This is a genomic window from Streptomyces sp. NPDC002580 (assembly GCF_042889485.1).
Taxonomy (GTDB): domain Bacteria; phylum Actinomycetota; class Actinomycetes; order Streptomycetales; family Streptomycetaceae; genus Streptomyces.
This window is the reverse complement of the sequence record NZ_JBIAQZ010000003.1, coordinates 31,901-145,826: the sequence shown is the minus strand read 5'-3', so window position 1 is coordinate 145,826 and position 113,926 is coordinate 31,901. Positions and strand designations below refer to the sequence as shown.

Genomic DNA, 113,926 nt, shown 5'->3' with positions numbered 1-113,926 from the left:
GTGATGTGTCCTTCGGCGTCGACCGAGAAGCAGTAGTTGCCGATTCCGCGGCCGGTCGGCCGGGACTCGATCCGCATGAGGTTGACGCCGCGCACGGCGAATTCCTGAAGCAGTTCGAGCAGCGCGCCGGGGTGGTCGTCGCCGAGCCAGATGACCACCGAGGTCTTGTCGGCACCGGTCGGCGCGGCGGGCCGGGCCGGGCGGCCGACCAGCACGAAGCGGGTCTCCGCGTTCGCCGCGTCGTGGATCTCGGTCACCAGCGGTTCGAGGCCGTACGTCACCGCGGCGAACGCACCCGCGAAGGCCGCGTCGTACCGGCCCTCCTGGACCAGTCGGGCACCGTCCGCGTTCGACGCCGCCGACTCCCACAGGGCGTCCGGCAGGTGCGCGGCCAGCCAGTTGCGCACCTGGGGCTGGGCGACCGGGTGTCCGGTGACCGTCTTGACGTCCTTCAGCGCCGTGCCGGGCCTGACCAGCAGGGCGAAGGCGATCGGCAGGACCACCTCGCGGTAGATCATCAACTGGTCGCCCTTGGCGAGTTCGTCGAGCGTGGCGGTGACGCCGCCCTCGACGGAGTTCTCGATCGGGACGAGCGCGCCCGCGGCCTGGCCGCCACGCACCGCGTCGAGCGCGGCCGGGACGGACACCATGGGCACCAGTTCCCGCGTCGCGGCTTCGGGGAGGGTGCGGAGGGCGGCCTCGGTGAACGTTCCCTCGGGGCCGAGATAGGTGTAGCGCGTCGCCGACATACCGTCACCCTAATGGGCCCCGCCGCACGCGGCTCCCGCCCGCGGAAGGCGATGACACCTCGGCACTCGGCTGCTCGGACGCCGGTGCTCCAGGGGTTCGGACGGTTGTCCGGCACCGCGCCGGGCCCGGGAGGTTCCCTCAGCCCTCCAGCAACCGCTGCCCCACGTACTCCCCGTCCGCCGCGCCGCCCGGAACCGCGAACAGCCCGCTCGACTCGTGGCGGACGAACGCCGAGAGCGCGTCGCCGCGGTCGAGTTTGCGCTGGACGGGGACGAAGCCGCGCACCGGATCGGCCTGCCAGCACACGAACAGCAGACCGGCGTCCGGCACCCCGTCGGCGTCGATGCCGTCGTGGAAGGAGAACGGGCGGCGCAGCATCGCGGCCCCGCCGTTCTGGTCGGGCCGGGTGATGCGGGCGTGCGCGTTGACGGGTACGACCAGGTTGCCGTCGGCGTCGGTCTTCTCCAGGTCCATCGCGGTCGTCTCGGTGCCGCCGCTCAACGGCGCCCCGGTGGACTTCCTCCGCCCGATGACGTCCTCCTGGGCCTTGTCCGAGAGCTTCTCCCAGTCGTCGAGAAGCATGCGGATGCGGCGGACGACGGCGTACGAACCGTCGGCCATCCATTCCGGGTCACCGGAGGCCGGTACGAAGACGCGCGGGCCGAAGTCGGGCTCGGACGGTTTCGGATTGCGGGTGCCGTCGATCTGGCCCATCAGGTTGCGCGCGGTCATCGGTTCGGCGGTGGCGCCCGGGGAGCGGTTGAAACCGTTCATCTGCCAGCGCACGCGCGCCGCGCCGCCCGCGTCCTTCTGGACGGCCCGCAGGGCGTGGAAGGCGACGAGGGCGTCGTTCGCGCCGATCTGCACCCACAGGTCGCCGTCGCTGCGGGCCCTGTCCAGGTGGTCGGAGGAGAAGGCGGGCAGCGGGTCCAGCGCGGCCGGACGCTGCTTCTCCAGGCCCGTACGCGCGAAGAAGCTGTGTCCGAAGCCGAAGGTGACGGTCAGGGACGACGGACCGGCGTCGCGCGCGACGCCCGTGTCCCCGTGCTCGGCGGCCTCGCCCGCCATGAGCCGCCGGGCCGTCACCGACCAGCGGCGCAGCAGCGCGCCGGCCTCCTTGCGTCCCGCGCCCGCCGCCAGGTCGAAGGCGACGAGGTGGCCGTGCGACTGGAGCGCCGTGGTGATGCCGGGCTGATGTTTCCCGTGAAACATTGCCATGTTCGCGCCGACCGAGGTCAACGCGGTGGTCTTCTCGGGGGACGGCGCCGCCGCGTAGCCCACGGCCGCCCCGGCCGCGCCGAGGGCGAGCCCGGTGGCACCGGCGGTGCCCAGCAGGCGGCGCCGCGACATGACCCCCGCGGGAGCGGCGTCCCTCGGGACGCCGTCGGGGGCGGACGCGTCCGGAGGGACGACGCCGGAGGTCAGGCCGGAGGAGGCGGACTGGTCAGGCATGGTCAGGTTCAGCCGATCTGCGCGTTCTTGGTCACGGTGGCCTGGTCGATGTCCGAGGTGCGCACGGTCACCGCGATCTTCCAGTCGCCCGCCATGGGGAGCTGTACGCCGATCGCCGTCCAGTGGCCGGTGGCGATCCGGTCGGGGGTGACGGGCAGCGGGCCGACATCCTTCGAGGCGAGCGTGAAGGCGACCTTCACCTCGGGGACGTCGAAGGCCTTGCCGTTCGGCCGGACCACGAAGACGTGCATCTCGTTGCCGCCGACCCGGGCCGGATCGAGGGTGACCTCCACCGTGCCCTTGCCGTCCTCGCCGCCGGTGTCGAACGGGAGCTTCAGGGACATCGGCCCGGACCGCTGCGAGGCGGACGCGGTGGCCGACCGGGCCGCTTCCTCCGTACGCCCCGGCTCGGTGGCCGTCAGAGCGGTCGTGACCGCGAGCAGGACGATCGCGACCCCGGCTTCGGCGAGCACGGAGCGGCGCAGACCCGACCGGTGCGGGTCGGCGTCGCGCACCCGCTTCTCGCGCGCCAGGTCCACGGCGGCCCGCTGCCGGGCGAGCTGAGCGGCCCGCCGTGAGTCGGAGGGGACGGAGTCGGCGGGGACGGTGGCCGGCGTCCTGCGCGCGGAGCGCTGTTCCACCAGGGCGGCGGCGACGGCCTCGGGAGCCGGTGCCTGAGCCAGTCGGCCCGTCCAGCGCCGCGAGATCCACGCGATGCCCACGAGAAGGGCGACCAGGCCGACCTTGACGAGCAGCAACCGCCCGTACGTCGTGTCGGTGAGCGCCGACCAGGAGCCGAGCTGCCGCCAGGACTGGTAGATCCCGGTGGCGACCAGGAGGAGGACACCGCCGAACGCGAGGCGGGAGAAGCGGCGTACGGCCGCCGCCTCGATCTGCGCTTCCGGCGGCGCCTTGAACAGGGCCACCAGCAGCGTCGAGAGGCCGCCGAGCCAGACGGCGACGGACAGCAGGTGCAGGATGTCCACGGGCATCGCGATGCCCGTCTGGACTCCGGTCGAGGCGTGCTCGGACATCGCCCAGGTCGCGGCGAGCCCGAGCGCGACGACCGCGCCGCCGACGGCGAGTCCGAAGGTGAGGTCCTTCTTCTCCGCGGCCGGGTCGGCGTCCGGGGCGGCGTCCGGATCCGTGACCCGGGCATCGGTGTCCCCGGCCTCGGCCGCGGCCCGTTCGTCCTCGTCCCGCTTGGCGTAGGCGCCGAACAGCACCGCGATGAACATCGCGGCCGCGGCGAGCAGCAGCAGCCGTGACACCAGCGCCGCGCCCGACTTGGTCTGCAGCACCTGCCCGAGCAGGGTGAGGTCGAAGATGTCGCCGACGTCTCCCGAGGTGACGTACGAGCCGCGCAGGAGCAGCAGGGCGAGGGTGGAGGCGGTCAGCGTCAGCCATCCCGAGACCACGAGCCGCTGCACCGGGCGCACGCCGGAGCCCCGCTGCCAGCACGCCAGCACGAAGGCGGCACCCCCGACGAGCAGGATGAATCCGGCGTACGAGAAGTAGCGCGCGGCTCCGTAGAGGAAGCCCACCACGCCGCCGCCCGCCGCTTGGTCGGACAGGGCGACGGAGGTCTGCGAGGGGGCGCCGATGGAGAAGGTGAAGGCGCCGGCGACGGGGTGGCTGTCCGCCGAGACCACCTGGTAGGTGACGGTGAACGTGCCGTCGGGCAGCCCCGCGTGCAGCTTCACGCCGTACTGGTTGCCGCCCAGGCCGCCGGCCGCGCCGGTGTCGACCCGCTTGCCCCGCGGGTCGAGCACGCGCAGCGAGTCGGCGTTCAGCGAGACCTGTTCGGAGAAGGTGAGCGAGATCCGGGCGGGTGCCTCGGCGACCACCGATCCCTGCTTCGGGTCGCTCCCGGTGAGCGCGGCGTGCGCGGACGCGGGCCCCGCGCCGGCCAGGAGCACGCCGAGGACGGCGAGGAGCAGCAGCGGAAGGGTCCGGAAGCGGGAGGCGATGGTCGGTTTCACGGTGATGCCTCCTCAGTGCCCGGTCTTCGGGCTGTACGTCGCGGACTTCACGGGCATGGAGATCCTCACCGTGCCGGACTTGGCGAAGTGCAGTTCCACGGACACCTTCTCGCCCTGCTCGGGCTTGTGGGTGAGTTTTGCGAACATGAGGTGGTCGCCGCCGCTCGCGAACTCCAGGGTGCCCCCGGAGGGCACGGTGAACGACGTCTGCTCCCGCATCGCGCCGCCCTCGGTCGAGTGCAGCGTCACGTCGTCGGAGAGGTCGCTGGTGACCGAGGTCAGGGTGTCGGTGCCGCCCGAGTTGGTGACGGTGAGGAACCCCGCCGCCATCGTGTCCATGCTCGGGGCGGGCATGTAGGCGCCGCTGACCTCGATCTCGGGCGCGGCCGAGGACGACGGGGAGCCGTCGTCGCCCGAACCGCAGCCCGTGAGCACCCCCCCGGCCAGGAGCAGCACGCCGGCTGAGAGGAGCCCCGCGGATCGGCCAGGGCGACGCCTCACGGGGTCGCCCCTTCGGCGATCTTGGGAAGGTCCTCGGTGTAGTCGTCGACGGTGGCGCTCTCGCCGTAGAGCACGTAACCGCCGTCGGTCTTCGGCGAGAAGGCGATCACCTGGGTGCCGTGCACGGAGACGGCCTTGCCGTTCTTGTCCTTCGTGGTCGGCTCGATGGTGATGCCCAGGGTGCGGGCGCCGGCCTGGATCGTGGCGAAGTCGCCCGTCAGGCCGACGAAGTCGGAGTCGATGCCCTTGAGCCACCTGCCGAGTTCGGCGGGGGTGTCGCGGTCCGGGTCGGTGGTCACGAACACGACGCGCAGCTTGTCCCGCTCGGCCTTCGGCAGCTGCTTCTTCGCGACCGCGAGGTTGTTCATCGTGAGCGGGCAGACGTCGGGGCAGTGGGTGTAGCCGAAGTAGACCAGCGTCGGCAGGCCCTTGGTCCGCGCGCGCAGGTCGTACTTCTTGCCGGTCGTGTCGGTGAGCACGAGGTCCGGCTTCGTGAACGGCTGGTCGAGGACCGTCGCGGCCTTGTCGGAACCGGCCTCGGCGGACACGTCGGCGACCGGCTTGCCGCTGTCGTCGCCACCGCCGCAGGCGGAGAGGGTCAGGGCGGCGGCGGCGAACAGGGCGGCCATCGCGTACGTCTTCTTGCGCATAGAAAAATGTCCCAGATGTGAGTGCTCCGGTGCGCACCGGGGGCCGTACGAGGGCGAAGGGCCAGGTCGGACGTGACCGGAGCCGGTCCGGACGGGACCGGGCGGTGCGTCCGCCGGTTCCGTCCGGACCGGTCCCTCCGGTCCGGAGAGCCGCGTTCCGCGGCCCTCCGGTGCGCGCCGGGAGCGGGTGTGTCTCAGTACTTCAGGTGGCTTCCGGCAGCTCAGGCGTTCGTACGCCGACGGCCGGCCAGTACGCCGTACGCCACGCCCGCCAGGCCGACGACGATGCCCACGACGCCGAGCACGCGGGCGGTGGTGTCGCTGCCGTCCGTGGCGGAGGCCGCCTCGGTGGTCTGCGCGGCGGCCTTCTCGGTCTTCTCGTCGTGGTCGGCGTCCTCCGTGGCGCCGGCCCCGTGGTGGCCCCCTTCGGCGGCGGCCGAGAGCGCGAGCACCGGAGCCGGGTTCTCGGGCTCCTCGGCGCCCTCCTTCTGCGGCTCGATCCAGCGCACGACCTCGTCGTTCGAGTACGTCTGGACGGCCTTGAAGACGAGCTCGTCGGTGTCCTCGGGCAGCGCGCCGATGGAGAGCGGGAACTTCTGGAAGAAGCCCGTCGCGATGCCCTTGCCGTCGGCGGTCCAGGTGACCTTGGTGACGGCCTCGTCGATCTTCTGGCCGTGCAGGGTGAGCGGCTTGTCCAGCTTGGACTTGGTGACCTTCACGTTCCAGCCGTCGAGCTTCTGCGGCATGACGGAGGCGAGCGGGTGGTCGGCCGGGAAGGTCACCTCGACCTTGGTGGTCGAGGCGTCGTCGCGCTCGTTGGGCACCTTGAAGTTCACGACGGCGTAGCCGCCCTTGGCCGCCGCGCCCTCCGGCTGCACGCTGACGTGCGCGAACGCGGGGACGGAGGCGGCGAGAACGGCCGAGGCGCCGACGGTGCAGGCGGCGGCGATGCGAGAAACCTTCATGTAGGGAAACACTCCACTTTCGGTCCAGTGACGAAGGGGGAGCGCGTGTGCCGCGGTGACCCCGGCAAGGGGTGGATCCGCGTCCGGGAGAGGTCCGGCGGGCACGCGCGCGTGCGGCCCGACCCGCGTCCCCTTCGAGAGGTCCGGGAAGCATGGGAAGCCCGAGGGTCCGTGAGGCGTGGACTCGGTACTTCCGCTGCTTCCGTGGATTCCGTGAAGCGGCGCGTCGTGTCAGGCGGCGAGGACGAGTGCGGTGGAGGCGGGCGGCCCGCGGCGGACGACGCTGTGCTGGAGGGCGGTCGTCCGCGGGGTGGGAGGCGCGAGCAGCTCGGTGAGAGGCGTGCGCGCGACCTCGGGCGTCCTGGGAAGTCCCGTGCGCAGGGCGCGTACGAGCGTCAGAGCAGCGCGCAGGGACCGTACGAGCGCCCCTTCGGCGACTCCCTGCGCCGACAGCCGCATGAGCCGCAGGAGCGCCAGGTCGCCGCGGCGCAGCACCCAACCGGCGGCGACGGCCGCGAGGACGTGACCGAGCAGCATCGGCAGGGAGGGCAGCACGGACATCGGGGTGCCGGTGACGGCCGGGACGACGTCGGCGGCGTGGTGCATGGCGGTCATGTCCGCCGTGCCGGTGTCGATCCGCGCGTCGGCGAGGATCTTCTGGGCCTGTACGGGGCTGATCGCCGCCGCGGTCGTCCCGCACACCAGGCGGGTGGCCCGTGCCACCAGCGAGGCGTCGGACATCGCCATGTCCGAGGCCATCGAGCCCATGGACCCGTTGGCCGTCGTACCGGCGTGCGTGCCGAGCCCGAACAGCGTGTGGAGCACGGTCTGGCCGAACGCGAGGGCCACCACGATGCCCGGCAGCGCGCGTTCCCGTCCCGCGAGTGCGGCGGCGACGGCGAAGACCGCGAGGAAACCCGCCCCCAGGGTCCACAGCGGGACCATGGCGCAGGAGGCGATCCCATGACCGGCCGCGGCCAGCACGACGCAGACCGCGGCGAACACCGCGGCCCTCAGGGTCCGGAGTCCGGCTCCGGAGCGCGCCGAACGCTGGTGGGGGGCAGTCATGGCGGGCTCATCATCGCACTGGGCGCATCCGCCCCCGACGGCAGGTCCGATTGACGGCATACAAGCGATTCATCCGCAACACGGCGTACGGCCGAAAGGTCCCCGTGCGGGGCCGCTCCGCCCTCGCATACACCGGCCCCTCAGGTGAGCGCGTCCGCCGTATGGGCGGCATCACGTCCCGTAGGCGATTGCACACGGGTGGTTGCGGCAATACGTAACGGTATGTCGAGCCGCGTCCAGGAGGCTGGAGCATGAGCATCTGGTGGTCACTCCATCTGCGGCGCGACGCTGCGAGTGTCCCGCTCGCCAGACGCCTGCTGCTGGGCACGATGGAGAGCGCGGGCGTCGACCCGGACATCTCGTACGACCTCTCCGTCGCCCTCACCGAGGCCTGCGCCAACGCCGTCGAGCACGGCGGGCACACCGGGCGGGGCACCCCCTGTGAGGCGTACCGCGTGACGGCCTACCTCGACGGGGACCAGTGCCGCATCGAAGTCGTCGACTCCGGGCCCGGTTTTCCGGCCGGGAACGCCCGCACCCTGCTCTCCCCGGCCGGTGAGGAGGCCGAGCACGGCCGGGGGCTGTGTCTGATCCAGGAGCTCGCCGACCACGTCCACATCGGCAACGAGCCGGGGCGGGGCGGTGCGGTGGTGAGGTTCGACAAGGTCCTCAAGTGGAAGAGCGTCCCGGCGCTGCTGCCGGTCTGACGCGCCGGGCCGGGTGCCGCCCGCCCCGCTCTCCCGCGGCCAGGAGCACCCGGAGTGTCCGGTGCCCGACGGGATTCCCGCCCGGCCGCGGCTCCCGCTTCCCCGGATCCCACAGGCCCGTCACAGCGTCCCCCCAGGTTCTTGACGGCCGGCGTCCGTAGATTCCCTTCGTACGAAGCCGGGTTCGTCCAGGGGCGCCTCAACGGTCGGTGTCCTCAGGAGAAGGGGGACGTCCGTGAGCCGCGAGGACGACGAGGCGCTCGCGCGGGCCGCCGTGGCCGCGCTGACCCGGCAGCTGGAGCTGGCCCCCAAACCGGGGCTGCCCGACCCGCGCGACCTCCGCGCCCGGACCACCCGGCGGGACCTCTGCTCGCTGCGCTGGTCCGCCAGGGCACTGACACCCGGCCTCGCGGCCATGGCGGCCGCCGCCCGCCGGACCGGCCGGGCCACTCCCGGACTCCGCGCGGAACTCGGCGCGATCGGCCGGTGCGCCGAGCACACGGTGGCCCTCACCGGCGGTGGTCACCGCGGAGCCCTGTGGGCGCTCGGACTCCTGGTCGCCGCGGCGGCCCTGGATCCCCGGGCCACCGGGGCCGACGTCACCGCGAACGCCAAGCGGATCGCCGCCCACGCCGACCGGCGGGCACCGCGGCGGCCCTCCCGCGGCTCGTCCGTCTCCGCGAAGTACGGCGCGGCCGGCGCGCGCGGTGAGGCGCGTGCCGGATTCCCCCATGTGCGGCGGGCCCTGGACGCGCTCGACACGGCCCGCTCGGCCGGCGCGCCCGAACCGTGCGCCCGCCTCGACGCCCTCCTCACCGTCATGTCCACCCTGCAGGACACCGAGTTGCTGTACACGGCGGGACCTCACGGCCTGCGCCATGTCCAGGCGGGCGCCCGAGGCGTGCTGGAGGCGGGGGGCGCGTCCACCGAGGCAGGGCGTGCGGGACTGTCCGCCCTCGACGACGATCTCCACGCGCGCGGGTGGAGTCCCCGGGGCAGTGGCGCCCTTCTGGCGGGGGCGTTGTTCGTGGACTCCCTGCCGGTGCGGACCGGCTCCCCGGCCCGTATCGCCTGAGGGGCCGCCCGGCGTCGGCCGCACGCGGGGGCGGGCACACCGTGCGGGATCCGAGTGGGCTCCGGGCCGCCCCGACTCCGACTCCGGCCCTGAGTCCGGCCCGGGTACGGCAGTTGGGCGGCGTGCCGTCCGAGCCCGCCTCCGACCGACCGTACTCAGGAGGGACCGAGGGTCCGCGGGGCGCCGGTACCGGACGCACCGACGGCCGGGCGCCCTGGAGGGCGTCCGGCCGTCGGTCTCGTGTCGGCCCTCGCGGGCACCGGGTCAGCTCTTGAGGGACGCCATCCAGGCCTCGACCTCGTCGGAGCGGCGCGGCAGACCGGCCGACAGGTTCCGGTTGCCGTCCTCGGTGACGAGGATGTCGTCCTCGATGCGGACGCCGATGCCGCGGTACTGCTCGGGCACGGTCAGGTCGTCCGCCTGGAAGTACAGGCCCGGCTCGACGGTCAGGCACATGCCCGGCTCCAGCGTGCCCTCGACGTACGTCTCGGTGCGCGCGGCGGCGCAGTCGTGGACGTCCATGCCGAGCATGTGGCCGGTGCCGTGCAGGGTCCAGCGGCGCTGGAGGCCGAGCTCCAGGACACGCTCGACCGGCCCCTCGACAAGGCCCCACTCGACGAGCTTCTCGGTCAGCACGCGCTGCGCGGCGTCGTGGAAGTCGCGGTACTTGGCGCCCGGCCGGACGGCCGCGATCCCGGCCTCCTGGGCCTCGTACACGGCGTCGTAGATCTTCTTCTGGATCTCCGTGTACGTGCCGTCGATCGGGAGCGTGCGCGTGACGTCGGCGGTGTAGAGGGTGTGGGTCTCCACGCCGGCGTCGAGCAGCAGCAGGTCGCCGGAGCGGACCGGGCCGTCGTTGCGCACCCAGTGCAGCGTGCAGGCGTGCGGGCCGGCGGCGCAGATGGAGCCGTAGCCGATGTCGTTGCCCTCGACCCGCGCGCGCAGGAAGAAGGTGCCCTCGATGTAGCGCTCGCTGGTCGCCTCGGCCTTGTCGAGGATCTTCACGACGTCCTCGAAGCCGCGCACGGTGGAGTCGACGGCCTTCTGCAGCTCGCCGGCCTCGAACGCGTCCTTCACGAGCCGCGCCTCGGAGAGGAAGACGCGCAGTTCGGCGTCGTGCTCCAGGGTGACCTTGTCGGTCAGGGCGGCCTCGATCGCGGCGTCGTAGCCACGCACGACGCGGACGGGACCGGTGGCCGCCGCGAGCGCCGCGGGGAGTTCGCGGACGTCCGACGCCGGGATGCCGTACAGCTGCTCGGCCTCGGCGAGGGAGTGACGGCGGCCGACCCACAGCTCGCCCTGGCCGGACAGCCAGAACTCGCCGTTCTCGCGGTCGGAGCGCGGCAGCAGGTAGATCGTCGCCCTGTGGCCCTCGGCGGCGGGCTCCAGCACGAGGACGCCGTCCTCGGTGAGGTTGCCGGTGAGGTACGCGTACTCGACCGAGGCGCGGAAGGGGTATTCCGTGTCGTTCGAGCGGGTCTTCAGGTTGCCCGCCGGGATCACCAGGCGCTCGCCCGGGAAGCGGGCGGAGAGCGCGGCGCGGCGGGCCGCGGTGTACTCGGCCTGCGCGATGGGCGTGAGGCCGCGCAGTTCGGTGTCGGCCCAGCCGGACTTCATGCTGGCGGCCAGCTCGTCGGACACGCCCGGGTACAGGCCGTTCTTGCGCTGCTTGATGGGCTCTTCCTCGCCCGCTTGGTCAGCGGCTTCGTCGAGCACGGTTTCCGGGGTCTCCGGGGTGAGCGCCTCCGACACGGTCTGCCTCCTAGTTACGACTCTGGACCTCTCCCATCGTACGGTCGTACTGAAGGGGGCCCAGGGCCGGAAGGCCTGTTACACGAAGTGGCAGATCCCTCACAGGTCCCTCACTCGAAACGGGCGGCCAGCAGGACGACGTCCTCGGCGCTGTCCGCCTCGTCGAGACCGTCCGGCAGCACACACCGCAGGACGTGGTCGGCGATCGCGCCGGGGTCGTCGCGGACGGCCCTTGGGACACTCGCCGCCGCCGCGTGCAGCCGGGTGAAGGCGCGGTCCATCGCGTCCCCGGTGCGGTGCAGCAGGCCGTCGGTGTAGATCAGCACGGTCTCGCCGGGTCCGGCGGTCAGCTCGACGCTCGGGGCCTCCCAGCAGGCGAGCATGCCCAGCGGCGCCGACAGGGAGGTCTCCACGAACTCCGTGCGCCGCGGGCCGATCACCAGGGGCGGGCTGTGTCCCGCGCCGGCGAGGGTGAGCTTGCGCAGGGCGGGCTCGCAGTAGGCGAACAGCGCGGTCGCGGAGCGCGCGGGCTCGGTCAGCCGCAGCAGCAGTTCGAGGTCGGAGAGCACGGCGACGGGGTCCTCGCCCTCCATCACGGCGTACGCCCGCAGGGAGGCGCGCAGCCGGCCCATGGCCGCGACCGCGCTGGGACCGGACCCGGTGACCGAGCCGACCGCGAGGCCGAGCGCCGCGTCGGGCAGCGGCAGCGCGTCGTACCAGTCGCCGCCGCCGCGCGGGCCGGTGCGGTGCCGGGCGGCGAGCTGGACGCCGGGCACCCGGGGGAGCCGGGCCGGAAGCAGCTCGGCGGTGATGGTCGAGATGGACGCGCGGGCGCGTTCCAGTTCCAGCAGCCGCGCCAGGTGTTCCGTGGCGTACTGGGTGTAGAGGCCGATGAGGTGGCGCTGGCGCTCCACCGGTTCGGCGGGTTCGTCGTAGAGCCACACGGCGGCACCGAGGCGGCCCGCGGCCTCGGTGGACAGCGGCAGCGCGTAGCTCGCGGCGTAGCCGAGACGGGCGGCCACCTCGCGGTGGCGCGGGTCGAGCCCGTCCTCCGAGAGGAGGTCCGGTTCGGTGATCTCGCCCTCGCCGCCCGGCAGCCCGTCCAGGATCTTCCCGTACGACAGGGAGCTGCGCGGCACCGTCTCGATGTGGCCGAGATCGGAGCGGGCGAGGCCGAGGCCGATCGTGGTGTCGGGGCCCAGTCCGTCGCCGGGTTCCATGACGACGAGACCCCGCCGGGCGCCGACGAGGGCGGCTCCGGCACGCAGCAGTTCCTGCAGCGCCTCGTCGAGGGTCGCCGTGCGCGCCAGGCGCTCGGTGAGTTCGTGGAGCGTGGTGAGGTCCGAGACCCAGCCCGCGAGGCGGTCCTGGAGAACGGCCCCGGGACCGGTCGGGGCCGCGGCCGAAGCCGAAGAGGCACCCGCGGGTGCGGGCGTCGGCGCGACAGTGTGTGCGGGCGCTGGAACCGTCGAATCGATTCCAGCCACTTTCGGAAGGTGAGGGGCGTTCATGACGTCCGGCTTTCCGACCGGTGCGTATTGCTCAATAGCATCGCAAACCCCCATGTCGTTCTGCGCCGCTAGCGCTGTCTCCACATGTACACGTACTCGTGATGAGATGTCCAGCATTGTCCTGCCGGGATTACTGGTGTCCGTGAGACCGTCGGTAACCCTTGCGTGAAAACCAAGTTGGCCTAAAACTGACTCGGGCAACGGCTTATTGAGGTCGACTGGCCTCGTTCGACGGAGCGTCACAGCGGTCGTGGTGGGTACGTACTCGGTGAAGGCCAGGGGTGGTTTCGAGATCCGCCCGGAACCTGGCGACGGACCCGGGCGTCTTAACCACTGACGACCGTGCCCCATCCTCCCCGTGGCGGAGGCGGCAAGAAATACGCGGGACGTAAAACGCCAGGCGCCGCCACCCCACGCCATGCCCATGCTGTCGGTACACGCGGTGTGGGCGCGAACGCAGCCACATGCTCGGCCCGGAGGGGTTCCCCTTGTCTCCAGCAAGGGTGTGATGCGCCCGCAGGTACGCACAGTGAAGTGATCGACACATGGTGTGATTGTGATCCTCGGTGTTGCCAGGCGTGCAACGGAAAGGAACGAGCGCTCATGCGCGAGATCCTCGGAAGGCGACGCAGGCTCCTGTCCCGGCGGAACAACGGGAGGCCTGAGATGCTCAGCGCGGCCCTGACCTTCGCGACCGAATGGCGGTGGCCCGTACTCCCGGGTGTGGCGGCGGACCCGCAGGGGCGTGCCCGCTGCGGATGCCCCGACCCGGAGTGCACGGTGCCCGGCGCCCATCCCTTCGACCCCGGCCTCCTCGCGGCCACCACCGACGAGCGCATGGTGCGCTGGTGGTGGACCAACCGGCCGACAGCCCCCATCGTGCTGGCCACCGGGGGCCCGGCGCCCTGCGCGGTGAGCCTGCCGGCCCCCGCGGCGGCCCGCGCGCTCGACGTCCTCGACCGCAAGGGCACGCACCTCGGCCCGGTCGTCGCCACCCCGTCCCGCTGGGCGATCCTCGTCGCCCCGTACTCGATGGAACAGCTCGGCGAACTCCTCTACGCGAAGGACTTCGTCCCCGGCTCGCTGCGCTTCCACGGCGAGGGCGGCTACATCGCGCTCCCGCCGTCCGAGACGGGCCAGGGCCAGATCCGCTGGGAGCGTGCTCCACTGCCCGGTTCGGCCGTCCCCTGGGTGCCGCACGTGGAGGCGGTGGTGGACGCCGTGGTCGAGGCGCTCACTCGTACGGGTGTGAGCGCGCCCGAGTTGTAGGGGCGTCCGGCGCGCGGTGGGCCGCGCGCCCGTCCGGGCTCGTTATCGTCCGCGTATGCAGCGTCATTCTGGGGGGCGCGGAGCCTCGTCGCCCCCGTCCGGCGGGCCGGACCCCCGAAGAGTCCGTCTCGTGGCGCTGGCGGCCGTCGTGCTGTGCGTCCTCGTCCTGCCCCTGGCCGTGGCGTCGGCCGGCCCGGTCGGCGAAGGCGACTCCGCGGCCGCGGCGCGCGGGCCGGCCGGCGCCGACGACCGGCCGCCGGCGCCCGAACCCGGGAGCTCCCCCCTGCTGCTCGGCCTCGGTCTCGCCACCGCGGCCCGGTGCGGCCCCGAGCTGTCCTCGCCCGAGGGCGTCGAGGCGCAGACCTGTGTCCTGACCCAGGGCGACGAGACCTGGGCGCGGACGTACTACCGCAATACGACCGGTGACGCGCTGAGCTCCGACCTGAGTCTGATGGGTCCCGGCGGCCGGACGGTGCAGATGAAATGCGCCGTGGACGCGGAGGACGATCCGGGGTCGTGCGAGACGCCCAGAGAACGCACGGCGGGGGACGCGGGGGCCTACACGGCGGTCGCGGAATTCGCGAAGGGCGCCGGATCCGACGGTCCGCTGCTGCTGCGCTCGGGGAGCAACTCGGGCCAGTAGCAAGGCCGTTGACGTCGTACGAGATTCCGGACATGAAAAGACCCGGTTGCTGGCGACGGGGGATGCACCAGCAACCGGGCTACTCGAACGGTAACAAGAGATCGGCGGTTCGCAAATTCGATCTCGGCTATTCGGACACGGATTTACCTGTCACAACGGGGAGTTGTGACAGGAGTCACCCGGTTCCGAAGTCCCGGCCGGCTGACTGGTCGGTCAGTTTCCGGGCCTGTGGGTCCGCTGTGCGTCAGCTGAGCGTCACCTGGCGGTTGGTGAGCCCCCCGCGTGCGCGGCGCTCGTCCGCCGTGAGCGGCGCGTCCGTGGCCAGAGCGGTGGCGAGACGCTCGGCGAACTCCGCCGCCGGCTTCTCGATGTCGTCCGCCGAGACTCCGGTCGGGAGGTCCCAGACCGGCACGGTGAGCCCGTGCGCACGGAAGGAGCCGACCAGCCTGGTGCCCTCCCCGAGGCTCGATCCGCCCGCCGCGTGCAGTCGCGCGAGGGCGTCCAGAAGCTGCTCCTCCGGGTACGGCATGACCCAGCGCAGGTGGTTCTTGTCGGGCGTCTCGCACCAGTAGGCGGCGTCGACCCCGGAGAGCTTCACGGTCGGGATGGCGGCGGCGTTGGCCCGCTCCAGCGAGGCGGTCACCTCGGCCGCCGCGTTGTCCGCGTCGGGGACCCAGAACTCGAAGCCGCTGTGCACAACTGGCTCGAACGAGCCTTCGGGGTCCAGCAGGTCCTGGAGCCGGGGCCCGTCGGCCGGGGCGCGCCGGCCCTCGACCGGGGTGCCGGGCGGCGCGACGAGCGCGCGCCGGAGGGTGTCGGCCAGGTCGCGGCTGATGTCGCCGGACGCCGTGTCGTTCTGCAGGCCGAGCAGCACCGAGCCGTCCTCGCGGCGCAGCGCGGGCCACGCCATCGGCAGGACGGTGGCGAGGGTGACCGAGGGAACGTCCTCGGGCAGCGCCTCCTTGAGCTTCAGTTCCACGGTCGCGGCGGGCACCAGCTCGCGCAGCGCGACCCAGTCCCCCTCGCCCCGCAGGCCCTCGAACGGGCGGTGCACCAGCTCGGTCACGGCGTGCGCGGCCGCCCGGCCGTGGCAGGCCTTGTAGCGGCGGCCGCTGCCACAGGGGCAGGGCTCGCGAGCGCCGACAACCGGGATCTCGCCGCCGTCCTTCGGCTGCGGCTGCTTGGCCTTCGTCTGGGGTCGCTTCTTGGCCATCGTGGGTGTCTCCCGATCACGGCTCGTCTCGTACTGGCGCGAGCCTAGCCGTTCGTACGGGGGCCGACGGGACCCTGTGGACAACGCATCGCGGCGTCGCTGAACCCGCGGTTCGGTTCGCGCGCGCCTCAGTCCAGGTCGTCGAAGGCGTCCGTGAAGTCCAGACCGGACATCCCGGACACCCTCGGTGATGCGACGCGCGTAGCGAAGTCGTCGTGCCGGTGCGCCGTTTCCACGTCCTCCTGGACGACCACCCACACCGTGACCTCGCCGTGGATGTCGTCCCGCACACCCCAGTCCTTGGCCAGCGCCGTGATGATGTTCAGTCCGCGACCGCCGCGCGCGGTGACCGAAGGGGTGGCGGGAACGGGGCGTGTCGGGCCGCCGCCGTCCGTCACCTCGACCGTCAGCCGCCCCGCCGGGTCGACGCGCCAGGCCGCGCGCACGTCGCCGTCGCCCGCCAATGCGTCCCCCAGGGGCCTGCCGTGCCGGCAGGCGTTGCTGAGCAGTTCGGAAAGGATCAGCACGGCGTCGTCGATGACCGTTTCCGCCACGCCACCGGAGCGGAGTTGATCACGCATCCGGTGTCTTGCTCGTCCCACGCCCGCAGGGCCATGGGGTACGGCCATGCTCGACGACGTGGGCACCTCTTGTGCCACCACCAACGCCACCCCCGAGACCTCCTTTGCCCCACGCCACGGTGTGAATGCCCCTTTGAACTGGACCGGAAACCGGCCAATCACCGTCTGCTGACGCACTCGTAACGGTCGAATGCGGAACGAACGCGCCGGAGCACACCCTGTGATCGGACGGCTGGTTCTCGATGGTTTCCGAGGGGCGATCGTGGTGTTCTCCGTCCGCTTCCCCTGCGCTTTCCGCCACGGGACACGGCCGGTCAGCGGCCCAGTTGGCGGAGCACCGCGCGCGGGCGGTTGGTGATGATGGCGTCGACGCCCAGCTCAACGCAGAGATCGACGTCCTCGGGCTCGTTCACGGTCCAGACGTGCACCTGGTGTCCGGCTCGTTTCAGTCGCTCGATGTATCCGGGCTGACCACGCACGATCCGCATCGAGGGGCCCGCGATCCGGACACCCGCGGGCAGTCGTCCGTCCCGCAGCCGGGGTGAGACGAACTGGAGCAGATAGACCGTCGGCAGGGTCGGGGACGCGGCCCGTACGCGGTGCAGCGAGCGCGCCGAGAAGCTCATGACGCGTACCGCGGAATCGGCGGAGGGGTCGGGAGAGTCCAGTCCGAAGCGCTTCAGGAGGTGCAGCAGGCGTTCCTCGACCTGGCCCGCCCAGCGCGTCGGGTGCTTCGTCTCGATCGCGAGCTCGACGCGGCGGCCGGCGTCGGCGACGAGTTCGAGCAGTCGCTCCAGGGTGAGGACGGAGGTGTCCTCCAGGTCCCCGGGAGCGTGTTCCCAGTCGGGTGACTCCTCGCGGTTCTTCCAGGATCCGAAGTCCAGGGCGGCGAGTTCGGCAAGCTCCAGTGCGGAGACGGCCCCGCGGCCGTTGGAGGTGCGGTTCACGCGGCGGTCGTGGACACACACGAGATGGCCGTCGGCGGTCAGCCGTACATCGCACTCGAGGGCGTCCGCACCGTCCTCGATAGCCTTCTTGTACGCGGCCAGCGTGTGCTCCGGAGCCTCTTCCGAGGCTCCGCGGTGGGCGACGACCTGAATTCGGTGCTGTGGTGCGAGGGTCACCGCGTCATGGTGCCACCGTCTCGCGGCAGGCGTGAGGTGAGATACGTCGCATTGCGACCCTTTTGATGTCAAAGGTCCGTTATAAAGGATGGTCTTGGACGCACAGCCACCGCTTATGGTGCCCTGACGCCTCGTGGGAAAAGCTGACGGCGTACAAAAGCACATGCACAGCTGCATCGCGCCGGGCCATCGAACCGTGTGAGTGGGCGTGACCGAGTGCGACCGAGAACAACAGCCGTGGATCGAGGAGAAGAGCTGTGAGCACCGAGAACGAGGGCAACGCAGTACCCCCGGCCCCGTCCGCACCTCCCGTGCCGGTGGAAACTCCCGCTGCTTCCGCGCAGGGCGTCTCGCACACGGGGAACGAGCCGACCGCTCCGATTCCCCCGGTGCCCAGCGCACCGGAGCACGCGTCGGCGCCCGCCGGGATGCCGGCGTACGCGTCGGCCGGAGCCGGACACGGGGCCGACCCCTACGGACCGAACGCCGGGGTCCAGGGCTCCGCGCCCGAGGCGGGCTGGCCGCCTCCGCCGCCCGCCACTCCCTCGTACGCCGACGGCGGCGCGGGGCACGGCGGCTGGGGCTCCTCCTACCAGCAGCAGCCCACGCCCAAGCCGAAGAACGGGCGCGGCGGTCTGGTCGCCGCGATCCTGGTGGCCGCGCTGGTCGCCGGCGGCGTGGGCGGCGGGCTCGGCTACTCGCTGGCCAAGAACAACGACGACACCACCGACTCGACGACGGTCTCCGCCCCGAGCAGCAGCGGTGACGTGAAGCGCGCCTCCGGCACGGTCGCGAACGTGGCCGCCACGGCGCTGCCGAGCACCGTCACCATCGAGGCCCAGAGCACCAGCGGCGAGGGTGGTACCGGCACGGGCTTCGTCTTCGACAAGCAGGGCCACATCCTCACCAACAACCACGTCGTGGCGGACGCGGTCGACGGCGGCAAGCTCTCCGCGACGTTCCCGAGCGGCAAGAAGTACGAGGCCGAGGTGGTCGGCCACGCGCAGGGGTACGACGTCGCGGTCATCAAACTGAAGAACGCGCCCTCGGACCTGAAGCCGCTCCAACTCGGCGACTCGGACAAGGTGGCCGTCGGCGACTCCACGATCGCGATCGGCGCGCCCTTCGGCCTGTCGAACACGGTGACCACGGGCATCATCAGCGCGAAGAACCGTCCGGTCGCCTCCAGCGACGGCAGCAGCGGCAGCAAGTCCTCGTACATGAGCGCCCTGCAGACGGACGCCTCGATCAACCCGGGCAACTCCGGCGGTCCGCTGCTGGACGCCTCCGGCGCGGTCATCGGCATCAACTCCGCGATCCAGTCGTCGAGCAGCGGCGGCCTCGGCGGCTCCGGCCAGTCCGGTTCCATCGGCCTGGGCTTCGCGATCCCGGTCAACCAGGCCAAGTACGTCGCCCAGCAGCTGATCAAGACGGGCAAGCCGGTCTACGCGAAGATCGGCGCGGCGGTCTCCCTGAACGAGGGCACGGGCGGCGCGGAGATCACCGAGCAGGGTGCGAGCGGCTCCGCCGCGGTCGAGTCCGGCGGCCCCGCCGCCAAGGCGGGTCTCAAGTCCGGCGACGTCATCACCAAGCTCGACGACATGGTGATCGACAGCGGCCCGACCCTCATCGGCGCGATCTGGACCCACAAGCCGGGCGACACCGTCCAGCTCACCTTCACGCGCGACGGCAAGACCCACACGGCCGACGTCACCCTGGGCTCCCGGGAGGGCGACAGCTGATCCACCGGTCCCGGCCCGGACCGGGTCGCACCGCGGGCCGCTGAACAGACGAAAAGGGGTGTCTCCCTCGGGAGACACCCCTTTTTCGCGTGCGGTCCGGAGGAGTCCGGGACGAATCAGGCACGTGGTGACTTCGGGGTCGCCGGACGGCTCTTCGCGGTGCCGCGCTCCGGAGCCGTCGCCGCCGGACCGGGACGCTGCCGGTGGCGGGACGCGCTCTGACGCGGCGGCCGGGTCAGGGTGATCTGCCGGACCAGTTGCTGGAAGCAGGTCAGGGACGCGAGGGCCGGGACGACGGCCGCGGCGACACCGGTGATGGTCTTGTGGGCGTCGGCCACGCAGAACATCACGGCGATGGAGGAGAACAGCAGGACGACGTACCAGGAGTGCACGGAACGGCGTTGGTGGAGGGCGGCCCGCAGGATGGAGAGCGAGGCCACCATCCAGGGGCCGTAGACCAGGAGCGGCCACCAGGAGCTGGTGCCGCTCCGCGTGGTGGACGCGATGTGCCGCAGTGGCGCGTAGGCGGCCATGCCGCTGCAGACGCTCACCATCGACATGATGACGGCGGCGAGCGCGGCGATCACGAAACTGACGGTCTGGAACCAGCTGAAGCGGGGCGTGCGGACCCGTACCTTGCGGTGCCCGGCCGAGGAGCGTCGAAGGGGAGGCAACTCGGCCGTGAGCTGCACCAGGTTCTCCATCGGGTCACCGCTGAACTGCTCGCCGTACGACGGTTCGCCGCGCGGTGGCGGCACGTAGGCCTCCTGCTCGACCGCCACGGCGTCCTGCAGGAGGTGGGTGAGTTCCTCCACCGGGTCCCAGTCCTGTTCCGGCAGGGCGTCGACCGGATCGCCGTAGCGGCCGCCGACCGTCCCGAGGGGGTATCCGGGATGCTGTTCATATTGAGCGAAGGTGAGATCCGGATATTCGTCATTCACAGAATTCCCGCCCCATCAGGTGAAAGTCGTACGGCGGCCCGAGCGTTCCTGGTCGCTCCACCGCCGGTTGAGTTCCTCCTGGAACACGTCCAGCACCGTCAGGAGGGCGTCGAGCGGCGACTCGCCGCCCAGCGGCTCGGCCCGCGGGCCGTCTGCCCACGGGGCGCCGGGGGCGGTGGGGGCGGTGGGTGACGCGTGTGCGGCGGCAGGCGGCCAGATGTACCGGCCGGACGCCACGGCACGGGACGAGGCCGCGCTCTCCGCCGTCGCTCCGGGGACCGGTGGGCCAGGGTGACTTGCTTTCGCCATGTTTCCCTAACGCCTTTCCGCCTCCTTCAGATGTGTGGCAATCGAGTGAGCACGGGTTGGCGGAGGTATTCACGAAAGCGTCCTTTCGCGAACCCGGGTCGGCGGTTTCTCTCGCGTCGGCGGGCGGGTCCGGACTTCACGCGGTCGACCGGGGCGCGATGTCCGGCGAGTCCTCCGCCCGCTGTCGGCACCGGCTCCGCCCCGGACCCGCGCCCGCCCGCACCGGTCCCGCACCGGTCCCGCGCCGGGCCGACCGGCCGCCGGTACCCGGCCGTTGGAGCCGCTGGGCGGAGGTGCGCCGGTGGACCCCGTGCGGGCCGCGCCTCCGCGGGACGCCCGCGGCCGGGTACGCTGTACCCGCTCCACTCCAGGTGGACGGGAGCGGGGTGGGTTGCCCGAGCGGCCTAAGGGAACGGTCTTGAAAACCGTCGTGGCGCGAGTCACCGTGGGTTCAAATCCCACACCCACCGCAGGTGAACGGCCCTCGACCGGGTGAACCGGTCGGGGGCCGTCCGCGTGCCCGGCGAGCGGGTGGCGCGTGGCCTCAGGGGCGGCGGGACGGCGGAGCCGTCATCCGGGCCGCGGAGGCGATCGTCGAGCGGGCCTCGCGTTCGGTGAGGCCCGTCCGGACGGCGGCCCGGACGAGCGGGGTGATCAGCTGCGGGCCGATGCCGTTCTCGTAGGCGCGGCAGGCGGCCCAGAAGAGGCGGGTGTTGCGCTGGCCCTCGTGCGCGGCGAGGACGAACTGGACCAGCCCCTGGCCCTGCCCACCGGTCGTGATGGTCGCGGCGGGCGCCGGGCGCTGGGTCGTGCGGGGTGGGGGCAGCAACAGGTGCAGGAGCTCGGGCGGGCAGGGCGCGGGCGCGAGCCGGGCGGTGCCGGGGGCCGCTTCGTACACGCCGTGCGCCGTGCGGGAGCCGGGGCCGACGAGGTAGCCGCCGGCACCGCGGATGTCGATGCCGGGGGCGAGCCGGCTCGCCGAGTTGGGGACGACGACGTCCGGCGGTCCGGTCAGCCACAGGTGACGGCCGCCGCTGGGGGTCAGGACGACGACCGTGGCCGGGATCGTGAAGAGGTGGCGCAGCGCCAGTTCGCGCAGGGCCGCCGAGGAGTCCGTGGCGGATTTGGTGTCGAGGTCGATGCCGATGAGGTGGTGCGGGTGCAGCCCGCAGGCGATGCCGTAGCCGGTGGACCAGGGGGCGGCGGCGAAGAGTTCGCGGATGCGGCGGGGCTCGGTCGACGCGTCGTACACGCCGTGCCCGAAGCGGCCGCACTCGCCGTGGCAGGGGGCGGGATCGGGTTCGTCGCGGTGCGGGGAGCGCAGGGCCGGAAGCTTCGTCCGGGACAGCGGGATCACCGCGAGTCCGCGCTCGGCTGCGGACAGGGCATGGGCCAGGGCCAGGGTGGTGGCCCGCCGGTCGATGGTGGCCATGCCTCCATGTTCGTACGGGTGTTCGAAAAAGGGAAGGGCTCCTCAGGGGGGTCGGGCCTCGCGACGGGTGTTGGGCGGGATCGGCTGAAAACGTGCCGTAACGCTTCACCTGTTGCGGCGCCTGGAATTGAGCGGCCGTCAGGTCCTGGCCAGGGACTTTGTGCGCGTGAGGCTGGTTTATCGACATGTCCTCACGCTTCAGGGCGAATCACGGCTTTAGGGGTGGTTCAGAGTGATTCGGTGGGCAACTCTGGACTCGCGACGTCGTGGACCACGACGGGGCGGTCGGCCGACCGCCCCCGGAAACAAGCCGTATTCAGCGTGCGCCCCGGTCCACCACCGGTGTGCGCAACCGGTTCTGGAGGAACTCACATGGCAAGCATCCGTACCGCTCGCGTCCTCGCCGCCGTCGCGTCCCTGTCCTGGCCGTCACCCTCTGCCCCGGCGTCGCCGCGGCGGACAACGGCGTCCTCGCGGACAGCGGTTCGGACGCGGGGGTGGCGACCGCCGGCGGCGGGGTGGGGTGCGACAGCAGCGGCAACTCCGCCACCACCCGACAACAGGCGGTCGGTTCCGGAGCCTCGAACCGGAGCGGCACGGCCCAGATGAGGGGTTCCGCGTTCGCGGCCGTCGATCAGGGCGACTCCAGCGTTCTCGCCGACTTCGGCAACCTCTGGTGAGACGTGGGCCGATGCGTCGGCGTCGGCCCGGGGGCAGGGGGCAGGGGGCAGGGGGGCCTGGGGGTCGGGGGGCATCGGCCCGGGGCTGGGGGCGCCGTGTGGGGCGGCGGTCTGTCGGGGGCGCGCCTGTCCGCGCGACGGCGCTTCGGCGCTGTCGCGCGGACAGGCGGGGGTTCGGGGGTGGAGGGCGCGGAGGTGTCGGGGTCCGGAGGCGGGGTGCGCGGACGGGGCGGGGGTCCGGGCGCGTCGGGGGTTCGGGGTGGAGGTGTGCGGGCGCGCCGGGGGGCCCGAGCGGGGGTGCGCGGGCGGCCGGGGTGGTCGTGTCCGGATGGTGTCGAGGGGGTCCGGACTACCTTGACAGGGCTTGGTATCTGACGGACAGTCAGAAAACCTTGTTCGTACGAGGTCCGGGAGGGCCGCCGCCGTGCACCTCGCCCCCACCGCGCGCCAGCAGCGGCTGCGCGCCGAACTCCGCGCGTACTTCCGGGATCTGCTGCCGGACGGGCCGCCCTCCGCCGACGATCCGGCGCGACAGCGGGCGCTGCTGCGCCGCATCGGCGCGGACGGGCTGCTCGGACTCGGCTGGCCGATCGCCCACGGAGGGCAGGGGCGTGGCGCCGACGAGCAGTTCGTCTTCTTCGACGAGGCCTACCGGGCCGGTGCGCCCGTCTCGATGGTCACGCTGAACACCGTCGGGCCGACCCTGATGAAGTACGGCAGCGAGGAGCAGAAGACCCGCTTCCTGCCCCGGATCCTGAGCGGCGACCTCGTTTTCGCGATCGGGTACTCGGAGCCGTCGGCCGGTACCGACCTCGCCTCCCTGCGGACCCGTGCCGTGCGGGAGCCCGGGCCCGGGGACGGTGCGGGTCCGGCCGACGCCGAGGGCGGGCACTGGCGGATCGACGGGCAGAAGGTCTTCACGTCCAACGCCCAGAACGCCGACTGGATCTGGCTCGCCTGCCGCACCGACCCCGAGGCTCCGAAGCACCGGGGCATCTCGATCCTGCTCGTCCCCACGGACGCCCCTGGCTTCTCGTGGACCCCGATCGAGACGGTGGGCGGCCAGATCACCACGGCTACCTACTACGACGGGATCCGGGTCCCGGCCGGGAACCTGGTCGGCGAGGAGAACGGCGGCTGGGGGCTCATCACCAGCCAGCTCAACCACGAGCGGGTGGCCCTGGCCGCGATCGGCATGCAGGCCGAGGACTTCTACGCCGCCGCGCTGGAGGCGGCCCGCACACCGGATCCGGTGACCGGGCGGCGTGGGGTCGACGAGCCGTGGGTGCGTTCCCGGCTGGCCGAGGTGCACGCCCGGCTGGCGGCGTCCCGCCTGCTCAACTGGCGTCTGGTGGGGGACGTGGGAGCCGGGGGGCCGGCGCCCGGGGACGCGAGCGGAGTGAAGGTCATGGGCACCGAGTCGGCGGTCGCGGTGTACCGGATGTGCCAGCACGTCGTGGGAGGCGGGGCGCTGATCCGCTCCGGATCCCCGGGGGCGTTCGGGGCCGGCGAACTGGAACGGATGAACAGGGCGGCGCAGATCAACACGTTCGGGGGCGGGGTGAGCGAGGTGCAGCGCGAGATCGTCGCGACGATGCGGCTCGGCATGAGGAGGGAGCGGCGATGAGCGCCCGGGGAGCGGCCGGAGATGAGGCCGCAGGGGGCGGTGGCGCCGCGCGCGACGGGGACGGGGTCCATGACGAGAGCGACCTCCCGGCGCGTCTGAAGGAGTACGAGGGACGCGCGGCCACCGTCGGGGGCGTCGGCCGGGACCTGGTCAACGCGCCGATGATCCGGCACTGGTGCGAGGCGATGGGCGACACCCACCCGGCCTATCGCGGCCCGGACGCCGTGGCCCCGCCCACCATGCTCCAGGCGTGGACGATGAGCGGCCTCTCCGGGCACGCCGACCGCCCCGGCCGCTCCGGGGCGTACGACGAACTGTTCGGCCTGCTCGACGGCGCCGGGTGCACCTCCGTGGTCGCCACCGACTGCGAGCAGGAGTATCTGCGTCCGCTGCGCCCCGGGGACGAGATCACCTTCGACTCGGTGATCGAGTCCGTCTCGGAGCGCAAGACCACCAAGCTGGGCACCGGGTACTTCATCACGACGCGCATGGACATCCGGGCGGGCGGCGAACTCGCCGGAACGCACAGGTTCCGCATCCTCAAGTACGCCCCGGCGCAGCGGAATCCGAAGGGTCCGGAAGCGGAAGCGGGGACGAGGTCGGGGGACGGGACGAGTGCCCCGGGGGCGGCGACCGCGAAGAGTCCGGTCCCCGCGGAGGCGAAGGGCAGGCGTCCGCGCCCGGTGGTCAACCGGGACAACGCCGGCTTCTGGGAGGGCGTCGCGCACCACCGGCTGCTGATCCAGCGCTGCGCGGCGTGCGGAACGCTGAGATTCCCCTGGTTGCCGGGGTGCGGCGCGTGCGGCGGCCCGGACTGGGACACCGTCGAGGCGGGCGGCGAGGGGACCGTCTACTCGTACGTCGTCATGCACCATCCGCCGTTCCCGGCCTTCGACCCGCCCTACGCCGTCGCGCTGATCGAACTGGCCGAGGGCGTGCGGATCGTGAGCAACGTGGTGGGCGTGCCGTACGACGCGGTGCGGATCGGGATGCCCGTGCGGCTCGCGTTCCAGCGGTACGACGACGAACTGGAACTGCCGGTGTTCCGGGCGGCGGAGGGCGGCTGACATGGACTTCACCCCCACCGAGGAGCAGACGGCCGCCCGGGACCTGGCCGCGCGGATCTTCGGCGATCTCTCCACCCACGAGCGGCTCACCGCGGCGGGGACGGGTGGTGACGCCGGGCTGTGGAAGGAGCTGTGCGCGGCCGGTCTGGTGGCGGCCGTCGAGGACATCGGGCTGCTCGGTCTCGTCCTGCTCCTGGAGGAACAGGGACGGACCACGGCGCAGGTGCCGTTCGCGGCGAGCTGTGTGTACGGGCTGCTCGCGGTGACGGCCCACGGGTCGCCCGAACAGCGCGAGCGGCTGCTGCCGGGGATCACCGACGGCACGGTGGTCGTGGCCGGCGCGCTGTCCGGACCGGCGCCGGGGCGAGGGGCGGTGCGGGCGGAACCCGGGTCGGGTGCGCGGGACTCCGATGGCGAAGCCGGTGCCGTGTCCGGTGCCGGTGCGGTGCGGGAGCGGGGGCCGGGGAGGCTGACCGGTGCGGTCCCGGCGGTGCCCTGGCTGCGCGAGGCGACCCATGTGCTCGTCGCCGACGACCGGCGCCGGCTCTGGCTGGTCCGCACCGCGGAGGCGGCGCGCGAGCCGGTCGAGCTGACGGCGCCCTGGTCGGCCGGGCGCCTGACGCTGGACGGGACGCCGGGCGAGGCACTGGGCACGGTGGGGGCGTACGACGACCTGCTGGCCACGGCCCGTATCGCCTTCGCCGGACTCCAGGCCGGGGTGTGCGCGGGGTCGCTGGCCCGGGCCGTGGAGCACACGAACACCCGGGAGCAGTTCGGGCGCCCGCTCGCCGCCCGGCAGGGGGTCCAACTGCGGGCCGCCGACGCGCACATGGACATCGAGGCGATACGGGTGACGGCGTACGAGGCGGCATGGCGGCGCGACGCGGGACTGCCGTTCGCGACGCACGCCCTGACGGCCGCCTGGTGGGCCTCCGAGGCCGGGCAGCGGGTGGTCCACACGGGGCAGCATCTGCACGGCGGCGCGGGCGCCGACCTGGAACACCCCGTGCACCGGCACTTCCTGTGGGGCCGTCAGCTGGACGCGTATCTCGGGTGCGGCGGTGAGGCGCTCCAGGAACTCGGGGAGTTGATCGCGAACGGAGAGGCGGGACATGGGGACGGGTGAGGGCATGAGAGTGGGCGACGCGCTGCCGCCGCTGGAGATCGCGATCACCCGCACGCTGATCGTGGCGGGGGCGATCGCCTCGCGGGACTACCAGGACGTGCACCACGACGCCGACCTGGCCAGGGCGAAGGGCTCGCCGGACATCTTCATGAACATCCTGACGACCAACGGTCTGGTCGGACGGTACGTGACCGACCACTTCGGCCCGGCCGCCGTGCTGCGCGGGGTGGCGATACGGCTGGGAGCCCCCAACCACCCCGGAGACACGATGGTGTTGACCGGCACGATCGAGAAGGTCGCCGGCGACACGGTCACGGTGCGGATCCTCGGCGTCAACGGCATCGGCCGGCACGTCATGGGCACCGTGACCCTCACCGTGGCCGGACCGGCCGCGACGACGGCCACGGTGACGGCCGCGACGACGGTGAGTGCGGCGGCCCCCGAGGCGGTGGGGGTGCCCGAGGCGGTGCCGGGTCCGGGCGCCGCCGTGCCGGCCGAAGGCGGTGTCGCGTGAGCGTGCGCGCGAGGGACGCCCTCGGCGGGCGGGCGGCGATCGCCGGGATCGGGGCCACCGAGTTCTCCAAGGACTCGGGGCGCAGTGAACTGCGGCTGGCGGTCGAGGCGGTGCGGTCCGCGCTCGACGACGCCGGTCTGACGCCGGGGGACGTGGACGGGCTGGTGACGTTCACGATGGACACCAGCCCGGAGATCACCGTCGCGCAGGCGGCCGGGATGGGGGAGCTGTCCTTCTTCTCCCGCGTCCACTACGGCGGCGGGGCGGCGTGCGCGACCGTCCAGCAGGCTGCGCTCGCGGTCGCCACCGGGGTGGCCGAGGTCGTGGTCTGCTACCGGGCGTTCAACGAGCGGTCGGGCCGCAGGTTCGGTTCGGGCGTGCAGCGGCGCGAGCCGTCGGCGGAGGGCGCGGCGCTCGGCTGGGCGCTGCCGTTCGGACTGCTCACCCCGGCCTCCTGGGTGGCGATGGCCGCCCGGCGGTACCTGCACACCTACGGGCTGACCCCCGAGGCGTTCGGCCATGTCGCGGTGGTGGACCGCGAGCACGCGGCGACCAACCCGGCCGCGTACTTCCACGGCAGACCGATCACGCTCGCCGAGCACGCGGCCTCGCGGTGGATCGTGGAGCCGCTGAGGCTGCTGGACTGCTGCCAGGAGACCGACGGCGGCCAGGCGCTGGTGGTGACCTCCGTGGAGCGGGCCCGCGATCTGCCGCACCCCCCGGCGGTGATCGCGGCCGCCGCCCAGGGCGCGGGCCGGGGGCAGGAGCAGATGACCAGCTTCTACCGGGACGACCTGACGGGACTTCCGGAGATGGGCGTGGTGGCCCGGCAGCTGTGGCGGACTGCGGGGATCGGCCCGGCGGAGATCGACGTGGGGATCCTGTACGACCATTTCACCCCGTTCGTGCTGATGCAGCTGGAGGAGTTCGGGTTCTGCGGGCCGGGGGAGGCCGCGGACTTCGTCGCCGAGCGGCGGCTGCCGCTGAACACGCACGGGGGGCAGCTCGGCGAGGCGTACCTGCACGGGATGAACGGCATCGCGGAGGGCGTGCGGCAGTTGCGGGGCACGTCCGTGAACCAGCTGGCGGGTGCCGGGCGCGTCCTGGTGACGGCGGGCACCGGGGTTCCCACCTCGGGCCTGGTCCTCGGGGCCGACGGCTGAGCCCGCCCCGGGGCCGTGCCGCGCGTGGCTCCGGATCCCGGATCCCGGATCCCGGGTCCCGGTTTCCCCGCGCTCCCGCGAGCTGCTCCGCGCAGGCGGCTCGCACCTCCGCGTCCCCCGGCGCGCCTCTCCTGCGTCCCGGCGCCCCGCCGACGACTCCCGCGGGCCGCTCCGCGTACTCCCCCGGGAGTCGTCTCTCAGGGGTGAACCCTCAGGGGGCGGGCCTCGCTCCTCCACCTTCAGGAGGTGGCGGGGACCCCATTTCTACAACCTGAGGCGGACACGGCTTCGGGACCTGCGGCCGATCCGCCGGAGGAGGGGGCGAACCTAGCGTGGAGCCATGACCACACTCGTCTGCACCAGCGCCTCGGACGCCGCCACAAGGGCGACGCAGACCCGTTCGTACCCGTCGTTCTCCTCGTACGTGAAGGCCCGCCAGCCGGTGCTGCTGCGTACCGCCCGGTCGCTGACCGCGAACCCGAGCGACGCTGAGGACCTGTTGCAGACGGCGCTGACGAAGACGTACGTCGCCTGGGACCGGATCGAGGACCACCGGGCGCTGGACGGCTACGTGCGGCGGGCGCTGCTGAACACGCGGACGTCGCAGTGGCGCAAGCGCAAGGTCGACGAGTTCGCCTGCGGCGAGCTTCCGGAGCCGGAGGGCACGCCGGCCCCGGACCCCGCCGACCAGCAGGCGCTGCACGACGCGATGTGGCGGGCGATCACGAAACTGCCGGACCGGCAGCGGGCCATGGTGGTGCTGCGCTACTACGAGGACCTGAGCGAGGCCCAGACCGCGGAGGTGCTCGGGGTCTCCATCGGCACGGTCAAGTCGGCGGTGTCCCGTGCGCTGGGCAAGCTGCGCGAGGATCCCGAGCTGGTTCCCGCCCGCCAGGGGGCGTCCCGGCAGGCGGCGGAGCAGGCACTTCGGTGATCGATCATTCCTGCCCCTAGTGACATACCGCGCGGTATGTGCGCAGAATCAGCGCAACCCATTACTACCGCGTAGGCAATGTCGCCCCCGGGAGGACGCCGTGCTGAGCACGATGCAGGACGTACCGCTGACTGTGACCCGCATTCTCGTGCACGGGGCGCTGGTGCACGGAGGGTCGCAGATCACGACCTGGACGGGAGAGAGCGAGCCGCACCGCCGCAGCTTCCGCGAGGCCGGGGCCCGCGCGAACCAGCTCGCCCACGCCCTGCGCGACGACCTCGGCGTGACGGGCGACGAGCGGGTCGCGACCCTGATGTGGAACAACGCGGAGCACGTCGAGGCGTACTACGCGATCCCCTCCATGGGCGCCGTCCTGCACACCCTGAACCTCCGCCTCCCGGCCGAGCAGCTCGTCTTCATCGTCAACCACGCAGCCGACCGCGTGGTCATCGTCAACGGTTCGCTCCTTCCGCTGCTCGCGCCGCTGCTCCCCCACCTGCCGACGCTGGAGCACGTGGTGGTCTCCGGTCCCGGTGACCGTTCGCTGCTCGACGGGGCGGCCGTGCGGGTGCACGAGTACGAGGAACTCCTCGCCGGGAAGCCGACGGTCTACGACTGGCCGGAGATCGACGAGCGGCAGGCCGCGGCCATGTGCTACACCTCCGGGACCACCGGGGACCCCAAGGGCGTCGTGTACTCCCACCGTTCGATCTACCTGCACTCCATGCAGGTGAACATGGCCCAGTCGATGGGGCTCACCGACCACGACACGACCCTCGTCGTGGTCCCGCAGTTCCACGTCAACGCCTGGGGGCTGCCGCACGCGACCTTCATGTCCGGCATCAACATGCTGATGCCGGACCGCTTCCTCCAGCCGGCGCCGCTCGCCGAGATGATCGAGAGCGAGCGGCCGACGCACGCCGCCGCCGTCCCGACCATCTGGCAGGGCCTGCTCGCCGAGCTGACCGCCAAGCCCCGGGACGTCTCCTCCCTCACCCAGGTGACGATCGGCGGCTCGGCCTGCCCGCCCTCGCTCATGACCGCCTTCGACGACCTCGGCATGCGCGTCTGCCACGCCTGGGGCATGACCGAGACCTCCCCGCTCGGCACCATCGCCCGCCCGCCGGCCCACGCCGAGGGGACGGACGAGGAGTTCGCCTACCGCCTCACCCAGGGCCGTTTCCCGGCGGGCGTCGAGGCCCGCCTCTGCGGCCCCGCCGGCGAGCGGCTCCCGTGGGACGGCGAGTCCGCGGGCGAGCTGGAGGTCCGCGGCCCCTGGATCGCCGGCGCCTACTACGGCGGCGACGGCGCGGAACCGCTGCGTCCCGCCGACAAGTTCAGCGAGGACGGCTGGCTCAAGACCGGTGACGTCGGCACGATCAGCGCCGACGGCTTCCTGACCCTCACCGACCGCGCCAAGGACGTCATCAAGTCGGGCGGCGAGTGGATCTCCTCGGTCGACCTGGAGAACGCCCTCATGTCCCACCCGGACGTCACCGAGGCCGCGGTCGTGGCCGTACCCGACGAGAAGTGGGGCGAGCGCCCGCTGGCCACCGTCGTGCTGAAGGAGGGTTCCACCGCCGACTTCGCGGCGCTGCGCGCCTTCCTCGCCGACGAGGGCAAGATCGCCAAGTGGCAGCTCCCCGAGCGCTGGTCGATCGTCGAGGCGGTCCCGAAGACGAGCGTCGGCAAGTTCGACAAGAAGGTGATCCGCAGGAAGTACGCGGACGGCGACCTGGACGTCACCAAGCTCTGAGGCGTCACCCGGGGACGGCCACGGCCGCCCCGGCGAGACGTCACACGCAGGCCGGGCGGGGCGCCCCAGGGCTCCCCGCCCGGCCGCGCGCCGTTCACGGCCGTACGGCGGGACGGCGCCCGTCCGTCCCCCGACGGGGCGGGCCACGGCCGTACGGCGCCGCCCGGTCCGGGCGGGTGCCCGACGGCGGCCCGCCGGACAGTGACCCGCCGGACAGGGCCCTAGTTCGTGCCGATGCGGGTCAGGAGTTCCACGATCCGGTCCTGGACCTCGGGGGCCGTCGAGCGCTCGGCGAGGAACAGCACGGACTCCCCCGCGGCCAGCCGCGGCAGCTCGGCCGGACCGACGGCCGCGGTGTAGACGACGAGCGGCGTGCGGTTCAACTGCCCGTTCGACCGCAGCCAGTCGACGATCCCGGCCTGCCGGCGGCGTACCTGCGACAGGTCCATCACCACGAGGTTGGGCCGCATCTGCGAGGCCAGCGTGACGGCGTCCTCGTCCGTCGAGGCCCGCGCGACCTGCATCCCGCGCCGCTCCAGCGTCGCCGTCAGGGCCAGCGCGATCTCCGCGTGCTCCTCGATGAGCAGGACGCGCGGCGGGTGCTGCTCGGAGTCCCGGGGCGCGAGCGCCTTCAGCAGTACGGCCGGATCGGCGCCGTACGCCTCCTCGCGCGTCGCCTGTCCGAGTCCTGCCGTCACCAGGACGGGCACCTCGGCGGCCACGGCGGCCTCGCGCAGCGACTGCAGGGCCGTGCGGGTGATCGGGCCGGTCAGCGGGTCGACGAACAGCGCGGCCGGGAACGCGGCGATCTGCGCGTCGACCTCCTCGCGCGAGTTCACGATGACGGGCCGGTAGCCGCGGTCGCTCAGCGCCTGGTGGGTGGCGGCGTCGGGCGCGGGCCAGACGAGCAGCCGTCGCGGGTTGTCCAGCGGCTCCGGGGGCAACTCGTCGTCCACGGGCCGCGGCTGCGGCTGGTCGGCGACCTCCACGGCACCGCCGGGACCGTCGAGCGGCTCGGGGCCCTCGGCGGCGTTCTCGTCCGGTGCTCCTATGGCGTACGACCGTCCGGCGCCCTCGGTGGTGCCGGGGCGCCGGGGTCCGGTGCCCGGCTGACCGCCCGTCGGGAGCGGGCGCGCGGCCGTCTCCGGGCGCTCGGCGACGGGCTCCGGCGGGTTGCCGAGCTTGCGGCGACGGCCACCGTTCGTCGCGTACGGGGGAGGCGTCGCGGCCTGGACGCCGGCGCCCGGGTGGGCCGCCGCGACCTGACGGGCGAACGGGACGCCCTGGCCGAGCGTGCGCACGCTTATGGCACGGCCCTGCGTCGTGTTGGAGTCCGCCGCGGCGGACACGGGCGCCTCGGCGGGCAGCGGCTGGGCGACCCGCGGAGCCGGGCGCTCGGGAGGGAGCGGGGCGGGGACCGGCTGGGCCGGGGACGCCGCGTTCGCCGCCGGAAGCGCGGGCTGCGCCGCTCCGGGCGGCACCGGGGCACCGGGAGCAGGAGCGACCCCGGCCGGCGCGGCCACGCCGGGGGCGTTGTTCGCGTCGGGCCACGGCTGGGGTGCCGGAGCGGGCACGGCACCGGGTACCGCGGGCACGGCACCGGGCGCGCCCGGAACGCCCTGGGCGGGAAGCGCCTGAGCGGGAAGTCCCTGCGCCGGAACGGCCTGCCCCAGCGCCGGTACCGGCTGTGCGGGTACCGGCTGTCCCGGAACGACCTGTGCCGGGAGCGCCTGCGCGGCCGTCCCGGCCGCCTGGTCGGGATCCGCGATCTGGCGGGCACGCCGGCGGCCCGTCGGGGCCGACACGGGGTGCGGCTGCGGCGGTGTGTGATCGTCCTCGGGGCTGTGCGCCATCACGTCGTGGCGGCCGTCGTGGTCCTGGCCGTGACCGACCGAGCCCCGGCCGGCGGACTGCTGGGCGAGGGCGACCTGTGCCTGCGCCGCCTGCGCGACCTGTGCCTGAGCGGCCTGCGCCTGGGCCGCCTGCTCCTGAACCGCCTGTGCCTGGGCGGCCTGTACCTGGGCCTCGGCCTGGACGTACTCGGGCGAGCGGTCCGCCTCGGCCGGCGGCAGGGCGAACACCGCGCGGGCGCCCGAATCCTGCGCGGCCGCGGCCCGCTCGGCCGCCGCGGCCAGCGCCCGGCGGCGCCGTCCGGACGGCTGCCCCGCGTCCTCGCCGGTGCCGTGGTCCTCGGCGCCCCCGTCGTCCGGGACGCCCGTCCCCGCGGCCGGAGCGGCCTGCGCACCGGGCGCCGCGGGCAGTGCGTTCTGTTCGCCGTCGCGGCGCGCGCGTCGTCCGGAGGGCACCGGCACCCCCTGCGGAGGCACCGTTCCGCCCAGCCCGGTTCCCACGGCCGCGGTCCCCGCACCGTGCTCGCCCGCCTTGACGACAGCGCCCTCGGAGACGCCCTCCGCCGAGGCGTCGCCCGTGCCCTCGACCGGGCTCGGACGGCCACGGCGTCGCCCGGTACCGCCGGAACCGTCACCAGCACCCTCGGACGCCTGCGCCTGCGCGGGAACCTTCGGCTCCTCGGCCGTCTGCTGTTCGGCGGCACGCCGTCGACGGCGCCCGGTGGGGGCGGTCGCGTCGGATCCGGCCGGCTCGAGAGCCCTCGGGCCGCTCTCCGCCGCCGCGCCGCTCTCCAGGAAGGCGTCCACGGAGGACCGCCGGGCCCGCCGCCTGCCACCGGTCTGCTGCGACGCCTGCTCGGGAAGCGCGACCTCGGTGGAGACCACCGGTCCGGTGGGGAGCGGAACCGAGCCCGCCCCGCCCCCGATGGGCACCTCCAGCACGTAAGCGCTGCCGCTCATGCCCGGCACCTCGTGCGTCTGGAGCACACCGCCGTGCGCGCGCACGATCCCGCGCACGATCGGCTCGTGCACCGGGTCTCCCCCGGCGTACGGTCCGCGCACCTCGATACGGACCACCTCGCCGCGCTGCGCCGCCGCCACGACGACCGTGTTGTCCATGTAACCGCCCGCCGACACCGGCGCGTTGCCGGTCGCGTCGACACCCGCGACGTCCGCGATGAGGTGGGCGAGAGCGCCCGCGAGACGCCCCGGGTCGACCTCGGCCTCGATGGGCGGCGCGTGCACGGCGAACTGCACGCGTCCCGGGCCGATCAGGTCGACGGCCCCGTCGACCCCGGCCGCGACCACCGCGTCGAGCATCACGTTCGTGCGGTAGATCGTCTCGACGCCGGCGTCCAGCCGCTGGTAGGCGAGGACGTTGTCGACCAGCGCCGTGATGCGCGAGTAGCCGGCCGCGAGGTGGTGGAGGACCTGGTTGGCCTCGGGCCACAGCTGCCCGGCGTCGTCGGCGGCGAGCTTGGAGAGTTCGCCGCGCAGCTGGTCGAGCGGCCCGCGCAGGGACTGGCCGAGGACGGCGAACAGCTGCTCGTGCCGGGCGGTCAGTGCCTCGTACCGGTCCTTCTCCCGCTCGCCGAGCGCGGCGTACCGCTCGTCGCCGGCGGCGAGTTCCTCCTCGTGCCCGTCGCTCAGCTCGGTGAGTTCGGCGGCGTGCCGTTCGCGCAGTTCCTTCAGCTCGGCGGCGTGCTCCTCGCCGAGCCGCTCCAGCTCCTCGGCGTGCCGGGCGGCGGCCGTGTCCTTCTCCTCGACCAGGGTGTCGTACGGACGCCGGTCGGTGAACGTCATGACGGCGCCGACGAGCTGGTCCCCGTCCCGCACCGGAGAGGTCGTCAGGTCGACGGGCACCTTGTCCCCGGACTTCGACCACAGCACCTGCCCGCGCACCCGGTGCTTGCGCCCCGAGCGCAGGGTGTCGGCGAGCGGCGACTCCTCATAGGGGAAGTCCTCGCCGTCCGCGCGCGAGTGCAGGATCAGCGCGTGCAGGTCCTTGCCGCCGAGGTCGCTGGCCCGGTACCCGAGGATCTGGGCGGCGGCGGGGTTGACGAGGACGACCCGTCCCTCCGTGTCCGTCCCGACGACGCCCTCGGCCGCCGCGCGCAGGATCATCTCGGTCTGGCGTTGCGAACGCGCGAGTTCGGCCTCGGTGTCGACGGTGCCCGAAAGGTCGCGTACGACGAGCATGAGCAGCTCGTCAGGGGTGGGGCCCTGGTTGTCGTAGGCCTGCTGGCCGTTCTCCAGATTCGCACTGGTGACCTCGACCGGGAACTCCGTGCCGTCGGTCCGCCGCGCGATCATCCGGGTCGGCTTGGTCCGCCCGCGCTCGTCGGTGGTGTCGGGCCGCCGCATGGAGCCGGGGATCAGCCGGGAGTCGAATTCGGGCAGCAGATCGAGCAGCCCGCGGCCCACCAGGGCGGTGCCCGGGGTCTCGAAGGCCTCCAGGGCGATGGTGTTGGCGTTGACGACGGTCCCGTTGGCGTTGACCAGGACCAACGCATCGGGCAGCGCGTCCAGTATGGCTGCGAGGCGAGCAGCGCCTCGGGATGGCCTGCTGCTCACGAGACGCTTCCTCCCTGTTACCGCACCTTGCCGACCGCGGATGCCATCTTGCCAACCGTCCCGCGGCGTGTCACGCGACGGAGTCTACGGGCAGTGGTTGCGCTCGCGACGCCGGATGAGAGGGAGGTCGCACACAGAAGAGACGCGGAACAGGCGGAGAACCTGTGACCACGCCCTTCCGTCTGCGCAACCGTGAGATCACCGTGACTCCGCCGTGTCCTGCCCGGGCCCCGACGGGGTCCGGACGGGTCCTGCCCGAGTCCCGTCGGTGTCCGCGCCGGGGTCCGTGCCGGGTCGACGGGGACCGGTCCCGTCGTCGCGTTCCCGCCCGCCGCGGGCGACGACGGGCGGATGCCGGCAGGACCTGGGGGCCTGTGCCGGACAGGCCCTGGGGACCTGTAGTCGGGCGGGTGCCCGACAGGACCTGGGGCGGGGTGCCGAAAGGACGGAGGGAGGACCTGGGGAGGACCTAGGAGCGGGTGCCGGGCAGCAGCGGCACCAGGGCGTTCCAGCGGGAGATCTCGCACCCGTCGGAACGGTCGTAGCGCGCGTCCACGGGGCGACCCGCCCAGGTCCCCGTGACCCGCGCGGTGGCCGGACCTCCGTACTGCATGGTGCAGAGGCTGCGCGGAGGCGTGGGGGCGAAGGTGTCCTTGCCCCAGGTGGTCATCCGGTCCAGCCGGTCGCAGGCCTCCGCCGCGGCCGGGTGGTTCCCGCCCGCGGGGTGGCACTCCAGCTCGAAGGTGCCGTCCGCGTCGCCGCTCACGCCGTGGACGGTCACCGTCAGCCGGTCCGCGGAGTCGTCCGGGCGGGCGGGCGGGGGCATGAGCGCCCGCAGGGCGGCGGCGTACGCGGCGGTGGCCGCCGCGGCGGAGGATCCGGCGGGCGCGGGAGAGACCAGGGGGGCGGGGAGTCCCGCGGGGGCGGCGGCCGGGGTGCCGGCGACGGCGCTCGGTACGGCGGCGAGCGCGGCGGTGGCGGACACGGCGGCGGTGAGGAGCAGTCGGCGCAACATGACCTGCCTAACGCGGCCCGACCCGGCCGGTTGCGTGCCGGTGCGGGGCTTTGCCCTGCGGGCCGCCTGCCTAGTACCGTGGGGGGCGATTGGTGACACCGCGCTCGTCTGTGTCATCATCTGCACGCACCACTCGCGCTCGCGAGAGTGGTTGTGCGGGAGGCGTCGCCTAGTCCGGTCTATGGCGCCGCACTGCTAATGCGGTTTGGGCCTTCAAGCCCATCGAGGGTTCAAATCCCTCCGCCTCCGCGCGAAGATCCGAAACCCCGGTCCAGTGGACCGGGGTTTCGGCGTTCCCGGCGTCCGGGAGATCCGCGGAGCGGGTCGGTGTCGAGGGTGTCGCCGAGCGGCCGGAAGGGCGTTTGCCCAGCTCACAAGGGGTGAGGCAAACGGATTTCACATGGCGGCGGCAGTCATGTAATGTTCTTCCTGTCGCCGCGAGCGGGGGAAAAGCCCGGGAAGCGAAGACGAAAGCACAACAGAACAAGCACTCGTAGCTTAACGGATAGAGCATCTGACTACGGATCAGAAGGTTGCAGGTTCGAATCCTGCCGAGTGCACACAGGTGAGAGGCCCCGGAGAGATCCGGGGCCTCTTGCGTTTCCGTGCCGTACAGCAGCGAAGTACAGCAACCGGGTCAGCCGGAGGGGGAGTCGTGGCCGAGAGCGCCGAGCCGCTTGAGTTGATCCACTTGGCCGACGGGACGCAGAGCGTGGTCGTGCGTGTGTTGTCGACGCAGCCCGGCTACTACGACGCCGAGATCGTCATCCACAGCGACTTCGTGAACGCCACGGTGCGAACCGACTTCGACGCCGACGACATCGGCGAGTGGGGCGACCTCCTGGATGCGGTCGAGGATGACGACGCAGACATCGAGCAGGACGAGGACGATGTGTTCGCCGGGAACTGGCCGAGAGAGGGACGCGCCGCGTACCTCACGTTCGTGGCCGATGACCCGTACGTGGTCGAGGTTCACGACGCGCCCGGCACACAGATCTGTGTCCGCGTGCCTCTTGACCTCAAGCCCGACTGGATCGCCGATTCCAGGGCCCGGCTCGCGGCAGTCCGACGAGCGCTCGGGATCTAGCCGCGGGGTCATACGCGCCCCATAGCGTCTGACAGCTCGCCGATCGCCGCCCGTACTTCTTCCTCGCTCGCCTCGGCGTAGACCTCCATCGTCATGGCGATCTGCGAGTGCCGCAGGATGCGCTGCGCCACCTTCGGGTGGACCTTCAGCGCGACCAGCAGCGAGCTGCACGTGTGCCGGGTGTTTCGCAGAGGGATCATCCGGAGGCTGGCGCGGCGAGCCCGCAGCGCGAACATGCGGGTCAGGTTGCCGGGCTCGATCGGAGTTCCGTACTTCGTGGTGAAGATCAGGCCGTGGCTGTCCTGCCAGAGCTCCCCGGCAGCTTTCCGGCCTCCGGCCGAGTTACCTGGTCAGGGACCGTTCACCTGCGGTGGGTGTGGGATTTGAAGCCACGGTGACATCGCTCGTGGTACCAGCTGGGGTACACGGGCCGGACGGCCACGTCGTAGCCGTTGAGGACGTCTCCACGGCGCTGGTCGGGCTCCAGTGGTTTGCCGTCCCGTATCGCTGCCCCGGCGGCGTTCGCCACGTGCATCGCGGTTTGCGAGGGAAGGCCGAACACGCTTACCTCGGGGCTGCGCAGGGTGTGCCAGAGGTCGATGGAGTAGCCCCGATCGCCGAGGGCGTCACCGCCGGCCACGCCCATGACGTGCCGGCCGAAGTCCTCGACGCTCTTGGTTGTGCGGCTGTCCCGTTCCTCCCATACAGGGCCGCCCCACTCCGTCGGGGCGCAGAGGAGGCAGAAGCAAGAGCGTCGTCCATCCGAGGAGAGCAAGCCTGCTCGCACGCGGAGCCGTCTCTCGGGGCAGGCGTACAGCAGCGGAGTGCCGCAACCCCGGTGGCCACCCCGGACCGGTCGCGTCTCTCTGGGGCCGTGAAGCGATCGGAACGGCCGTCGTTGACCGATCCGGACCGATCCGGCTGGAGCCACGGATCAGAAGGTCGCGGGTTCGAATCCTGCCGGGTGCGCAGCAGACCAGAGGTCCCGTGGAGGGATCCACGGGGCCTCTGGCTCTGGCGTTGACGGCGGTGATCGACGGCAACCGGGTTCGAGAGCGGGACGGGGATATCCGGTGGATCTTGGGGCAGCGGCCCGGATCGGTCTGAGGCGACGCCACTAGGATCCTTGCATGGACATAACAAGGGGTGGGGGCTCCTCGCAGGAGGACACGGACCGCGGTGCGGCCGTCGAGCTCAACTATCGACTGACGGCTGAGGACTTCGAGGAGGCTCTCCGGGCGCGAGCCTGGCGGTCACGGGCGGGCCGGACACAGATGCTTGTGGTGCCGCTGGCAGTGGTAGTCGCGATGGTCGTTTTCTGGACCTTCGAGGACACGACACTGCCGGTGGGAATCTTTACGCTGGTGCTCAGCGTCGCAGTCACTTCCTGGAGTGCTGTACGGGGGCTACGCACCGCGGGCCGCCGGATGTTCAGTGTCACGGAGTCGTCGTACGGGCAGTGTCACGTGGTGGCCGACGAGCGGGGCTTGGTCACCACAGGCGAGCGGGCGTCGAACACCGTCGAGTGGACGGTGCACCGGGAGTATCTGGAGACACCCGGGCTCTTCGTGTTGCTGAGCGGTGACCTCGTGATCGGAGTCGCGGTACTGCCCAAGAGGGGGGCGCGGGACGATGCGGACGTGGACCGGTTTCGGGCGATCCTGGACCAGAACCTGAAGCGGCTCTAGGCGGTCGCAGGGCGCGGACTCGAGGACTTGACATCGGCCCCAACCCGTCGTGCCACGGCCGTAGTTCGAGCCGGTGGGGTGAGCGTGGGCAGGGAGCCTGACGCGTTACCGAAACGCCGGTTCAGAGTGCGTTCCTGTGTGAGACTCTGCCCCTGCATTTGTGATCTATGAGGTGGGGCAGAGGGATGCGCGGAGCGGGGGCGGCTGCGGTCGTGGCCGTGGCGGCCGTGGTGCTGACAGCGTGCGGCGGCGAAGAACGCGATTCAGGCGCGGAAGCGAAGGGTAAGGGCCGGGCGGCCGTGGCAGCGGACCGGGCCGCGGCGGCCCGCGAGGCGGTGCGGGCCGACATCCGGGCGGCGGTCGACGCCGGGGACTTCGAGCCGTTGCGCTTCATCGGCGCTGACAATCTGCTCGACGGCTCTGGCTGCGAGGTGGGTGCCCTCGTGCGGGTCGGCACCGAGCCGGATCCTGAGGCCGTCGCCGACGTGGTCGCCGAGCTGAAGGATCGAGGCTGGCGCCAGAGGAGGCGGAACTCGGGCGGCGTCAACGACGCTTGGAGTCTGGAGAGGAGGGGGTGGATGCTGAACTTCGTCGCCGGAACGGTCTCGGAGAAGGCCGTCTCCTTCGGACCGGCCACCGATGACCGACCATTCCAGGGGTTGGTGTTCCGAGGGCTGGGGGAGGGCACTTGCAGCGCGCCCTCCGCTACCGCGTCACCCTGAGTCACCTGTGGTCTGACACCAGTGCTTGACATCAGCGTGGGCGTGCAGCGGAGTACCCCAGGCGCGGCCGGCGGTGCTGTGGGTGCGCAGGCAAGGCATTGGTGCTGCGAGGCCGCCGCGGGCCAGGGTCACGTACACCCGCCTACGGATCAGAAGGTTGCAGGTTCGAATCCTGCCGAGTGCACACAGGTGAGAGGCCCCGGAGAAATCCGGGGCCTCTTGCGTTTCCGGGCCGGACGGCGGTGGAGTACGGCGATCGTGTCGGCCCGCGGGGGGTGGGGCCGGTCCGGCAGGTTTCGGCGCCGGGCTCTGGCAATGCCGTGCAGAGGTCATCTCTGGGTCCGTGCATGCGTCCTGGAGACGAACTCATGTCCCGGACGGGAGGGGGCACCGGAGGATTCCGGTGCCCCCTCCCGTCGTGCCGGTGCCCGGTCCGAGGCGGGATCCGGCTCAGTCCGTGAGGGTCCAGCCGCGGTTCGCGTACCAGTAGTGCGGCAGACCCTCGGTCCCGCTCGTGCGGAAGGGGACGCCGTCGTCGTCGATGCGCTCGGTGCCGGTACGGCCCTGCGAGGACCAGTCGAGCTCCAGGTACCAGCGGCAGTCGCAGCCGCCGGTCCGGGCGTCGACCATCAGGACCTCGGGATCCTTCGCGGACACCCGGTAGGGCATCTGCAGCGCCGGGGTGGTCGTGCCGCCGGAGCTGCCCGGGACCGAGCGGGCGATCGGCCGGTCCATGTCCAGATCCACGATGAACGAGTGGGGAGCCAGGTCGCTGCCGCACCCCTGGCCGGTGGCGTAGACGTTGCCCTTCACCGGGGCGGCCCGTCCGACGACACGGACCCGCAGTGCCTCCAGGACGACGGCCGTGTCCGTACGCCCCTGCACGGAGATGTCCACGAGCATCTCGCCGCCGTGCACCGCGTCCTGGGTACGCGCCCACGGGGAGGCGTCCTGCGGGGCCGGGGGCGGCGGCACCTCCTCGGGTGCCTTGTCGATGACGTAGTCGTGGAAGCAACCGGTCGCCCAGCGATGGGAGTTCGCGGTCCAGGTGAGGGGCGGGACGGTGGAAGCGCCCTTGGAGGAGGGCTTCGCGGACGGGCTCGACGAGTGGTCGCCCGCGGCGGACGCCTTCGGCGAGGGCGAGCCGGACGACCCGCCGCGCGTGGCCGAGGCGGAGGTGGACGGCGTCGGGGAGCCGCTCCGGCCGCCCGCGGTCCTCGCGGTCGGCGTGCCGGACGCCTTGTCGTCGCCGGTGGCCGCGGAGTGCCCGGTCTCCAGGAGGGACAGGCCGCCCAGGATCGCGAGCGTCGCGGTCACCGCGGCCGCGGTGACCGCGACGCGGCGCCGGTACCAGGGCTTCCGCGGCGCGGGGCGCCGCGCTCCGATCCGCTCGGGCGACGAGCCGACGAGGCCTATCGCGGCGATCTCGGAAGGATCGGGCGAGGCGTCGGGCGCCGCCGCGGACGAGGAGCCGGCGGCCACCGCCGAGGGGGAGTCCGCGGTCTCGGCCTCGCCGGATCGGGCGGGCGGGGCGACGGGGGAGCCGTCGGGGGTGGACGTGCCGGAGGCGGTGGCCGTCGGAGGCGCAGACGCGGCCGCTTCCTCGGTCACCGGCGCCGGACCGGTTGCCGCCGACGAGGGCGCGGGCGCCGGAGCCGGAGCGGTCTCCACGGGGGTCCGGGACCTCTGCCGTGCGGCCACGGCCAGGACCCACCACCGGTGCAGTTCGACCCGTTCGGCCGGACTCGCCCCGCACATCGCCGCGAACCGCTCGACGGGTGCGAAGTCCAGGGGCACGGTGTCCCCGGAGCAGTACCGGTGCAGCGTCGAGGTGTTCATGTTCAGCCGGCGTGCGAGTGCGCCGTAGCTGCGGTCCGTGCGCGCCTTCAGGCGCCGCAGCAGCGCGGCGAACTCTTCCACGTCGTCCTGGGACGGCACCTGGCTCCTCCTGTCTCGCGTCCCAGGACGGAATGAATCCCAGGAACTCCCTAGTAGCAGGGAGTCCGGAGGGCTCCTCGCGGTTCCACCCTCGCGGATCGGGCGCCGCCCGGCCGCTGTTCCGCCTGGTCGGACGGTTGTCGGTGGGAGGCCCTACTGTCGTCGGGATGCGGCGGGTGTGGACGTGTTCGGGGTTGCGGTGGTCCGGGGACGGACCCGTGCTGGTGTGGGGCGGTGGGCGGGTGAGCCCGCTGGCCCCGGGGCAGCGGGTGGCGTTCGGTGTGGTGGACGGGGGTGCGCGGACGTGCGTCGGGGCACGGGGGAACGCGTGTCCCGTACGGGCCGCCGTGTCGCCGCGGGGTACGGGCGCGCGGTGCGAGGAGTGCGCGAGGCTGGACCGGGCGCACTCCGTGGCCGCCGACACGCTGGCCGACGATCCGCGGCCGTACCACGTGTATCTGGCGTGGTTCGGGCCCGGCATGGTGAAGGTGGGGATCACCCGGGTCGAGCGCGGTTCCACCCGCCTCCTGGAGCAGGGCGCCCTCACCTTCAGCTGGATCGGGCGAGGGCCGTTGATGGCGGCCCGGCGCGCCGAGGAGCTGCTGCGGGCCGCGCTGAAGGTGCCGGACCGGATTCCGTACGCCGACAAGCGGGCCGTGCGGGCGGAGCTGCCGGGGGCCGGGGAGCGCGTCGCCGAGATCCGGGAGCTGCACGCGCGCGTCGGGCGGCTCGACGGCTGGCCCGAGTCGCTCCGGCGCGAGTCCTTCGAACCCGTCGACCACACGGACGTGTTCGGCCTCGCCGGACTCCCGCCCGCGCGGGGGGTCGTGAGCGAGCTGGCCGCGGGCGGGGTGATCGACGGGGAGCTGTGCGGTGCCGCCGGCCCCGACCTCCATCTGGGTACCGGGCGGGGAGTGGTCGTCCTGGACACGCGGCTGATGACGGGCTGGGACCTGACCGGGGTCGGGGACCGGCGAGATCCGGGAGACGGGCACGTACCCGGGCGGGTGGACGGGGATGCCGGGGTCACCTTTCCCGTGAGGGAGTTGAAGGCGACGGACCCGGTCATCCAGGACGGACTCTTCTGAGCGGGCGCGGGAGGGGATCGAGGCAGGGAGGTCGGGGACGGGAGGCCGGGAGTGGGCGGGCGGAGCGACGGGCGCGCGGTGGCCGGTGAAGGGTCAAGACTTGGATCCCTTTCGGATCCCGTTCGGCAAGGTGCTGGACGACGGGGACGGCCCGGAAGGACAGTGGCGGTCATGAGCGATCACTCTCAAGCCCCTGTCGCAGCCCATGAACCCCCCTACTACGTCGCCGTGTTCACCTCCGTACGGACGGAGGACGAGACCGGGTACGGGGAGACCGCCGAGCGCATGGAGGAACTGGTGGCGCGGATCCCGGGCTACCTGGGAATGGACCACGCGCGGACGCCGGGCGGACTGTCCATCACCGTCGGGTACTTCCGTGACGAGGACGCCATCAAGGAGTGGAGCGCGACGACCGAGCACCGGGCGGCGCAGCGGCGCGGCCGGGCCGAGTGGTACGAGCGGTACACCCTGCACATCGCCAAGGTCGAGCGCAGCCATGGGTACGAACGTGCCCGCGGTTGAGCCGGAGGACGCGGCCGCCGCCGGGGAGACGCCCGATGAGGCTCCCCCGGCGGCGCGGGCCGGGGCGGGCGGCGGACACGCCGAGGCCCGGGAGGTGCGGGAGTTCTGGGAGGGTCTCGGACTGCCCGGACTCGTCGACGTCCACACGCACTTCATGCCCGAACGGGTGCTGCGCAAGGTCTGGGAGTACTTCGACCGGGTCGGTGAGCTCACCGGTGGCCTCGAGTGGCCGATCACCTATCGCGCGGACGAGGACGAACGACTGGCGCTGATCCGGGAGTTCGGGGTGCGCGCCTTCACGGCGATGCTCTACCCGCACAAGGCCGGCATGGCCGAGTGGCTCAACTCCTGGGCGGTCGACTTCGCCCGCCGCACCCCGGACTGCCTGCACACCTCCACCCTCTTCCCCGAGCCGGGTGTCGAGCGGTACGTGCGCGAGGCGGTGGAGGCGGGTGCCCGGGTCTTCAAGTCGCACGTCCAGGTGGGGGCGTACGACCCGGGGGACGAACTGCTCGACCCCGTCTGGGGGTTGCTGGCCGAGGCGGGAGTCCCGGTCGTGATCCACTGCGGATCGGGGCCCGCGCCCGGCAAGTACACCGGGCCGGGACCGGTCGGTGCCGTCCTCGGGCGCCATCCCCGGCTGCGGCTCGTCCTCGCGCACATGGGGATGCCCGAGTACGAGGACTTCCTCGCCCTCGCCGACCGGTACGAGGAGGTGCGGCTCGACACGACCATGGCGTTCACCGACTTCAGCGAACGGCTCGCGCCCTTTCCGCCCGGGCTGCTGCCCCGGCTCGCCGACCTCGGGGACCGGGTCCTGCTCGGCACCGACTTCCCGAACATCCCTTACCCGTACGTCCATCAACTGCGCGCGCTGGAACGGCTCGGGCTGGGCGACGACTGGCTGCGGGCGGTCTGCTACGAGAACGGCGCACGCCTCTTCGGCCGCGGCTGAGCCGACGGGAACGGCGGCGGGCACGGGCGGGCCGCCGGGCGCGGGAGAGGGAAGGGAGCGGGTGCCAGAAGCGGGTGCCGGGGCGGTGAGGAAGCGGGAGCCTTGGCGGGGAGGGGAGCTGAGACCGGGGCCGGGCGCCGGCTCGGCTCCTCGCGCGGGAACCGCGTGGGCCTCCCAGGAGTTTCCTGAGAGGTACCTGTGTGTTTCTCAGGAAAATCACAGGTTGCCGAAAGGATGCTCTCAGCGGCGCCCACCAAGGTGTCCGCTATGACCACGACCTCGCCCCAGGGGCGCACCGAACTGCTGAGGCCGGACGGGAGCCCCGTCAGGGTGCTTGTGGTGGACGACGAGCTGTCGATCACCGAGCTGCTGTCCATGGCCCTTCGCTACGAGGGCTGGCAGATCCGCAGCGCGGGTGACGGGACGGGCGCGGTGCAGACCGCGCGCGAGTTCCGGCCCGACGCCGTCGTCCTCGACATGATGCTGCCGGACATGGACGGGCTGACGGTGCTCGGCCGGCTCCGCCGCGAGCTGCCCGACGTCCCGGTCCTGTTCCTGACGGCGAAGGACGCCGTCGAGGACCGGATCGCGGGGCTCACCGCCGGCGGCGACGACTACGTCACCAAGCCGTTCAGCCTGGAGGAGGTCGTCGCCCGGCTGCGCGGTCTCATCAGGCGTTCGGGCGCCGCCGACCGGCGGTCCGAGTCCGTGCTCCTCGTCGGCGACCTCACCCTGGACGAGGACAGCCACGAGGTGTCGCGGGGCGGCGACAACATCCACCTGACCGCGACCGAGTTCGAGCTGCTGCGCTTCCTCATGCGCAATCCGCGCCGGGTGCTGAGCAAGGCCCAGATACTCGACCGCGTGTGGTCGTACGACTTCGGCGGGCAGGCCAATGTGGTCGAGCTCTACATCTCGTACCTGCGTCGCAAGATCGACGCCGGGCGCGAGCCGATGATCCACACCCGGCGTGGGGCCGGATATCTGATCAAGCCCGCCGTGTCATGAGCGGACGGCGACGGACGCGTACGCAGAAGAGACGGGCGGGACAGCCGCGGACCCTGCGGACGCGGCTCGTCGTCGCGTCCGTCGCGCTGATCGCCGTGGTGTGCGCGGTGATCGGCACGGTGACCACGATCGCGTTGAGCAACCACCTGTACGACCAGCTGGGCGACAACGTCAAAGAGGCGGCGATGCGCGCCGGGGGCGGCCCGATGGGCGGCCCGAAGGGCGCCGGGAACCTGCCGCCCCCGAACACGGGCGGCAACGGCAAGGACTCCCTGGACAAGGATCCCCTGGAGTTCGTCACCCGGGGGCAGCCCATGGGCGCCATCGGCGCGATCGTGAAGAACGGCGAGGTCACCGAGGGCATCGTCAGTGTCGGGAAGAAGGACTCCAACGGGGTCCCGCAACCCGTCACCGTCAAGCTCAAGGACAGCCAGCTGGCCGCCCTGGCCTCCGTCGCCAAGGACGACAGCCCGCACACCGTGGACATCCCCGGCAGGGGCGAGTACCTCGTGCGGTACACGGAGGGCGGGAACGGCAAGTTCTACGTGGCGCTGCCGACCGCCGAGGTCACCAACACCCTCACCACGTTGGTCTACGTCGAGATCAGCGTCACCGCCGCCGGTCTCGTGGCGGCCTCCCTCGCGGGCGCCGCCATCGTGACGCTCGCCCTGCGCCCCCTGCGCAAGGTCGCCGCCACCGCCACCCGTGTCTCCGAACTCCCCCTGCACACCGGCGAGGTCACGCTCTACGAGCGGGTCCCGGAGTCCGAGTCCGATCCGCACACCGAGGTCGGGCAGGTCGGGGCGGCGCTCAACCGCATGCTCGACCACGTCCACGGCGCGCTGCACGCGCGGCAGCAGAGCGAGACGCGCGTACGGCAGTTCGTCGCGGACGCCAGTCATGAGCTGCGCACCCCGCTGGCGTCCATCCGCGGCTACGCCGAACTGACCCGGCGCGGCCGGGAGGAGACCGGTCCCGACACCCGGCACGCGCTCGGGCGGATCGAGTCCGAGGCCGGGCGGATGACCCTGCTCGTGGAGGACCTGCTGCTGCTCGCGCGCCTCGACGCCGGGCGGCCGTTGCAGTACGAGCAGACCGACCTCGTCCCCCTGGTGATCGACGCGGTCAGCGACGCGCGGGCCGCCGGGCGGGCCCACAACTGGCGGCTCGAACTGCCCGAGGAGCCCGCTCTGGTGTCGGCGGACGCCGCGCGCCTGCAACAGGTCATGGTCAACCTCTTCGCGAACGCCCGCACCCACACACCGCCCGGGACGACGGTCACCGCACGGGTGCACCGGCACGGGCCGTGGCTGTGCGTGGACGTCCAGGACGACGGGCCCGGCATTCCCGCGGATCTGTTGCCCCGGGTGTTCGAGCGGTTCGCGCGAGGTGACTCGTCGCGTTCCCGGTCCTCCGGCTCGACCGGTCTCGGGCTCGCCATCGTGCAGGCCGTCGCGGCCGCGCACGGGGGCGCGGTGACCGTGGACAGCGTGCCGGGCAGGACCGTGTTCACGCTGCACCTGCCCGCGCTCGCCCCCGAAACCTCGTGGTCATCGCACTCACAGGCACAGCACAGCGCCACCACATGGGTGCGACAGGGGGTCTGACGAGAGTCGTTCCCATGCGAACCGACTCTTCTCCCGGCGATCTGCCGGCGCGGGAGCACCTCCCGGCCACAGACGCCGGTACGCCTGTCCTGGACGTAGTGATCCCCGTCTACAACGAGGAGAAGGACCTCCAGCCATGTGTGCTCAGACTGCACGAGCACCTCGAGCGCACGTTCCCGTACGCGTTCCGCATCACGGTGGCGGACAACGCGTCGACGGACACCACCCCCCAGGTGGCCGCGCGGCTGGCGGCCCGGATTCCGGAGGTCACGTCCTTCCGGCTGGAGCAGAAGGGCCGCGGCCGGGCGCTGCGGACCGTGTGGTCGGCGTCCGACGCGCCGGTCCTCGCGTACATGGACGTGGACCTGTCCACCGACCTGAACGCGCTGCTGCCGCTGGTGGCCCCGCTGATCTCCGGTCACTCGGACCTCGCGATCGGCTCACGGCTGTCCCGCTCCTCGCGTGTGGTGCGGGGCGCCAGGCGGGAGTTCATCAGCCGCACGTACAACCTGATCCTGCGCGGGTCGCTCCAGGCCCGCTTCTCGGACGCGCAGTGCGGCTTCAAGGCGATCCGCCGCGACGTCGCCCAGGTGCTGCTGCCGCTGATCGAGGACACCGGCTGGTTCTTCGACACCGAGATGCTGGTGCTGGCCGAGCGGGCCGGGCTGCGCATCCACGAGGTACCGGTCGACTGGGTCGACGACCCGGACTCGACCGTCCACATCGTGAGGACGGCGACCGACGACCTCAAGGGCGTGTGGCGGGTGGGGCGTGCGCTGGCCACCGGTTCGCTGTCGCTCGACCGGCTCGCCCGGCCCTTCGGGGACGACCCGCGCGATCGTGAACTGACCGACGTGCCCAAGGGGCTGGCCCGCCAGCTCGTCGGCTTCTGCGTCGTGGGCGGCCTGTCCACGCTCTTCTACCTGCTGCTCTACAGCGGCTTCCGCTCCTTCTCCGGATCGCAGGTCGCCAACGCGCTCGCGCTGCTCGTGTCGGCCGTCGCCAACACGGCCGCCAACCGCCGGCTGACCTTCGGCGTACGCGGCCGGAGCGGCGCCGTCCGGCACCAGGCGCAGGGTCTGGTCGTCTTCGGCATCGGACTCGCCCTGACCAGCGGCTCCCTCGCCGCCCTGAACGCGGCGACGAGCGAACCCGCGCACTCCACCGAACTGGCGGTGCTCGTCGCCGCCAACCTCGCGGCGACCGTGCTGCGCTTCCTGCTCTTCCGCGCCTGGGTCTTCCCCGACGGACAGGGCGGGCCGCCGTCGCCCGTGGTGGCCTCGCACCGGCCGCCGTCCTCGCCGGCCTACGCGAGCGCCGCACGGCACGGACAGGACGCGTACGCGCCGCTGCCGCAGCGCCCGCCGACGCCCCCGGCCCCGTACGACACGGCCCGGTACGACACGGCCCCGTTCCGCGCCGGTGAGGCCGCGGACCGCGCCTGGGGGGACTCGACCATGCAGTTGCAGGCGGTGCGCCCGCACGATCACGACCACGACCCGAGGAACCCGCGATGACGACCCGGCCGGACACGAGCCCTGATACGGGCACCGAGGCGAGCCCCGATACGAGCCCCGATACGAACGTGAGCCTTCCGGGGGGTGCGCGTTCCGCCGGCGGCGCCGGCTCCACGGTCGGAGCCCCTCATGCCCCGGGTTCCGGTCCCGGCTGGGGACCGCCCGCCCCGACGCTCCCCGCGGAGCCCGCCGCCCCGGTGGCCGTTCCCGGGGCCGGTGAGACCGGGCGGCCCCTCCTCCGACGGGTCTGGAGAGGCCGGCCCGAGGACCCGCGCTGGGCGCGCCCCGCCCTCCTCGGCCTGCTGCTCGCCACCGCGGTGCTGTACCTGTACGACCTGAGCGCCTCCGGGTACGCCAACTCCTTCTACTCCGCGGCCGTGCAGGCCGGCAGCCAGAGCTGGAAGGCCTTCTTCTTCGGCTCGCTCGACTCGGCCGACGCCATCACCGTCGACAAGCCCCCGGCCTCGCTGTGGCCGATGGCCCTGGCGGTACGGATCTTCGGCCTCAACTCCTGGGCGATCCTCGTCCCCGAGGTGCTGATGGGCGTGGCCACGGTGGGCGTCCTGTACGCGGCCGTGCGCCGCCGGTTCGGCCCGGCGGCCGGACTGATCGCGGGCGCGGTGTTCGCGCTCACCCCCGTCGCCGCCCTGATGTTCCGGTTCAACAACCCGGACGCGATGCTCGCACTGCTCATGACCGTCACGGTCTACTGCGTGATCCGCGGCCTGGAGGACGGCCGGACGAAGTGGCTGCTGTGGGCGGGCGCCGCCGTCGGCTTCGCCTTCCTCGCCAAGACGCTCCAGGCCTTCCTGATCCTGCCGCCGCTGGCCGTGCTGTACGCGGTCTGCGCCCCCGTGAAGGTGCGGAAGCGGTTCGCGCAGCTGGGCCTCTCGGCGGCCGCGATGGTCGTCGCGGGCGGCTGGTGGGTCGCGATCGTCGAACTGTGGCCCGCGTCCTCCCGCCCGTACATCGGCGGCTCGCAGAACAACTCCTTCCTGGAGCTGACCTTCGGTTACAACGGCCTCGGCCGCATCAACGGCGACGAGACCGGCAGTGTCGGGGGTGGCGGGGGCGGTGGTGGCACCGGGATGTGGGGCGAGACCGGCTGGGACCGGATGTTCAACTCCGAGATCGGCGGCCAGATCTCCTGGCTGCTCCCGGCGGCCCTGATCCTGCTGGTGGCCGGCGTCGTCCTCACCCGGAAGGCGAAGCGGACCGACCTGGCCCGTGCCTCCTTCCTCGCCTGGGGCGGAGCGCTGCTGATGACCGCGCTGGTCTTCAGCTACATGGCCGGCATCTTCCACCAGTACTACACGGTGGCCCTGGCCCCCTACATCGCCGCCGTGGTCGGCATGGGCGTGACGGTGCTGTGGGAGGAGCGGGGCAGGGTGTGGACGTCGCTCACCCTCGCCGGCGCGGTCACCGCGTCCGCGGTCTGGGGATACGTCCTGCTCAACCGCACCTCCGACTATCTGCCGTGGCTCAAGTGGCTCGTCCTCGTCGGCGGTCTGGCCGGCGCGCTCGGCCTGGTCTTCGCGGGCCGGCTCGGTCGCAGGGCGGCACTCGCGGCGGTCGCGCTGAGCTTCGTGGCGGCGGTCGCGGGTCCGACGGCGTACACGCTCTCGACGGTGAGCACCGGGCACACCGGGTCCATCGTGACGGCGGGTCCGTCCGGGTCGGGCATGGGCGGCGGGCCCGGCGGAGGCGGTGGCGGCATGCGGGGCGGTTTCCCCGGTGGCGGCCAGAACCAGCAGAACGGCAACGGCGCTCCGCGGAACGGGCAGCCGGGTGGCGGCACGGGACAGCCTCCGACGGGCGGTACCGGTGGTTTTCCCGGCCAGAACCAGCAGGGCAACGGGAACGGCAACGCCCAGGGACCGAACCAGCAGGGCGGCCTGCCCGGTGGCGGTACGGGCATGGGCGGCATGGGCGGCGGCGGAGGCGCCGGCGGTCTGCTGAACGGCGCGAGCGTCAGCTCCGCGGCCGGGAAGCTGCTGTCGGAGAACGCCGGGGACTACACCTGGGCCGCGGCGGCCATCGGCTCGCAGAACTCCGCGAGCTACCAACTGGCCACCGGGAAGCCGGTGATGGCGATCGGCGGCTTCAACGGCACCGACCCGTCCCCGACGCCGGCCCAGTTCAAGAAGTACGTGGGCGACGGCGAGATCCACTACTTCATCTCCGGCGGCGGGACGGGTGGCGGCGGAACCTCCGGCACGACCTCGGCCTCCTCGCAGATCAGCTCGTGGGTCACGGCCAACTTCAAGAAGGTGACGGTGGGTTCGGCCACGTTCTACGACCTGACGCAGCCGACGAACGGCGGCTGACCGGCGGTCTTCCGCAGGTTCCGCGGGACGGGTGGGCCCGGAGCGACGTTCGGGATGGGCGGCGCGCTGTTCCTGCTCACGCAGCACCTCCGGTTCGTGCTCGGGCACGGGCCGTTGGAGGCGGGGCTGCGTACGGCGCTGCTCGCGCTGTCGGTCGTCGTCCTGAACTTCACCGGCCTGTCCGCCAAGGGGACCGCGCGCCTCGGGACCCCGTGTCCACAGGGCTCGGGAGGACGCTGATGTCGGCGGGGCTCGTGTCGATCGCGACACTCGCCGCACGGGGGTACGCCGGGACGCCGGCCGGGCTGGTGCTCATCGGCGCGGGGTGCGCCGTGGCCCGTCCGCCATGGCGCACGCGATCATGAGCGCCATCCCGCGGGAGAAGGCGGGAGTGGGCGCCGGGATCAACGGCACGCTCGCCGAGTTCGGGAACGGCCTGGGGGTCGCGGTGCTCGGCGCGGTGCTGATACCGGTGGCGGCGGGCCCGCTGCCACCGGCGCCGGCCTCCGCCGGGTCGGCGCGGGAGCGGGGACGGATCACCGACGCGTTCTCCTCCGGGCTGGAGACCAGCCGACTGGTGGGCGCCGTCGCGGTGCTCCTCGGCGGACTCCTCGCCGCCGCGGCGGGCGGAGAGGGCGGACTCCGCGGCGGCGGTCTCCGCGTGAGCGTCGGGCGGAAATCCGGCGGAAATCCGGCGGGCGTCGCGGTACGGGGCCCCGCTTAGCATCGTGAGGGAGGGGAACCGGACGCGTACCGGCCCGTTCCGTTGTCCGTTGTCCGTCGTCCGATCTCCGAGGAAGGTGCGCCATGGCGAAGGCAGCCGACAGGGCCGAGCGGCCGGCGCGGACCAGTGTCTGGCTGGAGGGCAAGGCCGCCCGGGGCGGGGCGGCCCGGGGCACCGGCCAGCCGTCCGGTCTCGACCGGGAGCGGATCACCGGGGCCACGGTGCTGCTGCTGGACGCGGAGGGCCTGGCGAAGTTCTCCATGCGGCGCCTCGCGGCGGAGCTGAACGTCACGGCGATGTCCGTGTACTGGTACGTCGACACCAAGGACGACCTGCTGGAACTCGCGCTCGACGCCGTGTTCGGTGAACTGGCCCTGCCGGACGCCGAGTCGGGGGAGGGCTGGCGGGAGCAGTTGCGGACGCTGGCCGTCGGGTACCGGGCGCTGCTGGTGCGCCACCCGTGGGTGTCGCCGCTCATCGGCAACTTCCTGAACATCGGCCCGCATTCCATGGCGTTCTCGTTGCGTGTGCAGGAGGTGGTCCGGCACACCGGGCTTCCGCCGCACGGGCAGATGGGGGCGATGTCGGCGGTGTTCCAGTTCGTGTACGGGTTCGGGACGATCGAGGGTCACTTCGTGCAGCGGTGCGCCTCGGCGGGGATGACGCAGGACGAGTACTTCCGCCAGGCCATGAGCACGATCAGCGAACAGCCGGCGCTCGCGGCGAGCTTCGAGAGCGCGGCGGATCTCTTGGAGGCACGGGCCGGCGACACCGTGTCGGAGATGCGGGAACGGGACTTCACCTTCGCCCTGGAGACCCTGATCGCGGGGATCGAGGCGATGGTGGCGCGGGGCTGAGGTCGCGCTCGCGCCGGCGATCGCTGTTCGGCTCGGGGCCGGTGGTGAGTCGGGGCCGTGTCGGTACATCCGCCCGTTGCCGTCGCCGTCGCCGTCGGGTGAGGTGTGGGCGTGGGGGGCGACGGGCTGGTGATGTACCGACGCGGAGCCCCGGGTGCGGGGCGGCGGGGGCGGAAGAAGGTTGGTGTCGGGCCGGCCCGGCTAGTCCTGGGGGGCCAGATGGGCCGGGAAGCCGCCGGTGGACACCGGCCCCCAGCGGGTGGGGGTCACACGGATGATCGACTTGGCCTGCTTGCGCATGGCGGCCCGGTACTCGTCCCAGTCGGGGTGCTCACCGGCGATGTTCCGGTAGTACTCGACGAGGGGCTCGACGGAGTCGGGCGAGTCGAGGACCTCGGCCGTGCCGTCGATCTGGACCCAGGGGCCGTTCCACTCGTCGCTGAGGACGATGAGGCCGACCCGTTCGTCCCGCTTGGCGTTACGCGTCTTGGCCCGCTCGGGGTACGTCGAGACGACGATGCGGCCCGAGTCGTCGACACCGCAGGTCAGCGGTGACCCTTGGGGGCCTCCGTCGGCACGGCGGGTGAGCAGGACGGCCCGGTGCCGGGGGCGCACGAAGTCCAGCAACTCGTCCAGGGAGACAGAGGTGTTCGTCGCGATGTGGGGTGCCATGCGATCAGCCTAGGCCGCACGTGCCGGTGCCGCCCGCGGGCCGTTCCGGCACGTGCGGCACCGGTCCGTTCCGATCGGTAGGGCGGGCGGGCCGGAGGGCCGTGGACGCCGGAGGGCCGGCAGGGGGCGGCAAGGGGAAACGGAGCGCGCGGATCGGGGTGCGCGCGCTCACGCGGCCGGCAGCGTCTCCCCCCGCACCGCCTGGACGTCCAGCTCCACCTTCAGGGTCGTACCGATGGCGGATATGCCGGCCTGGACGATCTGGTTGTAGTGCATCGCGAAGTCCTCGCGCTGGAGCACGGCCGTCGCGCGGAACGCTGCACGGGTCCCGCCCCAGGGGTCGGCTCCGGTGCCGAGGTGGGCGAGGTCGAGGTCGACGGGACGCACGACGCCGTGCAGGGCGAGTTCGCCGTGCACGGTCCAGCGGTCGGTGCCGGCCGGTGTCAGGCCCGTCGAGCGGTAGGTGATCCGCGGGTACCTCTCGACGTCCAGGAAGTCCGGCGACCTCAGGTGGGTGTCGCGCGCGGCGTTGCCGGTGTCGATGGAGGCGGCCGGGATCGACGCCTCGACACGTGACTTCGTCACGTCGTCCGGGGCGATCTCGATCCGGCCCGCGAAGTCCGTGAAGCGGCCGTGCACGCTGGAGATGCCCAGGTGCCGGGCGACCACGCCGACGGAGGAGTGCGCCGGGTCGATGGTCCAGGCTCCCGGCGGGGGCAGCTCGGTGCCGCCCCGGCGGGCCAGGGTCACCGGACCGACCTCGGCGTGGCCGGCCGCCGTCACGATCGCTCCGGCCGCGGCGGGCGCGTACCCGACCGCGGTCACGATCACCGTGTACGCGCCGGGCGCGAGCGCCGCGGTGTCGCGCACGGCCCCGTCGGTGTCCGCCTCGGCCCGCAGCACCTGCGCGCCGGTCGCGTCGGTCATCGTGACGACCGCGTGCGACACGGCCCAGCCGTCCCGCGTACGGATCCTCGCGGTCAGTCCCATGTGCAGTACTCCTTGCGACGAAGCGATGAAAACCGGCCCGTGGGGGGCGCACCTCCGCTCAGAGCGCGCGCATCCCCACGGGCCGGGGCTCGGACTACTCGCCGGGGTGGGCGAGTTCGACGTCGTGGCCGTCCACGCCACGGCCGGCGACGGTCAGCGCCGTCGCCACCGGCGGGTAGCCGGTCGCGATGACGGTGTACTCGCCGCCGTCCAGGTCGGTGAAGGCGTACGCCCCGTCGCCGCCGGTCCTGGCCGTGCCGACCACGTTGCCGGCCGCGTCCACGAGCGTCACGCGGGCGTCCGACAGGGGGCCGTGCGGCGCCCGTACGACACCCTGGACCCGGGCGCCCGACTCGAGGGCGACCTCGACCCGGGTCACCCCGGCGCCGCCGACCTCCACGGGCAGCGCGCGCGGCCGGTGACCGGCGGCGTTCACCGCGACCGTCACCGTGCCGGGCACCAGCTCGGCGAAGGCGAACTCGCCCTGCTCACCGGTGGTCCCGGTGGCCAGCACGTCACCGCGGACGTCGGTCACGATGACCATCGCGTCCTCGACCGGCGCTGCGCCCTCGGCGGTCCGGACGACACCGCTCAGCCCGCTCGTGCCGCTCAGCAGGATGTCGTGGGCGAGCGGCTCCTCGTTCACGACGATCGTCGAGGCCTGCGGCTGGAAGCCGTCGGCGGACGCGATCAGGACGTAGGAGCCCACACCGGGCGCGTCCACCGCGTAGGACCCGTCGGCCTGGGTGACCGAGCGGCCGAGCTGGCGTCCGGCCAGGGAGATCAGCGTGACCGCGGCCTGCGGTACGGGCGTGCTCTCGGCGCCGCGGACCTGGCCGCGCACCGGGATGCCGGCCGACGCGGGCTGCGGGGCGCCCTCCCGGGTCGCGGTGGCCACGGCGCCGAGGCGCCGGGTGCCCTCGGTGTCCGGCTCGCCCGCCTCGGCCGCCGGGGCGGCGACGGACGGTGTGGGGACCTGTTCGGCGGCGGCCGGAGCCCCCGCGGCCTCGGCGAGCGGCGCCTCGGCGACCGTGGTCCCGACGGCGGGTGCCTCGGTGCCGGACCCGCCGGACTTCTCCGTGGCGGCCTGGGCCATCGCGCCGGACGTCCGCAGCGGGACCTCCTTGATGAACAGCACGATGAGGAAGGCGATCAGTGCCATGCCGGCGGCGATCAGGAAGACGTCCGCGATGCCGTGGCCGTACGCGCTCTCCATCACGGTGCGCAGCGGCGCGGGCAGCGCGTCCATGTCCGGGATGCTGGAGCTGGAGTCCGAACCGGACGCCAGGGAGGCGTACTTGGGACCGAGGTCGGTCAGTCCGTCCTTGACGTAGTCGGTGATCCGGGTGGCCATGACCGCGCCGAGCGCGGAGACGCCGATCGCACCGCCGAGGGAACGGAAGAACGTCACCGTGGAGCTCGCGGCACCCAGGTCGGAGGGCGCCACCTGGTTCTGCGTGGAGAGCACCAGGTTCTGCATCATCATGCCGATGCCGAGGCCCAGCAGCGCCATGAAGAGCGCGATGTGCCAGTAGGCCGTGTCGTAGCGGATCGTGCCGAGGAGGCCGAGACCTGCGGTGACCAGGAAGCCGCCGGCGACCAGCCAGTACTTCCAGCGTCCGGTCTTGGTGATGATCTGGCCGGAGACCGTCGACGAGACGAAGAGGCCGGCGATCATCGGGATCGTCATGACGCCCGACATGGTCGGGGACTTGTCCCGTGCCAGCTGGAAGTACTGGCTGAAGAAGACCGTGCCGGTGAACATCGCGACGCCGACGAAGAGCGAGGCGAGGGAGGAGAGGGTGATGGTCCGGTTGCGGAACAGCCGCAACGGGATGATCGGCTCGCTCGCCCGGGACTCGACCAGGACGAAGAGCAGGCCGAGGACGACCGCTCCACCGATCATCGTGTACGTCTGCCACGAGACCCAGTCGTACTTGTCACCCGCGAAGGTGACCCACAGGAGCAGCAGCGAGACCGCGGCGGAGATGAAGAACGCGCCGGCCCAGTCGACCTTCACCTCCCGCTTCACGACGGGCAGGTGCAGGGTCTTCTGCAGCACGATCAGCGCGATGATCGCGAACGGCACACCGACGTAGAAGCACCAGCGCCAGCCGAGCCAGCTGGTGTCGGTGATGACACCGCCGAGCAGCGGGCCGCCGACGGTTGCGACGGCGAACGTCGCGCCCAGGTAACCGGAGTAGCGCCCGCGCTCACGCGGGGAGATCATCGCGGCCATCACGATCTGTGCGAGGGCGGACAGACCGCCGACGCCGACGCCCTGCACGACACGGCAGGCGATCAGCATGCCGGCGTTCTGCGAGAGACCGGCGGCGGCCGATCCCAGCACGTAGATGACGAGCGCTATCTGGACGAGCGCCTTCTTGCTGTACAGGTCGGACAGCTTGCCCCACAGGGGCGTGGTCGCGGTCATCGAGAGCAGCGCGGCGGTGACGACCCAGGTGTAGGCGGACTGGCCGCCGCCCAGGTCTCCGATGATGCGGGGGAGCGCGTTGGAGACGATCGTCGACGACAGGATCGCGACGAACATGCCGAGCAGCAGCCCGGAGAGGGCCTCCATGATCTGCCGGTGCGTCATCGGGGCGCCGTCGGCGGCGCCTCCGTGCTTGGCGTGTGAGCCCCGCACACCGGCTGGTGTGGTGGTTGCCATGGGCTTCCTTTTCTTACGTACTTACGCGGGTGTACGGGTGGTCGGTTCCGAGACGTCTGTCGCGTACGGGGGAGGGTGCGCGGGCGTCCGGTGCGGGGAGCGGCAGTCGCCGAAGCTCTCGCGCAGCCGGCCCATCAGCTCGATGAGCAGTCCGACCTCGTGGTCGGACCAGTGGCTCAGTCGGTCGGCGAGCAGCCGCGACGTGCGCAGCGAGAGCTCGTCGAGCTGCTCCCGGCCGTCGTCGGTGAGGCGCAGGATGCGCGAGCGTCTGTCGGCCGGGTCGGGGAACCGTTCTATCCAGCCCCGGACGGCGACATGCGCGACATGGCGGCTGGTCACCGACATGTCCACGGAGAGCAGCTCGGCGAGCCTGCTCATCCGCATCTCGCCGTACCGGCCGAGGAGGGTGAGGACGGCGGCGGAACCCGCGGGGCAGTCGGACGGCAGGATGCGTCCCATGTCCCGCTTCACGGCACCGATGGCGCTGAGCCGACGGGCCAGTTCCTCGTACTGCGCCTGCTCGGCCATCACACCTCCCGTATTCGTTGCTTAGGGCAACCATAAAAGAAGTTGGTTGCTGCAGGCAAACGAATGGAGGGGCTTCAGGTCTAAAAACTTGGCAAAGGCAAGCATTGGCGAACGTAAACGCGCACGTGGGAGGGGGTGGCGGACCCGTTCCGGCGCTCGCCGGGGCGCCGGAACGGCAGGAGGCGGCGGAGCGAGGGCAAAGGTGGGGAGGCGGGGCGAAAAGGCGTCGCGGGCGGTGTGAAGGGGGAACCCGGCACTTGGGCAGCCCCCGCGCATTCGCTAGTGTCCTGGCCTATGGCAAACACCCAGGGCCCCGAGGGCAACTACGACCCCGCGGGCAGCACCCAGATGTTCCGTGCGTTCGTCGATGAGGCCCCCCAGGGCCGGCAGCAGCAGGCGGTCGCTCCCGCGGGTCCCCGCGTCGGACTGATCGTCGGCGTCGTCGTCGCCGTCGCGGTCGTCGTCGCGGTGGCGTGGCTCGCGCTCATGTGACCGGGTGGGCCGTGTCGCCACAGTGGAGCCGCGGCCTACTTCCACCGCACGGAGACGTCCCGCGTCTCGATGTGCATGCCCAACGGCACCCGCCACGCGTCGACGCACACCGTCCAGGTGCCGTCCTTCCCCGTGCCGGCGGCGATCGGTGCGGGAAGGGCCTCGGTCGACCCGATGGTCGCCCAGTCGATCCCGAGCGCCCCGATGATGTGCGTCCCGAACGTCACCGTGCCCGAACGCGCCGCCGTACCACCGGTGTTGCGGAAGGAGACGGTCACCTTCTCGCACCAGCGCCGATCGGCGGCCGTGCGCGAGACGTCGCTCACCGCGAGCACGGCGGGTCCGGCGCTCGTCGTCGGCGCGGGCGCGGACGGCGTGGACGGATGTCCCGAACTCCCGCCCGTACGGCCGGAGTCGCCACCGGAGGACGAAGAGGACCCGCCGCCGGACGACGCTGACGACCCGCCGCCGGTGCCGCTCCCCGAGCCTCCCGGGCCGCTGCCCCCGGCCCCCGGTCCGCCTTGATCGGCCGCCGTGCCTCCCGGACCACCGGGACCGTCGGCCGGGGCCGAGTCCCGGTCACCGGACGACGCCGTTGCGGAGCCGGAACCCCCCTTCTCCCCCGAGGCGTCGGGACCTTCGGTCGACGCGCCGCGCAGGGGCACCAGGGACACCTCGCCCGAAGGCGCCACCGCGGCCCCCGACGCCGGCGGGGAGCCGCCCGCGGCCCCGACCGCGACATGGCCGCCGTCGCCTCCGCCGCTCCCGCACGCGGCCAGCGTTCCGCCCAGACACAACGCGGCCGCCGAGGCCCCCACCAGGGCGCCTCGGCGGCCGCGTATCGACTCGTGACGCATCGCGCCAGTGTGACTGACGAGTCGTCAATTATGAACCCCGCGTGGGGCGGTCAGTCGGAGATGAGTCCTTCCCGCAGCTGGGCCAGGGTGCGGGTGAGGAGGCGGGAGACGTGCATCTGCGAGATGCCGACCTCCTCGCCGATCTGTGACTGGGTCATGTTCGCGAAGAAGCGGAGCATGATGATCCGGCGTTCGCGGGGCGGCAGCTTGGCGAGCAGCGGCTTGAGCGACTCGCGGTACTCCACGCCCTCCAGGGCGGTGTCCTCGTAGCCGAGGCGGTCCGCGAGGGAGCCCTCGCCGCCGTCGTCCTCCGGGGCGGGCGAGTCGAGCGACGACGCCGTGTACGCGTTGCCGACGGCGAGGCCGTCGACCACGTCCTCCTCGGACACCCCCAGCACCGCGGCGAGTTCGGCGACCGTCGGCGAGCGGTCGAGCTTCTGCGAGAGCTCGTCACTGGCCTTGGTGAGGGCGAGACGCAGCTCCTGGAGGCGGCGCGGGACGCGGACCGACCAGGACGTGTCGCGGAAGAACCGCTTGATCTCTCCGACCACGGTCGGCATCGCGAAGGTCGGGAACTCGACGCCGCGTTCGCAGTCGAAGCGGTCGATCGCCTTGATCAGGCCGATCGTGCCGACCTGGACGATGTCCTCCATCGGCTCGTTGCGGGAGCGGAAGCGGGCCGCCGCGTACCGGACGAGCGGGAGGTTGAGCTCGATGAGGGTGTCCCGGACGTAGCCGCGCTCCGGGCTGTTCTCGGCGAGTGCGGCGAGCCGCAGGAAGAGGGAGCGGGACAGGGTCCGGGTGTCGATGGCGCCGGAGGACTCGGGTGCCGGAACGGCTTCCGGGGCCTTGACGGCAGGGACATCGTGAAGCGCGGCGTGCGCCTCGGGCACTGCGTCGCCCTTTGTGAGCGTGAGCACCTTCGAGCTGCCCTGATCTGCGGACATGCCACCCCCTTTGGGTCGCGGACGGTCGCGGCAATCGCTCCCGTCGGAGGAACGCAGCCTCCACCTGAATACCGGAGGCGAGGCCGCGGCAAACGCGCTTCCGGAAGAATGTCACATGTCAGCAACGCGATGTAGTGACATGTCGACACGGGGAGGGTGAATCGGCCCTGGAAAAAGGGGGTCTGACGGAGTTTCACCTCTGAACCGCCAGAAAAAGAGACCTTGAGCGATTCGCTCTTTTCGGTTACGCCTCGATCCTGTTTGCGGATCGAAGGCGCGCGAAGCTGCGGGCGAGGAGCCTTGACACGTGCATCTGGGACACTCCCAGTTCCGCGCTGATCTGTGACTGGGTCAGATTGCTGTAGTAGCGCAGCAGCAGGATCCGCTGTTCGCGCTCGGGCAGCTGTACGAGCAGATGCCGGACGAGGTCGCGGTGTTCGACCCCGTCGAGCGCGGGGTCCTCGTAGCCGAGCCGGTCGAGCAGACCCGGCAGTCCGTCACCCTCTTGGGCCGCTTCGAGCGAGGTGGCGTGGTACGACCGCCCCGCCTCGATGCAGGAGAGCACCTCGTCCTCGGAGATGCGCAGCCGTTCGGCGATCTCGGCGGTGGTGGGCGAGCGTCCGAAGGCGGTCGTCAGGTCCTCCGTCGCGCTGTTCACCTGCACCCACAGCTCGTGCAGCCGGCGCGGTACGTGCACGGTGCGGACGTTGTCGCGGAAGTACCGCTTGATCTCTCCGACGACCGTCGGCATCGCGAAGGTCGGGAACTGCACGCCCCGCTCCGGGTCGAAGCGGTCGATGGCGTTGATCAGGCCGATGGTGCCGACCTGGACCACGTCCTCCATCGGCTCGTTGCGGGAGCGGAAGCGGGCCGCCGCGTACCGGACGAGCGGAAGGTTCGCCTCGATGAGGGCGCCGCGGACCCGGTTGTGCGCGGTGGTGCCCGGTTCCAGCGTCTTCAGCTCGCCGAAGAGCAGTTGCGTCAGCGCCCGGGTGTCGGCGCCCCGGCGGCGCTCCGGCGTGACCTCCTGGATCGGCGCGGTGCCGGGCGCGGGGTCCGTCGCCGGTTCCGTCGTCGGGCCCGGCCCCTTGTCCGCCCCCGACGCCGGGGCGGACAAGGGGCCGGGGGTGGCCGGGTCCTGCAAGGGGTCTGGGGCGGCGCTGGGCGCGATACCGGGCGTCGGAGTGATCGTGGGGCTCGTCGGGGCGCTCGGGGCGCTGGGGGAGGCGTTCGGGGCCGTGGTCTGCGCCGGGGCCCGGTCCGTGGGCGGGGCGGGCGGGAGGGCCGGGGCCCGGTCCGTGACCGGGACTTCCTCCTGGGGCGGCGCAGTACTGGCCGACACGGTCAACGCCACCTCTTCATTCGCCAACGATCCGTCAACGTATCCGTCAACTCATCCGTCAAAAGCGGTCATAGCATCACAAGACATGTGCACTGTGTGCAAGCACCGCATAACGCCGTGTTGGAGGTGGGCGGGAGGCGAGTTGGGGCGTAGGACGGCGAAAACCCCTGACCGGTTGCGGGCAGGGGCTCCGGAAAGGAGTGCGATCAAGAACGGTCAGAACGGGTAATCGGCGATCACCCAGGTGGCGAACTCCCGCCAGAGCGCGACGCCGGCCTGGTGGGCCGGGTGCTCCAGATAGCGCTGGAGGGCGTCGGTGTCGTCGACCGCCGAGTTGATCGCGAAGTCGTACGCGACGGGCCGGTCGGTGATGTTCCAGTCGCATTCCCAGAAGCGCAGTTCGGGGATCTGCCCGCCGAGCGCGCGGAAGGCGGCGACGCCCTCGACGACGCGCGGCTCGTCGCGCCGGACTCCGTCGTCGAGCTTGAAGAGGACCAGATGGCGGATCACGGGGACTCCCTGGTGGTGCGGTTCGCTGCTCGGTCGCGCCGTGTCCGGGCGCGTCCTGGTCGGTCCCGCCCGCTCGGTGGCGGGCGCGCGGAACGCCTGCCGGGCGGAGCCGACAGATCGGTCCGTACCGAGCGGCCCGCGCGGATCGGGACTCCGTCGTGCGGGACCGTACCGTGCCGTGCGGGCGGGGTGGTGCGCGACCGGGCCGGGCGGCCTTCGGTGCCGCGTCTCAGTTCTGGGCTCCGTCGGCGATCCAGCTCATGAAGTCGCCGATCGCCTGGGCGGCGCTGGATATGCCCTCGAACCCTATCTGGACGTAGTCGGCGGCCGTTTCCGGATCTGTGATGATCACGTAGAGCACGAAGACCACGAGTGCGTAGATGGCGATTTTCTTCCCGTTCACCGCCATCGCGGCCTCCCCTGTGACTGCTGCGCCCGGTGGGTCCCCTGTTGCCGGCGGTGAGTGTAACTTCACGCCGCCTTTAAGGACCAATGGCCCGCAGGTCGAGGCCCTTTGCCGGGTCCGCAGGGTGCTCCCTAGGCGCACGATGGAAGGGAGCCCCGGCGGAATCGGCAACGGTCCACGAGGCTCGAAGGACCCACACTGCGGGGTCCTCGCCGCGGACTTCCCCCCGAGACCGCGGTGTGGACTTGAGGGTCCTTCCCCTCGGGGGAGGCGGTAGTCCCCCGATGACTCCGTCTCCCCCGTCCTCTGCGGGGAGCGGAGAACCTGTGCGGGTGCGCGGGAGCCCCGGCGGCTGAGCGGCGCCGGGGCTCCCGAGGCGGGCCGCACGTCCTTGCTGACCGGCCTCCGGACACGGTCGCGGTCTTCTCGGACCGGCGCCCGCCGGCCGCCCCGGCCCGTCTTCCCGCCGGTCTGCGCCAGAGAGATCAACCGCCGCGTCGGCACCTCCGAGCCCTTCGCGCTGGTCCTCGCCGTGGAGGACGCGGACGGTTGCATGCCCCGTCCCAGGATCGTCGCCCAGGAACACTTCACCCAGGTCTTCCGCGACTGATACGCCGTTCGCCGAGGAACTCGCCGGAAGGCTCCGGGGGCTCACGAAGAGCGAAGAGGCCTGGCCGGGACGCGGACACCCAGGAGCGGCCCGGGTCGGCAACGCCGAAGAGGCGCCCGGTTCGATGAACCGGACGCCTCTTCCAAGTGCGGTAGCGGAGGGATTTGAACCCTCGGTGACTTGCGCCACACTCGCTTTCGAGGCGAGCTCCTTCGGCCGCTCGGACACGCTACCGAGGGAGACCCTACCTCAAGGTGGGCCGTGGTCTGAAATCCGTTTCGGCGCTACGGGCTCCGGCGTGGGACCCGGCCGTGCGGACACCGCGCCCCGCCCCGGAGCCCGGTCAGCGGTCGCGGAAGAAGGAGGTGAGCAGCGCCGCGGACTCCTCGGCGAGGACGCCTTCGATCACCTCGGGCCGGTGGTTGAGCCGCCGGTCGCGGACGACGTCCCAGACGGAGCCGGTCGCGCCCGCCTTCTCGTCGCGGGCGCCGTAGACCACCCGCTCGACACGGGACTGCACGAGCGCCCCCGCGCACATCGTGCACGGCTCCAGGGTGACGACGAGGGTGCAGCCGGTCAGCCGCCATTCACCGAGCCCTGCGGCGGCCCTGCGCAGCGCGAGGACCTCGGCGTGGGCCGTCGGGTCGCCGGTGAGTTCGCGTTCGTTGTGCCCGGCGGCGAGCACGGTCGTCCCGTCCGGGGCCAGCACGACGGCGCCGACGGGAACGTCCCCGCCCCGAACGGCCAGCCGCGCCTCGTCCAGAGCGAGCAGCATCGGCGCCCGCCACCGGTCGCGTACGGGATCGGGCGGCCGGGGTGCCTGGTGCGGGGTGCTCACCAGGGGAACCTAGCGGAACGCGGCCGGAGCCGACGGCCGGGAGCCGCATGGACGGGAGCCGCATGGACGGGGCCCGCCGCACGGCTGCACGTGGGCATGGCTCATCGGCGTGGGAGTTCGTCCAGAGGCAGGGGGACCGGGTCCTGGTGGCGGGCTCGATGCCCCTGCCTGAGACCAGGACCTGCGCCCGCCCCGTACCTACGAGGTCCACCGGTGAGGGGCTCGTTCCACAGGGTGTGGGCCGACCCGCCGGCATCGGGCAGGTGCTCACCGACACGGCAGGCCGACCCGCGGACGTGCGGGCCGGTCCACCGGTGGGGAGCCGGGCGGCCGGCACAGGGCCGGGCCGACCGGTACGAAGGCGAGGGTCCATCTCTCGGGGGGGCCTAGCGCACCATCTCCAGGACCTCTGCCGCTCCCAGGGCTTCGGCGATCGTGTTGAGCGCCTCGCCTTCGTCCAGGGCCAGCAGTTCCTTCTCGCTCACCCCGAGGTCCGCGAGGATGTAGCGGTCCCCGACGGGGCTGTGCGACACGGCGTCGCCGGACACGCTTCCCTGTTCCTCCTCCTCGTCGTCGGAGTCACCGGGTTCACCGTCCTCCGTGCCGTCCAGGTCGAGGGAGTCCAGGTCGGCGTCGTTGTCGCCCGGCTCCCGTCCTAGCAGTTCGTCGGTGAGCAGGATCTCGCCGTACGAGCTGCGGGCGGCCGAGGCGGCGTCCGAGACGTAGATACGAGGGTCCTCCTCGCCGTCCACGCGGACGACGCCGAACCACGCGTCCTCCTGCTCGATGAGTACGAGCACCGTGTCCTCGTCCGAGACTTCACGGGCCAGGTCGGTCAGATCCGACAGGGTTTCCACATCGTCGAGCTCTGTATCGCTCGCTTCCCACCCGTCTTCGGTGCGCGCGAGCAGTGCGGCGAAGTACACCGTGACTCTCCCACTGGTCATAGGTGTGCCGGTTGGGGTTCCCCCCGGCGGAGGCTGTGGGCGGGGAGTGCTGCTCCGACCCTGCCCACTCGGAATCGTGGCAGAAACAGGGCGCTCAGGGGTACGTCTTCGGCCTGCTGTGTCTGCCTCTTTTGATCGCTATCAGCGGATCGTACGCGGCTGCCCGCGCCGCGTAGTCACCTCGCGGCACGACACGGCCGCCCGCGCGAACCTCGTGGGCCGTGCGGCGCCCCGGCTCCACGGCGGTCGGGCGAGCGGTTCCCACGGGCGTGCCATCGACCGAGGTGCGGGCGCGTCCCGCCTCCACGTGCGGCCGGGTGGCGGACTCCGCCGGGGGCGTGGCGGCGAGGGTGGTGCGGGCGTGTCGCGGGAGCGCCGTGGACAGCCGCAAGCGTGTCGTCCGCCGGGGTCGCCGCGATGGGATCGAGCACCGCGTGGCCACGAGTGAGGGATCACCGGGCGGTCCCGGCGGGGTGGACCCTGGGCGGGCTACCGGCGGACATGTGCCGGCGGACGTGGGCCGACTACCAGCGGAAGGTGCGCATCCGCATGGCGTGACGCAGGCGGGCCGTCTTGGCGCGGCGCGGCTGGACCCGGTCGCGCAGCTCGCGGGCCTCGGCGAGGTCCCGCAGGAACTGGGCCCGCCGCCTCCTGCGCTCGGCCTCGCTCTCCGGCTGCTCGGAGAACTCCTCTTCCGGGTTCCGCATTGGCACACCACCCCAGGTCCGTCCCTCCCACCTTCCCCCTGATGGGCGGTTTGATGCCAGCGGACGGGTGACGTCGGCCACCGGCACCCGGTCGGGCGGGGCAGTGGCGGGGAGCGGTGGCCCGGCTACTGTTGTGGACATGCGTCTCCACGTCGTCGACCACCCCTTGGTCGCCCATAAGCTCACCACCCTGCGCGACCGGCGCACCGACTCCGCGACCTTCCGGCGGCTCGCCGACGAGCTGGTCACCCTGCTCGCCTACGAGGCCACCCGCGACGTGCGCACGGAGCAGGTCGACGTCGTGACCCCGGTCTCCCCGACCACGGGCGTCAAGCTCTCCTACCCGCGCCCCCTCGTCGTGCCGATCCTGCGCGCGGGCCTCGGCATGCTCGACGGAATGGTCCGGCTGCTGCCGACCGCCGAGGTGGGCTTCCTGGGCATGGTGCGCGACGAGGAGACGCTCGAGGCCTCCACGTACGCCACCCGCATGCCCGACGACCTCTCCGGCCGTCAGGTGTACGTGCTCGACCCGATGCTGGCCACCGGTGGCACGCTCGTCGCCGCGATCCAGGAGCTGATCAAGCGTGGCGCCGACGACGTCACCGCCGTGGTCCTCCTCGCCGCCCCGGAGGGCGTCGAGGTCATGGAGCGCGAGCTGGCGGGCACGCCGGTCACCGTCGTCACGGCCTCGGTGGACGAGCGCCTGAACGAGCACGGTTACATCGTGCCGGGCCTCGGCGACGCCGGGGACCGGATGTACGGGGCCGCCGAGTAACCGCTGCTCCGGGCTCTAGTCGCCCCGGGGTCGCTCCACGCGACTCCGGAGCGACCGCGGGGTCAGCAGCTCTTCTTCGAGGCGGAGGGCGTCGGACGGGGCTGAGTCAGGACGGTCAGCGCCTTGTCGGCGTCCTCCTTCTTCGTCAGCGCCTTGAACTTGGTGCCGATGATGAGGTCGACCGTCGTGGCCTTCGTCCGGCCGTCGGTCTTCAGCTCGGCGCCGGACAGCTGGGTGTTGAGGACGGGGAGCGCGGCCCGGTCGGCCGTCTTGGCGCCGAGCAGTATCCCGGCGCCCGCGACCTTCTTGTCGTACGCGGCCGTCGCGTTGCCCACGTCGCCGATCTTGAAGCCGCGTTTCTTCAGCTCGTCGGCCGTCTCCTTGGCGAGCCCGCCGCGGGCTGTCGCGTTGAGGACGTTCACGGTGATCTGGCCAGGCTTGGGCAGGGTGACCGCGAGCTCGGCGGCCGCCGCGGCGGCTTTCGCCGAGGGCGTGACCTTCGAAGCGCAGTCGGCCTTGGCACCCGCGGCGGCCTTGCCGCCACCGCCGGTGAAGACGTCGATGAGCTGCAGGGTTCCCCACCCGATCAGCCCGAGTGCGGTGACGGAGGCGACGACCAGGAACGCGAGCCTGCGACGTCCACGGGGTCGGCGCATCCGCGGGTACTTGTCCCCCGTGATCCGGTACTGGCCACCCATGCCAGGGGGAGTAAGCATGCTCATGGGCGCAGCGTAGTGCGCCGAGGCCTCGATGCCTACTAAATGATCATTGCTCGGCGTTCAGTTCAACCCATTGGGGTCAAGCCGTGGCCATTAGTCCAGTTCAAGGACGCGTGCGTGCAGCACCTGGCGCTGCTGGAGCGCGGCCCGGACGGCACGGTGCAGGCCGTCCTCCAGGTACAGATCGCCCTGCCACTTGACGACGTGAGCGAAGAGGTCGCCGTAGAAGGTGGAGTCCTCGGCGAGGAGGGTCTCCAGGTCCAGCTGGCCCTTGGTCGTCACGAGCTGATCGAGGCGGACCGGGCGCGGCGCGACGTCCGCCCACTGCCGGGTGCTTTCCCGGCCGTGGTCGGGGTACGGCCGGCCGTTTCCGATGCGCTTGAAGATCACACGGAAAGCCTACCGGTCAAGACCTTCCGGGCGCATCCATGGCGACGCAGTGCGACGCTGGAAAAGATGCCGTAATTCCTTGCAAAACGGGAACAGGGGTCCGACATGAGTGACAGTGAGACCGTGCCGTCGGCTCCCGCGGGGACCGCTTCCGAGGTGACGGCCCCCACTCCTTCGCTCCCGCGGGAAGCCTTGGAGATCGCCTCCGGCTACGCCTTCGAGGGTCCCGCTCTCGACCTGGGCGCCTTGCTCTGGGACGGGGCGTGCCTGCCCGACGCGCGGATCCGGATCCCGTTGCCGATGCTCAACCGGCACGGCCTGGTCGCGGGCGCCACGGGCACCGGAAAGACCAAGACGCTCCAGTTGATCGCCGAACAGCTCTCGGCGCAGGGCGTCCCCGTCTTCCTCGCCGACATCAAGGGTGACGTCTCCGGGATCTCGGCGCCGGGCGAGCCCGGCCCGAAGGTCCGGGAGCGGGCCCGGGAGGTCGGCCAGGAGTGGACACCGGGCGGGTGCCCCGCGGAGTTCTACGCGCTCGGCGGCCTCGGCCACGGCATTCCCGTACGGGCCACGGTCACCGGCTTCGGGCCGGTGCTGCTGTCCAAGGTGCTCCAGCTCAACCGGACCCAGGAGCAGTCGCTCGGCCTGATCTTCCACTACGCCGACGGGAAGGGCCTGGAACTCGTCGACCTCAAGGACCTGCGCGCGGTCGTCGCCTTTCTGACCTCGGACGAGGGCAAGCGGGAACTCAAGGGGATCGGCGGGCTGTCCACCGCCACGGCCGGGGTCATCCTGCGTTCCCTCACGGCCTTCGAGGCACAGGGCATGAGCCCCTTCTTCGGGGAGCCGGAGTTCGACACGAGTGAACTGACGCGTACGGCGCCGGACGGACGGGGAGTGGTGTCGCTCCTCGAACTGCCCGCCGTGCAGGACCGGCCCCAGCTCTTCTCGACGTTCCTGATGTGGCTGCTCGCCGACCTCTTCCACGACCTTCCGGAGGTCGGTGACGCCGACCGGCCGAAGCTCGTCTTCTTCTTCGACGAGGCCCATCTGCTCTTCCAGGACGCGTCGAAGGCGTTCCTGGACTCGATCACGCAGACCGTGCGGCTCATTCGCTCGAAAGGAGTCGGCGTCTTCTTCGTGACGCAGACGCCGAAGGACGTCCCCGCGGATGTCCTCGGCCAGCTCGGCAACCGCGTGCAGCACGCGTTGCGCGCCTTCACCCCGGACGACCAGAAGGCGCTGAAGGCCACGGTGAAGACGTTCCCCGACTCCCCGTACGACCTCGAAGAGGTCCTCACCGGCCTCGGCACGGGTGAGGCCGTCGTCACCGTGCTGAGCGAGAGGGGCGCTCCGACGCCGGTCGCGGCGACCCGGCTGCGGGCTCCGCGGTCCCTGATGGGGCCGGTGGACGCGGACGCGCTCGACCGGGCGGTGAAGGCCTCCGAGCTGTACGGGCGGTACGCGCGGGAGGTGGACCGGACATCGGCGTACGAGAGGTTGACGGCCGCTCGGTCCGACGACGCACCGGACGCCGGTCCCCCGCCGTCCTCGGCCACCGCACGGCCGAAGGACGGGCGGGACGCGCCGGAGGCCGAGCGCTCCGGGGGGCGGAGCCGGCCGAAGGAGGAGCCTTCCGTCGTCGAGCGGGTCGTCGACAGCGGGATGTTCAAGTCCCTGGCCCGGTCGGTGGGTACGCAGATCGGGCGGGAGATCACCCGGTCGCTCTTCGGGACGGCCCGGAAGCGGCGGTAGCGGGAGAGTCCGCGAGCGGGCGGCCGCCCCTGGTGGGACGGCCGCCCTCGTGCTGTCGCCTGTCCGCGGCCGGCTGTCCCCCGTCGGCCGCCTGCCGGCGTTCGCCGTCCGCTCCGCGGGGTCAGGCGCGCGGGGATTCCGGAGGCGTGCCGCGGAACGGTTCGTCCGGATCGGGGCGGGGGACGGGGCGGGGTTCGGGGCGGGGGTTCGGTTCGGGGGTGTGGTCGCGCGCGGCCTCCGCGCGCAGGAGGGCGCGGAGGACCGCGTAGGGGTCGCCGGGCATGCGTGTGTCCTGTTCCTTGTGTCCGGTGTTCGCTGACGAATGGCCGTGGGCCGGTGCGCCCGGGGGCGGGTCGGCCGGGTCTGTCAGCAGCGCAGGACCACGCAGCGCAGTGCGGAAAGGTCGGGTGCGACGGACGGGGTCGCGGGGACGGGTGACGCCGGTGGGCGCCCGAGGCCGGGTAGCCGGCCCGGGATTCCAGGGGTGGGACGCCGCGGGGCGAGGGGGCGGTGCTCCTGGCGGGGCGGTGGGCGCAGGGCGGTGTCGAGCACGTCGTGCTCGGCGGCCCCGGTGGTGCCGGTGACGGCCGACGCGGTGAACGCCCCCGGGTGCGGGCCTGTCGCGAGCAGGGCGACGACGAGCACCACGAGGATCCGGAGCCACCGGCTTCCCCCCGGACGGGGGTGCGGGTGGCGCGGGGCGCGGCTCATGAGCGTCATGTCCCCACCTCGGGCGGACGGCTCACTCCCGGCGGAAAGATCCGCCCTGTTGGCGTAGGGGCCCGGCGGCACGACCCCCTCCGCCGGATCCCGGCCGGGGGCCCACATTCAGCTCCTCCGCCGGATCCCGGCCGGGGAGCCAGGATTTAGCCCCTCCGGCGTTTGCGGAGCGGGGTCCGGGGCGGGGCCCCGGGTACGGGACGGGCAGGGGCGGCGAGGGCGAAGAAGGGTCGTGGGACCGGCGTCCGCGCCGGGGAGGGGACGCCGGGTTCCATGTCCCCCGGGTCCCAGGCCCCGGCGAAGGCCCACTCCATGGGCACCGGCTGGTCCAGCGGCATGCCGACCAGGGCCGCCGGCGGGCTGCGGCCCGGCAGTTCGCCGGCCTCGGGCTGCTGGGCGAGGCGAAGAGTGGGGGTCCACGCGCCGATGCTCTCGCGTGCGGGGGCGGGACGTGCGGCCGTGACCGCCCGGGTCCCGCGGGATCTCACCCCCGTACGATCACCCAGACGTTAATTAGGTTAGCCTAACCTGACAAGAATGGGGATGGACCGTGACCGCCGAAATCTACCGTGACACCTGGGGCATCCCGCACCTGCGCGCCGCCGACGCACGCGAACTCGCCCACGCCCAGGGCCGGGTCACCGCCCACGACCGGGCCTGGCAGCTGGAGGTCGAACGGCACCGCTCGCAGGGCACCTCCGCCGCGTTCCTCGGCGCGGAGGCCATCGGCTGGGACCGGTTCGCGCGGCAGGCCCGGCTCGACGACACCGCACGGCGCTGCTTCGAGGCCCTGACGGAATCGGACCCGGAGACCGCCGCGTGGATCGTCGCGTACGTCGACGGGGTCAACGACGGGCTGGCCGAAGGGGCGGCCCGGGCGCCCGAGTTCGCGGCCGCCGGGCTCGTTCCCGGGCGCTGGGAGCCCTGGAGCCCGCTGGGGGTCTGGCTCGGTACGCACATCCTGTTCGCCGGGTTCCCCGCCAAGCTGTGGCGCGAGGAGGTCGTACGACGGCTCGGCGCCGACGCGGTCGGTCTGTTCGCCATGGACGGCCCCGGCACGGCCGGGAGCAACGGTTGGCTGGTGAGCGGCGAACGCACCGCCACGGGACAGGCGTTGGTGGCCGGCGATCCGCACCGCTTCATCGAGGACCCCGGCGTCTACCAGCAGATCCGCCTCTCCTGCCCGGAGTTCGACGTCGTCGGCATCGCCGTCCCCGGCGTCCCCGGCATCGCGCACTTCGCCCACACCGGGACCGTCGCCTGGGCGATCACCAACGCGATGGCCGACTACCAGGACCTCTACCGGGAGCGGCTGCGCCACGTCGAGGGCGGGGCCGTCGAGGCCCTCGACCCCGACGGCGTCTGGCGGGCCGCCGCGCGGCACGTGGAGCGCGTGGAGGTGGCCGGAAGCGAACCCGTCGGGGTCGAGGTGATCGAGACGGCACGCGGGCCCGTGGTGATCGGGGGCGTCGGCGCCGAGGAGACCGTCAGCCTGCGCTACCCGCCCCGCGTGACGAGGGACCTCGGGTTCGGCGCGCTCCTCCCGCTGCTGCGGGCCCGCCGGGTCGCCGACGTGGACCGGGCGTTCGACGCCTGGGCGGAGCCGGTGAACGTCGTGCAGGCCGCCGACACCGAGGGTGGACTGCTGCACCGCGTCGCGGGCCGGGTCCCGGTCCGGGACCCGGCCAACCGCACCCGGGTCGTGCCCGCCTGGGAGCCCGGGCACGAGTGGACCGGCTGGCACGAGATGCCGTACGGCCCCGTGGAGGACGGCCTCGCCGTGATGGCGAACCAGCGCGGCCCCGCGGCCCCGCTCGGCGTCGAGTTCGCGCCACGCCACCGGGCGGCCCGCATCCGGCGGTTGCTCGACGCCGGGGAGAACTGGTCGGCGGGGGACATGCCGGCCGTCCACATGGACACCCACGTCGGCTCGGCCGCCGCCCTGCTGGACCGGCTCGCCGCACTGGAACTGTCCGGCCCCGCGGCCGCCCTCCGGGACCGGCTCGCGCGCTGGGACCGGCGCATGGACGCCGACAGCGCCCTGGCGGCGGAGTACGCGCGGGTGCGCGGCGCGCTCGTACGCCGGCTCGCGGCCGAGCCGGCCCTCGCCGTGCTGGCGGACCCGCCCGCCCGTCCCGACGTCTTCCTGCCCTGGCTCGCGCTCGTCCCGCGCGTCGCCTTCGCCCTCGAGAACCTGCTGACGGAAAGGGAGTTGTTCGGCATCGACCGCGACGAGCTCCTGCGCGCGTCGGTCGAGGAGGTGGCCGCCCGGCCCCCGTCGGGCACCTGGGGCGACACGCATCGTCTCGCCCCCTGGCGGGCGCTCACCGGCACCGCGTACGACGAACCGGCCCTGTCCGGCGACAACGACTGCGTCCTGAGCACGTCGTCGGTGCCCGGACTGACCGACCTGAGCGCGCGTGGATCCGCGGCCCGCTACGTCTGGGACCTCGCCGACCGGGACGACAGCCTCTGGGTGGTCCCCTTCGGCGCCGACGGCGTTCCCGGCACGGCCCACCACCGTGATCAACTCCCCTTGTGGACGAAGGGAGTTCTCGCCCCGGTGACCACCGACTGGAACACGCTGACCAAGGAGAGCGATGACGACTGAAGCGAAGACGGCCGAGACGTACGACGGTTCCCGCGAGGCCGTGCACGAGCGGACGGTCGACGGTTTCGGCACGCTCCGGGTGCTGCCCGTCGACCCGCGCGCCGACCTCGACGTCCTGCACGGCTGGGTCACCGAGGAGCGCGCCGCGTACTGGGGCATGACCGGGTTCTCGAAGGAGCAGGTGCTGGAGACCTACCTGCACCTCGACTCGCTCGACACCCACCACGCCTTCCTCATGGTCGGGGACGGCGTACCGGTCGCGCTCTTCCAGACGTACGAGCCCGGGGCCGACCGGGTCGCCGAGTGCTACGAGGTGCGGCCCGGCGACATCGGCGTCCATCTGCTGATCGGACCCCCGGCCCCCGGGGGCGGAGGGCGGCCGGGCTGGTCGTCCACGCTGCTGGCCGCGTTCCTGTCGTACGCCCTGACGGGCCTCGGCCGGCAGCGGGCGGTGGTCGAACCCGACGCCCGCAACGCCAAGGCCATCGCCCGTCTGACCGGCCAGGGCTTCGTTCCCGCGGGGGAGATCGTGCTCCCCGAGATCGACCTGCCCGAGGTCCGACTGCCCGAGAAGCGCGCTCTGCTCGCCTTCCTCACCCGAGAGGCCTTCGAGGAGGGTTCGCGAACTTCCGGGTGAGCAGGACCCGGCCCCCGTTCGTACGTATTCGTACGTGACCGAGACTCTGGACATGCGAATACGGAGACGGCGTGTGAACGAGAGCGGGCAGCGAGACCGACGGTGGCGCGGCGTCCGGGCCCTGGCCCTGCTGGGCGGCGTCCTGGCGCTGGTGCTCTTCGGCGGTGCGGGCGGCGCGTCCGCCCACGCCGCGCTGACGAGCTCCGACCCCGGGGACGGCAGCGTGCTGAAGTCGGCGCCGCGCCAGGTGACCGTGACGTTCAGCGAGTCCGTCGGCCTGCTCGACGACTCCCTCCGCGTGCTCACCCCGGAGAACCGGCGCGTCCACACCGGTGAGGTGAGCCACGCCGACGGCCGCTCCGACACCGCCCGGGTCACCCTGCCGCGCGGCCTGGGAACCGGCACGTTCACCGTGGCCTGGCGGGTCGTCTCGGCGGACAGCCACCCGATCTCCGGTGCCTTCACCTTCTCCATCGGCAAACCCTCGCCGACCGCCCCGCCCGTGCCCTCCACCGGCGGGAACCCCGCCTCCACCGCCCTCTACGACATCGCCCGCTACGCCGCGTACAGCGGTCTCGCCCTGCTCATCGGCGCGGCGACGTTCGTCCTGGCCTGCGGCTTCCCGGGCTCCGTCCGGCGCCTGCTGGTGACCGGCTGGTGGACCCTGCTCGGCTCCACGCTCGCGCTGCTCCTGCTGCGCGGCCCCTACGAGCGCGGCACCGGCCTGGGCGACGCCGTCGACCCGGCGGTCCTGAGCGACACCCTGGCGGGCCGCCCCGGCATCGTGCTGGTCGCGCGGCTCGCGTTGCTCGCCGTGGCCGCCTTCCTGCCCCTGCGGGCGCCGGTACGGGACCGCGAGCCCCGCGGTGTCCTCGTGCTCGGCGGACTGCTCTCACTGGGCCTCGCGGTCACCTGGGCCGCGGCCGAACACGCCTCCGCCGGGATCCAGGTCCCGGTGGCGATGGTCTCCTCCGTCCTGCACCTGCTCGCCATGGCGGTGTGGTTCGGCGGCCTGGCCGCCTTGCTGGCGGCCCTGCACCGTCCGGCCGAGCCGGTCTCCCCGGCCGTCGTCACCCGCTTCTCCCGGCTCGCCCTCACCTCGGTCGCCGTCCTCGCGGTCACCGGGGTCTACCAGTCCTGGCGCGGCCTCGGCTCCTGGGACGCCCTGACCTCGACGTCGTACGGCAGGCTCCTGGTCGTCAAGCTCGGCGCGGTGGCGCTGCTGCTGGTGGGAGCCGCGTACTCGCGCCGGTGGACGGCCCGCCTCGCGGTGCCGGAGACCTCGGTCACCGTTCCGGCCGAGCGGGCGGCGATCGCGGTGACGGTCGGCGCCCCGGCGGAAGCGGACGCCGAGACCACGGCCGTCGCGGCCACCGCCGAGGACACCGGCACCGGGACCGGCACCGACTCGGGCGGCGGACAGGAGGACGCCCCCGAACGGGAGCCGGCGGCCGGGCGGACGGACGGTCGGCGGGACGCCGGGGGAGACGGGCCGGCCGACGGCCCGGACGGCTCCGCGTACCACCGGGGCCTGCGCCGTTCGGTGCTCGCCGAGGTCACCGTCGGCATCCTGGTGCTGGTGGTCACGACGATGCTGACCGGGACGCAGCCGGGCCGCGCCGCCACGGAGACCGCCGCCGCCGTCGCGGCCACGAACCGGCCGGCCGCGTCGGCGGTCGTGGTGCCCTTCGACGTCGGCACCCCCGGCGGGCACGGCAAGGTGCAGGTCGAGCTGGCGCCGGGCCGGGTGGGCGAGAACTCGGTGCAGGCAGTGATCATCGGCCCCGACGGCGGCCTGGCGACCGTCCCCGAACTGCGCCTCACCTTCACCCTGGAATCGCAGGACCTCGGCCCGATCGACGCGGAGATCACCGACAAGGGCGGCTACTGGACGTCCGACGGCCTGACCCTTCCGGTGGCCGGCACCTGGACGATGAAGGTCACGATCCGCACCACCGACATCGACCAGATCACCGTCTCGAAGACCGTGAAGGTCGACTGAGACCGGCAGGGCCACGCGCGGGGTTCTTCCCGGACCTGCAGGTCAGGACCGGGAAGAACCCCGTCGAGTCCGGGCGGGCCGAGGAGAACCGCGACCGCACACGAAGAAGGGCCCCACCGCGAACGGTGGGGCCCTTCGACATCGTGCCCGGTGAGGCACTGGCGGAGGATACGAGATTCGAACTCGTGAGGGGTTGCCCCCAACACGCTTTCCAAGCGTGCGCCCTAGGCCACTAGGCGAATCCTCCGGGGCAAACAATACAAGACGTTGAGGAGTGCTCGCGAACTCGTTCCTCCCTCCAGGATCCTGTACTCTTTGCGGAGCCCCTCACGTGGCGCTATCTGACTGAACTCCCCCAGGGCCGGAAGGCAGCAAGGGTAGGTTGGCTCTGGCGGGTGCGTGGGGGGCGCTTGCGTTCCCGGACGGCCGCCAGGCGGGCGGGGGACCGCATGCCGCCGGGGTCGCGCCCGGGATGCGCCCGGGACGGTCCTTGTTGTCAGCGGGCGCCTATAACCTCGTAGACGTGTCGTCTCTCGCGCTGTACCGCCGCTATCGCCCGGAGTCGTTCGCCGAGGTCATCGGGCAGGAGCATGTCACCGACCCGTTGCAGCAGGCGCTGCGGAACAACCGGGTCAATCACGCGTACCTGTTCAGCGGTCCGCGCGGATGCGGAAAGACCACGAGCGCGCGCATCCTGGCCCGCTGCCTGAACTGCGAGCAGGGGCCCACGCCGACGCCCTGCGGGGAGTGCCAGTCCTGTCAGGACCTCGCGCGCAACGGCCGCGGCTCCATCGACGTCATCGAGATCGACGCGGCTTCGCACGGTGGTGTGGACGACGCCCGTGACCTGCGGGAAAAGGCCTTCTTCGGGCCCGCGAGCAGCCGGTACAAGATCTACATCATCGACGAGGCCCACATGGTCACGCCGGCCGGCTTCAACGCGCTGCTGAAGGTCGTCGAGGAACCTCCGGAGCACCTCAAGTTCATCTTCGCCACGACCGAGCCCGAGAAGGTCATCGGGACGATCCGGTCGCGGACCCACCACTACCCGTTCCGGCTGGTGCCGCCGGGAACCCTGCGCACCTACTTGGGCGAGGTCTGCGGGCAGGAGGGGATTCCCGTCGAGGAGGGCGTGCTCCCCCTGGTCGTGCGGGCGGGCGCGGGCTCCGTGCGTGACTCCATGTCCGTGATGGACCAGCTGCTCGCGGGCGCGGCGGACGCCGGTGTGACGTACGCCATGGCGACCTCCCTGCTCGGGTACACGGACGGTTCGCTGCTCGACGCCGTCGTGGAGGCGTTCGCGGCGGGGGACGGCGCCGCCGCCTTCGAAGTGGTGGACACCGTCATCGAGGGCGGTAACGACCCGCGGCGGTTCGTCGCCGACCTGCTGGAGCGGTTGCGCGACCTGGTGATCCTGGCGGCCGTCCCGGACGCCGTGGAGAAGGGGCTCATCGATGCTCCGGTCGAGGTCGTCGAGCGCATGCAGGCCCAGGCCGGCGTCTTCGGCGCCGCCGAGCTGAGCCGGGCGGCCGACCTGGTCAACGACGGGCTGACGGAGATGCGCGGAGCCACCTCTCCGCGCCTGCAGCTCGAGCTCATCTGCGCCCGCGTCCTGCTGCCCGCCGCCTACGGGGACGAGCGGTCCCTCATGGCCAGGCTCGACCGGATCGAGCGCGGGGTGAACTTCTCCGGCGGTGCGGCGGCGCCCGCCATGGGGTACGTCCCGGGACCCGAGGCGCACGGCCCGGCGCCGGTCCCGCAGGGCGGCCCGGCGGTTCCTGCCGGGTCCGGCCCCGCGGCGGCCCGTGCCGCGGCCCGGGGGACGACGGGTCAGGGACCGGGGCAGGGGGCAGTGGCGCAAGGGGGTGCCGGAGCGATGCAGGCCGCGCCCCCCGGGCCGCCCGCGCCCGCCGCCCCCCTCGCGCCCGCGGCATCCGTGACTCCCCCGGCTCCGACGGGCGCGCCCGTGGCGCCCGAACAGCCCGCGGCCCCGGCCGGCGCTCCCGCCGGGGGCGCGCCCGGCGCCTGGCCCACCGCGACGGCCGCCGGCAGCGGTCGTCGCCCCGGAGGCTGGCCCACGGCGGCGCCCGCGGGCGGCGGGCAGGCTCCGCCGCCCTCCGCCGCTCCGGTCTCCGCGCCGGCCTCCGCGCCGGCCCCTGCCGCCGCCGCTCACGGTGTGCCGCAGGCGTCGTTCGCGCCCCAGGCCGCGGGTGGCGTCGACCCCCGCGCGCTGTGGCCGAACATCCTGGAGGCGGTGAAGAACCGCCGCCGGTTCACCTGGATCCTGCTCAGCCAGAACGCGCAGGTCACGGCCTTCGACGGAACGACCCTGCAGATCGGCTTCGTCAACGCCGGAGCGCGGGACAACTTCGCGAGCAGCGGCAGCGAGGACGTGCTGCGGCAGGCGCTCGCGGAACAGTTCAACGTGCAGTGGAAGGTCGAGGCGGTCGTGGACGCCTCCGGCGGCTCCGCGCCGCCGGCCGCTCCGGCGGGCGGCGGGTTCGGCGGAGGCGGAGGCGGTGGCTACGGAGGTGGTGGCGCCGGTGGTGCCGGTGCCGGCGGTTACGGCGGGGCTCCCGCCGGCCAGCGGCCCGCGCCCCAGCAGTCGTCCGGCCCGGCCGCACCGCCCCCGGCCGCCCAGTCCGGCCCCGCCGGGGGCCACGCCCAGGCGCACGGCATGGCCGCGCCCGCGTCGGCGCGGCCCTCGCACGAGCCGCCGCCGGTCGCCCCCGAGGACGACACCCCGGAGGACGACGACCCCGACCTGGACGAGTCGGCCCTCTCGGGACACGAACTGATCGTCCGTGAACTCGGCGCGACGGTGATGGAGGAGTTCTCGAACGAGTGAGGGTCGGGCCTGCCCGCCCCAGGACGCCACCGCCCTCCCAGCGCTGCCGTGATCCGGGTCGCGGCCGCAGGCCCGTCGGGTGACCGCGTCCCACCATCACCCTTCGGCGCCGCCTCCCGAGGCGTCGGGCCGGCCCTTTTTGGAGGATCGCACCGCCGCCGCGCCCCGCCCGCTTCGGAAGCCCGCACAAAGGGCGCCCTCGCGCGGCGGCTAGGCTGAGCCCCGTGAAGGTCCTTGTCATCGGCGGTGGCGCCCGCGAACACGCCCTGTGCCGCTCCCTGTCCCTCGACCCCGACGTCACCGCCCTGTACTGCGCTCCCGGTAACGCCGGGATCGCGGAGGTGGCGGAGTTGCGTCCGGTCGACGCCCTCGACGGCTCCGCCGTGGCCGCGCTGGCCACGGAGCTCGGCGCCGAGCTGGTGGTCGTGGGCCCCGAGGCCCCGCTGGTCGCCGGTGTCGCCGACGCCGTGCGCGCGGCCGGCGTCCCCTGCTTCGGCCCCTCCGGGGAAGCCGCGCGGCTGGAGGGCTCCAAGGCGTTCGCGAAGGACGTGATGGCGGGTGCCGGCGTCCCCACGGCACGCTCGTACGTCTGCGCGACGCCGGAGGAGGTCGAGGAGGCCCTCGACGCGTTCGGGGCGCCGTACGTCGTGAAGGACGACGGACTGGCGGCCGGCAAGGGCGTCGTCGTGACCGACGACCTCGACGCGGCGCGCGCGCACGCAGGCGCCTGCGACCGCGTCGTCATCGAGGAGTTCCTCGACGGCCCCGAGGTCTCCCTCTTCGCGATCACCGACGGCACGACCGTCGTCCCGCTCCAGCCCGCCCAGGACTTCAAGCGCGCGCTGGACGGCGACGAGGGGCCGAACACCGGCGGCATGGGCGCCTACTCGCCGCTGCCCTGGGCCGACCCGAAGCTCGTCGAGGAGGTCATGGAGACCGTCCTCCAGCCGACCGTCGACGAACTGCGCCGCCGCGGCACACCGTTCTCCGGACTTCTGTACGCCGGTCTGGCGATCACCGGTCGCGGTGTCCGGGTCATCGAGTTCAACGCCCGCTTCGGCGACCCCGAGACGCAGGTCGTCCTCGCCCGGCTGAAGACCCCGCTCGCGGGTGTCCTGCTGGCGTCCGCGAACGGCACCCTCGCCGACCTGGAGCCGCTGCGCTGGAGCGAGGACGCGGCGGTCACCGTGGTCGTGGCCTCGCACAACTACCCGGACACCCCGCGCACCGGCGACCCGATCACCGGGCTCGACGACGTGGCCGCCGAGGACGCCCCGCACGCCTACGTCCTGCACGCCGGAACCCGGCTGGACGGCGGAGCCGTGGTGAGCGCCGGCGGCCGGGTCCTGTCCGTCACCGCGATCGGTTCGGGACTCACCGAAGCCCGGGAGCGCGCCTACGCGGCGGTCGCCCGGATCGGTCTCGACGGTTCGCAGCACCGTACGGACATCGCGGCCAAGGCGGCGGCGGAGGCGTAGCCGCGGATCCCCATAGCATCACAGGGCCCCGGATTCCGTACGGAATCCGGGGCCCTGCCGTGTCCCCTCCGACCGCTTCCACCTGCGGAATCGCCCACGGAACCGAGGGGCTGATCCTGGCTCACCGCCATTCACCTTTCCCCAGAGCCATTCGATCGAGTGACCGATGCCGTATCCGGCTGACGAGGGGCGGGGCCACAACTAGGGTGCGGCGAAAGCATTCCGGCACTTGGCCCACCGGCATTGCGATGTCGGCGGCGGGTGCCACAGTGGGGGAGTGACCAACGCCAGGGTTTCCGTCGGCACCGGCAGTGGAAAGGCCGGAGCGAGGCGGACAATAGGGGGTGACATCCGGTCGTGACCGGTATGGGTGTGGAGGTGGGCGCGCAGGCCGCGCGCTCCCGGGCTCTCGCTGTGCTGCGCGTCCGCAGCAGGGCGCTGGCCGTCGCCCTGGTGCCAGCGGCCGTGGCGGTCGTGCTGCTCGTCGGCGGCTCCACCGGCCGCATCACCGGTGAGCCGTGGGGGACCGCGCGCTGGATCGTGACGGTCCTCGCCGTTCTCGTCCTCCTCGCGGCGGCTGGCATCGCGCTCGTCGTGGCCAGGGCCCGGCCGGCGATGAGCCCCACGGTCCCGATCTCCGAGGAGTCGGCCCCCGATCTCTACCGGATGGTCCGCGACCTGGCGGACCGGCTCGACGTACCGGCCCCCTCGGCGATAGCCCTCACTCCGGACTGCGACAGCTGGCTGGAGGACCGGTCCCACCGGGCGCACGGCGGATCCTCGCCGGGCGGCCGTGACGAACCGGACGGCAGGGACGACGGGCGGGCCGCTCTGGCCGGAGGCCGTGGGGTCCCCGGGCTGGCGAACCGCGCCGGCCGGGTCCCCGTCTCCCCCGTCCTCGTCATCGGTTCCCCCTTCATGTGGTGGATGAGGGTCGGTGAGCTGCGGGCCGTCCTCGCCCCGGTGGTCGCCGGTACGGGCCCCTCCGCGCACCCGGACATAGCCGCGGCCCGCCGGTTCGTACGGGGGCTGGACGCGGCTGTGGCCGTGACCTCGGCACCCGGCCGGGGACCGCTGTCCCGCACGGTCCTGGCCGGTGCAGGCTGGGTGACCCGTGTCCTGCTGCGCAGCTGTCGGGACCATGCCGCCGAGATGGAGCGCGGTGTGGCGGTGGCCGCCGCCGAGCGCGCCCAGGCGGTGGACTACGGCGTGCGGATCGTCGCCCAGGAACAGGTGGGTCTGGCGTACGCGGGCTGGGACCGCCTGCTGACCCGCGTCGCGCTGCCCGCCTGGCGGATGGGCCGCTGGCCCTCCCGGCTGGACGTGGGCGTGGTCGCCGCGCTGACCGAGCTGTCCCGCCGCGACCGCCTGGCCGAGGGCTTCACCTCCCGTCTCGGTGAACGCCCCGCCTGCGATCTCCTCGAAGAGCCCGGCACCGTGGACGAGGCGGCCTCGCTGCTCGCCGCCCGGCTCTTCCACGGCGGTCCCGCCGAGCCCGGTCCCGACTGGGCGCCGGTCGACTGGCAGGACTATCCCGACGAGGTGGTCGACCGTAAGTGGCGGACCGACGCGGCCCGTCTCCACCGCGTCCTTGACTCGCTCGGCGTCCGGCACCCCGCCGACCCCGCGCTCCCCGAGGCGGACGGCCCGACGCTGGCCCGGGTGATGGACCATCTGTCCGCGCCGGCGGAGACCGGGCCCGCCCCGGCCCCGGCCCGACCGGACGCCGTCCTCGCCGAGCACCGCACGGAGGCCTACGGGGAGATGGGCATCGCCGAGACCGACGACCCGGAACTCTCCGTGGGCAATGAGCGGTCGGCGGCCCTCGCGGCCGGACTCACCGCGGAAGTGGCCCGGGAGGAGGCGTCCGCCCCGGTGTCGCACGCGCTCGCCGGCGGCGCCGAGCAGGGAGGACCCGAACAGGCACTCTGGGGGGACGGGATGCTTCCGCTGTTCCCCCTCCAACCACCCCGGAGCGGTCGCGAACTGCTGGCCGACCATGTCACGGCGATGGTCTGCTGCGCCGCGATGGACACCGCCGGAGCCGCCCCCGGGCTCGACTGGCTCGACGGCCCGTCCCTCCTCGTCGGCGGTGAACGAGCCGGCGACCTCGGCCCCCGGGTGCTCACCCTGATAGAGACCGGGGACCCCGCGCCCCTGCGGGACTGGCTCCGCCACCTGGGCGTTCGTCCGGAGAAACCGGTCCGCCTGGTCTGACGCCCCTCCGATGGAGAGGTCCGCGGTCACCCCGGCCCGGTCGGAGGCAGCCGTTCCACTCACGTCAATTCGCGACGAACGGTGACGGAGTGCGTGCGTAATGTGATGTGCTGGGACCGATCGCGCACGGGCAAGGGCTTACCGACGGGGGCACCAGGGAGGGGAGCAGGCATGGGGTCTGAGCAGATCCGCCGCTGGGAGTCGGGAGCACTCGCGCACGCCGTCACGGACCCCTTCGGTCAGGGTCCCGTTCCCTGGCTGCGCGGCAGCGAGACCTACTTCGACGACACCGGCCACGTCGTCCCCTGGTACCTGGACTCCGACGCGGCCCAGCCGCCCAGGTCGGCGGCCGACGCCTCCAGGATCCCGGCGCCGCGCGCCAACTCCGGCACCCGCGCGCGCTCCGGCACGGTGGGCCCCCGCTCCGCGGACGACGTCCACCGGCAGATCAAGGGCTTCACCACCACGGGGGCCGCCGCTCCCGGCGAGTCCATCGACTTCCACGTGACGGTCGACCCGCCGCAGGAGTTCAGCGTCGACATCTACCGCATCGGCCACTACGGCGGCGACGGCGCCAGCAAGATCACCACGAGTCCCCGCCTCTCCGGCATCGTCCAGCCGCAGCCGCTCGCCGCCGACCGGACCGTCTCCTGCCACCACTGGTGGCTGTCCTGGCGCCTCCAGATCCCGTCGTACTGGAACGTCGGCGCCTACGTCGCCGTCCTGACCACCGTCGACGGCTACCGCTCCCACGTCCCGTTCACCGTCCGCAACCACCAGACGGCCGACCTGCTCCTGCTGCTCCCGGACATCACCTGGCAGGCGTACAACCTGTATCCGGAGGACGGCCGCACCGGCGCCAGCCTCTACCACGCCTGGGACGAGAAGGGCCGCCTGCTCGGCGAGGCCGACGCCGCGACGACCGTCTCCTTCGACCGCCCGTACGCGGGTGCCGGCCTGCCCCTGCACGTGGGGCACGCCTACGACTTCATCCGCTGGGCGGAGCGTTACGGCTACGACCTCGCCTACGCCGACGCCCGCGACCTGCACGCCGGCCGCGTCGACCCCACCCGCTACCGCGGCCTGGTCTTCCCGGGCCACGACGAGTACTGGTCGCCGCAGATGCGCCGCACGACGGAACTCGCCCGCGAGCACGGCACCTCGCTCGTCTTCCTCTCCGCCAACACCATGTACTGGCAGGTGGAGTTGGGCCCGTCCCCGTCGGGCGTCGCCGACCGGCTGCTGACCTGCCGGAAGCGCCGCGGCCCGGGCAGGCCGGCCCTGTGGCGCGAGATCGACCGTCCGGAGCAGCAGCTCATCGGCATCCAGTACGCGGGACGCGTCCCCGAGCCGCATCCCTTGATCATCCGCAACGCCGACCACTGGCTGTGGGAGGCGACCGGCGCGAGCGAGGGCGACGAGGTGGCGGGCATGGTCGCCGGTGAGGCGGACCGTTACTTCCCGCGCACCCCACTGCCGGAGCACCAGGGCCGGATCCTGCTCGCGCACTCCCCGTACCCGGACGCCGAGGGCACCGTCCGCCATCAGGAGACCTCGCTCTACCGGGCCCCGTCCGGCGCCCTGGTCTTCGCGTCCGGAACGTTCGCCTGGTCCCCGGCCCTCGATCGCCCCGGCCACGTGGACCACCGGATCCAGCGCGCGACCGCCAACCTCCTCGACCGCATCTGCAAGCACCACTGAGCACCGCCGAACACGCCGTATCGCTCAACACGCCGAGAGCGGCTGACGCGCCTCGGACGTGGCCGACGCGCGACCGGGGCCCGGCTGAGGCGCGACCGGGGCCCGGCTGAGGGTGCCCGCCCACGCGCCCCGCCGGAGCTCCTCGCACCGCGGGCACAGCCGTGTCCGCGGCCGCGCCGTGCTCGTGTCGCCCGCGCCCATCCCCGCTCCCGCACCCGCTCGGCGTGCCTCGCGCGCGCCCCCTGTCCGAACCCGGTCGTCCGGTACGGGAGAATCGAGGCACTTGGACAGAACCACGGGGAGGCACCGTGTCCGGATTCGTCGAAAAGCCCGAGCCGCTTCAGGTGCCGGGTCTGGTACATCTGCACACCGGCAAGGTGCGCGATCTGTACCAGAACGAGGCGGGCGACCTCGTGATGGTCGCCAGCGACCGCATCTCCGCCTACGACTGGGTTCTCCCCACGGAGATCCCCGACAAGGGCCGCACTCTCACCCAGCTCTCCCTGTGGTGGTTCGACCAGCTCTCCGAGTTGGCGCCCAACCACGTGCTGAGCACGGAGCTCCCGCCGGGCGCCCCCGCCGACTGGGCGGGCCGCACCCTGATCTGCAAGTCCCTTCGGATGGCCCCGGTCGAGTGCGTCGCCCGCGGCTATCTGACGGGCTCGGGACTCGTCGAGTACGACGCGTCCCGCACGGTCTGCGGTCTCGCGCTCCCCGAGGGCCTGGTCGACGGCTCGGAACTCCCCGCGCCGATCTTCACCCCCGCCACCAAGGCCGCCGTCGGCGAGCACGACGAGAACGTCTCCTACGAGGAGGTCGCCCGTCAGGTCGGCGCCGAGACGGCCGCCGAACTGCGTCAGGCGACCCTCGCCATCTACGGCCGGGCCCGCGACATCGCCCGTGAACGCGGCATCATCCTCGCGGACACGAAGTTCGAGTTCGGCTACGAGGGCGAGACCCTCGTCCTCGCCGACGAGGTGCTGACCCCCGACTCCTCGCGCTTCTGGCCGGCGGACGCCTGGGAGCCGGGTCACGCGCAGCCGTCCTTCGACAAGCAGTACGTCCGCGACTGGCTGACCTCGCCGGAGTCCGGCTGGGACCGCAAGAGCGAGCAGCCGCCGCCGGCGCTGCCCGAGCACGTGGTGGAGGCCACCCGGGCCAAGTACGTCGAGGCCTACGAGCGCCTGACGGGCGTCAGCTGGTCCTGACCGCCGCTCCGACCCCGCCGCCGGGCCCGGCCGACTTCCGCGCCCGGCGGTGACACGGCCACGCGGTCCGGCGGTCCCCCGGGGGCCCGCCCGCCCGTCCCCGGTTCCCGCCCCTGAGGCGGCTGCCCGAAGGTCTTCCATCCCGGCGGACGCACACGAAGAAGCCCCCGACCTGAGGCCGGGGGCTTCTTCTTTCTTGAGCGGACGACCAGGTTCGAACTGGCGACCTCAACCTTGGCAAGGTTGCGCTCTACCAACTGAGCTACGTCCGCATGCGCCGTGGCGCGAGAGCCACTATACCCAACCTCGCGCCCGTGCGAGACGCACCGCGGCGTGCCGATTCTCCGCCCCCAGTTTCGCGGCGGCCGACGAGAGGTAGTTCCGCACGGTCCCCTGGGACAGCGCGGCCCGCTCCGCGATCTCCGTCACGGGGGCCCCGTCGGCGGCGAATTCGAGCACCTCGGTCTCGCGCGCGGTCAGTGGCGAGTCCCCGGCGGAGATCGCGTCGGCGGCCAACTCCGGATCCACATAGCGGTTTCCGGCGTGGACGGTACGGATGATCTCCGCGAGCCGCTGTGCGCTGACCGTCTTGGGGACGAACCCGCGCACCCCTGCCGCCAGTGCCCGCTTCAGATGTCCCGGCAGCCCGTGACTCGTCACGATCAGCACCTGGCAGCCCGGCAGTTCGGCCCGCAGGGATGTGGCGACGCTCACGCCGTCGGCTCCCGGCATCTGAAGGTCCAGGACGGCGACATCGGGCACGTGCGCCCGTGCCATCGCCAGGGCCTCCGGTCCGGTCGCCGCCTCTGCCACGACGACCAGGTCGTCCTCCAGACCGAGCAGCGCGGCCAGCGCACCCCGGATCAGATGTTCGTCGTCGGCGAGCAGCAGCCGTACGGGGGGCGTGACCGCGCCGGGCGACACGGACATCATGAGGTGGCCTCCCTCACCTGACGCGGAACGGACGAGGGAGACACCCATGGCGCCGCCCCACCACGCCCCGGATCGACTCCGGCCTCTGCCTCCGGGCCGGCCCCGACCTCTGTCCTCGGAACAGCCCCGGTCCCCGTCTCCGGGCCGGCCCCTGTCCCCGGGCCGGCCCCGGCCCCTGTCCCCGGGCCCGCCGCTCTCCCGTCGGCCGTGGAGCACGGCAGCGGGATCTCCGCCGTGAGCCGGAAGACTCCGCCGCTCGCGCCGGCCCGCAGCACCCCGTCCACCTCGCCCAGCCGTTCCCGCAGGCCCGCCAGCCCGGAACCCCTTCCCTGCCCGGAACCCCCGGCTGGCGAGAGGGTCTGGCCCGCTCCGTCCGGAACCCCGTCGTTCTCGACGGTGAGCGTCACCCGCTCCCCGTTCACCCGGAGGGACAGCGCGCACCTCCCGGGGTCCCCGTGCCGCAGCACATTGGTGGTCGCCTCCCGGACGACCCAGCCGAGCGCGGACTGCACCGGTGCGGGCAGCCCCGTGGCGGTGCCCGTGATCGCGCACTCGATGCCCGCCGCGGTCAGCACGCCCTGAGCTCCCGCCAGTTCGGTGGTCAGGTCGGCATCGCGGTATCCCCGTACGACCTCGCGCACCTCGCGCTGGGACTCGCGGGCTATCCGCTGCACCTCGGTCATCTGGTCCACGGCCTCGCTCCGCCCACGCCGGGCCAGCTGTACGGCGAGCTCGCTCTTGAGGGCGATCACCGCGAGGTTGCGGCCCATCACGTCGTGCAGATCGCGGCCGAAGCGCAGGCGCTCCTCGGCGACGGCGAGCCGGGCGCGGGTCTCGCGGGCCTCGTCGAGTTCGAAGACGGCGTTGAGCAGCCAGACGGAGAAGGCCGCGGTGAAGGTCAGGAAACCGGCGGTGAGCAGGATCAGCACGGCGGTGATCAGCGCGGCGGGGCCGGAGAATCCGAGGGGGAGGGAGACCGCGCCGCCGCCCACCGCCGCACCGAGCACGGCGTACGCCATCCGGCGCTTGTCACGCGTCCCGAGCGCGAGGGTGCCGGTGCCGAACGACGTGACACCGACGAACAGAGAGGAGGCGACCAGGAACTCGCCGTCGTCCACGGGGCGCCACGGGGAGCCCGAGAGGACGACGCCCAGGACGGCGATCACGGCGGTCCCCACGACCAGCGTGAGCAGCGTCCGCCGGGGCTGCTCCCTGGTGCCGCGCGCCCAGTCCAGCGCCCGTGAGGCGGCCACCCCGCAGAGCACGGAATGCGCGCACACCAGCAGGAAGAGGGACCAGGACCGGGCCGGCGACACCTGTCCGAAGACGGGCAGACCGATCGCGACGGCCTCGAGCACGGTGAAGAAGTGGAACGACCACCGTGTGTACGTCTCGACCTTCGCCGGCGTGTTCTTGCCCCGCCACCAGCCCGCCGGTCCGGTCATGCCCACCCCCGTGTCCGTGGTCATCGCCGCGGCTCCCAGCGGAACCACCGTCGTACAGCAAACACCGCGATCACGGTCCAGGCCAACGCCGTGACGAGGGCGCCCGTCGCGTCGTGGGCGGAGAGCTGCCCGGTCCAGCCGCCGCGGATCAGAGTGATCACCGGGGTGAGCGGCAGCAGTTCACAGAACGACGCCACGCCGTCGGGCAGCGTCTCCAGGGGGACGAAGGTCCCGGAGCCGGCCAGTGACACCAGCGTCAGGGGCGCCGCCGCTATCTGGGCGCCCTCGACGCTCTTGCTGAAGCTCGCTGTGACGGCCGCGAGCACGGGCCAGGTGAGGAACCCCAACAGCAGTCCCAGCAGGACGAGATGGGGTGCCTCGGGCACCCCGATCCCGAGCGTCACCCAGCAGGCGACGGTCAGGACCAGGCACTGGGCCAGACCCGTCGCCACCGAGGGCAGGGCGGCGCCCGCGAGGATCTCCGCGTCCCGCAGCTCCCCCGTGCGCAGCCGCTTGAGGACGAGTTCCTCGCGGCGGGCCGCGTACACGGTCACCAGGGAGCCGTAGACGGCGAAGAGGAGCGCGAAGCCGATGGAGGAGGGCAGCAGGATCGCGCCGACGGTGAGCCCGGTGCCCTTCAGGTCCATCTGCTCCACGGTCGAGCGGAGCGTGAACGGCAGGGTCAGCGGGACCAGCAACGCCGCGGCCAGTGTCGCTTTGGTGCGGCTCAGCAGGGTCAGCTCGGCGCGGGCCAGCGCGGCCGTCCGTCGCAGGGCCGTGGTCCCGCTGCCGGCCCCGACGCCCGCGTCCCTGCCGGCACCGGTGCCCGCTCCCCTGCCGGCACCGGCACCGGTCGGGATCGTCGTCCCGCTCATCCCGCCGTCCCCCTTCCCCGCGTCTGCGCGACCGACTCCCGCGTCTTGTCTCCCGGGTCCACCGCCCGCCCGCCCGGCGGACCCGTCGGCTGTGTCCCTGCGACGCCGTGCGCCGTCGCCTCCCGGGAGATCCGCAGGAACGCCTCCTCCAGGGAGGCCGATCGCACGTCGAGCCCCCGCAGCTCGACCCGTGTCCGCTCGGCCCACACCAGCAGGGCGGTGGCCGTCCGTTGCAGTTCGTTCGTGCGCAGCCTGATCGACCGGCCCGTCGTCTCATGGCTGTTCACGCCGAGCTCGGCCAGCGGGGGGAGATCGCCGGGAAAGCAGCCGTCGGGCAGTTCGAACGAGACGTGCGACGGCTGGGAGGCGGTGACCTCGGCCGGAGTGCCGATGGCCGCTGTCCGCCCTTCGTGCAGGATCGCCAGCCGGTCGGCGAGGATCTCCGCCTCTTCCAGATAGTGCGTGGTCAGCAGGACCGTGGTCCCGCCGTCGCGCAGCTCGCGCACCAATTCCCAGGTGTTCCGGCGGCCTTCCACGTCGAGTCCGGTCGTGGGTTCGTCGAGGAAGAGGACCTCGGGCCGGCCGAGGAGGGCGAGCGCCAGGTCCAGGCGCCGCTTCTCGCCCCCGGACAACTGCTTCACGCGGACGTCCGCCCGGTGCGCGAGGCCGACCAGGTCCAGTGCTTCTCCGGTGGGCCGGGCGCCGCTGGTGCAGGACGCCCACATGCGGACGGTCTCCGCGACCGTCAGCTCGGAGGGGAAGCCGCCTTCCTGAAGCATCACGCCGATCCGGGGCCGCACGGCCGCCCGGTCCGCGTACGGATCGTGCCCGAGGACCCGCACCCGCCCGCCGTCCGGAGGGGCGAGACCCTCGATCAACTCGACGGTGGATGTCTTTCCCGCGCCGTTGGTACCGAGGAGGGCGAAGAGCTCACCTCGGGCCACGGAGAAGGTGACTCCGCGCACCGCCTCGAATTCTCTTCCCTCACCCCCGTACACCCGCCGCAGATCGGTGACCTCGATCACGTCATCGTGCTGGTTCGCGTCCATGAAGTCAGCGTCGCCGCGTACGGGCTCCCCCGGCAGTGCGCGATGTCATCACTCCGCATGACAAATGTCAGACGTCATCTCCGCGCGAGTGCGCGGTGATGAGGATGAGGCGGGCGACGAGAGGAGATGAGCGGCCGTGGGTGAGGCTGCGGACGCCGGAGCCGGGCGGAGACTCCGGCGGGGGCGAACACGAGAAAGGCCCCGGTCGATTGACCGGGGCCTTTCCTTGCTGAGCGGACGACCAGGTTCGAACTGGCGACCTCAACCTTGGCAAGGTTGCGCTCTACCAACTGAGCTACGTCCGCATTGCCTCCGACCGGCTTTCACCGATCGGCGCGAGCACCACCCTACCTGATCGGTAAGGGATGCAGAGCGGGTGACAGGAATTGCACACTGCGCCTTCCCCCTGGAAGGGGGATGTTCTGCTACTGAACTACACCCGCAAGACTCCTCGGGGTTCGGGCCTTCCGGCCTTGCCCCTCGGCGTGCTCCAGACTCTAGCTGACCAGCGGGGGGTCAGCGCAAGTCGGTTCTCCCGGGGGTCCGCCGGAGGGCCGGCGGCGGGGTCCTTCGGCGGACCCCGCGCGAGGTGCCGGCTCAGTGCGACTCGGCGAACGCCTCGTAGACCTTCTTGGGGATCCGGCCTCGCGGCGGCACGTCCAGCTTGTTGGAGCGGGCCCAGGCGCGGACCGCGGCCGGGTCGGGCGTCAGCGCGGTGTGCGTGTACGCCTTCCCGGACTTCGACTGCTTGCGGCCGGCGTCCAGGTAGGGCGCGAGCGCCTTACGCAGTTTCTTGGCATTGGCTGGATTGAGGTCGATCTCGTACGACTTGCCGTCGAGTCCGAAGGCGATCGTCTCGGCCGCTTCCGAGCCGTCGATGTCGTCAAAGAGAGTGACCACGACACGCTGCGCCACGAATATCGGTCCCTTCGTGCGACACCTCCGCGATCAACGGCCATGACGTGCACGGACGTCATGGAGTTGTCGGGGAGTTGTCGGCTGTCCGGCTGTTATCGAGCAAAGTATCGGCTATTGCCAATTCCTTTGTACAGTGCCCGGCATTGCATTGTGAAGCCCGACTAAAACCTTGCGCGTGTCCGAAGGCAATCGGGCCCTGCCGCTCTTCTGCGGTTTTTCCCAGGATTTTCCGTCCACGCCCCCGCTCCGATGCGGGATCGTGATCGGGGTCACGTAGGATTCTACGAATCTACGCGAGTAGAAATTTCGTGCGGGTAGTCTGAAGCGACCTGCTCAGCACCACACACCGGGAGTGCCAGTGGCACGCGTCGTAGTCGACGTCATGCTCAAGCCGGAGATCCTCGACCCCCAGGGCCAGGCGGTGCAGCGTGCACTGCCGCGCCTCGGTTTCGAAGGTGTCTCCGATGTCCGTCAGGGAAAGCGATTCGAACTGGAAGTGGACGGACCGGTGGACGACGCCGCGCTCGCCCGCATCCATGAACTGGCGGAATCCTTCCTCGCCAACACCGTGATCGAGGACTTCACCGTCAAGGTCGAGGAAGTCGCGGAGGCCGGAAAGTGACCGCTCGTATTGGAGTCGTCACCTTTCCCGGCAGCCTGGACGACCGCGACACGCAGCGCGCGATCAAGCTGGCGGGCGCCGAACCCGTAGCCCTCTGGCACAAGGACAAGGACCTCAAGCAGGTCGACGCCGTGGTGCTGCCCGGCGGATTCTCGTACGGCGACTATCTGCGGGCGGGCGCCATCTCGCGTTTCTCGCCGGTGATGGAGACCGTCATCGCGCAGGCGAAGTCCGGAATGCCGGTTCTCGGCATCTGCAACGGCTTCCAGGTCCTCACCGAGGCGCACCTCCTCCCCGGCGCGATGCTCGGCAACAACCACCTCCACTTCATCTGCCGCGACCAGAAGCTGCGGGTGGAGAACGCGGAGACCGCCTGGACCGCCGACTACGAGTCCGGCCAGGAGATCCACATCCCGCTGAAGAACATGGACGGGCGGTACGTCGCCGACGAGCACACGCTCGACATGCTCGAGGCGGAGGGACGGGTCGCGTTCCGTTACCTGGACGTCAACCCGAACGGCTCGCTGCGGGACATCGCCGGCATCACGAACGAGGCGGGCAACGTCGTCGGCCTGATGCCGCACCCGGAGCACGCCGTCGAGCCGCTCGTCGGGTCCGGCCGCACCGACGGCCTCCCCTTCTTCACCTCGATCCTCAAGAAGCTGGTCAACGCATGAGCCGCACGCCTCTGGACACGGTCGAGAACGCGGCCGCGACCCCCGACGTCGAGCTGCCCTGGGCCGAACTGGGCCTGAAGAAGGACGAGTACGAGCGCGTCGTCGAGATCCTCGGCCGCCGGCCCACCGGCGCCGAGCTCGCCATGTACTCCGTCATGTGGTCCGAGCACTGCTCCTACAAGTCCTCGAAGGTCCACCTCCGCCAGTTCGGTGAGAAGGCCCCGCAGTCGGACGCCCTCCTCGTCGGCATCGGCGAGAACGCCGGCGTCGTCGACGTCGGCCAGGGCTACGCGGTCACCTTCAAGGTCGAGTCGCACAACCACCCGTCGTACGTAGAGCCCTACCAGGGCGCGGCCACCGGCGTCGGCGGCATCGTCCGCGACATCATCGCCATGGGCGCCCGCCCGGTCGCGGTCGTCGACCCGCTGCGCTTCGGCGCGGCCGACCACCCCGACACCAAGCGCGTCCTGCCGGGCGTCGTCGCGGGCATCGGCGGCTACGGCAACTGCCTGGGCCTGCCGAACATCGGCGGCGAGGTCGTCTTCGACGCCTGCTACCAGGGCAACCCGCTGGTCAACGCCGGTGCCATCGGCGTCATGCGGCACGAGGACATCCACCTCGCGAAGGCGTCCGGCACGGGCAACAAGGTCATCCTGTACGGGGCCCGCACGGGCGGCGACGGCATCGGCGGCGCGTCGATCCTCGCCTCGGAGACCTTCGACGACGCCAAGCCGTCGAAGCGTCCCGCCGTCCAGGTCGGCGACCCCTTCCAGGAGAAGCTCCTCATCGAGTGCACCCTGGAGGCCTTCGCCGAGAAGCTCGTCGTCGGCATCCAGGACCTCGGCGCGGCCGGTCTGTCCTGCGCCACCAGCGAGCTGGCGTCCAACGGCTCCGGCGGCATGCGCGTCACCCTGGACGACGTGCCGCTGCGCGACTCCACGCTCTCGCCCGAGGAGATCCTCATGAGCGAGTCGCAGGAGCGCATGTGCGCGGTCGTCGAGCCGGAGAAGGTCGACCGGTTCCTGGAGATCTGCGACAAGTGGGACGTCATCGCCACCGTCATCGGTGAGGTCACCGACGGCGACCGCCTGGAGATCTTCTGGCACGGCGGCAAGATCGTCGACGTCGACCCGCGCACCGTCGCGCACGACGGCCCGGTCTACGAGCGCCCCTACGCCCGCCCGTCCTGGCAGGACGCGCTCCAGGCCGACGACGCGAACAAGCTGCCCCGCCCCGCGACGGGCGAGGAGCTGAAGGACCAGGTCCTGAAGCTGGTCTCCTCCCCGAACCAGGCCTCCAAGTCCTGGATCACCTCCCAGTACGACCACTTCGTGCAGGGCAACACGGTGCTGGCCCAGCCCGAGGACTCGGGCATGATCCGCATCGACGAGGAGACCGGGCTCGGCGTCGCCATCGCGACCGACGGCAACGGCCGTTACGCCAAGCTCGACCCGTACACGGGCGCGCAGCTGGCCCTCGCCGAGGCCTACCGCAACGTCGCGACGACCGGTGCCAAGCCGCTCGCCGTCTCCGACTGCCTGAACTTCGGCTCGCCCGAGGACCCGGCCGTCATGTGGCAGTTCGTCGAGGCGGTCCGCGGTCTCGCCGACGGCTGCCTCCAGCTGGGCACCCCGGTGACCGGCGGCAACGTCTCGCTGTACAACCAGACCGGCGAGGCCGCCATCCACCCGACTCCGGTCGTGGCCGTGCTGGGTGTCATCGACGACGTCGCCCGCCGCACCCCGGTCGCCTTCCAGGAAGAGGGCCAGCTCCTCTACCTGCTCGGCGACACCCACGAGGAGTTCGGCGGTTCGGCCTGGTCGCAGGTCGTCCACGACCACCTCGGCGGTCTGCCGCCGAAGGTCGACCTGGAGCGCGAGCGGCTGCTCGCCGAGATCCTCATCTCGGCCTCCCGCGACGGCATGGTCGACTCCGCGCACGACCTGTCCGACGGCGGTCTGGTCCAGGCCGTGGTCGAGTCGGCGTTGCAGGGCGGCAAGGGCGCGCGGCTGATCGTGCCCGATGGTCTCGACGCGTTCACCTTCCTGTTCTCGGAGTCGGCGGGCCGCGCGGTCGTCGCCGTCCCGCGTTCGGAGGAGCTCCGCTTCAACGACATGTGCGGTGCCCGGGGTCTGCCCGTCACCCGCATCGGCGTCGTCGACGGCACCGAGTCCGAGGGGACCGCGGTGATCGACGTCCAGGGCGAGTTCGTCCTCCCCCTGGCCGAGCTGCGCACGGCGCACGAGGCGACGATCCCGGCGCTGCTGGCGTAGTCAGGGACACGTACGAGCGAAGGCCCCGTCCGGGTTCCGGGCGGGGCCTTCGCCTGTCCCCGCGCGCTTCGACGCACTTCGGTCCGACCGGTGAGCCGGGCGAGGACGTGGACGTCCGCTTCGGATCCCCCGCGTTCGACGGCCGCGTAGGGGCGGTCCGGTCCGGCCCGCGCACCACCGGCGGCTCGTTCTAGGCTGAGGACCATGCCTCCGGCCAAGAAGCGCGCTCGCACGTACGACTCCGCCAAGATCCGTGCCGCGGTCCTCGCGCAGTTCGGGAACGTACGGGACGGCGTCCGCACCCTGAGCGAGGAGCAGTTGGCGCTCCCCGCGCACCTCGGGGAGTGGACCGTGCGCGACCTGGCAGCCCACCTCGGCGCGGCCGTCGAGTCCGTCAGCCGCAACCTCGACCGGCCGGAGCCCGCCACCAGGGAACTCGCACTGCTCGACTGGCCGTTCGCCACCGCCGCGCGGGCCGGGGCCATCGCCGACGCCGGCCGGGAACTCGCGGAGCGGAATCAGGACCTCGACGCGCTGTACGCGGACGCCGAGCGACGGATCACCGAGCGCCTGGCCGCAGCCCCCGACGGCCGGCTGCTCGCCACCCGCACCGGGTCCATGACCCTCGCCGACCACCTCGTCACCCGGACCGTCGAACTCGTCGTCCACACCGACGACCTGAACCGCGCGGTGCCGGGCCTCGACATCCCGTACGACCGTCAGGCGCTCGCCGCCTGCACCCGGTTGCTCGCCGACGCGATCGCGGTGAAGGCGCCCGGCGCTTCGACGGAGGTCAGGATCCCGCCGTACGCCGTCGTGCAGTGCGTGGAAGGGCCCCGGCACACCCGCGGCACCCCGCCCAACGTCGTCGAGACGGACCCGTTGACCTGGATCCGGCTCGCGACGGGACGCACGCTGTGGAAGGCGGCCCTGGACGACGCGAAGGTCAGCGCCAGCGGGGAGCGCGCCGACCTCGGAGCCCTGCTCCCCCTGATGCGCTGAACCCTCCCGACCCGCACCGGCATCCGTGCCCGGGCGTGCCCCCGGCGGGTGGGAGCTCTGCGCCCCGGCATCCGTGCCGAGCATGCCCCCGGCGGGTGGGAGCCCTCCGCACCGGCATCCGTGCCCGACAGGCCCAGCAGGCGGCAGGCGTGGCCCCACCCGCACACCCGCACCCCGCGTTCGTCCCAGCCCCGCCCAGCCCCCACCCGGCGGTGTCCTCCCCGGCCACGCCCCCGCGGGGGCATCCGGGCCCCCCCGGGGGGAACCGACCTTCCACCCCTCCCGTCACATCGGCATGGACAAGCAGCGAACGACCGTCAGCGTCCTGACCCTGCTTCCCCTCGCCGTTGCCTGCGGCGGTCAGACGGCGGGGAGTGGTTCCGCGGGGGTCGGGTCGTCCCCGGTGACCGGTGTCCACTGGAGCGTCGACAGCCTCACCGTGGACGGGAGGACCGCCCGGGCACCCTCGGGCGCGTATCTGCGGATCGGCGAGGACGGCCGAGCCGGTGGCAACCTCGGCTGCAACGGATTCGGTTCGACGGCCACCGTCGAGGGCGACCGCGTCCGCTTCGGCGAGATGCGGGCGACCGACATGGCCTGCGCGAAGGGCCCGATGAGCTTCGAGCGGAGTCTCGGCCGTACGTTCGCGGACGGGAGCGCGCTCACGGCGAAGACCGACGGCCACCGGCTGACGCTCACCGCGGACAACGGCGACCGCGTGGCTCTCACCGAGGAGAAGGACGCGCCCCTGCGCGGGACGAAGTGGACGGTCACGGCACTCGGCGACGAGAACGTGGCCCGGCCGCTCCCGAAGGGGACCGAGGCGTACTTCGTCCTCGGCGAGGACGGCCGCCTCGAAGGGCGCCTCGGCTGCAACCGTGTGTCCGCCCGGGCCACCGTCGGCGACGGACATATCACCCTCGGCCCGGCCAGGACCACCCGGATGGTGTGCGACGGCTCACTCATGAGGACCGAGAAGGCGCTGCTGAAGCTCTTCGACAGCAAGGTCGCCTACGCGCTGGATCACCGCGGCATCGCCCTGACCAGCGCAAACGGCACTGTCGTCAGCGCGGTGGCCGCAGAGTGATCCATTAGGGTCCCGTATCCCCAATTCGGACCAGTGGTCGATCTCGCCTACACTCGGTGCCGTGCCACGTGGTGACGGTCGACTCAATCATGATCTGCTCCCCGGTGAGAAAGGCCCCCAGGACGCTTGCGGCGTCTTCGGTGTCTGGGCTCCGGGCGAAGAGGTCGCCAAGCTCACTTACTTCGGGCTCTACGCCCTCCAGCATCGGGGTCAGGAATCCGCGGGAATCGCGGTCAGCAACGGCTCCCAGATCCTCGTCTTCAAGGACATGGGCCTCGTGTCCCAGGTCTTCGACGAAACCTCTCTCGGCTCGCTCCAGGGTCACATCGCGGTCGGTCACGCCCGCTACTCGACCACCGGTGCCTCCGTCTGGGAGAACGCCCAGCCGACGTTCCGTGCCACCGCGCACGGTTCCATCGCGCTCGGCCACAACGGCAACCTCGTCAACACGGTGCAGCTCGCCGAGATGGTCGCCGACCTGCCCAAGCAGGAAGGCCGCACCACCCGTGTGGCGGCCACCAACGACACCGACCTGCTCACCGCGCTCCTCGCGGCCCAGGTCGACGCCGACGGCAAGCCGCTGACCATCGAAGAGGCCTCCGCCGAGATCCTCCCGCAGGTCCGCGGAGCCTTCTCGCTCGTCTTCATGAACGAGACCACCCTCTACGCCGCCCGTGACCCGCAGGGCATCCGCCCGCTGGTCCTCGGCCGCCTGGAGCGTGGCTGGGTGGTCGCCTCCGAGTCCGCGGCCCTCGACATCTGCGGCGCCAGCTATGTGCGCGAGATCGAGCCGGGCGAGTTCGTCGCCATCGACGAGAACGGCCTGCGGACCTCACGATTCGCGGAAGCGAAGCCCAAGGGCTGCATCTTCGAGTACGTGTACCTGGCCCGCCCCGACACGGACATCGCCGGTCGGAACGTGTACCTCTCGCGTGTCGAGATGGGCCGCAAACTCGCCAAGGAAGCCCCTGTGGAGGCCGACCTGGTGATAGCGACCCCGGAGTCCGGGACGCCCGCCGCGATCGGTTACGCGGAGGCCTCCGGCATCCCCTTCGGCGCCGGCCTGGTCAAGAACGCGTACGTCGGCCGGACCTTCATCCAGCCGTCGCAGACGATCCGACAGCTCGGAATCCGCCTCAAGCTGAATCCGCTCAAGGAAGTCATCAAGGGCAAGCGCCTGGTCGTCGTCGACGACTCGATCGTGCGCGGCAACACCCAGCGCGCCCTGGTCCGGATGCTCCGCGAGGCCGGTGCGGCCGAGGTCCACATCCGGATCTCCTCCCCGCCCGTGAAGTGGCCCTGCTTCTTCGGCATCGACTTCGCGACCCGCGCCGAGCTGATCGCGAACGGCATGACCATCGAGGAGATCGGCACCTCGCTCGGCGCCGACTCGCTCTCGTACATCTCGCTCGACGGGATGATCGAGGCGACGACGATCGACAAGCCGAACCTGTGCCGCGCCTGCTTCGACGGCGAGTACCCCATGGACCTTCCGGACCCCGAACTGCTCGGCAAGCAGCTCCTGGAGACCGAGCTGGCCGCGGGTCCCGCAGCCACGGCCGCGGCTGACGCCATCCGTCGCCCGTAGCGCCGCAGAGCCCCGTTTCACCAAGCGAAAGATCCCAGGCAATGTCTTCTTTGTCCGATCAGTCCCCTCCGGCGACGGGCAGTGCCTCCGGTGCGTCCTACGCCGCCGCCGGAGTCGACATCGAGGCGGGCGACCGCGCCGTAGAGCTGATGAAGGAGTGGGTGAAGAAGACGCAGCGCCCCGAGGTCCTCGGTGGCCTCGGCGGCTTCGCCGGCCTCTTCGACGCCTCCGCCCTCAAGCGTTTCGAGCGTCCGCTGCTCGCCTCCGCCACGGACGGTGTGGGCACCAAGGTCGACATCGCCCGCCGGCTGGGCGTGTACGACACCATCGGCCACGACCTCGTGGCGATGGTCATGGACGACATCGTGGTGTGCGGCGCGGAGCCGCTCTTCATGACCGACTACATCTGTGTGGGCAAAGTCCACCCGGAGCGGGTAGCGGCCATCGTGAAGGGCATCGCCGAGGGCTGTGTCCTCGCGGGCTGCGCCCTGGTGGGCGGCGAGACGGCCGAACACCCCGGTCTGCTGGGTCCGGACGACTTCGACGTCGCGGGAGCCGGTACGGGCGTCGTCGAGGCCGACCAGCTGCTCGGCCCGGATCGTATCCGTACGGGTGACGCGGTGATCGCCATGGCGGCCTCCGGTCTTCACTCGAACGGGTACTCGCTCGTCCGGCATGTCCTCTTCGACCAGGCGAAGCTGAGCCTGGAGACGCACATCGAGGAGTTCGGCCGCACGCTCGGCGAGGAGCTCCTGGAGCCCACCAAGATCTACTCCCTGGACTGTCTGACGCTGACGAAGAGCGCCGAGGTCCACGCCTTCAGCCACATCACCGGCGGCGGTCTCGCGGCCAACCTGGCCCGTGTCATCCCGGACGGTCTGCACGCCGTGGTGGACCGGGAGACCTGGACCCCGGCGCCGGTCTTCGACCTGGTCGGCAGGACCGGCGGCGTCGAGCGCCTGGAGCTGGAGAAGACGCTGAACATGGGCGTCGGCATGATGGCGATCGTGCCCGAGGAGTCCGCGGAGGTCGCCCTCGCCGTCCTCGCGGACCGCGGCGTGGACGCCTGGATCGCCGGCGAGATCACCGAGCGCGGGGACCACGCGACGGGCGCGGCGCTCATCGGCGACTACGCGGGCTGAAGCCCCTGAGGCAGCACAAAACCCGGTCCGGTGGTGAAACCCCGGACCGGGTGAGGTGCAGTCGCTACTACGAGAAACACGCCAGGCGATCTACCAGTAACCCACGCCAGGAGATCCGCTAAGAAGAAGAGATCGCGGAAACTGCGAGGGACGCTGTTGCGTCAAGCGCCGCGACGTTGCGACTGAGGGCCGGACTGGTCGTCCTCGTCCTCGTCGTCGTCGTTATAGAGATCCGCGTACTGTGCGTACGGGTCGTCTTCCTCGTCGTCGTCCTCGAACGGCTCGCCATTCGGCGGCTGGCTCGAAGTCGAAGCGCCCAGCTCATTGGCCAGACGCGAAAGGTCAGTCCCGCCGCTGCTGTACTTCAGCTGGCGGGCGACCTTCGTCTGCTTGGCCTTTGCCCGGCCGCGCCCCATGGCTCGACCCCCTCGGATACGGGGCTCGACGGCCCCAGAGTCTTGACACGCGTTCATGATCTGGAACGGACTCTCCATGGAGAGACCGGTCCGTAGGGCTTCCACGGTACCTGAGCCCGCGCCCATACGGTACGTCGCCCGCAGCACGCGCCTCCACCCAGAACCCGCGAGGTGCCCTGTCCTCGCTGGTCAACCGCGATTTTAACCTGTTCTTCGCCCACGACCCGCCGACAGACGTGAGAGTTCTCTCCCAGTCGACTGCCGACGGGTCCCTGACAAGCGCCTTCGGCCTCGGCAGGCGTCAGTGACGCCGCGCCTCCGCCATCCGCTGCTCGGCGATCCGGTCGGCCGCCGCGGCCGGCGGAATTCCGTCCTGCTTCGCACGTGCGAAGATGGCCAGCGTGGTGTCGAAGATCTTCGCGGCCTTCGTCCTGCACCGGTCGAAGTCGAAGCCGTGGAGCTCGTCGGCGACCTGGATGACACCGCCGGCGTTCACCACGTAGTCGGGGGCGTACAGGATCCCGCGGTCGGCGAGGTCCTTCTCGACACCCGGGTGGGCGAGCTGGTTGTTGGCCGCGCCGCACACGATCTTCGCGGTGAGGACCGGCACGGAGTCGTCGTTGAGCGCTCCGCCCAGCGCGCACGGCGCGTAGATGTCGAGGCCCTCGGTGCGGATGAGCGTCTCGGTGTCCGCGACGGCGGTGACGCCGGAGGGATGCCGGTCCAGGATCCGCCGCACGGAGTCGGCCCGTACGTCCGTGATCACGACCTCGGCGCCGTCCTCGCGCAGGTGGTCGACCAGGTGGTGGCCCACCTTGCCGACGCCGGCGACGCCGACCTTGCGGCCGCGCAGCGTCGGGTCGCCCCACAGGTGCTGGGCGGAGGCCCGCATGCCCTGGAAGACGCCGAAGGCGGTCAGGACCGAGGAGTCGCCCGCGCCGCCGTTCTCCGGGGAGCGGCCGGTCGTCCACCGGCACTCGCGCGCCACGACGTCCATGTCGGCCACGTAGGTGCCGACGTCGCAGGCGGTGACGTACCGGCCGCCGAGCGAGGCGACGAACCGGCCGTACGCGAGGAGCAGCTCCTCGGACTTGATCTGCTCGGGGTCGCCGATGATGACGGCCTTGCCGCCGCCGTGGTCGAGTCCGGCCATGGCGTTCTTGTACGACATGCCGCGCGCGAGGTTCAGGGCGTCGGCGACGGCCTCCGCCTCACTCGCGTACGGGTAGAAGCGCGTGCCGCCGAGGGCCGGGCCCAGAGCGGTGGAGTGGATGGCGATGACGGCCTTCAGGCCGCTGGCGCGGTCCTGGCAGAGCACGACTTGCTCATGACCCCCCTGATCCGAGTGGAACAGGGTGTGCAGTACATCAGCAGGCGCGCCGGTTACGTCGGTCACTGTGGTGACTCCCAGGTAAAAAACGGCGGTTGGGTGCGGGGCCCGTGCGGATGGCGGGCTCCGTGGGAATGAGACTAGAGCCTGGGCCGATCCGGCCTCGGCACAGTGGTCAGGATCACCTACGGGCGGGTCACCGCCATGGTTCGATTTGCATAGATTTCTTGTCAGGTCGTGAGCGGTTCTCGCTGGTTTTCCCGGTGGTCGACGGGGGAGGGAGCAGGCGTGCCCAAGGTGTCCGCAGTGATCGTCCCGTACACGTCGTACCTGCGGGTGTACGAGCCGCTGGCCGCGTTCCCCGAGTCGGAGCGCGGGCACTGGGCGCGCTACGCCCGGCGCACCGAGCGCCCCTCGTACCAGGACGAGCTGCGCCGCTCGCTGGCCGACCTGCTGCCCACCCCGCCGGTGCCCGTGCCGGTGCACGAGAGCGCCGACGCGTTCGTGGCCGAGGTCGACGGGGTGGTGTGCGTCTGCCCCTGGCGCACCCGGCTGCGCGGCTGGCAGGCCCTGGACGAGCTGGGTGAGGAACTCCCCGCGTCCGTCCTGGACGCGGTCCTGCCGCCGCTGGTGCGCCGTCAGGCCGCGCTGGACTACGAGCGCTGGCTGACGCGCAACCCGGACGCGCGGCCGTGGATCCGCACCTCCACCTGGCAGGTGCCGCTGAACTGGTTCGTGCTCGTCACCGACCAGGAGCGGGAGTACGAGAAGGGGGCGGGCCCGGGCGGGGCCGAGCCGCTGCTGCGCTACCGGACGCCGATGGTGCAGGCGCGGCGGCGCACGGCGCGGGCCCTGCGGACGCTCCGGGACGCGCTGGACGAAGGGCCGCTCATCGAGGGCCTGGTGGACGTGGGGCGCTGGCTGGAGGAGTTCCATCCGAGTTCGCTGGTCGAGCTCGACTACGGAGGACTCGTGCACGCGCTGCCGGCCGGTCAGCTGGAGGACGACCACTCCGCCGCGGATGTCGCCGAGGGCATCGAGGCGCTGCGCACGGGTGACGGGGCGAAGGCGGGCGAGGCGTACGGGCGGCTGGTGGAGCGCTGGCGGTCGGTCAGGGACCGGCGTTCGTCGAACTGAGGTCCGTCCAGGGCGAAGCGGGGCCGAGCGGAGACCGAGCCGAAGCCGAGCCGAGGACGCCTTGAGGTCGGTCCTGGACCGAGCGATCGGTGGGTGGGCCGGGAAGGCGGGCTCCGGGTGGTTCACATGGGACGGGAGTTGCCTCTGGGGCTGCTGTCGAGTGTGATCTGCTTCTCACTGGATGCGGGTCGAACTCGCGTATGGTCCTCACACGCTGAAGAACCCTCACTCCAGGACGTAGGTCCTGATCCGGGCTTATGCGTCAACGGGTGCCAAGCGTGATGGATGGCACTTACCTGGCTCTTGCGTCTCTTGCCCTTCCTCGTGCCAAAATAGGACAAGGAGTCCGGGGGAGGACTCCCTCCGTCCGCATATGGGCGGAACCTCCGCATTGCACACTATGGGGGGTCTGGTGACTCCTGATCGCCCTGTGACTGATCGTCACAGTGGCGTGACTGTCCGCTATGGCATGGTCCATCGGCTTCCGTCGCTGATGAACACCTGGGAGGGCAATTCCATCGGTTTGGCCGACGCGGCTGGACGGATGGTGTAGTTGTAGTGCCGAGGACAAGCCGTTCGTCCTATAACCGACTCGACCCGCGTCCGCCATTTCGGGCAACGCGGGTCAAGGTGCAGAATTTAGAGGAAAGAACCGAGAAGGTTCGGTTCTCCCGAGGAGGCCGCTCATGACCGCTCGCACCCCTGATGCCGAGCCGCTGCTGACCCCGGCTGAGGTCGCCACGATGTTCCGCGTCGACCCCAAGACGGTCACGCGGTGGGCGAAGGCCGGCAAGCTCACATCCATCCGCACACTCGGCGGACATCGCCGCTACCGCGAGGCTGAGGTCCGCGCACTGCTCGCGGGTATCCCGCAGCAGCGCAGCGAAGCCTGAACCATCGCATAACCGGACAAGTCGAGGGGTCCCCCAGCCCGTCGAAGTGCCCGAACCACAGCTCCAAACGACGCGGATTCTGCCCCAACAGAGCCCACGCCCAAGCTTTTTCTGACATATGAACAGGGTGCGTCGTAGATCGCGCTGGACTCCGCCGGGTCCAGCGCGATCTTTTTTGTGCGGTCTCCGAACCTACGGGACGGGCCTGTGAGCGGCCTTGTCGGAGTCTGGGGGTGGGTGTCGGATCGACTGTGGATGCCCTCGGTGAGGGGTGCAATTGCACATATTAAATTGACTAGTTGTAGGACAGGGGTAAGTTCCACACTTCTGAAAACATATGCGGTGACTCCCGTCACATGCCACAGTCCTTGTCGCCTGAGAACCTTCTGCGCTAAAGGAGTTGAGGCTGTGAACCAGGGGAAACGGTGGAGCGTGCGCCGGGTGGTGCTCACGCCCGCGGTCCCCGCGTCACGCCGGCGCGGAGCTCTCGTCCTCCGGAGCGCCCTCGGGGTCCTGTTCGTCGTGCGGGGCGGGTTCCATGGCCAGCCGCAGGAGCTGATGGCAGATCGGGCAGTGCCGCGTCAGGTGCCGGTACTCGGAGGCGGCCGCCAGGTGGGCTCGGAGCAGAGCCCGGGTCTCGTGCCGAGCGGACACCGCCATGCGCACCTCCAGAGGGTCGGCAGGGCGAGGGCCCTGGTTTCCGGGGTACCGGCGGAATGTGACGCCGTCAAGAGACGCGAACGGACCGCCGGCCCCCTTCGGACACTCCGGCGGCCGTGAGCGCGGGCCGATCCGCGCCTCTGAGCGGCGGGTGCCCGCGTCCCTGGACGGCGGCGGTGCCCGGATCGCTGACGGACCGGCAGCCACGCGGGCGGCGCCCCGCACGGTCGCACCGTCGGGCTCCGGAGAGTCGGAGCTCTGAGCCCCGAATGCCCAGACGCCCGTGGCCCGATGCCGGGGCCTTCGGCGGCCATCGGAGAGCCGGGAGCGCGCCGGCTGCCGGCGAGGCCGGTGTGGTCGGAGCCGTGGATGTCGGACGGGACGCGCGAAGAGCCCGGAGGGGAAACGCGAGAAGGCCCGGAGCCGAAGCTCCGGGCCTTCTCTCATGCGGTCCTGACGGGATTTGAACCCGCGGCCTCCACCTTGACAGGGTGGCGAGCACTCCAAACTGCTCCACAGGACCTTGATTCGCAGCGACTTGTTCTGCGCTGTGCTGCGAAATGAGACTGTACAGGAGGGTGAGCCCAGGGTCGAACTCACTTCACGTACAGACGTCGTTACGGCGCCGCGGCGTCGATCGCCTTCACGATCCGCTTGTCGGAGACCGGGTACGCCGTGCCCAGCGCGTGGGCGAAGTAGCTGACCCGCAGCTCCTCGATCATCCAGCGGATGTCCAGGACCGAGGAGGGCACCGGCCGGCCCTGCGGCAACTGCTCCAGGAGCCAGGCGTACTCGTCCTGCATCTCGTGGACCTTCTCCATGCGGCTGGTGTCCCGCTGGACGGCGGTCGGCATCTGCTGGAGACGCCGGTCCGCGGCGACCAGGTACCGCATCAGGTCCGGCAGGCGGCGCAGTCCGGTCGCCGTGACGAAACCGGGCTTCACGAGGGCGTCCAGCTGCTTCCGCACGTCCGCGAGGTTCGCGAGCAGCGTGGGGCTCCTGAGCCCCTTCAGGCGCCGCTCACAGGCCTGCCAGGCGGCGAGCACCTGCTGCACCTGCCCGACGGTGCGCACGGTCGTGTCGACGATCTCGGCCCGCACCTTGTCGTACAGCTTCCGGTAGGACTCCTCGTCCCACGCCGGGCCGCCGAAGTCCGCGATGAGCTTGTCCGCGGCGGCCATCGCGCAGTCGTCGAAGAGCGCCTGCACCGAGCCGTGCGGGTTCGCGGACAGGGCGAGCTTCTGGGCGTTGGTCAGCTTGTCCGAGGCGAACTTGCCCGGGTTCACCGGGATGTTCCGCAGGATCAGCCGGCGGGTGCCCTTCCACATGGCCTCGGCCTGCTCGGTCTCCGTGTCGAAGAGCCGTACCGAGACGGTGTTCGCCGCCGGGCCGTCGTCGACCAGCGCCGGGTACGCCTTCACCGGCTGGCCCGCCCGGCGGGTCTCGAAGAGGCGTGTGAGCGAGCCGATCGTCCAGTCCGTCAGCCCCGAGCGTTCCAGGGACTCGCCGCCCTCGCGCTCGGCCGTGGCCGCGGCGGCCTGCGAGATCGCCTGGCGCGCCTTCGGCTTCAGCCGGATCTTCAGGGCCTCCAGGTCCTTGTCCTCGGCGAGCTTGCGGCGCCGCTCGTCGACGATCCGGAAAGTGATCTTCAGATGGTCGGGGAGGCGTGACCAGTCGAAGTCGTCGGCGGTCAGCGGCACTCCGACCATGCGCTTGAGCTCGCGCGCCATGGTCAGCGCCAGCGGCTCCTGGAGCGGTACCGCCCGCTCCAGGAACTTCTGCGCGAAGTTCGGGGCGGGAACGTAGTTCCGCCGGATCGGCTTCGGGAGGGAACGGATCAGCTCCGTCACCACTTCCTCCCGCAGCCCCGGGATCTGCCAGTCGAAGCCCTCGTCCGTGACCTGGTTCAGGACCTGGAGCGGGACGTGGACGGTCACGCCGTCCGCGTCCGCGCCCGGCTCGAACTGGTAGGTCACCCGGAACTTCAGCCGCCCCTGGAGCCAGGAGTCGGGGTAGTCGTCCTTCGAGACGTCCCCGGCCCGGTCGTTGATGAGCATCGAGCGCTCGAAGTCGAGGAGCTCGGGCTCCTCGTGGCGCTTGTGCTTCCACCAGGAGTCGAAGTGCGCCCCGGACACGACGTGCTCGGGCACCCGCTGGTCGTAGAAGTCGAACAGGGTCTCGTCGTCGACCAGGATGTCCCGGCGGCGGGCCCGGTGCTCCAGCTCCTCGACCTCGGTGAGGAGCTTGCGGTTGTCGGCGAAGAACTTGTGGTGCGTGCGCCAGTCGCCCTCGACCAGCGCGTTGCGGATGAACAGGTCGCGGCTGGCCTCCTGGTCGATCCGCCCGTAGTTCACCTTCCGCTGCGCGACGATCGGGACGCCGTACAGCGTCACCTTCTCGTACGCCATCACGGCGGCCTGGTCCTTCTCCCAGTGCGGTTCGCTGTACGTCCGCTTGAGGAGGTGGCCGGCCAGCGGCTCGACCCACTCCGGCTCGATCCGGGCGTTGACGCGCGCCCAGAGCCGCGAGGTCTCGACGAGTTCCGCCGACATCACGAAACGCGGGGGCTTCTTGAACAGCGCGGAACCCGGGAAGATCGCGAACTTGGCGCTGCGCGCGCCCAGGTACTCGTTCTTGCTGGTGCTCCTCCCGCTCTCCCCGCCGGTCTCCTTCACGTCCTTCATGCCGATGTGCGACAGCAGACCGGCGAGCAGCGACACATGGACGCTCTGCTCGGGCGCGTCCTCCTCGTTGAGGTGGATGCCCATCTGCTTGGCGACGGTCCGCAGCTGGCTGTAGATGTCCTGCCATTCGCGGATGCGCAGGAAGTTGAGGTACTCCTGCTTGCACATCCGGCGGAACGCGGACGAGCCGCGCTCCTTCTGCTGCTCGCGGATGTAGCGCCACAGGTTGAGGAAGGCGAGGAAGTCGGACGTCTCGTCCTTGAAGCGGGCGTGCTGCTGGTCGGCCTGCGCCTGCTTCTCGGAGGGCCGCTCGCGCGGGTCCTGGATGGAGAGCGCGGCCGCGATCACCATGACCTCGCGCGCGCAGCCGTTCTTCTCGGCCTCCAGGACCATCCGGGCGAGCCGGGGGTCGACGGGCAGCTGGGCGAGCTTGCGGCCGGTCGGCGTGAGCCGCTTGCGGGCGTCCTTCTCCGTGGGGTCCAGCGCGTTCAGTTCCTGGAGGAGCTGGACGCCGTCGCGGATGTTGCGGTGGTCCGGCGGGTCGATGAAGGGGAACTTCTCGATGTCGCCGAGGCCGGCCGCGGTCATCTGGAGGATGACGGAGGCGAGGTTCGTCCGCAGGATCTCGGCGTCGGTGAACTCCGGCCGGGCGAGGAAGTCGTCCTCGGAGTACAGCCGGACGCAGATGCCGTCGGACGTACGGCCGCAGCGGCCCTTGCGCTGGTTGGCGCTGGCCTGGGAGACCGCCTCGATGGGCAGCCGCTGGACCTTGGTGCGGTGGCTGTAGCGGGAGATGCGGGCGAAGCCGGGGTCGATCACGTACTTGATGCCCGGCACGGTCAGGGAGGTCTCGGCGACGTTGGTCGCCAGAACGATCCTGCGCCCGGTGTGCTGCTGGAACACGCGGTGCTGCTCGGCGTGCGAGAGCCGGGCGTACAGCGGCAGGACCTCGGTGAAGCGGTAGTTCTTCTTCACCAGCGCGTCGGCGGTGTCGCGGATCTCGCGCTCGCCGGAGAGGAAGACGAGGATGTCGCCCTTGCCCTCGCCCTGGAGCTCCTCGACCGCGTCGCAGATCGCGGTGATCTGGTCGCGGTCAGCGTCCTCGGCGTCCTCCTCGAGGAGGGGTCGGTAGCGCACCTCGACGGGGTACGTCCGTCCGCTGACCTCGACGATCGGCGCCTCGCCGAAGTGCCGGGAGAAGCGCTCGGGGTCGATGGTCGCGGAGGTGATGACGACCTTGAGGTCGGGTCGCTTGGGGAGGAGCTGGGCGAGGTAGCCGAGCAGGAAGTCGATGTTGAGGGACCGCTCGTGGGCCTCGTCGATGATGATCGTGTCGTACGCGCGCAGCTCACGGTCCGTCTGGATCTCGGCGAGGAGGATGCCGTCCGTCATGAGTTTGACGAAGGTGGCGTCCGGGTTCACCTGGTCGGTGAAGCGGACCTTCCAGCCGACGGCCTCGCCGAGCGGGGTGTCCAGCTCGTCCGCCACGCGCTCGGCGACGGTACGGGCGGCGATACGGCGGGGCTGGGTGTGCCCGATCATGCCGCGGACGCCACGGCCCAGTTCCATGCAGATCTTCGGGATCTGGGTGGTCTTGCCGGAGCCGGTCTCACCGGCGACGATCACGACCTGGTGGTCACGGATGGCGTCCGCGATCACGTCCTTCTTCTGGCTGACCGGCAGCTGTTCGGGATAGGTGATGGCGGGGACGCGGGCGCGGCGCTCGGCCATGCGGACCTCGCCCTTGGCGACCTCCGCCTCGATCTCGGCGAACACGGCGGAGCGGGCTTCGGGCTTGCGGATCTTGCGCGCGCCTTCGAGCCTGCGCCCGAGCCGGTGCGCGTCGCGCAGGGACAGCTCGGCCAGACGGGGGGCGAGATCGCCGAGGGCGGGGGCAGGGTGCGTAGACATACGCGGTCCAGGATCTCACCTCGGCGAAAAGACTGGCGAACGCTTTTGCGCGCCGGGGCCGTACGGCCCCGCCCGTGCCCCCTTTCCGGGCGCTCGGCGGGGCGGGCGTCGGACGGTTCCGAAGCGATTGCTGCCGCTATTCCGGTTCGTTCCCGGGGCGAGGCCGGTCACGGTCCGTCTCCGGGGCGGCGGCCGGTGCCGGGACCGTCCGCGGGGGCGTGGCCGCTCCCGGGACCGGGGCCGCGGGCACGCGTGGCTGAGCCATGGCCCTGGCCGTGTTCGAGACCGCCTTGATGCCCAGGTAGGCCGTGGTGGTGCTGCTCACCGCGGTGAAGGCGGCGGTGAGCACGCCGACGGTCACCGCCTTGTCGCCGTTCAGCTGCCACACCCCGAAGACCGCGACGCAGACGACCGCGAGGTTGCTCATGACGACCGCGGTCAGCCCGTAGCGGGCGCGGTAGCGCTCCAGGTCCAGTTCGCGCATCGGCTTCGGCCTGTCATCGTTCGACACCACTCGTTCCCCCGTCCGGGACACCGCGTCCGCCGGCCGAACGTAGCGCTGTGCACAGGACATGCCAAGTCGGCGCCAGGTGCGTCTCCGGGGCGCGCGGAGGGCCGGTCATCCGGGGCGCGCGCGGGACATGAAAAAGGCCCCGATCCGAAGATCGGGGCCTCGCTGTGGCTGGGGCCGGGGTCGAACCGGCGACCTATCGCTTTTCAGGCGATCGCTCGTACCAACTGAGCTACCCAGCCACGAGATTTCCGGAGAAACCTCAGCGGTCCTGACGGGATTTGAACCCGCGGCCTCCACCTTGACAGGGTGGCGAGCACTCCAAACTGCTCCACAGGACCAAGCTTTTGTGTGCGATGCGTGAACAGTGTCGCACACGGTGTTGCGTGCCCCCAACGGGATTCGAACCCGTGCTACCGCCTTGAAAGGGCAGCGTCCTAGGCCGCTAGACGATGGGGGCGAACAGCCTTACCGCTCTGCTTCGTCTTCGCGTTCCCGAAGGGACGTGAGAAGCAAATGACTTCGCTTTCCCCCAACGGGGTTCCGCTTCTCCGTCGCTTCGAAGGAAGTTCCGGACGGTCAGGCCCTGACCGGCGCCCTTGGGCACGAACAGACTGTACTACGTGGCCCGGACGGGGACCAAACCGAATAGGAAGGGGGGCTCAGGGCCGGTTTTCCTCCGGGAGATGGCGGCTGACCTCCGCCGTCGTGAGGCCGAGACCCCCGAGCTTGATCTCGTCCCAGGCCTGGAGCCGGCGGGTGTCCCGGTCGAAGTAGAGGACCGAGGTCTCGATGGGGTCCGGGTACCGGCCCTCGACGGCGCGCAGCCCGCTGCCGCCCGTGGAGCCCTCGACCCGCAGCCGGGTGCCCTGCTTCATGACCTCCATGTCCTCGTGGTGCACGTGCCCGGCCAGCACCAGGGGAACCGTGCCGTCCGTCACGCGGGCGGCCGACGGCTCGTGGACGACGGCGACGTCGACCGGGGTGCCCGCGGCGTGCTGCTCGCGCAGGGCGGTGGCGAGCCGGGCGCCCGCGAGGTACTCGGCCGGGTCCCCGCCCGGTGCGGCCGCGCGGTCCGGGGTGAACTGCGGGTCGCCGATGCCGGCGAAGCGCAGCCCCCCGATCGTGACGGCCCGGCCCTCGTCGAGGACGTGCACGTTCTCCAGGCGTTCCAGGTAGCGCTGCGTCTCGTCCGAGTCGTGGTTGCCGCGGACCCAGAGGTACGGGGCGCCCAGGTCCGGGATCGGGTCCAGGAAGCCGTTCTCGGCCGCCGAGCCGTGGTCCATGGTGTCGCCCGAGTCGACGATCACGTCGATGGCGTACTGCTGCACGAGCGAGCCGATGATCTTCCAGCTCGCCGGGTTCAGATGGATGTCGGAGACGTGCAGGACCCGGATCGTGGTGGGGTCGGGCCGGTAGGCCGGGAGGGTGGACGTGACGTCGTACAGCTTCGTCACGTTCGTCACCAGCCGGGCCAGTTCCTTCTGGTAGACGTCGAACTCGCTGACGATGCTGCGGGCGTTGCCGACCAGGGACGGGGCGGAGGAGAGGAGCCCGGAGTACTTCGGCTCCAGGACCGACTCGGGGTTCCAGGTCGCGAAGGCGGTCGTGCCCGAGGCCGCCAGCAGGGTGAGGGCGAGGCCGCCGGCGGCGAGGGCCCGGCGCGGGCGGCGGTAGACCGCGAGGCCGAGGGCGGTGGCGCCGGCGACCACGGCTATGCAGGAACGGACCGCCAGGTCGAGGGTGCCGTGCTCGACGTCCCGGGTGACCTCGTCCTGGAGTCCGGAGAGGCGCTCGGGGTGGTCGACGAGCGCTTGGGAACGTTCCGGGTCGAGCTGGTCCACGTCCACGTCGAGGCGCAGCGGGGCTTGGTGACTGTCCAGCTCCAGGGCGCCGAGCGGGGAGACGTTGATCTTCGTGCCGCCGGTGAGGGAGGGGCGCAGGGTCATGGTGGTGTTCATGGGGCCGACCGGGACGCGCACGTCGCCCACCACCAGCAGGCCCAGCCAGGCGCCGAACAGCACCACGCAGAGCAGTCCGAGGGCACGGGTGTACGGGTTCCGCCGGGCGGCGAGTTCGAGCACCGGGCCCTCGCGACGGCGTCGGCGGCGGCCGACGAGGACGTGCGACGCCCGGCGGACGCGGTCGGTCGTACGGCGGAGAGCGGCGGTTGCGGCAACGGGGACGCGGGCCATTGGTCCCGTATGCCCAGACGCCGGAGCGGGTATGCGGGAGCCCCGCCGCCGTGAAGTACGGCGGGACGAGTCCCGTCGTGTCCCGCCGCCGGCTCGGGCGGGAGGGGCGCGGCCCGTCCCGGCCGCGTTCCCCCGGCGTCCCGGTCAGCCCCAGCCCAGCTCGTGCAGCCGTTCGTCGTCGATGCCGAAGTGGTGGGCGATCTCGTGGATCACGGTCACGGCGACCTCGTGGACCACCTCGTCCGGGGTCTCGCACATGCGCAGCGTCGGGCCCATGTAGATCGAGATGCGGTCCGGGAGCACGCCGGCGTACCACTCGCCGCGGTCGGTCAGCGGTGTGCCCTCGTAGAGACCCAGCAGCTCGGGGTCGTCGGCCGGGGGCTCGTCCTCGACGAACACGGCGACGTTGTCCATGACCCGGGTCAGCTCGGGCGGGATCTTGTCGAGGGCCTGGCTCACGAGCTCTTCGAAGGTTTCTCGCGTCATCTCCAGCACAAGGCCATTGTCAGGGAAGGCGGTGCTCCGGGCGGAGGGGCGGAGGGGGCGAGAAGGCCGGACGAGGCCCGGGCGGGACCTGGACGAACCGGTGGTCTGCCCCACATGGGGTGTCTCCCCGTGGTTCCGGAGTGTTCTGTCGAACAGTGATGAATCGTCCCGACATAGTGCGGGCATGACACGCACCCCTTCCCCGACGGGTCCCCGCCCGCGTGGCCGCGCCCGCAGGGCCCTCCTCTGTGCCGCTCTCCTCGCCGTCGCGGTCCAGACGACCGCCGCCGCACCGGCGTTCGCCGAGGGGTCCGCACGTCGCGACGGACGCGACTGCGTACGGACCGAGAGACCTCTCGACGGCCAGGCCCGCCGGGTTCTCGACATCACCCGCAGGGCCAAGGCCGAGTTCCGTCTGAAGTCCGTGGAACTGAAGGTCACCCGGGGCGGGCGCGAGGTCGTCACCGACGCGCTCGGCGAATCCATGACCGGTGTCCCGGCCCGCCCGGACATGCACTTCCGCGCGGGTTCCGTGGTCTTCTCCTACATCGGTACGGCCCTCCTCCAACTCGTCGAGGAGGGCAAGGTCGGCCTCGACGACACCGTCGAGCGCTGGCTGCCCGGTCTCCCGAAGGCGAACCGGATCACCCTGCGGATGCTGGCCTCCAACACCACCGGCCTGCACGACTACGTCACCGACCCGGCCTTCCTGGCCGAGCTGGGGGCCCACCCGTTCCGCCACTGGACCCCGCAGGACCTGCTGGCGTACCCCTACAGCCACAGCTTCTGGTACCGGCCGGGGACGAACTGGAGCTACTCGCACGCCAACTACCTGCTGCTCACCCAGGCGTTGGAGAAGATCACCGGCACCCGGATCGACAGGTTCCTGAAGGAGCGGGTGACGGGCCCGCTGGGTCTGGACAACACGCGGAACAACTTCACTCCCGACATCCCGCGTCCCGTCCTGCACGCCTTCACGTCCGAGCGGGGCCTGTACGAGGAGTCCACGTTCTGGAACCCGTCGTGGACCACCGCGCCCGGCGCGGTCATCACCACCCACATCTGTGACCTGGCCCGTTCGGCTCAGGCCATCGGCAGCGGCGAACTGCTCTCGCACCGCGCTCACCGCACGCTGCTCGACCCGGGAACGGTCGGCCTCGGCGGTCCGACCGCCAAGTGCCCTGCCACGGTGTGCGTGAAGCAGACCGGGGACCGGCACTTCGGGCTCGGTGTCCTCGTGGTCAACGGGTGGGTGGTCCAGAACCCGTCGTTCTCCGGCTACGCGGCGATCCAGGCGTACCTCCCGTCCGACCGTCTCGCCATCGCGGTCAGCTCCACCAAGACCGCGGGCTCACCCGACGGCAACCAGGCCGAGGTGATCGCCCAGCGCATCGCGGCCGCGCTGGCGCCGCGGACCCCGCTGGCCGCCGGCTGACCCGGAGACCCTCGAAGAACGCGCTCCACGCAAGCCCCCGGGCCCGGTTGGGCCCGGGGGCCGCGTGTCCTCTTGCGGGCGGCGGGAGTTGAACGGGGTGAACTCCCGTTCCTCCCCCACGTTCTCGGCTCCTTCCGAGCGGGGGACACCCCGTTCGGAGGTGGCCGCCCGTGCGCGCCCTGCATGTACCCGTCCGTCTGGCCGTCACGGTCGTCGCGCTCGCCGCTGCCGCCGGTTGCATGAGCGTCGGTGACGACGGGGAGCGGCCGGGTCCCTCGCACTCGGCGGGGCGACGGGCCGGCGAGGCGCCCGGTGACGAGCCCGCCGCGGGGGTCGGCGGAGTCGGGTCGCGCGGCGGGAAGGGCGGCCACGGCGGCAAGGGCAAGGCGAAGCCGGGGGAGTCCGCGTCCGGGGACCCCTCCGCGTCGGCGTCGGAGTCCGCGAGCGGGAAGCCGTCCGCGAAGGCGACGGAGAAGGGCGGGAAGCCGTCCGCGGTCTCCGTGCCGCCCGGTGAGCCGACTCCCACCCGGACGACGGAGGAGCCGTCGCCGGAACCGCCTCCCCCGCCGTCGCCGGCGGAGCCCGACCCCGGCCCGGCGGAACCGTCCTCGTCGGCCCACGAGCAGCAGGCCACGCAGCTGGTGCAGCGGGAACCGGCACCCGAGGCGGGCTCCCCCGTGTGAGGGGCGCGCGGTCCGGGACGGGGCGGAGCCGGAGGCGGGGACGGCGGTCGTCGGCCGGGCGGCGCGGTGCGTCGGGGCCGGACGGTCCGGACGCCGGGCGGCGCCGGTGGGCCGTGCGCCCGGGGCCGGGTGTGGCGGGGTTCACGGGTTTCGGGGCCATGGATGTGGTCTGTTCAACAGCGCGGTCGGCGAGGTGGGGGTAACTTTGTTGATGCGAGCAGGTGGCTGAGAAAGCACCCTGGCCTGCTCGTATGAGGCTCGGTTTGCCTTCATGGGGGAAGGGTGCGTATGGTAGTAGATCGTTTGATCCCATTTGCCCGGCGCCGCCGCAGAGAGCGCCGCGTGGCGCGTACTCTCCCTTGCCGTGGCCGGACCGCATAGAGGCGGTCGTTTGCGACTTCACGGAGTTTGGGCGCGTGCCGAAGAACTCCGGAAGGTTCGCATTTCGCATGTCAATTTCCAGTACTGACCACATCGTCGTGCCCGAGAACAACGAGAACGACGACGCGGTCGAGGTCCTCGAGGTCGTGGAGACCGTCGAGACGGTCGAGTCCGTCGAGTCCGTCCCCGAGGTCACCTTCGAGACCCTCGGTCTCCCCGAGGGTGTCGTCCGCAAGCTCGCGCAGAACGGCGTGACCACGCCCTTCCCGATCCAGGCCGCGACCATCCCGGACGCCCTGCTCGGCAAGGACATCCTCGGCCGTGGCCGCACCGGCTCCGGCAAGACCCTCTCCTTCGGTCTGCCGACCCTGGCGCAGCTCGCCGGCGGCCACACCGAGAAGAAGAAGCCGCGCGCCGTCATCCTCACGCCGACCCGTGAGCTCGCGATGCAGGTCGCGGACGCCCTCCAGCCCTACGGCGACGTCCTCGGCCTCAAGATGAAGGTCGTCTGCGGCGGTACGTCGATGGGCAACCAGATCTACGCCCTGGAGCGCGGCGTCGACGTCCTCGTCGCCACCCCGGGCCGTCTGCGCGACATCATCAACCGCGGCGCCTGCTCGCTGGAGAACACCCAGATCGCCGTCCTCGACGAGGCCGACCAGATGTCGGACCTGGGCTTCCTGCCCGAGGTCACCGAGCTGCTCGACCAGATCCCGGCCGGCGGCCAGCGCATGCTGTTCTCCGCCACGATGGAGAACGAGATCTCCACGCTGGTCAAGCGCTACCTGACCAACCCGGTGACGCACGAGGTCGACAGCGCCCAGGGCAACGTCACGACCATGTCGCACCACATCCTCATCGTGAAGCCCAAGGACAAGGCGCCGGTCACCGCCGCGATCGCCTCCCGCAAGGGCCGCACGATCATCTTCGTCCGCACCCAGCTCGGCGCCGACCGCATCGCGGAGCAGCTGCGCGACGCCGGTGTGAAGGCCGACGCGCTGCACGGCGGCATGACGCAGGGCGCCCGTACGCGGACGCTGGCCGACTTCAAGGACGGTTACGTCAACGCGCTCGTCGCGACCGACGTCGCCGCCCGCGGCATCCACGTCGACGGCATCGACCTGGTCCTGAACGTGGACCCGGCCGGTGACCACAAGGACTACCTGCACCGCTCCGGCCGTACCGCTCGCGCGGGCCGTTCCGGCACCGTCGTGTCGCTGTCCCTGCCGCACCAGCGCCGCCAGATCTTCCGGCTGATGGAGGACGCGGGCGTCGACGCCGCGCGTCACATCATCAACTCGGGTACGGCCTTCGAGCCCGAGGTCGCCGAGATCACCGGCGCCCGCTCGATGACCGAGGTCCAGGCCCAGTCCGCGGGCGACGCCGCCCAGCAGGCCGAGCGTGAGGTCACGCAGCTCACCAAGGAGCTGGAGCGCGCGCAGCGTCGTGCCGTCGAGCTGCGCGGTGAGTCCGACCGTCTGGTCGCCCGTGCCGCCCGCGAGCGCGGCGAGGACCCGGAGGCGGCCGTTGCCGCCGCCGCCGAGGCCGCTGCCGAGCAGGCCGTCGTCGCCGACGCCCCCGCCGCCGAGGCCGTCGCCGAGCCGGCCGAGCGTCCCGCGTACGAGCCGCGTCAGCGCCGCGACGACCGTGGCAACTACGAGCGTCGTGACAACGACCGTGGTGGCTTCCGTCGTGACGACAACCGTGGTGGCGGCTTCAACCGCGACGACCGTGGCCCGCGTCGTGACGACCGTGGTGGCGACCGTGGTGGTTTCCGTCGTGACGACAACCGTGGTGGCGGCTTCAACCGCGACGACCGTGGCGGCCGTTCTTTCGAGCGTCGTGACGACAACCGTGGTGGCGGCTTCAACCGCGACGACCGTGGCCCGCGTCGTGACGACCGTGGCGGCGACCGTGGTGGTTTCCGTCGTGACGACAACCGTGGTGGCGGCTTCAACCGCGACGACCGTGGCGGCCGTTCTTTCGAGCGTCGTGACGACAA

General features: G+C 72.0%; 93 protein-coding genes, 12 tRNA genes, 1 other RNA gene and 5 pseudogenes (1 of these 111 only partly in view). 53 read left to right on the top strand and 58 right to left on the bottom strand.

What is annotated here, in order from left to right:
- From pheA to ACFYW7_RS11570, 7 genes are all read right to left on the bottom strand, one after another.
- Positions 1 to 749: the 5' portion of a prephenate dehydratase gene (gene pheA, locus ACFYW7_RS11600; protein ID WP_389500669.1), read on the bottom strand. It extends 199 nt beyond the left edge of the window; the window shows 749 of its 948 coding nt (coding positions 1-749); its start codon is at positions 747 to 749; its stop codon lies off the left edge, out of view.
- Between the two features lie 139 nt (positions 750 to 888).
- Positions 889 to 2,202 (bottom strand): iron uptake transporter deferrochelatase/peroxidase subunit, encoded by a 1,314-nt coding sequence (gene efeB / locus ACFYW7_RS11595; protein WP_389500667.1) that lies wholly within the window; start codon positions 2,200 to 2,202, stop codon positions 889 to 891.
- Positions 2,203 to 2,210: 8 nt separating this feature from the next.
- A complete protein-coding gene (locus tag ACFYW7_RS11590; protein ID WP_389500665.1) occupies positions 2,211 to 4,184 on the bottom strand; it encodes a copper resistance CopC/CopD family protein in 1,974 nt (657 codons plus the stop codon).
- Between the two features lie 12 nt (positions 4,185 to 4,196).
- Complete coding sequence (locus ACFYW7_RS11585; RefSeq protein WP_389500663.1) at positions 4,197 to 4,685, bottom strand: copper chaperone PCu(A)C; 489 nt, start codon at positions 4,683 to 4,685, stop codon at positions 4,197 to 4,199.
- Entirely contained in the window at positions 4,682 to 5,335 is a 654-nt protein-coding gene (locus ACFYW7_RS11580) for an SCO family protein (RefSeq protein ID WP_389500661.1), read from the bottom strand. Before ACFYW7_RS11580 ends, ACFYW7_RS11585 begins: the two co-directional genes overlap by 4 nt.
- Positions 5,336 to 5,556: 221 nt before the next feature.
- The gene (locus ACFYW7_RS11575; RefSeq protein WP_389500659.1) at positions 5,557 to 6,300 is read right to left on the bottom strand and encodes a YcnI family protein; all 744 of its coding nucleotides are present in this window, start codon (positions 6,298 to 6,300) and stop codon (positions 5,557 to 5,559) included.
- Positions 6,301 to 6,531: 231 nt separating this feature from the next.
- Positions 6,532 to 7,368: a hypothetical protein gene (locus ACFYW7_RS11570; protein ID WP_389500657.1), complete on the bottom strand. Its 837-nt coding sequence runs from the start codon at positions 7,366 to 7,368 to the stop codon at positions 6,532 to 6,534.
- 251 nt (positions 7,369 to 7,619) lie between these two features.
- Between ACFYW7_RS11570 and ACFYW7_RS11565 the strand changes: the two genes are divergently transcribed.
- Together ACFYW7_RS11565 and ACFYW7_RS11560 are read left to right on the top strand one after the other, a co-directional pair.
- A complete protein-coding gene (locus tag ACFYW7_RS11565; protein ID WP_389500655.1) occupies positions 7,620 to 8,075 on the top strand; it encodes an ATP-binding protein in 456 nt (151 codons plus the stop codon).
- A 235-nt stretch (positions 8,076 to 8,310) separates the two neighbouring features.
- Positions 8,311 to 9,150: a triphosphoribosyl-dephospho-CoA synthase gene (locus tag ACFYW7_RS11560; RefSeq protein WP_389500651.1), complete on the top strand. Its 840-nt coding sequence runs from the start codon at positions 8,311 to 8,313 to the stop codon at positions 9,148 to 9,150.
- 264 nt (positions 9,151 to 9,414) lie between these two features.
- On the opposite strand, the gene ACFYW7_RS11555 is transcribed toward ACFYW7_RS11560, so the two are convergent.
- Both ACFYW7_RS11555 and ACFYW7_RS11550 read right to left on the bottom strand, forming a co-directional pair.
- Entirely contained in the window at positions 9,415 to 10,902 is a 1,488-nt protein-coding gene (locus ACFYW7_RS11555) for an aminopeptidase P family protein (RefSeq protein WP_389500649.1), read from the bottom strand.
- Positions 10,903 to 11,012: 110 nt separating this feature from the next.
- Complete coding sequence (locus tag ACFYW7_RS11550) at positions 11,013 to 12,530, bottom strand: PP2C family protein-serine/threonine phosphatase (RefSeq protein WP_389500647.1); 1,518 nt, start codon at positions 12,528 to 12,530, stop codon at positions 11,013 to 11,015.
- Positions 12,531 to 13,016: 486 nt separating this feature from the next.
- On the opposite strand from ACFYW7_RS11550, the gene ACFYW7_RS11545 reads away from it, so the two are divergent.
- Positions 13,017 to 13,682 carry a bifunctional DNA primase/polymerase gene (locus ACFYW7_RS11545; protein WP_389500645.1) on the top strand — a complete coding sequence of 222 codons (666 nt, stop codon included), beginning with the start codon at positions 13,017 to 13,019 and terminating at the stop codon, positions 13,680 to 13,682.
- A 55-nt stretch (positions 13,683 to 13,737) separates the two neighbouring features.
- Positions 13,738 to 14,325 carry a hypothetical protein gene (locus ACFYW7_RS11540; RefSeq protein ID WP_389500643.1) on the top strand — a complete coding sequence of 196 codons (588 nt, stop codon included), beginning with the start codon at positions 13,738 to 13,740 and terminating at the stop codon, positions 14,323 to 14,325.
- Positions 14,326 to 14,569: 244 nt separating this feature from the next.
- On the opposite strand, the gene ACFYW7_RS11535 is transcribed toward ACFYW7_RS11540, so the two are convergent.
- The 3 genes from ACFYW7_RS11535 to ACFYW7_RS11525 form a co-directional block, all read right to left on the bottom strand.
- Positions 14,570 to 15,538, bottom strand: coding sequence for a DUF5926 family protein (locus ACFYW7_RS11535; RefSeq protein WP_389500641.1), 969 nt, complete (start codon positions 15,536 to 15,538; stop codon positions 14,570 to 14,572).
- 128 nt (positions 15,539 to 15,666) lie between these two features.
- On the bottom strand, positions 15,667 to 16,296 hold the full coding sequence (locus tag ACFYW7_RS11530; RefSeq protein ID WP_389500639.1) for an ATP-binding protein: 630 nt from the start codon (positions 16,294 to 16,296) through the stop codon (positions 15,667 to 15,669).
- A 137-nt stretch (positions 16,297 to 16,433) separates the two neighbouring features.
- Positions 16,434 to 17,243 (bottom strand): glycerophosphodiester phosphodiesterase, encoded by an 810-nt coding sequence (locus tag ACFYW7_RS11525; protein ID WP_389500637.1) that lies wholly within the window; start codon positions 17,241 to 17,243, stop codon positions 16,434 to 16,436.
- Positions 17,244 to 17,500: 257 nt separating this feature from the next.
- Here ACFYW7_RS11525 and ACFYW7_RS11520 point away from each other — a divergent pair, with 257 nt between their 5' ends.
- The gene (locus tag ACFYW7_RS11520; RefSeq protein WP_389500635.1) at positions 17,501 to 18,985 is read left to right on the top strand and encodes a S1C family serine protease; all 1,485 of its coding nucleotides are present in this window, start codon (positions 17,501 to 17,503) and stop codon (positions 18,983 to 18,985) included.
- 116 nt (positions 18,986 to 19,101) lie between these two features.
- On the opposite strand, the gene ACFYW7_RS11515 is transcribed toward ACFYW7_RS11520, so the two are convergent.
- Positions 19,102 to 19,926, bottom strand: a complete 825-nt coding sequence (locus ACFYW7_RS11515; protein WP_389500633.1) for a DUF2637 domain-containing protein — start codon at positions 19,924 to 19,926, stop codon at positions 19,102 to 19,104.
- 15 nt (positions 19,927 to 19,941) lie between these two features.
- Positions 19,942 to 20,235, bottom strand: a complete 294-nt coding sequence (locus tag ACFYW7_RS11510; RefSeq protein ID WP_389500631.1) for a hypothetical protein — start codon at positions 20,233 to 20,235, stop codon at positions 19,942 to 19,944.
- A gap of 385 nt (positions 20,236 to 20,620) precedes the next feature.
- Here ACFYW7_RS11510 and ACFYW7_RS11505 point away from each other — a divergent pair.
- A tRNA-Ser gene (locus tag ACFYW7_RS11505) sits at positions 20,621 to 20,705 on the top strand.
- 74 nt (positions 20,706 to 20,779) lie between these two features.
- Here ACFYW7_RS11505 and ACFYW7_RS11500 read toward each other — a convergent pair.
- On the bottom strand, positions 20,780 to 21,667 hold the full coding sequence (locus tag ACFYW7_RS11500; protein ID WP_389500629.1) for a bifunctional DNA primase/polymerase: 888 nt from the start codon (positions 21,665 to 21,667) through the stop codon (positions 20,780 to 20,782).
- Positions 21,668 to 22,039: 372 nt separating this feature from the next.
- Here ACFYW7_RS11500 and ACFYW7_RS11495 point away from each other — a divergent pair.
- From ACFYW7_RS11495 to ACFYW7_RS11460, 8 genes and pseudogenes are all read left to right on the top strand, one after another.
- Positions 22,040 to 22,347, top strand: a pseudogene (locus ACFYW7_RS11495) (hypothetical protein).
- Between the two features lie 424 nt (positions 22,348 to 22,771).
- The gene (locus ACFYW7_RS11490; protein WP_389500627.1) at positions 22,772 to 23,974 is read left to right on the top strand and encodes an acyl-CoA dehydrogenase family protein; all 1,203 of its coding nucleotides are present in this window, start codon (positions 22,772 to 22,774) and stop codon (positions 23,972 to 23,974) included.
- Positions 23,971 to 25,041, top strand: a complete 1,071-nt coding sequence (locus tag ACFYW7_RS11485; RefSeq protein ID WP_389500625.1) for a bifunctional MaoC family dehydratase N-terminal/OB-fold nucleic acid binding domain-containing protein — start codon at positions 23,971 to 23,973, stop codon at positions 25,039 to 25,041. The genes ACFYW7_RS11490 and ACFYW7_RS11485 overlap by 4 nt, the downstream gene beginning before the upstream one ends.
- 1 nt (position 25,042) lies before the next feature.
- A complete protein-coding gene (locus tag ACFYW7_RS11480; RefSeq protein ID WP_389500623.1) occupies positions 25,043 to 26,167 on the top strand; it encodes an acyl-CoA dehydrogenase family protein in 1,125 nt (374 codons plus the stop codon).
- A 4-nt stretch (positions 26,168 to 26,171) separates the two neighbouring features.
- A pseudogene (locus ACFYW7_RS11475) lies at positions 26,172 to 26,558 on the top strand (acyl dehydratase); the annotation flags it as partial.
- A gap of 119 nt (positions 26,559 to 26,677) precedes the next feature.
- The gene (locus ACFYW7_RS11470; protein ID WP_389500621.1) at positions 26,678 to 27,844 is read left to right on the top strand and encodes a lipid-transfer protein; all 1,167 of its coding nucleotides are present in this window, start codon (positions 26,678 to 26,680) and stop codon (positions 27,842 to 27,844) included.
- Between the two features lie 340 nt (positions 27,845 to 28,184).
- Entirely contained in the window at positions 28,185 to 28,778 is a 594-nt protein-coding gene (locus ACFYW7_RS11465) for a SigE family RNA polymerase sigma factor (protein ID WP_389500619.1), read from the top strand.
- A gap of 112 nt (positions 28,779 to 28,890) precedes the next feature.
- On the top strand, positions 28,891 to 30,534 hold the full coding sequence (locus ACFYW7_RS11460) for a long-chain fatty acid--CoA ligase (RefSeq protein WP_389501619.1): 1,644 nt from the start codon (positions 28,891 to 28,893) through the stop codon (positions 30,532 to 30,534).
- Positions 30,535 to 30,755: 221 nt separating this feature from the next.
- Here the strand turns inward: ACFYW7_RS11460 and ACFYW7_RS11455 are convergent, their stop codons facing one another.
- On the bottom strand, positions 30,756 to 34,958 hold the full coding sequence (locus ACFYW7_RS11455) for a PAS domain-containing protein (protein WP_389500617.1): 4,203 nt from the start codon (positions 34,956 to 34,958) through the stop codon (positions 30,756 to 30,758).
- Positions 34,959 to 35,427: 469 nt separating this feature from the next.
- Positions 35,428 to 35,973: an SSI family serine proteinase inhibitor gene (locus ACFYW7_RS11450; RefSeq protein WP_389500615.1), complete on the bottom strand. Its 546-nt coding sequence runs from the start codon at positions 35,971 to 35,973 to the stop codon at positions 35,428 to 35,430.
- 158 nt (positions 35,974 to 36,131) lie between these two features.
- On the opposite strand from ACFYW7_RS11450, the gene ACFYW7_RS11445 reads away from it, so the two are divergent.
- From ACFYW7_RS11445 to ACFYW7_RS11435, 3 genes are all read left to right on the top strand, one after another.
- Positions 36,132 to 36,222, top strand: a tRNA-Ser gene (locus ACFYW7_RS11445).
- A gap of 238 nt (positions 36,223 to 36,460) precedes the next feature.
- Positions 36,461 to 36,533 (top strand) — tRNA-Arg (locus ACFYW7_RS11440).
- A gap of 95 nt (positions 36,534 to 36,628) precedes the next feature.
- Positions 36,629 to 37,060 carry a DUF5959 family protein gene (locus ACFYW7_RS11435; RefSeq protein WP_389500613.1) on the top strand — a complete coding sequence of 144 codons (432 nt, stop codon included), beginning with the start codon at positions 36,629 to 36,631 and terminating at the stop codon, positions 37,058 to 37,060.
- 8 nt (positions 37,061 to 37,068) lie between these two features.
- Here the strand turns inward: ACFYW7_RS11435 and ACFYW7_RS11430 are convergent.
- Positions 37,069 to 37,395 (bottom strand): annotated as a pseudogene (locus ACFYW7_RS11430) (tyrosine-type recombinase/integrase); the annotation flags it as partial.
- Between the two features lie 26 nt (positions 37,396 to 37,421).
- Positions 37,422 to 37,847 carry a DUF4262 domain-containing protein gene (locus ACFYW7_RS11425; RefSeq protein ID WP_389500611.1) on the bottom strand — a complete coding sequence of 142 codons (426 nt, stop codon included), beginning with the start codon at positions 37,845 to 37,847 and terminating at the stop codon, positions 37,422 to 37,424.
- Between the two features lie 343 nt (positions 37,848 to 38,190).
- Here ACFYW7_RS11425 and ACFYW7_RS11420 point away from each other — a divergent pair, with 343 nt between their 5' ends.
- The gene (locus ACFYW7_RS11420) at positions 38,191 to 38,748 is read left to right on the top strand and encodes a YcxB family protein (protein WP_389500609.1); all 558 of its coding nucleotides are present in this window, start codon (positions 38,191 to 38,193) and stop codon (positions 38,746 to 38,748) included.
- Between the two features lie 218 nt (positions 38,749 to 38,966).
- Positions 38,967 to 39,470, top strand: coding sequence for a hypothetical protein (locus ACFYW7_RS11415; RefSeq protein ID WP_389500607.1), 504 nt, complete (start codon positions 38,967 to 38,969; stop codon positions 39,468 to 39,470).
- Positions 39,471 to 39,920: 450 nt separating this feature from the next.
- On the opposite strand, the gene ACFYW7_RS11410 is transcribed toward ACFYW7_RS11415, so the two are convergent.
- Positions 39,921 to 41,408 carry a helix-turn-helix domain-containing protein gene (locus ACFYW7_RS11410; protein ID WP_389500605.1) on the bottom strand — a complete coding sequence of 496 codons (1,488 nt, stop codon included), beginning with the start codon at positions 41,406 to 41,408 and terminating at the stop codon, positions 39,921 to 39,923.
- A 167-nt stretch (positions 41,409 to 41,575) separates the two neighbouring features.
- Between ACFYW7_RS11410 and ACFYW7_RS11405 the strand changes: the two genes are divergently transcribed.
- From ACFYW7_RS11405 to ACFYW7_RS11365, 9 genes and pseudogenes are all read left to right on the top strand, one after another.
- Entirely contained in the window at positions 41,576 to 42,496 is a 921-nt protein-coding gene (locus ACFYW7_RS11405; protein WP_389500602.1) for a DUF2797 domain-containing protein, read from the top strand.
- A gap of 171 nt (positions 42,497 to 42,667) precedes the next feature.
- Positions 42,668 to 43,018: an antibiotic biosynthesis monooxygenase family protein gene (locus ACFYW7_RS11400; RefSeq protein WP_389500598.1), complete on the top strand. Its 351-nt coding sequence runs from the start codon at positions 42,668 to 42,670 to the stop codon at positions 43,016 to 43,018.
- On the top strand, positions 42,993 to 43,973 hold the full coding sequence (locus tag ACFYW7_RS11395) for an amidohydrolase family protein (protein ID WP_389500596.1): 981 nt from the start codon (positions 42,993 to 42,995) through the stop codon (positions 43,971 to 43,973). The genes ACFYW7_RS11400 and ACFYW7_RS11395 overlap by 26 nt, the downstream gene beginning before the upstream one ends.
- 267 nt (positions 43,974 to 44,240) lie before the next feature.
- Positions 44,241 to 44,981, top strand: coding sequence for a response regulator transcription factor (locus tag ACFYW7_RS11390; RefSeq protein WP_389500593.1), 741 nt, complete (start codon positions 44,241 to 44,243; stop codon positions 44,979 to 44,981).
- Positions 44,978 to 46,588: a sensor histidine kinase gene (locus ACFYW7_RS11385; protein WP_389500591.1), complete on the top strand. Its 1,611-nt coding sequence runs from the start codon at positions 44,978 to 44,980 to the stop codon at positions 46,586 to 46,588. The genes ACFYW7_RS11390 and ACFYW7_RS11385 overlap by 4 nt, the downstream gene beginning before the upstream one ends.
- Positions 46,589 to 46,602: 14 nt before the next feature.
- On the top strand, positions 46,603 to 48,105 hold the full coding sequence (locus ACFYW7_RS11380; protein ID WP_389500589.1) for a glycosyltransferase: 1,503 nt from the start codon (positions 46,603 to 46,605) through the stop codon (positions 48,103 to 48,105).
- Positions 48,102 to 50,432 (top strand): glycosyltransferase family 39 protein, encoded by a 2,331-nt coding sequence (locus ACFYW7_RS11375; RefSeq protein WP_389500587.1) that lies wholly within the window; start codon positions 48,102 to 48,104, stop codon positions 50,430 to 50,432. Before ACFYW7_RS11380 ends, ACFYW7_RS11375 begins: the two co-directional genes overlap by 4 nt.
- A gap of 12 nt (positions 50,433 to 50,444) precedes the next feature.
- Positions 50,445 to 51,156, top strand: a pseudogene (locus ACFYW7_RS11370) (MFS transporter); the annotation flags it as partial.
- 83 nt (positions 51,157 to 51,239) lie between these two features.
- Complete coding sequence (locus tag ACFYW7_RS11365) at positions 51,240 to 52,013, top strand: TetR/AcrR family transcriptional regulator (RefSeq protein WP_389500585.1); 774 nt, start codon at positions 51,240 to 51,242, stop codon at positions 52,011 to 52,013.
- 201 nt (positions 52,014 to 52,214) lie between these two features.
- Here ACFYW7_RS11365 and ACFYW7_RS11360 read toward each other — a convergent pair whose 3' ends face one another.
- From ACFYW7_RS11360 to ACFYW7_RS11345, 4 genes are all read right to left on the bottom strand, one after another.
- Positions 52,215 to 52,685 carry a PPOX class F420-dependent oxidoreductase gene (locus ACFYW7_RS11360; RefSeq protein WP_389500583.1) on the bottom strand — a complete coding sequence of 157 codons (471 nt, stop codon included), beginning with the start codon at positions 52,683 to 52,685 and terminating at the stop codon, positions 52,215 to 52,217.
- 168 nt (positions 52,686 to 52,853) lie between these two features.
- The gene (locus ACFYW7_RS11355) at positions 52,854 to 53,675 is read right to left on the bottom strand and encodes a YceI family protein (RefSeq protein ID WP_389500581.1); all 822 of its coding nucleotides are present in this window, start codon (positions 53,673 to 53,675) and stop codon (positions 52,854 to 52,856) included.
- A gap of 94 nt (positions 53,676 to 53,769) precedes the next feature.
- Complete coding sequence (locus ACFYW7_RS11350) at positions 53,770 to 56,346, bottom strand: MFS transporter (RefSeq protein ID WP_389500579.1); 2,577 nt, start codon at positions 56,344 to 56,346, stop codon at positions 53,770 to 53,772.
- Positions 56,347 to 56,367: 21 nt separating this feature from the next.
- On the bottom strand, positions 56,368 to 56,874 hold the full coding sequence (locus ACFYW7_RS11345) for a MarR family winged helix-turn-helix transcriptional regulator (RefSeq protein WP_389500577.1): 507 nt from the start codon (positions 56,872 to 56,874) through the stop codon (positions 56,368 to 56,370).
- 294 nt (positions 56,875 to 57,168) lie between these two features.
- Here ACFYW7_RS11345 and ACFYW7_RS11340 point away from each other — a divergent pair, with 294 nt between their 5' ends.
- The gene (locus ACFYW7_RS11340) at positions 57,169 to 57,366 is read left to right on the top strand and encodes a hypothetical protein (protein ID WP_389500575.1); all 198 of its coding nucleotides are present in this window, start codon (positions 57,169 to 57,171) and stop codon (positions 57,364 to 57,366) included.
- 35 nt (positions 57,367 to 57,401) lie between these two features.
- Here the strand turns inward: ACFYW7_RS11340 and ACFYW7_RS11335 are convergent, their stop codons facing one another.
- The 5 genes from ACFYW7_RS11335 to ACFYW7_RS11315 form a co-directional block, all read right to left on the bottom strand.
- Complete coding sequence (locus ACFYW7_RS11335) at positions 57,402 to 58,223, bottom strand: hypothetical protein (RefSeq protein ID WP_389500573.1); 822 nt, start codon at positions 58,221 to 58,223, stop codon at positions 57,402 to 57,404.
- A gap of 50 nt (positions 58,224 to 58,273) precedes the next feature.
- On the bottom strand, positions 58,274 to 59,170 hold the full coding sequence (locus ACFYW7_RS11330) for an RNA polymerase sigma factor SigF (RefSeq protein WP_389500570.1): 897 nt from the start codon (positions 59,168 to 59,170) through the stop codon (positions 58,274 to 58,276).
- A gap of 244 nt (positions 59,171 to 59,414) precedes the next feature.
- Positions 59,415 to 60,341: an RNA polymerase sigma factor SigF gene (locus ACFYW7_RS11325; RefSeq protein ID WP_389501617.1), complete on the bottom strand. Its 927-nt coding sequence runs from the start codon at positions 60,339 to 60,341 to the stop codon at positions 59,415 to 59,417.
- Between the two features lie 387 nt (positions 60,342 to 60,728).
- On the bottom strand, positions 60,729 to 61,022 hold the full coding sequence (locus ACFYW7_RS11320) for a Dabb family protein (protein WP_389500567.1): 294 nt from the start codon (positions 61,020 to 61,022) through the stop codon (positions 60,729 to 60,731).
- Between the two features lie 229 nt (positions 61,023 to 61,251).
- Positions 61,252 to 61,431 carry a hypothetical protein gene (locus ACFYW7_RS11315; RefSeq protein ID WP_389500565.1) on the bottom strand — a complete coding sequence of 60 codons (180 nt, stop codon included), beginning with the start codon at positions 61,429 to 61,431 and terminating at the stop codon, positions 61,252 to 61,254.
- Between the two features lie 388 nt (positions 61,432 to 61,819).
- Between ACFYW7_RS11315 and ACFYW7_RS11310 the strand changes: the two genes are divergently transcribed.
- Positions 61,820 to 62,038, top strand: a complete 219-nt coding sequence (locus tag ACFYW7_RS11310; RefSeq protein WP_389500563.1) for a hypothetical protein — start codon at positions 61,820 to 61,822, stop codon at positions 62,036 to 62,038.
- A gap of 149 nt (positions 62,039 to 62,187) precedes the next feature.
- Here ACFYW7_RS11310 and ACFYW7_RS11305 read toward each other — a convergent pair.
- From ACFYW7_RS11305 to ACFYW7_RS11290, 4 genes are all read right to left on the bottom strand, one after another.
- Positions 62,188 to 62,272, bottom strand: a tRNA-Ser gene (locus ACFYW7_RS11305).
- Between the two features lie 109 nt (positions 62,273 to 62,381).
- Positions 62,382 to 62,813, bottom strand: coding sequence for a tRNA adenosine(34) deaminase TadA (gene tadA / locus ACFYW7_RS11300; RefSeq protein WP_389501615.1), 432 nt, complete (start codon positions 62,811 to 62,813; stop codon positions 62,382 to 62,384).
- Positions 62,814 to 63,262: 449 nt separating this feature from the next.
- Positions 63,263 to 63,802 carry a hypothetical protein gene (locus ACFYW7_RS11295; RefSeq protein ID WP_389501614.1) on the bottom strand — a complete coding sequence of 180 codons (540 nt, stop codon included), beginning with the start codon at positions 63,800 to 63,802 and terminating at the stop codon, positions 63,263 to 63,265.
- Positions 63,803 to 64,347: 545 nt separating this feature from the next.
- Positions 64,348 to 64,530, bottom strand: a complete 183-nt coding sequence (locus ACFYW7_RS11290; RefSeq protein WP_389500561.1) for a hypothetical protein — start codon at positions 64,528 to 64,530, stop codon at positions 64,348 to 64,350.
- A 139-nt stretch (positions 64,531 to 64,669) separates the two neighbouring features.
- On the opposite strand from ACFYW7_RS11290, the gene upp reads away from it, so the two are divergent.
- Positions 64,670 to 65,305, top strand: coding sequence for a uracil phosphoribosyltransferase (gene upp, locus ACFYW7_RS11285; protein ID WP_389500559.1), 636 nt, complete (start codon positions 64,670 to 64,672; stop codon positions 65,303 to 65,305).
- A 62-nt stretch (positions 65,306 to 65,367) separates the two neighbouring features.
- On the opposite strand, the gene ACFYW7_RS11280 is transcribed toward upp, so the two are convergent.
- The gene (locus ACFYW7_RS11280; RefSeq protein WP_389501612.1) at positions 65,368 to 66,003 is read right to left on the bottom strand and encodes a LytR C-terminal domain-containing protein; all 636 of its coding nucleotides are present in this window, start codon (positions 66,001 to 66,003) and stop codon (positions 65,368 to 65,370) included.
- A 114-nt stretch (positions 66,004 to 66,117) separates the two neighbouring features.
- Positions 66,118 to 66,414, bottom strand: a complete 297-nt coding sequence (locus ACFYW7_RS11275; protein ID WP_003999914.1) for a type II toxin-antitoxin system VapB family antitoxin — start codon at positions 66,412 to 66,414, stop codon at positions 66,118 to 66,120.
- A 105-nt stretch (positions 66,415 to 66,519) separates the two neighbouring features.
- Between ACFYW7_RS11275 and ACFYW7_RS11270 the strand changes: the two genes are divergently transcribed.
- Entirely contained in the window at positions 66,520 to 68,169 is a 1,650-nt protein-coding gene (locus tag ACFYW7_RS11270; protein ID WP_389500557.1) for a helicase HerA-like domain-containing protein, read from the top strand.
- Between the two features lie 121 nt (positions 68,170 to 68,290).
- Here ACFYW7_RS11270 and ACFYW7_RS11265 read toward each other — a convergent pair whose 3' ends face one another.
- From ACFYW7_RS11265 to ACFYW7_RS11255, 3 genes and pseudogenes are all read right to left on the bottom strand, one after another.
- On the bottom strand, positions 68,291 to 68,452 hold the full coding sequence (locus ACFYW7_RS11265; protein ID WP_389500555.1) for a hypothetical protein: 162 nt from the start codon (positions 68,450 to 68,452) through the stop codon (positions 68,291 to 68,293).
- Positions 68,453 to 68,535: 83 nt separating this feature from the next.
- Positions 68,536 to 68,889 carry a hypothetical protein gene (locus ACFYW7_RS11260; protein WP_389500553.1) on the bottom strand — a complete coding sequence of 118 codons (354 nt, stop codon included), beginning with the start codon at positions 68,887 to 68,889 and terminating at the stop codon, positions 68,536 to 68,538.
- A gap of 287 nt (positions 68,890 to 69,176) precedes the next feature.
- Positions 69,177 to 69,317: pseudogene (locus tag ACFYW7_RS11255) on the bottom strand (Fe-S cluster assembly protein HesB); the annotation flags it as partial.
- 122 nt (positions 69,318 to 69,439) lie between these two features.
- On the opposite strand from ACFYW7_RS11255, the gene ACFYW7_RS11250 reads away from it, so the two are divergent.
- The 3 genes from ACFYW7_RS11250 to ACFYW7_RS11240 are packed head-to-tail and all read left to right on the top strand — an operon-like array spanning position 69,440 to position 74,139.
- Positions 69,440 to 71,500, top strand: a complete 2,061-nt coding sequence (locus ACFYW7_RS11250) for a penicillin acylase family protein (RefSeq protein ID WP_389500551.1) — start codon at positions 69,440 to 69,442, stop codon at positions 71,498 to 71,500.
- A complete protein-coding gene (locus tag ACFYW7_RS11245) occupies positions 71,490 to 72,137 on the top strand; it encodes a GNAT family N-acetyltransferase (protein ID WP_389500549.1) in 648 nt (215 codons plus the stop codon). The genes ACFYW7_RS11250 and ACFYW7_RS11245 overlap by 11 nt, the downstream gene beginning before the upstream one ends.
- Before the next feature lie 52 nt (positions 72,138 to 72,189).
- Positions 72,190 to 74,139, top strand: coding sequence for a copper resistance CopC/CopD family protein (locus ACFYW7_RS11240; RefSeq protein ID WP_389500547.1), 1,950 nt, complete (start codon positions 72,190 to 72,192; stop codon positions 74,137 to 74,139).
- Positions 74,140 to 74,298: 159 nt separating this feature from the next.
- On the opposite strand, the gene ACFYW7_RS11235 is transcribed toward ACFYW7_RS11240, so the two are convergent.
- A tRNA-Ser gene (locus ACFYW7_RS11235) sits at positions 74,299 to 74,386 on the bottom strand.
- 71 nt (positions 74,387 to 74,457) lie between these two features.
- On the opposite strand from ACFYW7_RS11235, the gene ffs reads away from it, so the two are divergent.
- The 6 genes from ffs to ACFYW7_RS11205 all read left to right on the top strand — a co-directional run bounded on the left by ffs (position 74,458) and on the right by ACFYW7_RS11205 (position 83,591).
- Positions 74,458 to 74,556, top strand: an RNA gene (gene ffs / locus ACFYW7_RS11230) — signal recognition particle sRNA small type.
- A gap of 106 nt (positions 74,557 to 74,662) precedes the next feature.
- Positions 74,663 to 76,987, top strand: coding sequence for a DNA polymerase III subunit gamma and tau (locus tag ACFYW7_RS11225; RefSeq protein WP_389500545.1), 2,325 nt, complete (start codon positions 74,663 to 74,665; stop codon positions 76,985 to 76,987).
- Between the two features lie 224 nt (positions 76,988 to 77,211).
- Complete coding sequence (gene purD, locus ACFYW7_RS11220) at positions 77,212 to 78,465, top strand: phosphoribosylamine--glycine ligase (RefSeq protein WP_389500543.1); 1,254 nt, start codon at positions 77,212 to 77,214, stop codon at positions 78,463 to 78,465.
- A gap of 366 nt (positions 78,466 to 78,831) precedes the next feature.
- Complete coding sequence (locus tag ACFYW7_RS11215) at positions 78,832 to 80,682, top strand: hypothetical protein (RefSeq protein WP_389501610.1); 1,851 nt, start codon at positions 78,832 to 78,834, stop codon at positions 80,680 to 80,682.
- A gap of 171 nt (positions 80,683 to 80,853) precedes the next feature.
- Positions 80,854 to 82,383, top strand: a complete 1,530-nt coding sequence (locus tag ACFYW7_RS11210; protein ID WP_389500541.1) for a N,N-dimethylformamidase beta subunit family domain-containing protein — start codon at positions 80,854 to 80,856, stop codon at positions 82,381 to 82,383.
- A 308-nt stretch (positions 82,384 to 82,691) separates the two neighbouring features.
- Positions 82,692 to 83,591 (top strand): phosphoribosylaminoimidazolesuccinocarboxamide synthase, encoded by a 900-nt coding sequence (locus ACFYW7_RS11205; RefSeq protein WP_389500539.1) that lies wholly within the window; start codon positions 82,692 to 82,694, stop codon positions 83,589 to 83,591.
- A 199-nt stretch (positions 83,592 to 83,790) separates the two neighbouring features.
- Here the strand turns inward: ACFYW7_RS11205 and ACFYW7_RS11200 are convergent.
- The 8 genes from ACFYW7_RS11200 to ACFYW7_RS11165 form a co-directional block, all read right to left on the bottom strand.
- Positions 83,791 to 83,863 (bottom strand) — tRNA-Gly (locus tag ACFYW7_RS11200).
- A gap of 22 nt (positions 83,864 to 83,885) precedes the next feature.
- On the bottom strand, positions 83,886 to 84,521 hold the full coding sequence (locus ACFYW7_RS11195) for a response regulator (protein ID WP_389501608.1): 636 nt from the start codon (positions 84,519 to 84,521) through the stop codon (positions 83,886 to 83,888).
- Positions 84,521 to 85,969, bottom strand: a complete 1,449-nt coding sequence (locus ACFYW7_RS11190; protein ID WP_389501607.1) for a sensor histidine kinase — start codon at positions 85,967 to 85,969, stop codon at positions 84,521 to 84,523. Before ACFYW7_RS11190 ends, ACFYW7_RS11195 begins: the two co-directional genes overlap by 1 nt.
- A gap of 20 nt (positions 85,970 to 85,989) precedes the next feature.
- Entirely contained in the window at positions 85,990 to 86,844 is an 855-nt protein-coding gene (locus ACFYW7_RS11185; RefSeq protein ID WP_389500537.1) for an ABC transporter permease, read from the bottom strand.
- A complete protein-coding gene (locus ACFYW7_RS11180; protein ID WP_389500534.1) occupies positions 86,841 to 87,893 on the bottom strand; it encodes an ABC transporter ATP-binding protein in 1,053 nt (350 codons plus the stop codon). The genes ACFYW7_RS11185 and ACFYW7_RS11180 overlap by 4 nt, the downstream gene beginning before the upstream one ends.
- 232 nt (positions 87,894 to 88,125) lie before the next feature.
- Positions 88,126 to 88,198: transfer RNA gene (locus ACFYW7_RS11175), tRNA-Gly, on the bottom strand.
- A gap of 66 nt (positions 88,199 to 88,264) precedes the next feature.
- A tRNA-Gly gene (locus tag ACFYW7_RS11170) sits at positions 88,265 to 88,336 on the bottom strand.
- Positions 88,337 to 88,490: 154 nt separating this feature from the next.
- Positions 88,491 to 88,808 (bottom strand): Lsr2 family protein, encoded by a 318-nt coding sequence (locus ACFYW7_RS11165; protein WP_389500532.1) that lies wholly within the window; start codon positions 88,806 to 88,808, stop codon positions 88,491 to 88,493.
- Positions 88,809 to 89,169: 361 nt separating this feature from the next.
- Between ACFYW7_RS11165 and purS the strand changes: the two genes are divergently transcribed.
- The 7 genes from purS to purM all read left to right on the top strand — a co-directional run bounded on the left by purS (position 89,170) and on the right by purM (position 97,202).
- On the top strand, positions 89,170 to 89,433 hold the full coding sequence (gene purS, locus ACFYW7_RS11160) for a phosphoribosylformylglycinamidine synthase subunit PurS (protein ID WP_005482678.1): 264 nt from the start codon (positions 89,170 to 89,172) through the stop codon (positions 89,431 to 89,433).
- Positions 89,430 to 90,110: a phosphoribosylformylglycinamidine synthase subunit PurQ gene (purQ, locus tag ACFYW7_RS11155; RefSeq protein WP_389500530.1), complete on the top strand. Its 681-nt coding sequence runs from the start codon at positions 89,430 to 89,432 to the stop codon at positions 90,108 to 90,110. The genes purS and purQ overlap by 4 nt, the downstream gene beginning before the upstream one ends.
- A complete protein-coding gene (gene purL / locus ACFYW7_RS11150; protein WP_389500528.1) occupies positions 90,107 to 92,383 on the top strand; it encodes a phosphoribosylformylglycinamidine synthase subunit PurL in 2,277 nt (758 codons plus the stop codon). Before purQ ends, purL begins: the two co-directional genes overlap by 4 nt.
- Positions 92,384 to 92,587: 204 nt before the next feature.
- Positions 92,588 to 93,385, top strand: a complete 798-nt coding sequence (locus ACFYW7_RS11145; protein WP_389500526.1) for a sterol carrier family protein — start codon at positions 92,588 to 92,590, stop codon at positions 93,383 to 93,385.
- Between the two features lie 295 nt (positions 93,386 to 93,680).
- Complete coding sequence (locus ACFYW7_RS11140; protein ID WP_389500524.1) at positions 93,681 to 94,472, top strand: META domain-containing protein; 792 nt, start codon at positions 93,681 to 93,683, stop codon at positions 94,470 to 94,472.
- A 61-nt stretch (positions 94,473 to 94,533) separates the two neighbouring features.
- Positions 94,534 to 96,060: an amidophosphoribosyltransferase gene (gene purF / locus ACFYW7_RS11135; protein WP_389500522.1), complete on the top strand. Its 1,527-nt coding sequence runs from the start codon at positions 94,534 to 94,536 to the stop codon at positions 96,058 to 96,060.
- Positions 96,061 to 96,101: 41 nt separating this feature from the next.
- A complete protein-coding gene (gene purM, locus ACFYW7_RS11130; RefSeq protein ID WP_389500519.1) occupies positions 96,102 to 97,202 on the top strand; it encodes a phosphoribosylformylglycinamidine cyclo-ligase in 1,101 nt (366 codons plus the stop codon).
- 161 nt (positions 97,203 to 97,363) lie between these two features.
- Here purM and ACFYW7_RS11125 read toward each other — a convergent pair whose 3' ends face one another.
- Together ACFYW7_RS11125 and ACFYW7_RS11120 are read right to left on the bottom strand one after the other, a co-directional pair.
- Positions 97,364 to 97,618 (bottom strand): DUF3073 domain-containing protein, encoded by a 255-nt coding sequence (locus ACFYW7_RS11125; RefSeq protein WP_037615441.1) that lies wholly within the window; start codon positions 97,616 to 97,618, stop codon positions 97,364 to 97,366.
- Between the two features lie 301 nt (positions 97,619 to 97,919).
- Complete coding sequence (locus ACFYW7_RS11120) at positions 97,920 to 99,014, bottom strand: Leu/Phe/Val dehydrogenase (protein ID WP_389500516.1); 1,095 nt, start codon at positions 99,012 to 99,014, stop codon at positions 97,920 to 97,922.
- A 222-nt stretch (positions 99,015 to 99,236) separates the two neighbouring features.
- Between ACFYW7_RS11120 and ACFYW7_RS11115 the strand changes: the two genes are divergently transcribed.
- Positions 99,237 to 100,085 carry a hypothetical protein gene (locus tag ACFYW7_RS11115; RefSeq protein ID WP_389500514.1) on the top strand — a complete coding sequence of 283 codons (849 nt, stop codon included), beginning with the start codon at positions 99,237 to 99,239 and terminating at the stop codon, positions 100,083 to 100,085.
- Between the two features lie 686 nt (positions 100,086 to 100,771).
- Positions 100,772 to 100,978, top strand: coding sequence for a developmental transcriptional regulator BldC (gene bldC / locus ACFYW7_RS11110; RefSeq protein WP_003949541.1), 207 nt, complete (start codon positions 100,772 to 100,774; stop codon positions 100,976 to 100,978).
- A 468-nt stretch (positions 100,979 to 101,446) separates the two neighbouring features.
- Here the strand turns inward: bldC and ACFYW7_RS11105 are convergent, their stop codons facing one another.
- From ACFYW7_RS11105 to ACFYW7_RS11065, 9 genes are all read right to left on the bottom strand, one after another.
- The gene (locus tag ACFYW7_RS11105; RefSeq protein ID WP_389500512.1) at positions 101,447 to 101,638 is read right to left on the bottom strand and encodes a DUF6274 family protein; all 192 of its coding nucleotides are present in this window, start codon (positions 101,636 to 101,638) and stop codon (positions 101,447 to 101,449) included.
- A 448-nt stretch (positions 101,639 to 102,086) separates the two neighbouring features.
- Positions 102,087 to 102,161 (bottom strand) — tRNA-Asp (locus ACFYW7_RS11100).
- Positions 102,162 to 102,255: 94 nt separating this feature from the next.
- On the bottom strand, positions 102,256 to 106,233 hold the full coding sequence (gene hrpA, locus ACFYW7_RS11095) for an ATP-dependent RNA helicase HrpA (protein ID WP_389500509.1): 3,978 nt from the start codon (positions 106,231 to 106,233) through the stop codon (positions 102,256 to 102,258).
- 136 nt (positions 106,234 to 106,369) lie between these two features.
- Complete coding sequence (locus ACFYW7_RS11090; protein ID WP_389500507.1) at positions 106,370 to 106,744, bottom strand: hypothetical protein; 375 nt, start codon at positions 106,742 to 106,744, stop codon at positions 106,370 to 106,372.
- 168 nt (positions 106,745 to 106,912) lie between these two features.
- Positions 106,913 to 106,986: transfer RNA gene (locus ACFYW7_RS11085), tRNA-Phe, on the bottom strand.
- Positions 106,987 to 107,010: 24 nt separating this feature from the next.
- Positions 107,011 to 107,085 (bottom strand) — tRNA-Asp (locus ACFYW7_RS11080).
- Between the two features lie 46 nt (positions 107,086 to 107,131).
- Positions 107,132 to 107,204: transfer RNA gene (locus ACFYW7_RS11075), tRNA-Glu, on the bottom strand.
- 202 nt (positions 107,205 to 107,406) lie between these two features.
- Positions 107,407 to 108,939 (bottom strand): metallophosphoesterase, encoded by a 1,533-nt coding sequence (locus ACFYW7_RS11070; protein WP_389500505.1) that lies wholly within the window; start codon positions 108,937 to 108,939, stop codon positions 107,407 to 107,409.
- Between the two features lie 144 nt (positions 108,940 to 109,083).
- On the bottom strand, positions 109,084 to 109,434 hold the full coding sequence (locus ACFYW7_RS11065) for a metallopeptidase family protein (RefSeq protein WP_366695189.1): 351 nt from the start codon (positions 109,432 to 109,434) through the stop codon (positions 109,084 to 109,086).
- Between the two features lie 175 nt (positions 109,435 to 109,609).
- Between ACFYW7_RS11065 and ACFYW7_RS11060 the strand changes: the two genes are divergently transcribed.
- From ACFYW7_RS11060 to ACFYW7_RS11050, 3 genes are all read left to right on the top strand, one after another.
- On the top strand, positions 109,610 to 110,860 hold the full coding sequence (locus ACFYW7_RS11060; protein WP_389500503.1) for a serine hydrolase domain-containing protein: 1,251 nt from the start codon (positions 109,610 to 109,612) through the stop codon (positions 110,858 to 110,860).
- Positions 110,861 to 111,030: 170 nt separating this feature from the next.
- Entirely contained in the window at positions 111,031 to 111,543 is a 513-nt protein-coding gene (locus ACFYW7_RS11055) for a hypothetical protein (RefSeq protein WP_389500501.1), read from the top strand.
- Between the two features lie 449 nt (positions 111,544 to 111,992).
- Positions 111,993 to 113,926, top strand: a 1,934-nt coding sequence (locus ACFYW7_RS11050; protein ID WP_389500499.1) for a DEAD/DEAH box helicase, incomplete at its 3' end; no start/stop codon positions are given.

What these genes read in the sequence shown, in the direction of transcription:
- ACFYW7_RS11240 (WP_389500547.1), top strand. Translation starts at nt 72,190, where the DNA reads ATGCGAATACGGAGACGGCGTGTGAACGAGAGCGGGCAGCGAGACCGA.
- ACFYW7_RS11140 (WP_389500524.1), top strand. Translation starts at nt 93,681, where the DNA reads ATGGACAAGCAGCGAACGACCGTCAGCGTCCTGACCCTGCTTCCCCTC.
- ACFYW7_RS11105 (WP_389500512.1), bottom strand. Translation starts at nt 101,638, where the DNA reads ATGGCGGTGTCCGCTCGGCACGAGACCCGGGCTCTGCTCCGAGCCCAC.
- ACFYW7_RS11215 (WP_389501610.1), top strand. Translation starts at nt 78,832, where the DNA reads ATGGGTGTGGAGGTGGGCGCGCAGGCCGCGCGCTCCCGGGCTCTCGCT.
- ACFYW7_RS11185 (WP_389500537.1), bottom strand. Translation starts at nt 86,844, where the DNA reads ATGAGCGGGACGACGATCCCGACCGGTGCCGGTGCCGGCAGGGGAGCG.
- ACFYW7_RS11070 (WP_389500505.1), bottom strand. Translation starts at nt 108,939, where the DNA reads ATGGCCCGCGTCCCCGTTGCCGCAACCGCCGCTCTCCGCCGTACGACC.
- ACFYW7_RS11550 (WP_389500647.1), bottom strand. Translation starts at nt 12,530, where the DNA reads ATGCTGGACATCTCATCACGAGTACGTGTACATGTGGAGACAGCGCTA.
- upp (WP_389500559.1), top strand. Translation starts at nt 64,670, where the DNA reads ATGCGTCTCCACGTCGTCGACCACCCCTTGGTCGCCCATAAGCTCACC.
- ACFYW7_RS11465 (WP_389500619.1), top strand. Translation starts at nt 28,185, where the DNA reads ATGACCACACTCGTCTGCACCAGCGCCTCGGACGCCGCCACAAGGGCG.
- ACFYW7_RS11340 (WP_389500575.1), top strand. Translation starts at nt 57,169, where the DNA reads ATGGCAAACACCCAGGGCCCCGAGGGCAACTACGACCCCGCGGGCAGC.
- ACFYW7_RS11450 (WP_389500615.1), bottom strand. Translation starts at nt 35,973, where the DNA reads ATGTTGCGCCGACTGCTCCTCACCGCCGCCGTGTCCGCCACCGCCGCG.
- ACFYW7_RS11575 (WP_389500659.1), bottom strand. Translation starts at nt 6,300, where the DNA reads ATGAAGGTTTCTCGCATCGCCGCCGCCTGCACCGTCGGCGCCTCGGCC.
- ACFYW7_RS11125 (WP_037615441.1), bottom strand. Translation starts at nt 97,618, where the DNA reads ATGGGGCGCGGCCGGGCAAAGGCCAAGCAGACGAAGGTCGCCCGCCAG.
- ACFYW7_RS11460 (WP_389501619.1), top strand. Translation starts at nt 28,891, where the DNA reads ATGCAGGACGTACCGCTGACTGTGACCCGCATTCTCGTGCACGGGGCG.
- efeB (WP_389500667.1), bottom strand. Translation starts at nt 2,202, where the DNA reads ATGCCTGACCAGTCCGCCTCCTCCGGCCTGACCTCCGGCGTCGTCCCT.
- ACFYW7_RS11210 (WP_389500541.1), top strand. Translation starts at nt 80,854, where the DNA reads ATGGGGTCTGAGCAGATCCGCCGCTGGGAGTCGGGAGCACTCGCGCAC.
- ACFYW7_RS11405 (WP_389500602.1), top strand. Translation starts at nt 41,576, where the DNA reads ATGCGGCGGGTGTGGACGTGTTCGGGGTTGCGGTGGTCCGGGGACGGA.
- ACFYW7_RS11380 (WP_389500589.1), top strand. Translation starts at nt 46,603, where the DNA reads ATGCGAACCGACTCTTCTCCCGGCGATCTGCCGGCGCGGGAGCACCTC.
- ACFYW7_RS11350 (WP_389500579.1), bottom strand. Translation starts at nt 56,346, where the DNA reads ATGGCAACCACCACACCAGCCGGTGTGCGGGGCTCACACGCCAAGCAC.
- ACFYW7_RS11385 (WP_389500591.1), top strand. Translation starts at nt 44,978, where the DNA reads ATGAGCGGACGGCGACGGACGCGTACGCAGAAGAGACGGGCGGGACAG.
- ACFYW7_RS11355 (WP_389500581.1), bottom strand. Translation starts at nt 53,675, where the DNA reads ATGGGACTGACCGCGAGGATCCGTACGCGGGACGGCTGGGCCGTGTCG.
- ACFYW7_RS11500 (WP_389500629.1), bottom strand. Translation starts at nt 21,667, where the DNA reads ATGGCCACCATCGACCGGCGGGCCACCACCCTGGCCCTGGCCCATGCC.
- tadA (WP_389501615.1), bottom strand. Translation starts at nt 62,813, where the DNA reads ATGCTGCTCGCTCTGGACGAGGCGCGGCTGGCCGTTCGGGGCGGGGAC.
- ACFYW7_RS11365 (WP_389500585.1), top strand. Translation starts at nt 51,240, where the DNA reads ATGGCGAAGGCAGCCGACAGGGCCGAGCGGCCGGCGCGGACCAGTGTC.
- ACFYW7_RS11390 (WP_389500593.1), top strand. Translation starts at nt 44,241, where the DNA reads ATGACCACGACCTCGCCCCAGGGGCGCACCGAACTGCTGAGGCCGGAC.
- ACFYW7_RS11510 (WP_389500631.1), bottom strand. Translation starts at nt 20,235, where the DNA reads ATGGCGAAAGCAAGTCACCCTGGCCCACCGGTCCCCGGAGCGACGGCG.
- ACFYW7_RS11540 (WP_389500643.1), top strand. Translation starts at nt 13,738, where the DNA reads ATGCAGCGTCATTCTGGGGGGCGCGGAGCCTCGTCGCCCCCGTCCGGC.
- ACFYW7_RS11360 (WP_389500583.1), bottom strand. Translation starts at nt 52,685, where the DNA reads ATGGCACCCCACATCGCGACGAACACCTCTGTCTCCCTGGACGAGTTG.
- ACFYW7_RS11270 (WP_389500557.1), top strand. Translation starts at nt 66,520, where the DNA reads ATGAGTGACAGTGAGACCGTGCCGTCGGCTCCCGCGGGGACCGCTTCC.
- ACFYW7_RS11545 (WP_389500645.1), top strand. Translation starts at nt 13,017, where the DNA reads ATGCGCGAGATCCTCGGAAGGCGACGCAGGCTCCTGTCCCGGCGGAAC.
- ACFYW7_RS11335 (WP_389500573.1), bottom strand. Translation starts at nt 58,223, where the DNA reads ATGCGTCACGAGTCGATACGCGGCCGCCGAGGCGCCCTGGTGGGGGCC.
- purM (WP_389500519.1), top strand. Translation starts at nt 96,102, where the DNA reads ATGTCTTCTTTGTCCGATCAGTCCCCTCCGGCGACGGGCAGTGCCTCC.
- purL (WP_389500528.1), top strand. Translation starts at nt 90,107, where the DNA reads ATGAGCCGCACGCCTCTGGACACGGTCGAGAACGCGGCCGCGACCCCC.
- ACFYW7_RS11330 (WP_389500570.1), bottom strand. Translation starts at nt 59,170, where the DNA reads ATGTCCGCAGATCAGGGCAGCTCGAAGGTGCTCACGCTCACAAAGGGC.
- ACFYW7_RS11280 (WP_389501612.1), bottom strand. Translation starts at nt 66,003, where the DNA reads ATGGGTGGCCAGTACCGGATCACGGGGGACAAGTACCCGCGGATGCGC.
- ACFYW7_RS11245 (WP_389500549.1), top strand. Translation starts at nt 71,490, where the DNA reads ATGACGACTGAAGCGAAGACGGCCGAGACGTACGACGGTTCCCGCGAG.
- ACFYW7_RS11180 (WP_389500534.1), bottom strand. Translation starts at nt 87,893, where the DNA reads ATGGACGCGAACCAGCACGATGACGTGATCGAGGTCACCGATCTGCGG.
- ACFYW7_RS11375 (WP_389500587.1), top strand. Translation starts at nt 48,102, where the DNA reads ATGACGACCCGGCCGGACACGAGCCCTGATACGGGCACCGAGGCGAGC.
- ACFYW7_RS11400 (WP_389500598.1), top strand. Translation starts at nt 42,668, where the DNA reads ATGAGCGATCACTCTCAAGCCCCTGTCGCAGCCCATGAACCCCCCTAC.
- ACFYW7_RS11565 (WP_389500655.1), top strand. Translation starts at nt 7,620, where the DNA reads ATGAGCATCTGGTGGTCACTCCATCTGCGGCGCGACGCTGCGAGTGTC.
- hrpA (WP_389500509.1), bottom strand. Translation starts at nt 106,233, where the DNA reads ATGTCTACGCACCCTGCCCCCGCCCTCGGCGATCTCGCCCCCCGTCTG.
- ACFYW7_RS11190 (WP_389501607.1), bottom strand. Translation starts at nt 85,969, where the DNA reads ATGACCGGACCGGCGGGCTGGTGGCGGGGCAAGAACACGCCGGCGAAG.
- bldC (WP_003949541.1), top strand. Translation starts at nt 100,772, where the DNA reads ATGACCGCTCGCACCCCTGATGCCGAGCCGCTGCTGACCCCGGCTGAG.
- ACFYW7_RS11570 (WP_389500657.1), bottom strand. Translation starts at nt 7,368, where the DNA reads ATGACTGCCCCCCACCAGCGTTCGGCGCGCTCCGGAGCCGGACTCCGG.
- ACFYW7_RS11395 (WP_389500596.1), top strand. Translation starts at nt 42,993, where the DNA reads ATGGGTACGAACGTGCCCGCGGTTGAGCCGGAGGACGCGGCCGCCGCC.
- ACFYW7_RS11485 (WP_389500625.1), top strand. Translation starts at nt 23,971, where the DNA reads ATGAGCGCCCGGGGAGCGGCCGGAGATGAGGCCGCAGGGGGCGGTGGC.
- ACFYW7_RS11315 (WP_389500565.1), bottom strand. Translation starts at nt 61,431, where the DNA reads ATGGCGGTGAACGGGAAGAAAATCGCCATCTACGCACTCGTGGTCTTC.
- ACFYW7_RS11260 (WP_389500553.1), bottom strand. Translation starts at nt 68,889, where the DNA reads ATGACGCTCATGAGCCGCGCCCCGCGCCACCCGCACCCCCGTCCGGGG.
- ACFYW7_RS11345 (WP_389500577.1), bottom strand. Translation starts at nt 56,874, where the DNA reads ATGGCCGAGCAGGCGCAGTACGAGGAACTGGCCCGTCGGCTCAGCGCC.
- ACFYW7_RS11060 (WP_389500503.1), top strand. Translation starts at nt 109,610, where the DNA reads ATGACACGCACCCCTTCCCCGACGGGTCCCCGCCCGCGTGGCCGCGCC.
- ACFYW7_RS11580 (WP_389500661.1), bottom strand. Translation starts at nt 5,335, where the DNA reads ATGCGCAAGAAGACGTACGCGATGGCCGCCCTGTTCGCCGCCGCCGCC.
- ACFYW7_RS11145 (WP_389500526.1), top strand. Translation starts at nt 92,588, where the DNA reads ATGCCTCCGGCCAAGAAGCGCGCTCGCACGTACGACTCCGCCAAGATC.
- ACFYW7_RS11535 (WP_389500641.1), bottom strand. Translation starts at nt 15,538, where the DNA reads ATGGCCAAGAAGCGACCCCAGACGAAGGCCAAGCAGCCGCAGCCGAAG.
- ACFYW7_RS11265 (WP_389500555.1), bottom strand. Translation starts at nt 68,452, where the DNA reads ATGCCCGGCGACCCCTACGCGGTCCTCCGCGCCCTCCTGCGCGCGGAG.
- ACFYW7_RS11480 (WP_389500623.1), top strand. Translation starts at nt 25,043, where the DNA reads ATGGACTTCACCCCCACCGAGGAGCAGACGGCCGCCCGGGACCTGGCC.
- ACFYW7_RS11195 (WP_389501608.1), bottom strand. Translation starts at nt 84,521, where the DNA reads ATGTCCGTGTCGCCCGGCGCGGTCACGCCCCCCGTACGGCTGCTGCTC.
- ACFYW7_RS11290 (WP_389500561.1), bottom strand. Translation starts at nt 64,530, where the DNA reads ATGCGGAACCCGGAAGAGGAGTTCTCCGAGCAGCCGGAGAGCGAGGCC.
- ACFYW7_RS11420 (WP_389500609.1), top strand. Translation starts at nt 38,191, where the DNA reads ATGGACATAACAAGGGGTGGGGGCTCCTCGCAGGAGGACACGGACCGC.